We start from the raw sequence: 113,420 nt of genomic DNA on the forward strand, positions 1-113,420 counted from the left end.
TACCGGCCCTGGTGGACAACCTGGGCAACATCGTCGAAGGCGAGGCCGAGGGCAACCTGGTGATTCTCGATTCGTGGCCAGGCCAGGCGCGTACGCTGTTTGGCGACCATGACCGCTTCGTCGACACCTACTTCAAGACCTTCCGTGGCATGTATTTCACCGGTGACGGCGCCCGTCGCGATGCCGATGGTTACTACTGGATCACCGGTCGCGTGGACGACGTGCTCAACGTGTCCGGCCACCGCATGGGCACCGCCGAGATCGAAAGCGCGATGGTTGCGCACCCGAAAGTCGCCGAAGCGGCGGTGGTCGGTGTGCCGCACGACATCAAGGGGCAGGGCATTTATGTCTATGTCACCCTTAAGAACGGTGAAGAGCCGAACGAGCAGCTGCGCCTGGAGCTGAAAAACTGGGTGCGCAAGGAGATCGGCCCGATTGCTTCACCGGATGTGATCCAGTGGGCGCCGGGGCTGCCGAAGACTCGTTCGGGCAAGATCATGCGGCGGATTCTGCGCAAGATTGCGACGGCTGAGTATGAGGGGTTGGGCGATATCTCCACCCTGGCTGATCCGAGTGTGGTGCAGCATTTGATTGATACCCACAAGACCATGAATGTCGCGTAAGCGGCGGTTCTGAGTCATCCACAGCCCTGCCTGGTTTTGCCTGGCAGGGCTTTTTCTTGTCTGGGGTTTTTGTGGTGTCAGGCAGGCCGCCTTCGCGAGCAAGCCCGCTCCCACAATGGTTCTGTGTCGACCACCAAATTTGCATCCACTAAAGCCCCCTCTGTGGGAGCGGGCTTGCTCGCGAAGGCGGTCTGCCTGACACCAAATAAACAACGGCCAATAAATATCGGCTTCGGCCGCAGGACAATTCCTACTGTTACCTGTGTTATTTCAGGTTACTGAATGTGTAACCGCATCGCGCCAATACGGGGCATTGGGAAACGCCAGTGCTTAAATCCGGCCCTGAAATGCGCCTCAAAAAAATAAGCCGCTACACTGCGCTTGCCGGATTAGAAGGGTTTGCCAATAATAGGCCCGCAATTTGCAACATAGATCGGTTCACTATCTTTTGCTCTTGCATGATTTTGCAGGGCTGTCAACGTGCTAAAACGGCTTTCTCGGTGCTTCTGTAATTAGTTGTCGCATTGAAGAAATATCGGCCTCGGGCCTGTCGTTAGAATGCCGATCACTCGCTCGTCGTTGCTCGTGTTGAATTTCAACACCCGCTTCCCAGGACGCAGCACTGCTTTCTGGTTCCACTCATTCGCATATTGGGCTGTTGCTCACTCTGCCGTTTTTGCCCTTTACCGATGGAGTCCCAAGATGAAGAAACTCGTGCTGCTTGGCGCCCTGGCACTGTCCGTGCTGTCCTTGACAACCTTCGCCGATGAAAAACCTCTGAAAATCGGTATCGAGGCGGCTTACCCTCCGTTCGCGTCGAAAGCGCCGGACGGCAGCATCGTGGGTTTCGACTACGACATCGGCAACGCGCTGTGCGAAGAAATGAAGGTCAAGTGCGTGTGGGTCGAGCAAGAGTTCGACGGCCTGATCCCTGCGCTTAAAGTGCGCAAGATCGACGCGATCCTGTCGTCCATGTCGATCACTGAAGATCGCAAGAAGTCCGTGGACTTCACCAACAAGTACTACAACACCCCGGCTCGCCTGGTCATGAAGGCCGGCACTCAGGTCAGCGAAGGCCTGACCGAGCTCAAGGGCAAGAACATCGGCGTGCAGCGTGGTTCGATCCACGAGCGTTTCGCCCGCGAAGTCCTGGCCCCGCTGGGTGCCGAGATCAAGCCTTACGGTTCGCAGAACGAAATTTACCTCGACGTGGCCGCCGGCCGCCTCGACGGCACCGTGGCAGACGCTACGCTTTTGGATGACGGCTTCCTGAAAACCGATGCCGGTAAAGGTTTCGCCTTCGTCGGCCCTGCGTTCACCGACGTCAAATACTTCGGCGACGGCGTAGGCATCGCGGTGCGCAAGGGCGACAAGGAAGATCTGGACAAGCTCAACAACGCCATCGCAGCCATTCGCGCGAACGGCAAGTACAAGCAAATCCAGGACAAGTACTTCGCCTTCGATATCTACGGCAAGTAATACGTCCCAGCGACAAGTCCGAAATGGCGCAAGCAACAGGATCTCTGAGGTTTGCGCCATTTTTTCATCCCAACTTTCGAGGACCTGAATCATGTTGAAAGGCTACGGGGCTGTCATCCTCGATGGCGCTTGGCTGACGCTTCAGCTCGCCTTGTCGTCCATGGCCATGGCCATCGTTCTGGGCTTGATCGGCGTGGCACTGCGTCTGTCGCCGGTGCGCTGGCTGGCCTGGCTGGGCGACCTGTATTCCACGGTGATCCGCGGTATTCCCGACCTGGTGCTGATCCTGCTGATTTTCTACGGCGGCCAGGATCTGCTCAACCGCGTCGCACCGCTGCTCGGCTTTGACGAGTACATCGACCTGAACCCGTTGGCGGCCGGTATCGGCACCCTGGGCTTCATCTTCGGTGCGTACCTGTCGGAAACCTTCCGTGGCGCCTTCATGGCGATCCCCAAGGGTCAGGCCGAAGCCGGCATGGCCTATGGCATGAGCAGTTTTCAGGTGTTCTTCCGGGTGCTGGTGCCACAGATGATTCGCCTGGCGATTCCGGGGTTCACCAACAACTGGCTGGTATTGACCAAGGCTACCGCGCTGATTTCGGTGGTGGGTCTGCAAGACATGATGTTCAAGGCCAAGCAGGCGGCCGATGCCACCCGCGAGCCTTTCACCTTCTTCCTCGCAGTAGCCGCGATGTACCTGGTGATCACCAGTGTGTCGTTGCTGGCATTGCGTCACCTTGAGAAGCGCTACTCGGTAGGCGTAAGGGCGGCTGATCTATGATCTTCGACTACAACGTCATTTGGGAGGCCATGCCGCTGTACCTTGGCGGCCTGGTGACCACCCTCAAACTGCTCGCGCTGTCGCTGTTCTTCGGCTTGCTGTGCGCCTTGCCGCTGGGCCTGATGCGCGTCTCGAAGAACTCGGTCGTCAACATGTCGGCCTGGCTCTACACCTACGTGATTCGCGGCACGCCGATGCTGGTGCAGCTGTTCTTGATCTACTACGGTCTGGCGCAGTTCGAAGCGGTGCGGGAAAGTTTCCTCTGGCCGTGGCTGTCCAGCGCAACGTTCTGTGCGTGCCTGGCCTTCGCGATCAACACCAGCGCCTACACCGCCGAAATCATTGCCGGCAGCCTGCGCGCCACGCCGAACGGCGAGATCGAAGCGGCCAAGGCCATGGGCATGTCGCGGGTCAAGATGTACAAGCGCATCCTGCTGCCGTCGGCCCTGCGTCGCGCGCTGCCGCAGTACAGCAACGAAGTGATCATGATGCTGCAGACCACCAGTCTGGCGTCCATCGTGACCCTGATCGACATCACCGGTGCCGCGCGCACGGTCAACGCCCAGTTCTACCTGCCGTTCGAGGCGTACATCACCGCTGGCGTGTTCTACCTGTGCCTGACCTTCATCCTGGTGAAGCTGTTCAAGATGGCCGAGCGCCGCTGGCTGGGCTACCTGGCCCCGCGCAAGCACTGATATCACTGACTGACTGTTTTTGTGAGAACCGACAGCATGTACAAACTTGAAGTCCAAGACCTGCATAAACGCTATGGCAGTCACGAAGTGCTTAAGGGTGTGTCCCTGAAAGCGGCAGCCGGCGATGTGATCAGCATCATCGGTTCCAGTGGCTCCGGCAAAAGTACTTTCCTGCGCTGCATCAACCTGCTGGAGCAGCCGCACGCGGGCAGGATTCTGCTCAACAACGAAGAGCTGAAGCTGGTGGCGAACAAGGACGGTGCGCTGAAGGCCGCCGATCCGAAGCAGCTGCAACGCATGCGTTCGCGCCTGTCGATGGTGTTCCAGCATTTCAACCTGTGGTCGCACATGACCGCGCTGGAAAACATCATGGAAGCGCCGGTGCATGTGCTGGGCGTGTCCAAGGCTGAAGCACGCGAGAAGGCCGAACACTACCTGAACAAGGTGGGCGTGGCCCATCGCAAGGATGCTTACCCTGGGCACATGTCCGGCGGCGAGCAGCAGCGTGTGGCGATTGCCCGTGCGCTGGCGATGGAACCTGAGGTGATGCTGTTCGACGAACCGACCTCGGCCCTCGACCCGGAGCTGGTCGGCGACGTGTTGAAAGTCATGCAGGCTCTGGCCCAGGAAGGCCGGACCATGGTCGTGGTGACTCACGAAATGGGTTTTGCCCGTGAAGTGTCGAACCAGTTGGTGTTCCTGCACAAAGGTGTGGTTGAAGAAAGCGGTAACCCGCGCGAAGTGCTGGTGAACCCGCAATCCGAGCGTCTGCAGCAATTCCTGTCGGGTAGCCTGAAGTAATCAGAACTGACGTTGTGCACTGCGATAGTGCATGCTTCGCAGTCTAAAGGCTGGCCCGGATCCCCTGTGGGAGCGGGCTTGCTCGCGAAGGCGGTGTGTCAGTCAACATCATGGCTGTCTGAACCACCGCTTTTGCGAGCAAGCCCGCTCCCACATTTGATCTTTGCCGGTTTTGCGATTTGTGTTCATTTACGGGCTAGCATTGGCCCATGCCTTCATCACTGTTCTTCGCTTCGGATCGCTCGCCCATGACTGCCCATCGAATTGGTTTCCTGATTTGGCCCAGCACTAAAGCACTGACGCTTGCGCTGGCTGAGGAGGCCTTGCGTGTTGCCCAGCGTGTGCATCCGGACGTGGTTTACGAACTGTCGTTCCTGCAGGCCGAAGCGCCGAGTGAAAGCGCCTGGCAATTGCCGGGTGAGGCGTGGACCGGCAAGCTCGAAAACTTCCAGAAACTGTTCCTGCTCGCTGACGAACCACCGACCGCACTGGCGCCGGCGCTCAGCAGTGCGCTCAAGCAACTGGTGCGTTCCGGTTGTGTGATCGGCGGTCTGTCGGCCGGTGTTTACCCGCTGGCGCAGTTGGGCTTGCTCGACGGTTATCGCGCGGCTGTGCACTGGCGCTGGCAGGATGATTTCGCCGAGCGCTTTCCGAAGGTCATCGCCACCAGTCACCTGTTCGACTGGGATCGCGATCGCCTGACCGCGTGCGGCGGGATGTCGGTGCTCGACTTGTTGCTGGCCGTGCTGGCCCGCGATCACGGTGCGGAACTGGCCGGTGCGGTGTCTGAAGAACTGGTGGTCGAACGCATCCGCGAGGGCGGCGAGCGCCAGCGCATTCCGTTACAGAACCGCCTCGGTTCCAGCCATCCGAAGCTCACACAAGCCGTGTTGCTCATGGAAGCCAACATCGAAGAGCCGCTGACCACCGACGAAATCGCCCAGCACGTGTGCGTATCCCGTCGGCAGCTGGAGCGGATCTTCAAGCAATACCTCAACCGTGTGCCGAGCCAGTATTACCTGGAACTGCGCCTGAACAAGGCCCGGCAGATGTTGATGCAAACCAGCAAATCGATCATCCAGATCGGCCTGTCCTGTGGCTTCTCCTCGGGGCCGCATTTCTCCAGCGCCTACCGCAATTTCTTCGGTGCCACGCCGCGGGAAGATCGCAACCAGCGGCGCAGCAGCAGCCCGTTCGAATTGTCATCGGTGCCGCCGGAACGCGGCTGAGCAGCTCCTGATCCCGATCAGTCTTCCGGTTCGGACGCCTCGGACGTCGACACTTCCAATTCTGCCCGATCGATCACTTCCTGAACGCCGAAGTCGACACTGGTCAGCCTGAAATACTCGATCAGGATCTGCAGGCTGTCTTCGGAGAACGGATTGCCCCGCAAGTTGATGCTTTCGGCGATCTCCAGCGGCAGTTCGAGGAGGTCGGCGGGTATCCGGCTGATTGCGTTGTCGCTCAGGTCTACGGTTTCCAGGCTCTTGAGCTGCAACAGTCCAGCGGGTAATTCGGTGAGCCCGCAGTTGTCCAGTTGCAGGGTCGCCAGGTCCGCCATCTGGCTGATATCCGGAGCCAGCCCCAGCGGATTGTCTCTCAAGTCGATGAACTCCAGGTGGGCCATCTCGGCCAGGTTCAGGGCAGACTGCGGGGTCAGGGTGATGTTGCAGTCGAGGAGATTGAGCGATCTCAAATCGCTCATCCGGAAGATCGCCCCCGGGAGATCGCCTAGCCTGAAGTCGTTGATAACGAGGGTCTTGAGTTTGGGGAAGCACTCCAGAAATCCGGTGACGCCTGTGGTCAGGCCGCTCTCGCTACCTAGGTAAACCAGAGAAACATGGCTGAAATCTGCGCTCAGTGTCGGCAGGTTACCGGTAATCCGCGTATCCAGGCTCAGGTCATAAGTAGTTGCTTGCAGTGAATCGTCGAAATCATCCAGCTCGGTTTCCCGGCGCCAGCAGCGCAGTACGGACTCTCTGAATGCGTCCCGCGTCGAGTGTTCGATCAGCAGTTGCTGGGCAGTGAAGGGTTGATTGCTGTGGGGGTGGACGGCTGGAATATTGCCGGTCCAGGCGGACAGGTCGTTCTCCAGGGTGGTGAGTTCGACTTCCAGGCGGGTCAGTTCGACTCGCCCCTCATTCAGGGTTCCGGGCAGTTTGTAGACGAATTTGCTGGCATCTTCCTGGTCCATCCAGGGGTACAGTGCCTGCGCGCGGTGGATATCTGCTTCTTCGGCAAAGATACCGAAGTCCTGACGGGTCTGCTGGAAGTGCTGTTTGAGGCGTTCGCGGGCTGCGCTTGAAAGCGGATTGTTGCCCAGGTCGAAACCCTCCTGGGTGCGTTGTTGCAACGTGAAAAGTTCGCCGGGCAACTCTTTGATCTGGTTGTTATTGAGCAGGGCGGTGCGCAGGCGTGGGCGAGTCAATAAATCGCGCGGGAGTTCAGTAATGCCCGTCTGCGATACGTCGATGTAATTCAAATCGGGCATGCTGCCGACATCGGGTGTCAGGCCCAAGGGGTTCTTGTACAGGTCCATTGTGGTCAACCGATGCAGGCCCGCGAGCCCGACCTGGCTTTCGGGGCTGAGGGTGATCGCGCAATTGCTCAGAATGAGTTCTTCGAGTTGCAGCGATGGAAGGGTGTCCGGTAAGTGGCCAAGGTTGAAATCGCGCAGTTTCAGGATGCGTAAACCGGTAAAGCTGCGCAGAAACTCATGCATGCCCCGCGTGGCGCTGCTGCCTTCCAGTGTAAGCATTGTGACGCCGCTGAAGTCGGTGCTCAGGGTTGGCAATTCGCCGATGATCGGTTGGAAGAAGTTGAATTCGACTGTTTCAGGCGCGGTCTCGGAAAGGGTCCATTGCTGTCGCCAGCAGTCCATCAGGTCGATGGTGAACTGTCGACGGACCTGCTTTTGTGCAGCGAATTGCTCGGGAGTGACCCTGATTTGTGTGTCTGGAATAAACAGCGGAATTTCGTCGCGCCAGGAAGAAAGCGTTTCCTGGAGCTGCGTGTGTTGAACCATAAGCCGACTCAGTTCTGCCCGCGGTCCGTTTGGGTGCTGTTGCAAGCGTTCGACGAAGGCGTCGAGCTCTTCGGTGGATAGATGGGGGAACAGTGTCTGAGCCCGAGCTTGCAAGGTAGGTGTGTTGCGTGGCATTTGACGATACCCGTCACTGCCACCGAGCAAGCGCATTACCTTTGGGTCGTAGGTGGGTTTGAGGTCGGGGTGTTGAACCAGCCGCGCGCGCAATGCATCTCGGCTCAAGGCATGCTGGCGAATCAGCTGCTTGAGCCGTTCACCTTCACCGATATTCAGATTCAGGGCGGTGCGTTCGCTGTCCGGCATGGCCTGTAGCAGGCAGGTGTAGAGCGAGCCCATGCCGCTGAGTTCTTCGCCGTCATGATCGAAGGCCTGATAAGAGCCGTCCTCTCTGAGTACCAGCACTTTACGCAGAGGCGCGTCGGCATGGCCAAGGCTCTCGATCAGCAGGCCCTCATGGGCATACTGGCGGATTTCCAACCGTAGCTGTCCCGTCCAGCCTGGCAGTTTTTCCAGGGTGTGCAAGGCCAGCCGGTCGGTGTCGAGGTTGTTCTCGGTCGATGGCAAATCAAGCCCCTCGTAGGCGCGTGTCACGCGCACTTGCAATCCGGCCTCTCGGCTCAGCTCGGCTAATCGAGGGGCAACGGTTGCGTTCTTTAGCTGCTGCAGTTCCTGGTCGCTTGCTGTGTCCACAATTGCTTGAGCTACGCTGCGTGGCAGTCCGGGCTCGGCATCCATAACCACTTGTATGGCCGCGCTAGCGCCACGTTCGAGTCTGCGATAACGCTGATCGAACAGGCCTTGCCGTTTCTGTTCGGCAAGCCGCGCAAGTATCTTGCGCAACCGCTGCGCCCGGTTTTCCAGGCCAGGGGAGGGGTGAGCGAATTCTTCGCCCATCAGCGTTCTGGCTTCGCTGTCCGACAGGGGCAGGAGAAAGGTTTTCAGCAGGTCGCCGTCGGTGAGGCGGGAGGCGTCGACTTCCACCACGGGTACATCGGGCGCCGGGCTTTGCCAAAGGGTTTGCGCATTTTCGTCGATCAGTCGCAGGCCTTTGTTTGCCGGCCAGTAACCGTTTTCATTGAGCAGTTCCAGCTGTGTCACGGGATCCGCCTTGAGGAAGTGCTCCGGCTGGTCGCTGCCGATCTGATCGATAAAGGTTTGTATGTCCTGATCGATCCCGAAGCGTTTGAGTGTGTCGGCCAACAACGGCGGCACCTGCCCGGCATTCACGTGCATCTTGCGCAGGGCATTTTCGTGGCTGCCGCTGATACTGAGGATGCGCTCGCGGGTACTGGCCGAAAATCGCTGCATGTCCGGGCCGATACGGTGCAGCACGGTGGCCTGGTCCCAACGCAACGGCTGGTCGAGTTCGGTTTGCCAGGCGCCGCTGCCGTTGTGCCGCAGTTGTGGTTTGTAGGCGTCAGGGCGGGTGGGGTGGTCGATGCGATGCTCGCCGATGACTGAGTCCTCGCTGACGGCGTAGTTTTTGCCTTCCAGGGGTAACAGGGTTTTACCTTGATGCCTGTGCAGTCCGAGTGAATCCGGTTTTGAGTCTGCTGGGAGTGTGGCGGGGTGCTCGTAGGCGGTCAGGTCGGGTTTCCAATAGCGGGTTTCGCCATTGGGCCGCTTCACCGAATTGAAACGGTCGATGAACTGCACAATTTCCTTGGGCAGGATCGCGCGAAATTCTCCCGCCGCGACCACGCCACCCACCGCAAAGGTGCCCAGTTGTACGGCGGATTCAACAACGCCCATGAAATGCTCGAAGGCCTCGGTGGTGTGGCCCTCGGCCCAGTCAACAATGCTTTCGAAGGTTTCGTCGAGCAACTGGTAGGCCATGTAGGCCAGCATCAACTCGCCAAGGAAAGGTACGAACGGCAGGGCAATAAAGGCTGCGATGTTCAGCAGGGTCGAAGCGATTTCGGTAAAGGAGTCCCATAACGCCCAGCGGGCTCTCTGGTCGACTGTTGCGGTGGATACCGCGATCACCCGCGCATCGTTGAGGATCTTGTTGAGCTTGCTCTGGTAGAGGTGGGTCAAGAGATCGTCTTTCACCGGTGTGGCCGCAATGTGCAAGTCGGGACGTTGGTTGGGGCGCTCTCGCCAGGTCGGGTGCGGATCGCCCGGTGGAACAGGCTGCCAGGTTAAAGGTGATAGCTCGTTGTTCAACTGCGCGAAAAAGTGCCCGCGATCCTCATGATTGATGAATCGACTGAAAAACTGTTGGTATTCGGGGGCACGCAAGCGCTGACCAAGTTCCTCGGCGAATGCGGCGGTTGAACTGTATTCCTTGATCGGGTGTTCGGGGTCGTCAGGAATGTAGGCCACCACTCTGACCACTTCTGTTGCGCGCTCCAGATCCGGTGCAAACAAAACGATGCCGGTCAGGCGAGCGTTCATGATTGTCAGTTCATGGAAGCCCCAGGGCAGACCATGCAAACGTAAAGTAGGCAGGTTGTCGAGCAAGCCAAGAGTCAGTTGGTGGACGTCACTGCCCAGCATTTTTTGCATCTGCGCCATGTGCAGGGCAGCGGTGATTGCGGTTTTCTGGCTGTCGTGAATTTTCGATTTCAGTATTGCCGCGGCCACGGGATTGCTGATGCCAAGATTGTCGTCCAGATACTCTTTATAGCGCTGGCCAATGTCCAGTTCCCGGCAGAGGCGGGTAAAAGCCGTGATGGGCATCTTTTCCAGTATCTGCGGCAATGTATTGAATTGCCCGGTAGCAGAAGGGGGCGTGATGTAAGTCGAGGCGGGCTCGAAGGCGTCTGCATTGGTTTCGGCGCTTTCAAAATTGTGCAATGCGGCATCCAGCAGCGACACCGTCCAGATGCGCGCAGCGCCGGATTTCAGCCGAAGCCATGGAATGTGAGCCGGGATATAAAGGCGAAGGAACGTTTTACGAGCGTCCAGTTCCAGGCCGAATCGGGTCTTGAGCGCCGTTTCGAGTAGTGGTTTGGCGAAGTCGGCGGGGCTCTGCAGATTTGCCATCATTTGATCAACCTGGTTCTGGCTGGTCACATGGCGGGCAATGAGTTTGCCCAGTTCTGCATGCTGATGGGCTGGAGCGTCCTTGAGCCCGGCCGGAATGCCTGGCGCGCTGTTGCGCAGTGCCTCACGCCGTTGAGGCGTTGCTTGGCGGAGCCAGGAGGGGATCACGTTGATCAGGTGCTGATAGTGAGCGTCTGGCCTGAATGCGTCGCGAGCAATGTCGGTATGTTGGGTATTCATGCGGTTAAGGTGACCATCGAAGTTGGATGAGACCCCTAGGAAACCGCGTTAGCCCGGACGCTGTGCGGTACATATTTACCGCACTCGGGCCATTGCCATGAGTTACAACGCAGCAAGCCTGCCGCAAACGTCCGCCGCCAGTTAAACTGCGCCTTTGCGACCCTATATGTCGCATTGCCGTAAACCCGGGAAAATCCGGGGTTTGCGCTATAAGAAGTTGTCGCTTGGCGGCAAGGCCGGGCCGAAAACTGTCCTTACAATCCTCACCAAGCTCGCCAGTTTCAGGCGAGTGTTTTCTCTTCAGGAGACTCCGATGTCCGTTGAGCACGCTGCGGTACAACGCGCCGATTTCGATCAGGTAATGGTTCCCAACTATGCGCCTGCCGCATTCATTCCTGTGCGTGGCGCCGGTTCCCGCGTTTGGGACCAGTCCGGTCGCGAGCTGATCGACTTCGCCGGCGGGATCGCCGTCAACGTATTGGGTCACGCGCATCCGGCGCTGGTCGGTGCCTTGACCGAGCAGGCGAACAAGCTGTGGCACGTGTCCAACGTGTTCACCAATGAGCCGGCCCTGCGCCTGGCACACAAGCTGGTCGACGCCACTTTTGCCGAGCGCGCCTTCTTCTGCAACTCCGGCGCCGAAGCCAACGAGGCCGCCTTCAAGCTGGCCCGTCGTGTCGCGTTCGACCGTTATGGCAGCGAGAAGTACGAGATCATCGCCGCGCTCAACAGCTTCCACGGCCGTACCCTGTTCACCGTGAACGTTGGTGGCCAGTCGAAGTATTCCGATGGCTTCGGTCCGAAGATCACCGGCATCACCCACGTGCCGTACAACGATCTGGCTGCGTTGAAAGCTGCCGTTTCCGACAAGACCTGCGCCGTGGTCCTGGAGCCTATTCAAGGTGAGGGCGGCGTACTGCCGGCCGAACTGGCCTACCTGCAAGGCGCCCGCGAACTGTGCAACGAGCACAACGCGCTGCTGGTGTTCGACGAAGTGCAAACCGGCATGGGCCGTACCGGCCACCTGTTCGCCTACCAGCATTACGGCGTGATCCCGGACATCCTGACCAGCGCCAAGAGCCTGGGCGGTGGTTTCCCGATCGCCGCCATGCTGACCACCGAAGACCTGGCCAAGCACCTGGTCGTCGGCACCCACGGCACCACTTACGGCGGCAACCCGCTGGCGTGTGCTGTCGCAGGCGCGGTGATCGACGTGATCAACACCCCAGAGGTGCTGGCTGGCGTCAATGCCAAGCACGACAAGTTCAAGGCACGTCTTGAGCAGATCGGCGAGAAATACGGCCTGTTCACCCAGGTCCGTGGCCTGGGTCTGTTGATCGGCTGTGTGCTGAGCGATGCCTGGAAAGGCAAGGCCAAGGACATCTTCAATGCCGCTGAACAAGAAGGCCTGATGATTCTGCAAGCCGGCCCGGACGTGGTGCGTTTCGCCCCGAGCCTGGTGGTGGAAGACGCGGATATCGATGCCGGTCTGGACCGCTTCGAACGTGCCGCGGCAAAACTGACGCAAGCCTGATAGACCCTTCGACGCCTGACCTTTCAGGCGTCGAACCCAATTTTTGTTCCGGGCCGGATCAAATGTGGGAGCGGGCTTGCTCGCGAAAGCGGTGTATCAGTCAACATTTTTGCTGTCTGACCCACCGCTTTCGCGAGCAAGCCCGCTCCCACAGTCTCCTGCGGAGATGGCCCGGGATTTTTTTCTGTAAGTTCTGAGATTAAGGAGTGACACCATGCTGGTGATGCGCCCCGCGCAAATGGCTGATCTGGGCGAGGTACAGCGTCTGGCTGCGGACAGTCCGATTGGTGTCACTTCCTTGCCGGATGACGTTGAGCGCCTGAGCGACAAGATCGCGGCAAGCGAAGCCTCGTTCGCCGCCGAAGTGAGCTTCAACGGTGAGGAAAGCTATTTCTTCGTCCTCGAAGACTCCACCACCGGCAAGCTGGTCGGTTGCTCGGCCATCGTGGCGTCGGCCGGTTACTCCGAGCCGTTCTACAGCTTCCGCAACGAAACCTTCGTGCACGCTTCCCGCGAGTTGAAGATTCACAACAAGATCCACGTGCTCTCCCAGTGCCACGACCTGACCGGCAACAGCTTGCTGACCAGCTTCTATGTGCAGCGCGAGCTGGTGGGGTCGCCTTGGTCGGAGCTCAACTCCCGTGGCCGTTTGCTGTTCGTGGCCAGCCATCCGGAGCGTTTTGCCGATTCCGTGGTGACCGAAATCGTCGGTTACAGCGATGAAAACGGCGACTCGCCGTTCTGGGATGCCATCGGTCGCAACTTTTTCGATCTCAACTACGCCGAAGCCGAGCGTCTGTGCGGGCTGAAAAGCCGTACGTTCCTTGCCGAACTGATGCCGCATTACCCGATCTACGTGCCACTGCTGCCGGACTCCGCTCAAGAAGCCATGGGCCAGGTGCACCCGCGCGCGCAGATCACCTTCGACATTCTGATGCGTGAAGGTTTCGAGACCGATCACTACATCGACATCTTCGACGGTGGCCCGACCCTGCATGCCCGTGTCTCGGGGATCCGTTCGATCGCCCAGAGCCGTGTGGTGCCGGTGAAGATCGGTGAGCCGGTCAAAGGCGTCGGTCGCCAGTACCTGGTTGCCAATGCCCAGTTGCAGGATTACCGCGCGGTCATGCTCGAGCTCGATTACGCGCCGGGAAAACCGGTGACCCTGGACCTGGAGGCGGCCGAAGCCCTGGGTGTCGGCGAGGGTGCCAGCGTGCGCCTGGTCGCGGTTTAACAGCGACCTGGCCTGATTGCTCGTTTAGAAAGCAGCGAAGTTTCACGGGTGGCGCAAGCGGCCCGTTTGAGGAGATAGCATGATCGTTCGTCCCGTACGCAGCAGCGATTTACCCGCTCTGATCGACCTGGCCCGCAGCACCGGCACCGGCCTGACCACCTTGCCGGCCAACGAAGAGCGGCTGGCCCATCGGGTCGGCTGGGCCGAGAAGACCTTTCGCGGCGAAGCCGGGCGGGGCGACGCGGACTACCTGTTCGTGCTCGAAGATGACGACGGGCGCGTGGTGGGTATTTCCGCCATTGCCGGCGCCGTTGGCCTGCGTGAGCCTTGGTACAACTTCCGGGTCGGTCTGACGGTCAGCGCCTCGCAAGAGTTGAACATCTATCGTGAAATCCCGACGCTGTTCCTGGCCAACGACCTGACCGGCAACTCCGAGCTGTGCTCGCTGTTCCTGCACGCCGATTTCCGCAGTGGCCTCAACGGTCGCATGCTGTCCAAGGCGCGGATGCTGTTCATCGCCGAATTCCCGCAACTGTTCGGCAACAAGATCATTGCCGAAATGCGCGGTGTTTCCGACGAGGCCGGGCGTTCGCCGTTCTGGGAAAGCCTGGGCCGGCACTTCTTCAAGATGGAATTCAGCCAGGCTGACTACCTGACCGGCGTGGGCAACAAGGCGTTCATCGCCGAACTGATGCCGAAATTCCCGCTGTACACCTGCTTCCTGTCGCCGGATGCGCGCAATGTGATCGGTCAGGTTCATCCGGACACCGAGCCGGCGCTGGCCATGCTCAAGAGCGAAGGTTTCAGCTACCAGGGCTACGTCGATATCTTCGACGCAGGCCCGGCGATCGAGTGCGAAACGGGCAAGATCCGCGCCGTGCGCGACAGCCAGGCGCTGGTGCTGGCCGTCGGCACACCGGGTGACGATGCCACGCCATTCATCATTCACAACCGCAAGCGCGAGGACTGCCGGATCACTGCCGCGCCTGCACGTCTGGCCGCCGGCACCCTGGTGGTCGACCCGTTGACCGCCAAACGTCTTCAACTCAACGCGGGCGATCAAGTGCGCGCCGTGGCGTTGTCCGCAGCTCGGGAGTCGAAATAATGAAGTCGCTTTACATCGCAGGTGAATGGCTGGCAGGTGGGGGCGAAGCCTTCGAGTCGCTGAACCCGGTGACGCAGCAGGTGCTGTGGTCCGGCGTCGGAGCCACCGCCGGTCAGGTCGAGTCGGCTGTGCAAGCGGCGCGTCAGGCGTTCCCGGACTGGGCGCGGCGCACCCTGGAAGAGCGTATCTCGGTGCTGGAGGCCTTTGCCGCCGCGCTGAAGAATCACGCTGACGAATTGGCTCATACCATCGGCGAAGAAACCGGCAAACCCCTGTGGGAAGCGGCGACCGAAGTCACCAGCATGGTCAACAAGATTGCCATCTCGGTGCAGAGCTACCGCGAACGTACCGGCGAGAAGAGCGGGCCGCTGGGCGATGCCACCGCTGTGCTGCGCCACAAACCCCACGGCGTGGTGGCAGTGTTCGGTCCTTACAACTTCCCGGGTCACCTGCCGAACGGCCATATCGTGCCGGCACTGTTGGCCGGTAACAGCGTGCTGTTCAAGCCTAGCGAACTGACACCGAAAGTCGCTGAGCTGACGGTCAAGTGCTGGATCGAGGCTGGCCTGCCAGCTGGCGTCTTGAACCTGCTGCAAGGCGCTCGCGAAACCGGCATCGCCCTGGCCGCGAACCCGGGCATCGACGGGCTGTTCTTCACCGGTTCCAGCCGCACCGGCAATCACCTGCACCAGCAATTCGCCGGTCGTCCGGACAAGATCCTGGCGCTGGAAATGGGCGGTAACAACCCGCTGGTGGTCGATCAGGTCGCCGACCTCGATGCCGCGGTGTACACCATCATTCAGTCGGCGTTCATTTCCGCCGGCCAGCGTTGCACCTGTGCCCGTCGCTTGCTGGTGCCGCAAGGTGCCTGGGGCGACTCGTTGCTGGCGCGCCTGGTGGCGGTCAGCTCGACCCTCTCAGTCGGAGCCTTCGATCAGCAGCCGGCGCCGTTCATGGGCTCGGTGGTTTCCCTTGGCGCTGCGAAAGCGTTGATGGATGCGCAAGAGCATCTGCTGGCCAATGGCGCCGTGGCGCTGCTGGAAATGACTCAGCCTCAGGCTCAATCGGCCTTGCTGACCCCGGGCATCCTGGACGTGAGCGCCGTTGCCGATCGTCCTGACGAAGAGCTGTTCGGCCCGTTGCTGCAGGTGATCCGCTACGCTGATTTTGAAGCGGCGATCGCTGAAGCCAACGACACCGCCTACGGTCTGGCCGCCGGCCTGCTGTCGGACTCCGAAGCACGCTACCAGCAGTTCTGGCTGGAAAGCCGCGCCGGTATCGTCAACTGGAACAAGCAACTGACCGGTGCCGCGAGCAGCGCGCCATTCGGCGGCGTAGGGGCCTCGGGTAACCACCGCGCCAGCGCTTACTACGCGGCGGATTACTGCGCGTACCCGGTGGCCTCGCTGGAAACGCCGAGCCTGGTGTTGCCAGCGGCCCTTACGCCTGGCGTGAAGATGGCGTGATGCCCATCGCGGGCAAGCCCGCTCCCACAGGTTCGGTGGCGTTCACATATCTTGTGTACGACGCAATCACTGTGGGATGAGCTTGCTCGCGATGGCCGCGACCCGGTCTAAAAGAACAGTTACTGAAGCCTATAACAACAGATTCTCGTGGAGCCTCGCTGATGAAATCCTATGAAGTCAATTTTGACGGTCTAGTGGGGCCGACCCATAACTACGGCGGCCTGTCCTACGGCAACGTCGCGTCCCAGAGCAACAGCCAGCAGTCGTCCAACCCCAAGGAAGCGGCGCTGCAAGGCCTGGCAAAGATGAAAGCGCTGATGGAAATGGGTTTCCAGCAAGGCGTACTGGCACCGCAAGAGCGCCCGGATGTGGCTGCACTGCGTCGCCTGGGCTTTGGCGGCACCGACGCTCAAGTGATCGAGCGCGCTGCCAAAGAGGCGATGCCGCTGCTGGTGGCCAGTTGCTCGGCGTCGAGCATGTGGGTGGCCAACGCCGCGACCGTCAGCCCGAGCGCCGACACCGCTGATGGCCGCGTGCATTTCACCGCCGCCAACCTCAACTGCAAATACCACCGCAGCATCGAACACCCGACCACCAGCCGCGTGCTGGGGGCGATGTTCGCTGACCAGAAACACTTCGCCCACCACGCCGCCTTGCCGGCCGTGGCGCAATTCGGTGACGAAGGCGCGGCCAACCACACGCGTTTCTGCCGTGAATACGGCGAAGCCGGTGTCGAGTTCTTCGTGTTCGGCCGCAGTGCGTTCGACACCCGCTACCCGGCACCGCAGAAGTACCCGGCGCGCCAGACCCTCGAAGCGTCCCAGGCCGTTGTCCGTTTGCATGGCTTGAGCGATGACGGCGTGGTCTACGCCCAGCAGAACCCGTCGGTGATCGATCAGGGCGTGTTCCACAACGACGTGATCGCCGTGGGTAATGGTGAAGTGTTGTTCTATCACGAGGACGCGTTCCTCGAGACCGAGAAGATGCTCGCTGAATTGCAGAGCAAACTCGCCAAAGTCGGTGGGAAATTTCAGTCTGTGTGTGTGCCACGTTCCGCCGTCAGCGTGGAAGACGCGGTTCGTTCCTACCTGTTCAACAGCCAACTGCTGTCGCGTCCTGACGGCTCCATGCTGTTGATCGTGCCGGAAGAATGCCGTGGCAACGAGCGTGTCTGGCAGTACTTGCAGGGTTTGACCAGCTCCGGCGGCCTGATCCGCGAAGTGAAAGTCTTCGATCTCAAGCAGAGCATGCAGAACGGCGGTGGCCCTGCTTGCCTTCGACTGCGTGTCGCGCTCAACGAAACCGAACTGGCGGCCGTCAACCCAGGGGTTATCATGACGGCACCGTTGTACGGCACACTGACCGAATGGGTCGAGAAGCACTACCGCGACCGCATGACCGAAAACGATCTGGCGGACCCGCAATTGCTGCTTGAGTGCCGGACGGCACTGGATGAACTGACGCAAATCCTTAAACTGGGCGCGGTTTATCCATTCCAGATCAATTGATCGACGGCGCGCCGCTTTCTACGGCAGCGCGCTGATTCATCTCAAACGAGAGCGTAAAGACATGAGCGATACCCTGCAGCTGATCCTTGAAGACACCGACGGCACGCAACTGGAAACGTCCTGCACCCGCGTCGCGGTCCTGTGGCAAGGTAAAGAGCTGTGGATCCAGCAGGACGGCCGTGGTCAGTTGCTGATCGGCGTGGACGTCGAGGAAGGCGATGCCGAATACGCCAACCTGCTGTTGCGCCCATTGGCGACTAATCTGGTAAGTCTGCAACTGGAGATGGAACCGGCTGAACTCGGCGACGACGAGGATCACGTTCACGGCCCGGATTGCAACCACGACCACTAAGGAAACCGCTCATGCTCGCCCTCGGCAAACTGCTTGAACTGACCCTCGCCGGCCGCGAACCGGCGGAGAAGACTCAACTGACTGTCGAAGGCGTGCGCATGCGCTGGTTGAGCGAAGGTGCGCTGGAAGTCCGGCCACCTGAAGCGCGTGACAATGGCCTGGACCTGCTGCTGTCGGCGGGGATCCACGGCAACGAAACAGCGCCGATCGAATTGCTCGATCGCCTGTTGCACGACATTGCTCGCGGCGACCTGAAGCCGCGCACACGTATTCTGTTCCTGTTCGGCAACCCGGAAGCGATTCGCAAGGGCGAGCGTTTCGTCGAGCAGGACGTCAATCGGCTGTTCAATGGCCGTCACGAACAAAGTAGCGGTTGCGAAGCCCTGCGCGCCTGCGAGCTGGAGCGTTTGGCTGCCAGCTTCTTCAGCCTGCCGGATCGCCAGCGCCTGCACTACGACCTGCACACGGCGATTCGTGGCTCGAAAATCGAGCAGTTCGCCTTGTACCCGTGGAAGGAAGACCGCCAGCATTCGCGTCAGGAGCTGGCGCGCCTGCGTGCTGCCGGCATGGAAGCGGTGTTGCTGCAGAACAAGCCGTCCATCGTGTTCAGCTCCTATACCTACGACAAGCTGGGTGCCGAGGCCTTTACCCTGGAGTTGGGCAAGGCGCGGCCGTTCGGTCAGAACGACGGTGTCAACGTGTCGCTGCTGGAGAAGCGCCTCAAGCAGATCATCGAGGGCACCGAACCAGAACTGACTGAGGACGCGCTGGACGGTTTGCAGCTGTACAGCGTGGCGCGAGAAATCATCAAGCACAGCGACAGCTTCCGCCTGAACCTGCCGGTGGACATCGAGAACTTTTCGGAGCTGGAAGTGGGTTACCTGCTGGCGGAAGATATCGCCAACACCCGCTGGATCATCGAGGAAGAGGGCGCCCGGATCATCTTCCCGAACCCCAGGGTGAAGAATGGTTTGCGTGCCGGCATCCTGGTCGTGCCGACCACCGACGCAAACCTGGCCTGACACGGGCCTCACGCCCGACACAAATCCCTTGTAGGAGCGAGCTTGCTCGCGATGGTCGTCAACGATAACGCTGGGAACTTGAAGGCCCGCGGCGCTCTGGAGTTCATCGCGAGCAAGCTCGCTCCTACAGGGAGAGGCGGTGTTTAGACGGCTACGGCACGCGGTTCAGTGCGACGCAGGCTGCGGATTTTCAGCAACGTATCCGCACAGGTCTTCGCCGCTTCCTGGCCTTTATGCAGGAAATGCTCGAAGAAGAACTTCTGGTGCTCTTCACCGGCATGGAAGTGGTGCGGGGTCAGGGACACCGAGAACACTGGCACTTCGGTTTCCAGTTGAACCTGCATCAGGCCGCTGACCACCGACTGGGCGACGAACTCGTGACGGTAGATCCCGCCGTCCACCACCAGGGCTGCGGCGACGATGCCGGCATAACGACCGGTCTTGGCCAGCAACTTGGCGTGCAGGGGCATTTCAAAGGCGCCGCCGACTTCGAAGAAGTCGATATCGGATTCCTGATAACCCTGGGCAATCATTTCGGCGACGAAACCTTTACGGCTCTGATCGACAATGTCCTTGTGCCAGCAGGCCTGGATGAACGCTACGCGCTCGCCCTGATGGTGTTTGCTTTTGCTGTCGATTGCGGTGGGTTGCATGTTCTGACTCCTGTTTGTGTGAAAAACAGGGCGTTATGAATCGAAGGGGATCTGAGGGTACGCACGCTCGCACGAATGCCGGCGGACGGCCCTTTGTTGTCAATCCCGTTCTCTCTTCATCCGGACTATGACCGTCGGCCCCGGGATCACACCGGGTCTGCTGACCTTGCTGTCAGGCACCGCCGAAGCCGTGCTGTCACCAAGCGCTCGCGGGCTATGCGCATTGCGCGCAATTACCGCCGGTGGGGAGTTGCACCCCGCCCTGAGAACGTTTTTGCCGCCCAAATGTTTGGCGGCGCAGCGTTTTTATCACATATTTGCGGTATGCGCATGACCCCTTTTGGATGATTGTCATCGACTTTTCCGTTGGTTTAATCGGCCTTTTCCTACGCAAGGGTTGATTAATCGTCGCCATGCCCGCAGTAATTCTTTCCTGAAAGGGATTTCCCCTGCTTACCGAGGCCAGATTCATGAGTGTTATCGATCTTCGCAGCGACACTGTCACCCAACCTTGCGCCGGCATGCTCGAGGCAATGACCAAGGCCGCCACCGGCGATGACGTGTATGGCGAAGATCCGACGGTCAATCACCTGGAAGCCGAACTGGCCAGGCGACTGGGCTTTGCCGCGGCACTGTTCGTGCCGACCGGCACCATGAGCAACCTGCTGGGGTTGATGGCCCATTGCGAGCGCGGTGACGAGTACATCGTCGGCCAGCAGGCCCACACTTATAAGTACGAAGGGGGTGGCGCGGCGGTGCTTGGCTCGATCCAGCCGCAACCGCTGGAAGTGCAGGCCGATGGTTCGCTGGACCTGGCGCAGGTCGCTGCTGCGATCAAGCCGGACGACTTCCATTTTGCCCGCACCCGTTTGCTGGCGCTGGAAAACACCATGCAAGGCAAGGTCCTGCCACTGGAATACCTGGCACGGGCGCGCAGTTTTACCCGCGAGCATGGCTTGCAACTGCACCTGGACGGCGCACGTCTGTACAGCGCGGCAGTGAAGCTGGGCGTGGATGCCCGGGAAATCACCCAGTATTTCGATTCCGTCTCGGTGTGCCTGTCCAAAGGCCTGGGCGCACCGGTCGGTTCGGTGCTGTGCGGCTCGGCCGAGCTGATCGGGAAGGCCCGGCGCCTGCGCAAGATGGTCGGTGGCGGCATGCGTCAGGCCGGGGTTCTCGCGGCGGCAGGCCTGTATGCGCTGGATAACAACGTTCAGCGCCTGGCCGATGACCATGCCAACGCGCAGTTGCTGGCCGAAGGCCTACGCGGGGCGGGGTTCGAGGTCGAACCGGTGCAGACCAACATGGTTTATGTGCAGATGGGCGACCAGGCCGAGGCCATCAAGGCCTTTGCCGCCAAGCGCGGGATCAAACTCAGTGCCGCCGCGCGTCTGCGCATGGTCACGCACATGGACGTCAGCCGTGCGCAAATCGAGCAGGTCGTCGCGACATTCGTCGACTTTTCGCGCAAGTGATAGCGTTAGCACTCCAATTGACCGTTTCTATCGTATAAACACGCTGTACCCCGCGCGCAGGGCCGATATAATGCGGCCCTTTGCCGTCGCTTCGTCTGTTGACGTTTCGAACAGGCCTTTGGCCGCAGCCTCCGTGGAAGAACCTAATGAAAAGCGCAGAAATCCGTGAAGCCTTCCTTCGCTTCTTCGAAGAGCAAGGCCACACCCGTGTAGCCTCCAGCTCTTTGATTCCGGGCAACGACCCAACCCTGCTGTTCACCAACGCGGGGATGAACCAGTTCAAGGACTGCTTCCTGGGCCAGGAAAAGCGCGCGTACACCCGCGCCGTCAGCAGCCAGAAATGCGTGCGCGCCGGCGGCAAGCACAACGACCTGGAAAACGTCGGTTATACCGCTCGTCACCACACCTTCTTCGAAATGCTGGGTAACTTCAGCTTCGGTGATTATTTCAAGCGTGATGCCATCAGCTACGCCTGGAACTTCCTGACTTCCGACAAGTGGTTGAACCTGCCGAAGGAAAAGCTCTGGGTCACCGTCTATGCCAGCGATGACGAGGCGTACGACATCTGGACCAAGGAAATCGGGGTTCCGGCCGAGCGCATGGTGCGCATCGGCGACAACAAGGGCGCACCGTACGCCTCCGACAACTTCTGGACCATGGGCGATACCGGCCCGTGCGGTCCTTGCACCGAGATTTTCTACGATCACGGCGCCGACATCTGGGGCGGCCCACCGGGCTCGCCGGAAGAAGACGGCGACCGTTACATCGAGATCTGGAACAACGTGTTCATGCAGTTCAACCGCACCGCCGATGGCGTGTTGCACCCGCTGCCAGCGCCGTCGGTGGACACCGGCATGGGCCTGGAGCGGATCAGTGCCGTGCTGCAGCACGTTCACTCGAACTATGAAATCGACCTGTTCCAGAGCCTGCTGATTGCATCGGCCAAGGCCATCGGTTGCACCAACGATGCTCAGGCTTCGCTGAAAGTCGTGGCTGACCACATCCGCTCCTGCGGCTTCCTGATCGCCGACGGCGTGCTGCCGTCCAACGAAGGTCGTGGCTACGTGCTGCGCCGGATCATCCGTCGCGCCTGCCGTCACGGTAACAAGCTGGGCGCCAAGGGCAGCTTCTTCTATCAAATCGTCGCGGCCCTGGTCGCCGAGATGGGCGAAGCCTTCCCGGAACTGAAATCCCAGCAGGCGCACATTGAACGCGTGCTGAAGGCCGAAGAGGAACAATTCGCCAAGACCCTGGAGCAGGGCCTGAAGATCCTCGAGCAGGATCTGGCTGAGCTCAAGGGCGACGTGGTGCCGGGCGACGTGGTGTTCAAACTCTACGACACCTATGGCTTCCCGATGGACCTGACTGGCGACATCGCTCGCGAGCGCAGCCTGACCATCGACGAAGAAGGTTTCGAGCGCGAGATGGAAGCCCAGCGCGTTCGTGCCCGTTCCGCCAGTTCCTTCGGCATGGACTACAACAGCCTGGTCAAGGTTGATGTGGACACCGAATTCACCGGTTACACCGCTCACAGCGGTTCCGCCAAGATCGTTGCTCTCTATAAGGACGGGCAATCGGTCGACGTGTTGAGCGAAGGCGAAGAGGGCGTAGTCGTTCTCGATCAGACGCCGTTCTATGCGGAATCCGGTGGTCAGATTGGTGATTGCGGCTTCCTCCAGGCTGGCGCTGCGCGTTTCGACGTGCGCGACACCACCAAGACCGGCGGTGCGTTCCTGCACCACGGTGTGCTGGATTCGGGCAGCCTGATTGTTGGCTCGCCAGTTCAGGCGCAGGTGGACGCCGACGTACGTCACGCCACTTCGCTGAACCATTCCGCGACTCACTTGCTGCACGCAGCATTGCGTCAGGTGCTGGGCGATCACGTTCAGCAGAAAGGCTCGCTGGTCGACAGTCAGCGCTTGCGCTTCGACTTCAGCCACTTCGAAGCCATCAAGCCTGAACAACTGAAAGCGCTGGAAGACATCGTCAACGCCGAGATTCGCAAGAACTCCGAAGTTGAAACCGAAGAAACCGATATCGAAACCGCCAAGCAGAAAGGCGCCATGGCGCTGTTCGGCGAAAAATACGGCGACAACGTACGCGTACTGAGCATGGGCGATTTCTCCGTCGAGCTGTGCGGCGGTATCCACGCGAACCGTACCGGCGACATCGGCCTGCTGAAAATCATCAGCGAAGGCGGTGTGGCATCGGGCGTGCGTCGTATCGAGGCGGTCACCGGTGCGCAAGCGCTGGCTTACTTGAACGCTGCGGAAGAACAACTCAAGGAAGCGGCCAGCCTGGTCAAGGGCAGCCGCGACAACCTGATCGACAAGCTGTCGGCTGTGCTGGAGCGCAACCGTCTGCTGGAGAAGCAACTCGAGCAGTTGCAAGCCAAGGCTGCCAGTGCCGCGGGCGACGATCTGTCGGCCCAGGCGCTGGACGTCAAGGATGTGAAAGTGCTGGCCGTGCGTCTGGACGGTCAGGATGGCAAGGCGCTGCTGGCGCTGGTCGATCAACTGAAAAACAAACTCGGCCGCGCAGTGATCCTGCTCGGCAGTGTCCATGAGGAAAAGGTCGTTCTGGTTGCAGGCGTAACCAAAGACCTGACTGGCCAACTCAAAGCCGGTGATTTGATGAAGCAAGCCGCTGCGGCAGTGGGCGGGAAGGGTGGTGGTCGTCCAGACATGGCGCAAGGCGGCGGTACCGACGCTGGCGCACTGGATGCGGCACTGGCCCTGACCGTTCCGTTTGTAGAGCAGGGTCTATAAGGCAGTACTTGCGGCCCGCAGTCTAGTGGTGGGCCGCAACGCTGTTTGAGTGATTATTTGGGCGCCCTTCATGGGCAGAGGCGGCTTTGAAATGGCTTTGATCGTACAGAAATTTGGAGGCACCTCGGTCGGCACTGTCGAGAGAATCGAGCAGGTCGCCGACAAGGTTAAGAAATTCCGCGATGCCGGCGATGACCTGGTGGTCGTGCTGTCTGCAATGAGCGGCGAAACCAACCGTCTGATCGATCTGGCCAAGCAAATCAGTGGCGACGGCCAACCGGTTCCGCGCGAGCTGGACGTGATCGTTTCCACCGGTGAGCAGGTGACGATTGCCCTGTTGGCCATGGCGCTGATCAAGCGCGGCGTGCCGGCGGTGTCGTACACCGGCAATCAGGTGCGGATTCTGACGGATAGCGCGCACAATAAAGCGCGTATCTTGCAGATTGATGACCAGAAGATTCGCGGTGACCTGAAGGCAGGTCGTGTGGTGGTTGTCGCCGGTTTCCAGGGCGTCGACGAGCACGGCAACATCACCACCCTCGGTCGTGGCGGTTCCGACACCACCGGCGTGGCGCTGGCGGCAGCCCTGAAGGCTGACGAATGCCAGATCTACACCGACGTCGACGGCGTCTACACCACCGACCCGCGTGTGGTGTCCGTGGCTCAGCGCCTGGACAAGATCACCTTCGAAGAGATGCTGGAAATGGCCAGCCTCGGTTCCAAGGTGTTGCAGATCCGCGCGGTCGAGTTCGCCGGCAAGTACAACGTTCCGCTGCGCGTACTGCACAGCTTCAAGGAGGGTCCGGGCACCCTCATTACTATTGATGAAGAGGAAACCATGGAACAGCCGATCATTTCCGGTATCGCTTTCAACCGCGATGAAGCCAAGCTGACCATCCGTGGCGTGCCAGACATCCCGGGCGTTGCCTTCAAGATTCTCGGCCCGATCAGTGCCGCGAACATCGAAGTCGACATGATCGTGCAGAACGTCGCGCACGATAACACCACCGACTTCACCTTCACCGTGCACCGCAACGACTACCAGGCCGCGCAAGCTGTGCTGGAAAAAACCGCTGGCGAGCTGGGTGCCCGTGAAGTCGTGGGCGACACCAAGATCGCCAAGGTGTCGATCGTCGGCGTTGGCATGCGCTCTCACGCAGGCGTGGCCAGCCGCATGTTTGAATCCCTGGCCAAGGAAAGCATCAACATCCAGATGATCTCGACTTCGGAAATCAAAGTCTCCGTAGTGATCGAAGAGAAGTATCTGGAACTGGCTGTGCGCGCTCTGCACACGGCTTTCGAACTGGACGCACCGGCCCGCCAGGGCGAGTGATGCGTTTGCCAAAAGGCGCGGTCTGACCGCGCCTTTTGTTTTTTTGAATGGCGTGACCCCCCGAGACTGTTCTTTTGCTCGCGCTAGTCAATACTCAGGCATGTAGGGCTGCGACCGCTCCGGTTGTGGGTCGAGTGCCTTTTTTTTGCAGACTGTTGTCCCTGAAATGAAATGCGTGAGGAGAAAGGTATGCTGATTCTGACTCGTCGGTGTGCAGAAAGCCTGATTATCGGTGATGGCGAAATCACCGTGACCGTGCTCGGCGTCAAAGGAAATCAAGTGCGCATCGGTGTTAATGCCCCCAAAGAGGTAGCTGTTCACCGGGAAGAAATTTACCTGCGTATCAAGAAAGAGAAGGACGAAGAACCAAGCCATTAATTTTTATCGTTTTTTATGTTTGCAAACGGGGAAGAAGCTGGTTAATATACGCCCCGTGTTGCGGAGAGCTGGCCGAGTGGCCGAAGGCGCTCCCCTGCTAAGGGAGTACACCTCAAAAGGGTGTCGGGGGTTCGAATCCCCCGTTCTCCGCCATTATTTGCGTAGTACGTTGTAATCTGGCTTTTTCGGTAAGTTGTTGAAATTACTAGAAAAAGTGTTTGACATAGAGATTAAACGGCCTATAATGCGCGGCAACAAATGCACTCGTAGCTCAGCTGGATAGAGTACTCGGCTACGAACCGAGCGGTCACAGGTTCGAATCCTGTCGAGTGCACCATTTAAGAGTTAGTTACAGCAATGTAAGTAACTTGGCTTCAACCAGTTGTGATCTGGTATAAAAACACAAATTGCACTCGTAGCTCAGCTGGATAGAGTACTCGGCTACGAACCGAGCGGTCACAGGTTCGAATCCTGTCGAGTGCACCATACAACAGAAAGCCCGCATCTAATGCGGGCTTTTTGCCGTCCGGGATTTGGCTTTTCCTTTCGTGCATCCCCTCTCGTCGAACTCCACCTGTGCACTACGACCTCGCAGGGTGTCGTAACGGTAGCTCGTGGCTGAATTTCGAATACTGATCCTGTCTGGCTTGCCGAGGGCGCTTTCGACGTCTTGCTGGCTCATGCCCGCGATCACTCGCTGATTGATGATCGCCTCCCGGCGCTCCCTGGCATTGATCAGGTTTCCACACTTGTCCTGCGCCTGGCCGACCACGGTCGGCTCTCTGCTTTGGATTTTCATACCTGATGTTTCGCGGGGCTCGGCTGGCGGCATAAGCGCCATCGTGCTGCCAGGTGTAAAGGCACGGGCGTCCTGAAGTGAAACATTCTCTCCCGCGGCACAACCCAGTGTGGTGAAGGTAATGCGCCCATTGGCAGCCTCACAGCGCTGAACGGTGGTGGCGACCGCCAAGGGCGGGGGGCTGAGCAGGGTGAAAACCAAAAAGAATTGAGCAACTGATGGCATCAGGCGTCCTCCGTGACGTTCCTTTTCAAGGGTAGCGGCTACAATTTTCGAAGGGGTGTGTGTTTTCTTTTCGGAATACGTCGTCGCATTTTCATGGATCAGGCCGATGCTCAGGTTTGTTGTGCAAGCGCTTGTTTCAGCCGAGATTTTTTAACGTTTAAAACCGTCAGGCGGTGTATCATTGCGCCCGTCAGCCCCGCCGGGGCTTGTGGAATACCTCCATGGACTTACCCAGTAGTTACTCAGTACCCCGTTTCACCAATCATGAATTGACTGATTGATCCTTCCGGCGTGCCCCGCTGCTGGGAGTGGAGTTCGCCTATGTCCGATGTTGAAGTAAAGAAAACGCAGGAAAGCTTGCAGGATCGCCTGGCTCAGGTGGTTGAGTTGCTGCAGCGCCAGCGAGTTGTAGAAGACCTGACTCACCGCCAGGAAGGCCCGCATCATGACCGGGTCGAGAACCTGGTCCACCGGCAGAACCTCGTCGAGTTGCAACGCAAACTCGATGACCTGCACTCCGCCGACGTCGCCTACATCCTTGAAGCCTTGCCGCTGGACGATCGTCTGACGCTCTGGCAACTGGTCAAGGCTGATCGCGACGGCGACATCCTTCTTGAAGTATCCGATTCGGTCCGTGAATCACTGATCGCCGACATGGACGATCACGAGCTCCTGGCAGCCGCCAAGGACATGGATGCCGACGAACTCGCTGACCTGGCCTCCGAGCTGCCGCGAGACGTCGTCCATGAGCTCATGGAGACCCTCGACCAGCAACAACGCGAGCGCGTGCGTTCGGCTCTGTCCTATGACGAGGAGCAGGTCGGTGCGCTGATGGACTTCGAGATGGTGACCATCCGTGAGGATGTCAGCCTTGAAGTGGTCTTGCGTTACCTGCGCCGTCTCAAGGAGTTGCCGGGCCACACCGACAAGCTGTTCGTGGTCGATTACGACGGCGTGCTCAAGGGCGTGTTGCCGATCAAGCGTTTGCTGGTCAACGATCCGGACAAACAGGTTTCCGAGGTGATGGCCAGCGATCCGGTGAGTTTCCACCCGGACGAAGACGCCTACGATGCCGCCCAGGCATTCGAGCGTTATGACTTGATCTCCGCACCCGTGGTCGACAAGAACGGCAAGCTGATCGGCCGTCTGACCATCGATGAAATGGTCGACCTGATCCGTGAAGAGAGCGAAAGCGAAGTTCTCAACATGGCGGGTCTGCGTGAAGAAGAAGACATTTTTGCGTCGGTCTGGAAATCCCTGCGTAACCGTTGGGCCTGGCTGGCGATCAACCTGATTACCGCGTTCGTGGCTTCTCGGGTCATCGGTTTGTTTGAAGGTTCGATCGAGAAGCTCGTGGCGCTTGCGGCGTTGATGCCGATCGTGGCGGGCATTGGTGGCAACTCGGGTAACCAGACCATCACCATGATTGTTCGGGCCATGGCGCTGGACCAGGTGAGCACCGGCAATACCTCGCGCCTGATGCGCAAGGAATTGGCGGTAGCGCTGATCAACGGCGTGATCTGGGGCGGGGTGATCGGTGTGGTTGCCTATCTGCTCTATGGCAGTTGGTCTTTGGGCGTGGTGATGACTGCCGCGATGACGCTTAACTTGCTACTGGCGGCGTTGATGGGGGTTTTGATCCCGATGACCCTGGCGAAGATGGGGCGCGACCCGGCGATGGGGGCCAGCGTGATGATCACGGCCATGACCGACAGCGGCGGCTTCTTCATCTTCCTGGGGCTGGCGACAATCTTCCTGCTCTGAAGCGCCGTTCATTAAAACCCCGCCTTTGGCGTAATGCTGTAGGAGCGAGCTTGCTCGCGATGGTCGTTAACGATACCGCGTGTTTACTGGCTAAACGCGGCGCTCTTGAGTCCATCGCGAGCAAGCTCGCTCCTACAGCGTTACGTCTTTGGCGGGTTTTTTTGTGCCCGGATTTCAGGCAAAAAAAAGCCAGCGATCAGGCTGGCTTGGGCTTACTGGCTGAATCAGGAAGCGTCGGCGGTCATTTCAGCGTCATGGGCGATCAGCGAAACCAGGGCGTTCTGCTGTCGATGGGAGAGCTGGCGGAAGCGCTGCAGCAACTCCCGTTCGTGCAAGGAAAGCTCCGGGCTGTCCAGGCGCATGCTCAACTCTTCTCCCAGTGCGCCTTCCTGAATAAGACTCTGTTCAAGGCGCGCAATGATTTCGGAGTTCATGCTGCGATGATGATTGCGAGCCACCTCGGCAATGCGTTCACGCATTCCGTCTGGCAGACGTACGACGAACTTGTCAGCCGTACGGCTGGAATAAATTGCCTGTTTCAATGGGCGCATATATTTAACCGGTTAGTTCAGGGGAGCGGTTTTCGGGATTGGCCGCAGGATGTCTGGTAGGACAAGCGCTCTGACCAAATGTTCAACCTGAATTCATAGAGGCGCGCATCATGCCTCAAAGCAGCCAGATCCTTGGCGCCAATTATGTGACAAATATTGAACTGGATAAAGGCGTTCTGCCAGCACCAATTATCAGAAATGCGGACTGGTTTGAAAAGTTCGACCAAGCCGTATCGCTTATCGCTTTCTCCACCCGACGAAAGGTTTCCGGCGGGCAGGAAAAAGTGAACTCGGACCCTGTTCCTTGTCTTTTATAGGATAGTGGCAAATTGCCGATTTACTAGGGGAAGTCGTATAGCGGGGGTGAATTCAGGATGGATGGCAGGCCCTTGCAGCGGGTCTACCATGCCAGGATCAACGCAGTACCGGATCAAACTTGATCTTGCGCCCGGCGATCAATGCGAGCACGAACAGCGTGCTGAATACGCCACAGGCGATCAGGGGGAGAGTGACGACCATGTCCTGGGTCAATGACAGATGAAAAATGCCGCTCAACAAGGCGAGGACGAAGAAACTCGCGGCTGATCTGGACATGCTGTGCTCCTGGTAAAGGTCATTCAAAATACCAAACGTTCGGCAGACGGAGCCGGCACCAGGAGGTTTTCCTGGTCGATCTCCTGACTGACAAGGCTGTGCCGGTCGCTTGTCACTGCCAGCTGCGGCGCCTTCTGCAACTGAAGGTAATACTGCATACGTTGGGCAACCTGCGTAGCGCTGCTCTCGGGAACAAAATGAGCGCCCGCTAAAACCACTAGTGCGATTGCAGATGAGAGTGAAAGGGCGCTCTTCATGGGACGGGCCTCGGTTGTTCTGTGAGAACAGCAGAAGCAGCTCGCATGCCAGAGTCTATCGACAATTAAATTCTTTAAAAACAATGAATTAAGTTATTTTTGGTAAAGCGCCATATTGCATTTTGCAATGATGGCTTTTTGCAGTGATGCAATTTGCATGGTAAACAAGTCCGCGCCCGGCCGAGGCGTCTGCCTACACTTAAAAAGCCTACGGACGACATGACAAAAGCCAGCCCGGCCGTTAACATGCACGCCGTCCATCGCACCGCGTATCGTCGCGGTCAACCTGTGTCTCAGTAGCTCAATTGGATAGAGCATCCCCCTCCTAAGGGGAAGGTTGGCAGTTCGAACCTGCCCTGGGACACCATATTTTCAGCTCCCCCCGCCTGCCTCAACGCTTCCTTTTCACGACTTGTAGATAAAGTTCTGCAAATTCAGGCGCCTTGGATTTATCGAAGCCTTCAACTCTACCTTCGCGCCTTTGCGCCTCCTCTCCCACGTAGTCTGAATCTCCCATCCCGTCTGGGAGTGCGCGGGGGAGTAGGTACAGGTTGGTGCGGCAGGATTTACCGGGAACGACATCAGTTTTGCGGGCACTCAGTCCCAGGCCACCGACAAGGACGGCGAAACGGTGACGACCTACCCCCTGAAAAAGTGTGGGGTAGACCGTCTTGCATCGACTTGAAATTCAATCCAGTTCTACCCAGGCGGACTCGGTTGGTGCTTCGTTGGTGAGCCCGTGTTTGAGCGCATACATCAACAAGTCGATGCGGTTGATGAGATCTAGCTTTTGATAGATGTTGCTGAGGTGGTTGTGCACGGTGTGCTCGCTGATCCCCAGGCGCCCGGCGATGCTCACATATTTGGCGGACGGTTCGCCCACGATGGCGCGAATCAGTTCTCTCTCGCGCAGCGTCAACCGCGCCTGTTTCGCCCGCTCCAGATTGCATTTCATGGGTGTATGTCTGGACGCGGCATAGCCGGAAAGGCCGCCAGCCCAGGCTCTATCCATTGCGATGTCGCTATGGTGGACCTTGAGGATGGCCTGGATGATCGATTCCGTCGGGTCTTCCGCCAGCACGATGCCGCGAGCGCCAGCCTCTATCGCCTGGGCAGCGGGGACGACTTCGTACAGGCCCTTGAGCAGCAGCACTTTCATTTCGGCGCTACGGGTGAGTCCCGCGACGACATCCAGAGGGTTCAGCGCATCCGGAAAGAAACTGAAAAAAATGACATCGGGCCGCAGCTGATCGGCAAGATCCAGCGCCTGGGTATAGGTGGTGGCCTGTCCTGTCACTTCCATCCGGGGCATTCTGGCATTGATCAAGTCGTGAAGGCCCTTGAGTATGAGGGGGCGACAATCGATCAACATCACACCAATTGGCTCTTTTTGGTCAGTCATGATCTTCCTGACCTCCTTGAAAAACCAATGATGGCCTCCACCCGCTGGCTTTCCCGGGTCAGCAACTTGCTCACCGGGGCGCAGCGATTGAAGGATGGATTCGAACGCCGGGAGGCCGTGATGATGCCCGCCCAGGCATTGGCAACCACCGACCCCGGGGCCATTTCCATCAACAGCACTGGCACGTGGGGCGAACTTTTCCATAAGGCAGGCAAAGCCCGGGAGAGAAGTTCAATACAAATAATTATCAGTGGTTTACGCATGATGATGTGCTCCCTCCCGCCTCTCAACTGATTCTAGGTCAGCCCGGAGCGCTGCCAACCTGTCCATCCGTCAGTCCTCGATACAAGCCCGGTGCGGACAGGCCTGAGCGATGTACTCAAGGAGGGGAGTAAGCCTCGAAAATCAAGGTATTAGGCTCGCCATGGGTGGCCAATTGCCAAGGTCTGATCCTGATTGCGTTCGTCAATTAATCGACGAGTGGTGTTCACTTAGGAGTGCTAATGTCAGCTTAGTCAATTTATCGGCGATGCCTGCTGGTCAGCCACCGGCATTTGCGGGTGTTCATGTATCGCTGGTGTTCATGCATCAGCACTTTTTTGTGCGCGAGGTCTCGTTTTCAGTAAGGCCTACACCTATTCAGAACGGGCGTTGGGGGAAGGTTCTCAAGGGAATGCCATGGCTGGCCGATAACACGGGCAGTCAGGGACTTGTTCGTCTCTTCCGGTCGACATGGGGCGCACTCTCTATGAGAAGGTGTTTGATGGCATAGTGCTACCCGTTATCATCTGCGCGCCAAAACAGGGGCTGCGAAGCTGAGTCCGTCCGTGTATTTGCCTTTGGGTTCTTCTTCTTAAATTGCCTGGAAATCTTCGATGCTGTCGTATCACCAAAAGCGTTTTCTGATCGTCGATGATTTCTCGGACTTCCGCAGTTCGGTCAGGTCGATGTTGCGGGAACTGGGCGTCAAGGAAGTGGACACTGCCGATACCGGTGAGCAGGCGCTGAAAATGTGCTCGCAGAAGGCCTACGACTTCATCCTGCAGGACTTTCACCTGGGTGACGGCAAGAAGAACGGCCAGCAGGTGCTCGAAGACCTGATGGAAGAAAAGCTGATCAGCCATGAAGCGGTGTTCGTCATGGTCACAGCCGAAACCAGCCAGGCCATGGTGCTCAGTGCGTTGGAGCATGAGCCCGATGCCTACCTGACCAAACCCTTCAACCGTTCCAGCCTGGCCCAGCGCCTGGAGCGCCTGGAGCAGCGCAAGACTCTGCTCAAGCCGATCCTGCAGGCCCTCGACCGGGGCAAGCCGATGGAGGTGCTCAACGCCTGTATCGTCCTGTGCAAACAAGATATTCGTTACTCGCCGTTGTGCCTGCGCTATCGCGCCGATGCCCTGCGCGACCTGAATCAGAACGAAGCGCTGGAGCGCCTCTACGACGGCATCATCGCCGACCGCCCGTTGCCCTGGGCGTTTGCCGGGTTGGGCAAGTTGCTGTTCAAGCGCGGTCAGGTCGGGCAGGCCAAGGGCATTTATGAGAAAGCCCTGAAAGTCTTCCCGATGATGCCGTCGCTGTATGACGGCATGGCGGATGTATTGGTCGCCGAAGGGGATACCAAGGGGGCGCAGCGCATTCTGGAGGAGGCGATTCGCCTGTCGCCGCTGGCGGTGCGTCGCCAGGCGTTGCTCGGTAAGCTGGCGATGACCAACGAGGACTTCGACACGGCGGCCAAGGCCTATCGCCAGGCCGTGAGCCAGGGCGCCCAGTCGCGGTTCAAGGATGCCGAGAGCAACCTCGGCCTGGCCCATGCATTGATCAGCAAGGGCAGCGAACGGGGCCTGGACACGCGGACCCGCCTGGAAATCAACACAACATTGAGTGCCGTGGCCAAGGAAAACCCTTCCGATCCGGGCCTGCAAATCCGCGCGCGCCTGATGAAGGCCACCAGTCTGTTGCTCAACGACGCCGAGACGGCCGACAAGCTTACCGAGCAAGCCTTGCTGCGTCTGGACGACATGGAGCAATTCATGAGCGCCGAAGCGGCGTTGCTGGTGGCCAAGCAACTGAAACTGCTCGGGCAGACAGAGGCCGGTACCGCGATGCTGAAAAACTGCGTGGAAATCTACGGCGACGATCCGGTGGTCATGAAGGACATCGCCAAGCAGACCGACGACCCGAGCATCCTCAATTCCGGCAACGCCGCCGCGGAACTCAACCGTCAGGGCGTGCGCGTGTACAAGACCGGCAACCTGGTGGAGGCCCGGCAGGTATTCCGCAGGGCCCTGGCGATGCAACCGAAGAACATCAGTATCGCCCTGAACATGGCACAGTCGTTGTTGCACGGCACCGATACCAGCGTTCCCTCGGCGGAGCTGGAGGAGTGCCAGGTCTGCCTGAAAATGGTCGGCCTGATGCCCGACACCGACGCGCGCTATCCGCGCTACCAGAAGCTGAAAAGCAAGGCGTTTGGTCAATGAACGACAACGAACCGGCACTGGATTTCTCCACGGTGATCGCCTCGACCGTGCACGATATGAAGAACTCGCTGGCCATGCTGATGCAGGCCCACAGCCAGTGGCTAGGGCGATTGCCGGAGTCGGCGCGGCAGGCGCCGGAGCAGGGTGTGATCGACTTCGAATTCGCCCACCTCAACGGCATGCTGGTGCAGTTGCTGGGGTTGTACAAACTCGGCGTCAACCAGATGCCGCTGCAACCGGCCTACCATGAGCTGGACGATTTCATCGAAGCGCAACTGGCTTGTCATCAGGAGGTGTTCGCCAGCCGCGGGATCATGGCCACCTATGAAGTGGACCCGCTGAGCCCGCTGGGTTTCTTCGACCGTGAGTTGATCGCGTCGGTATTGGCCAACTGCATCAACAACGCCATTCGCTTTGCACGGCATGCCGTTTTGATCAGCGTCAGCGACGAAGCCGGGCAACTGGTGTTGACCATCAATGACGATGGCGAGGGGTATCCGGCGCAGATGATCGAGCGTCAGGCCGATTACGTGCAGGGTATCAATCAAAGCACCGGCAGCACCGGGCTGGGCCTGTACTTTGCCGGGCGAATTGCCGCGCTGCATCAACGCAACGGTGTGGGTGGACGTACCGAAATCAGCAATGGCGGGCCGTTGGGCGGTGGGGTGTTCCGCCTTTACCTGCCCTGACAGACAGCATTTTTTTCGACGCTGCTTGAAATTCCGAACACGTGGAGCCTATTTTGTACGGTCGCCGTTCGCGGCCCGCACAATAACAAGGATAGTGTCATGACCACCGTTGGCCTGAGTTCACTCGCGCAGCGATTGACGGGCATTGATGAAGTTGAATGTGTCACGCCGGATTTGAATGGCGTACCACGGGGCAAAGTGATGACCTCCGAGGGGTTTCTCGACGGTCGACGTTTGCAGATGGCGCGGGGCGTGCTGCTGCAATGCATCATGGGCGGATATCCGCCGGCGCGGTTTTACGGCAGCGACGATGGCGACCTGGCACTGATCCCGGACCCTGCACAAATCCATCGCTTGCCCTGGAGCCATCCACCGCGGGCCTTGGCCATTTGCGATGCGGATGAACTGGGCACCACCACCAGCTCCAACCTGTCGACCCGTGGTCAGCTCAAGGCGGTGATTGCCCGTTACGCGGCCCGCGGCCTGGCGCCAGTGGTGGCGACCGAGCTCGAGTTTTTTGTCTTCGCCCCCAACACTGATCCGACCCTGGCTTTTCAACCGCCACTGGGGCTGGACGGTCGTCGCGAGGATGGTCAGTCGGCGTTCAGCGTCAGTTCCAACAACGGCTTGCGGCCGTTCTTCAATGAAGTCTACGAGTGCATGGCTGCGTTGGGGTTGCCTCGCGATACGTTCATGCACGAAATGGGTGTCAGCCAGTTCGAGATCAATCTGCTGCACGGTGATCCGCTGCTGCTGGCCGACCAGACATTCCTGTTCAAGCACCTGCTCAAGGAAGTGGCCCTCAAGCACGGCCTGAGCGTGGTGTGCATGGCCAAGCCGTTGGCGCATACGCCGGGTAGTTCGATGCATATCCATCAGAGCGTGGTCGAGATCGATTCCGGACGTAACGTGTTCAGCGACGAGGCGGGGCAGGAGACGGCCACCTTCCGCCACTTCATTGCCGGTCAGCAGACGTGCATGGCCGATTTCACTGCGTTGTTTGCGCCGAACGTGAACTCCTATCAGCGCTTGTGCCACCCTTACGCCTCACCGAATAATGCCTGTTGGTCCTACGACAACCGGGCGGCCGGCCTGCGCATTCCGGCCAGTTTGCCGGTGGCCCGTCGGGTCGAGAACCGCTTGCCGGGGGCCGATGCCAACCCGTATCTGGCGATTGCCGCAAGCCTGGCGGCGGGGTTGCATGGCATCGAGAAGACATTGGAGCCGAGTGCGCCGATCCAGGGTGAGTTCGAGGTGCCGGACAATCTTTCGTTGCCGTGTACCTTGCATGCGGCACTTGAGCGTCTGAAACGTAGCCAGTTGGCCAAGGAACTGTTCGGCGCGGAATTCATCGAAGGCTACATCGCTTCGAAGACCCTGGAACTGACCAGTTTCCATGATGAAATTACTCCCTGGGAAAGGCGTGTTTTAGCAGCCCAGGCCTGACGTTCCGTCGACATCCGGCTATCGTTTAGCGATAGCCGATTCTCACTGCAAGGAGCCGCTCGGAACGCCGATGCGCCAAATCTGGAAATCCTTTCGAGCATTGTATTTCGCCTCGCTGATGATGTTGATCGGCTCGGGTCTGTTGAGTACTTACCTGGCGTTGCGCCTGGCTGCCGACCATGTCGACAGTCTGTGGGTCGGTGCGCTGATGGCTGCCAACTATTTCGGCCTGGTGCTGGGGGGCAAGATCGGTCACCGGTTGATTGCCCGGGTCGGGCATATCCGGGCCTATTCGGCGTGTGCCGGGATCGTTGGCGCGGCGGTGCTCGGCCATGGGCTGGTGGACTGGTTGCCGGCCTGGCTGTTTTTGCGGGTGATCGTCGGCCTCGGCATGATGTGCCAGTACATGGTGATCGAGAGCTGGCTCAATGAACAGGCCGATGCCAATCAGCGCGGCATGGTCTTCAGCGGCTACATGATCGCTTCGTACCTGGGATTGGTGCTGGGGCAGTTGATTCTGGTCATGCACCCAGGGCTGGGGCTTGAATTGCTGATGTTGGTCGCCCTGTGCTTCGCGCTGTGCCTGGTACCCGTGGCCCTGACCCGGCGCATTCACCCGGCACCCTTGCACCCGGCACCGATGGAGCCACGGTTCTTTATCAAGCGCGTGCCGCAGTCACTGAGCACGGTGCTCGGAGCGGGCCTGATCGTCGGTTCGTTCTACGGTCTGGCGCCGCTGTATGCCTCGCAGCAAGGGTTGTCCACCGAACAGGTCGGTCTGTTCATGGGTAGCTGCATTTTTGCCGGGCTGCTGGTGCAGTGGCCGTTGGGCTGGTTGTCCGACCGCTACGATCGGGCCGTTCTGATCCGCAGTTTCGCGTTCAGCCTGGCACTGGCTGCACTGCCGCTGGCGATCATGCCGCAGGTGCCGCTGGAGGTATTGTTCATCGCCGGGTTCCTCTGTTCGCTGGTGCAGTTCTGTCTGTATCCGTTGGCGGTGGCGTTCTCCAATGACCACGTCGAAGGTGATCGCCGGGTGTCCCTGACGGCGATGTTGCTGGTCACCTATGGCGTGGGTGCGAGTATCGGGCCGCTGGTGGCAGGTGTGCTGATGAAGCTGTTCGGCAGCCAGATGCTCTATGCGTTCTTCAGTTTCTTTGCGTTGGTGCTGGTATGGCGGATTCGCCCGAAAGCAGTGACCAACCTGCATCAGGTCGACGACGCACCGCTGCATCACGTGGCCATGCCGGACAATATGACGAGTTCGCCACTGGTGGCCTGCCTCGACCCGCGTGTTGACGAGCAGGTGGTGCAGGATCAGATGCACAGTCCGGTGAGTACCGGGCCAGAGCCTGAATCAGAACCTGTCACCGAAACTGAAACCGATCAGCCGCCGCAAGACCCTGATACAGGGCGGGATCCTAACTTCAGCGAGGCCAGGCCTTAAAACCGGGGCACAAAAAAACGGGCAGTCACCGCAAGGGACTGCCCGTTTTTTGTTGGCGCGCTATCAGATGTCGTCTTTGTCGAAGCGACGCGCTTCGCGTTGCAACTGGTAGACGAAGCGTTCGACCTGACGCTGCACCAGCCCGCTCATGTTGTGGAAGCGAACGCCGGCGAAGGTGGTGGAAATCCTTTCTTCGAAGTGCAGATAACGCAACTCGACCGGCGCGGTCATCTTGCCGAAGGGAAGGTCGGCGTTGAAACGGTCGTAAACCTGACCCAGTTGCAGGCTGCCGGTGATGTCGCCGTCGAAGCGCAGTTTGCACCCGGTGGCGGAAATATCCAGCAGCTTGCCGCTGATGGGCGCCTTGAGTTTTTCGCCGTCGAGGTTGACGCTGACCAGTTGTGCCAGCTTCAGCGCGGCGCGGAAGGCATTGCGGCGCTGGTGGTACACCACTTCATCGGGCAGGGGGCCGCGATAGCAGCGGCTGCCACCGGATTCGTCGATGTTCAACTGGCCGTTGCTTTCCCAGGCAATGCGTACGCCTTCGTGGAAGCCTTCGACCCTGAATGGTTCGCCCGCCAGCAGGTAACGCTCGCCGTCACGGGGAATCATTTCGTCCAGGGAAATCATGTTGCTGTCACGGTCCAGGTCCACCAGGTAGCTCTGGAAGCGCTGGCTGCGCTCGTGGAACGTGATGATCAGCGGGTCATGGCTTTCGAGCAGCTGGCGCAGGTTGCTGGAGATTTCCAAGGGCGTGGAGAGCACCTTGGGTGGCTGCGGAGCATCATCCACGGATAAGGCATTGGACACGGTTAATCAATCTCCAGACAAAATTTGACTACGACTGGCTAGCAGTTTGCCAGTATGTTGCGCGTCTTGATAGAGCGGGGGCATTGACCGGCTCATGCCTGGCTGAGCGGGCGCGGCTTGGCAAGCTTGGAGAATGTTCCGCTGGCATCGTAAAGCGCCGGGGTTTCACCGCCGTTGAGGATTTTCAGCTGGGTGGCTGTAGCGGCCTGCTGAGTGAGGATCGACTGGCCGTTGTTGGCATTGATGGCCTGGCACTGGGTCAGCAGATCGGTCAGCACGTCACTTTGCGCCAGCAACTGGTCACCAAGGCTCGACTGGCTGGCCAATTGCTCCAGGCCGGTACGGTTGGTCGGCAGGTTGAGGCTGGCGAGGATTTCACTGCGCTTGCGGCCATGCTGTTCGAGCAAAACGACCAATGCCTGTTTCTGCGCCAGGATGTTCTCGAGCAATGGCATGTCGCGGCCATGCAATGCGAGGGATTCGGTCTGCAGTAACTCCAGCAGGTGTTGCGCTGGGGCAAAGTCGTCGGTGATCAGTTGCAGTAAATGAGTGTCGTGCATGGCTGGCCTTGGGTTTTAAGCGTCCAAAAGCCTGGCGCCGGCGGTGGCCTAGCGCTGGGCTTCGAAGTTGAGCAGTTTGCTGGCTACACGGTTGCTGTCGACTTTATAGCTGCCATCGGCAATCGCTGCTTTCAATTCGGCCACGCGGGCTTTGTCGACGGCAGGCTGATCGCGCAGCTGTTCAGTGACCTTCTGCAACTGTTGAGCCTCATCGCTGAGATGTACCGATTCCCCGCTTTTGACGGTACCGGCCTGTTCGGCCGCGGACTCCAGCGGCGCGGATTTGCCGGCCTCGGCGCTTTCCTTGCTGGCGCTGGTACGTGTACTGCCCGTCAGGGACGAGGAGCTGTTCAAACGGCTGAAATCGATGACCATGATAAAAAACCTCTGGGAATTTGGACGCTTGCCATGGTTTCGGCCATTCCCTGGAAAACTTTAGGCTCATTTATCAATGAACCTTGCGCGCGTCAGCGCATGCCCTGCATGGAGCACAGTCTAGGGAACAGCCGCGGCAAGCGCCACATTCTGATGAACAGAGCGAATTACATGGACACTTCCACCTGCCCCGGCGCCATGACCTGCGCCTTGATGACTCGTTGGGAGTTGAGGTTTTTCACCCGGATCTGCTCGCTCAGACTGCCGTTTGACAGGGCTTCGCCCGGCATGCGCACGCTGAGGGTACCGCTGCGGGCGGTTATCACCACCTGATCACCCTTGCGGATGACTTCGGCCTGTTCGATATGCACCAGGGTAATCACCTGGTCGGCGACCATTGGTCGGGTCAGTCGCTGCCCGATCGCCTGATCGAGGGCGGTCAGGTAGCCCTGGCCGATGAGGCTGATATCGCGCTCGCGCAGGACCACATCCCCAGGCTCGACAATGGCGGCACGGCGCATTGGCCGGGCGCTGGTCACGACATCGCGAAACAGGCGGACTTGAGCGGGTACGAACACCGTCCAGGGGGAAGCGCCCTCGCAGCGAACCTTGACCGTAACCCGTCCCAGCGGCTTGGGACTCTCGAGTGTTGCTGTCAATTCCCTGTCGCACATGGGCATGTGCATGCGCGGATCGAGCTGGTTGACCTGGATCTCGTAGCGACCCTCCGTTTGACTGGTCGCCAGATAGTCTTCTACGGTGAATTCAAGAAAGCCCTGAGTGACGCCGATAAGCATGTCAGGCAAGGTAACCGCGTCAGCAAGGGCAGGGCTGCCAGCGTTGAACAGGCAAACAGCCGCCAGCACGCCGAGCAATTTGCGGTACGGTGTGGTCAGGCGTCGAAAAAATGTCGGTTTTGTGTTCATAACGATTAAAAAAGCAAGCGCCGTGCCGTTTAGTGATGAAGGCGCGTCGCAACAACACTTGGCGTTGGCGTAGGAGTCTGGCATGGCTGGTGTAATGGATTCGGTAAACCAGCGCACGCAACTGGTGGGGCAGAATCGCCTTGAACTGTTGTTGTTCCGTCTCGACGGCCAGCAACTGTACGGGATCAACGTGTTCAAGGTTCGGGAGGTGCTGCAATGCCCCAAACTGACGCTGATGCCCAAATCCAGTCCTGTCGTGTGCGGCGTGGCGAACATCCGGGGGGCGACCATTCCGATCCTTGATCTGGCGATGGCGACCGGTTCCGGCGCGTTGAAAGACAAGAACAACCCCTTCGTGATCATCACGGAGTACAACACCAAGACCCAGGGTTTCCTGGTCCGCTCGGTGGAACGCATCGTCAACATGAACTGGGAGGAGATCCATCCGCCGCCCAAGGGCACCGGGCGCGATCACTACCTGACGGCAGTGACGCGGGTCGACAATCAGTTGGTCGAAATCATCGACGTCGAGAAGGTGCTGGCGGAAGTGGCACCGACACCGGAGGCGATTTCCGTCGGCGTGGTGGATGTCGAAACGCAGCACAAGGCGCTTTCGTTGCGCGTGCTGACGGTCGACGACTCGTCGGTGGCGCGCAAGCAGGTCACGCGTTGCCTGCAAACGGTCGGCGTCGAAGTGGTGGCGTTGAACGACGGTCGGCAAGCGCTGGACTACCTGCGCAAACTGGTCGACGAGGGCAAGAAGCCGGAAGAAGAGTTCCTGATGATGATCTCCGACATCGAGATGCCGGAGATGGACGGGTACACACTGACGGCGGAGATCCGCAACGACCCGCGCATGCAAAAGCTTCATATCATCCTGCATACTTCGTTGTCGGGGGTATTCAATCAGGCGATGGTCAAGAAGGTCGGTGCCGATGACTTCCTGGCCAAATTCCGTCCTGATGACCTGGCATCCCGGGTAGTCGACCGGATCAAGGCAGCAGATATCAGCTAGGGGCCTGCGCCCCTGGCAGTCAACACGATTTAAGAGGCGGCATCATTGTCTACGGGTAATTTGGATTTCGAACAGTTCCGGGTGTTCCTGGAAAAAGCCTGTGGCATTTTGCTCGGTGAAAACAAGCAGTACCTGGTCTCCAGCCGTCTCAACAAACTGATGGAACAGCAAGGCATCAAGTCTTTGGGGGAACTGGTTCAGCGCATGCAGACCCAGCCGCGCAGCGGTTTGCGCGAGCAGGTGGTGGATGCCATGACCACCAACGAAACCCTGTGGTTTCGTGACACCTACCCGTTTGAAGTCTTGAAGAACAAGGTACTGCCCGAAGCGATCAAGGCCAGTCCCGGTCAGCGCCTGCGCATCTGGTCGGCAGCATGCTCGTCGGGCCAGGAGCCGTATTCGTTGTCGATGTCCATCGACGAGTTCGAGCGGGTCAACATGGGCCAGTTGAGGATGGGCGTACAGATTGTTGCCACCGACCTGTCCGGTACCATGCTGAACAACTGCAAGACCGGCGAGTACGACAGCCTGGCCATCGGCCGCGGCCTGTCGCCTGAGCGTCTGCAGCGTTATTTCGACCCGAAAGGGCCGGGGCGCTGGGCGATCAAGGCGCCGATCAAGAGCCGGGTGGAATTCCGTTCCTTCAACCTGCTGGACAGCTACGCGAGCCTCGGCAAGTTCGACATCGTGTTTTGCCGCAATGTGTTGATCTACTTCTCCGCTGAGGTGAAGAAGGACATCCTGTTGCGTATCCACAGTACGTTGAAGCCGGGCGGTTACCTGTTTCTCGGTGCTTCCGAAGCGTTGAACGGTTTGCCGGATCATTACCAGATGGTCCAGTGCAGCCCGGGGATCATTTACCAGGCGAAGTGAATTTGCCGGCGTCATCGAAAACGGGAGTCCTCATGGGCTCCCTTTTTTATGCCTGCCGCTATCCCGCTAACACCGCATACACCTGCAGGAGCGAGCCTGCTCGCGATGGTGTGTCAGCGCATGCGGGGGTTGATCGATACCCCATCGCGAGCAGGCTCGCTCCTACAGGGGTGGCGGTGTTCTTTGGATCAAAGAAAGCGGCAGAAAAGCGGCATCCGGCGGAAAACCGTTGCCGCTTTTCTGGCATTGCCGTGTTGCCATGGCCTGCAAGGCCCCGGTTTCCGGGGGTTTTTGAATTGGCATGGGGCTTGCTAAGTTGATCCTACGAAAAATCAGGTCACCCGAAGGTTTCCCGACATGAGCATCAGCTTCGATAAAGCGCTCGGTATCCACGAACAAGCCCTGGGCTTCCGAGCCCAGCGTGCCGAAGTCCTGGCCAACAACATCGCCAACGCCGATACCCCGAACTACAAGGCTCGGGACCTGGACTTCTCGAAAGTGCTCGCCGAGCAGAACGAGAAAACCAAAAGCGGCACTTTCGCCTTGAACATGACCAACAGCCGTCATATCGAGGCTGAAGGCCTGGGCAATGGCGACGAGTCGTTGCTGTATCGCACGCCGATGCAACCGTCGATTGACCAGAACACCGTGGACGCCCAGCTGGAGCAGTCGAACTACGCGGAAAACGCGATCGGCTTCCAGGCCAGCTTCACCCTGCTCAACAGCAAATTCAAAGGGCTGGTGTCAGCCCTGCGCGGAGAGTAAGCCATGTCTCTATCCAGTGTTTTCAACATTGCCGGTAGCGGCATGAGTGCGCAGACCACGCGTTTGAACACCGTCGCTTCGAACATCGCCAACGCCGAAACGGTCTCGTCGAGCATCGACCAGACCTACCGTGCGCGTCACCCGGTATTTGCCACCATGTTCCAGGGCGGGCAGAGCGGCGGCAGCGATTCGCTGTTCCAGAGCCAGGACGCCGCCGGTCAGGGTGTTCAGGTGCTGGGTGTAGTCGAAGACCAGAGCAATCTTGACGCGCGCTACGAGCCGAACCATCCGGCGGCCGATGCCAAGGGTTACGTCTACTACCCGAACGTCAACGTGGTGGAGGAAATGGCCGACATGATTTCCGCAAGCCGTTCTTTCCAGACCAACGCCGAAATGATGAACACCGCCAAAACCATGATGCAGAAGGTCCTGACCCTCGGTCAGTGATAAGGGGCGACTCAGATGAGTGTTACCGATTCCACCAGTGGTTTGAGCCTCAACGATATCCTGGCCAACTCTTCGATCAAGACCACCACGACTGATGGCCTGGCATCGGCCACCAACAGCGCCACGGGCAACAAAGCCCTGGGCAAGGATGCATTCCTGCAGTTGCTGGTGACCCAGCTGAAAAACCAGAACCCGCTGGAGCCGCAGGACAACGGCGCTTTCGTGGCCCAGTTGGCGCAGTTCAGCAGCCTGGAAGGCATTACCACGCTCAACGACACCGTGAGCGGCCTGGCCAGCAACTACAACTCGTCCCAGGCATTGCAGGCTTCGTCGTTGGTGGGGCGTTCGGTCATTGCACCCGGTGACAAGGCTGTGGTCGACACGTCGAAGAGCCTCAGCGGTACGGTGGTGGTGCCATCGTCGGTGGCCGCCGCCACCCTGAAGATCACTGATGCGGACGGCAAGACCGTACGCACCATCGACCTCGGCGCTCAGAAAGCAGGCAACGCCAGCTTCATCTGGGACGGCAAGAATGACGCGGGCGAAACGGTAGCAGCAGGTACTTACACCTTCGGCGCTACCAGCACGATCGATGGGCAGTCCGTGGCGCTGATCACCAACCTGCCAGCGACCGTCAACAGCGTGACCATCAGCCAGACTGGCGGTGAGTTGATGCTCAATCTGGCCGGGCTGGGCACCATCGCTCTGTCCAAAGTACAAACCATTGGTATGTAAAGCCGACTAACCCGGCACAAAGGAGTGGATTATGTCTTTTAATATCGGCCTTAGCGGTCTCTTTGCATCCAACAAACAATTGGACGTGACCGGCAACAACATCGCCAACGTCGCGACCACCGGTTTCAAATCGTCCCGCGCAGAATTCGAAGACGTGTACTCGGCGACCCGCCTGGGCACCGGCAGCAAGACCGTCGGCAACGGCGTGCGCCTGGCCAACGTTTCCCAGCAGTTCGGCCAGGGTGACGTGAGCAACACTGGCAACGTGCTCGACATGGGTATCCAGGGCAATGGCTTCTTCGTCCTGAGCAACAACGGTTCGCTGACCTACACCCGTGCCGGTACGTTCAAGACCGACAAGGACGGCTATGTCACCAACAGCGACGGTACTGCCCGCCTGCAAGGTTACGGTGTGGATTCCAACGGCAAGATCGTCAATGGCGTGCTGACCGACCTGCGGATCGACACCTCCAACCTGGCGCCGAAATCCACCAGCACTGTTTCGTCGACGATCAACCTGAACTCTACGGCAGCGGAGATTGACCAGTCGGTCGCCACCAACAAATTCGATCCGTCCAAACAGGAAACTTTCACCAAGCAGTTCAGTACCCCGATTTTCGACACTCAGGGTAACCAGCACACCATGGATCAATACATGGTCAAGACTGGGGCGAACACCTGGGATACCTATACCCTGATCGACGGTCGCAACCCGGACGGTTCCTCGCCTACCGGTACGGGTGCAGTTGATCCAATTGCTTCGACAATGACATTTGATACATCCGGCAAACTGGTTTCGGTCAGCACTCCAGTGACGCCGCCGACGACCCCGCCAACATCGACCATCAGCAATGAACTGAAAATCAGCAACTGGACTCCGGGTACCGTCACCAATGGTGTCTGGGCAGCCAACGGCGCGGCAGCCGATCCGGCGGGCGTGACCATCGCCATGGGCAGTACCACCCAGTTCAACGCCGACACCGCGCGTTCGATTCCATCGCAGAATGGCTATGCCACTGGCCAGATCACCAACCTGACCATCGACGGCAGCGGCGTACTTCTGGCCAACTTCAGCAACAACCAGACCAAGCCCATCGGCCAGATTTCGTTGGCCAGTTTTACCAACGAACAAGGTCTGCAGCCGGTAGGTGGCACCAGCTGGAAAGAAACCTACACCTCGGGTATTCCGGGCTACGATGCGCCGGAGACTGGCACCCTGGGTTCGATCGTTTCCAACTCCCTGGAGGAGTCCAACGTCAACCTGACCAATGAACTGGTCGACCTGATCAAGGCGCAGAGCAACTACCAGGCGAACGCCAAGACCATCTCCACCCAGAGCACCATCATGCAGACCACCATTCAGATGACTTGATGCGGGTTGGCTGAACATGCTGCACAAGGAGCCCTTCGCAAGAGGGGCTTTTTTGTGCTCGCCGAAAGCCTGTAGGAGCGAGCTTGCTCGCGATGGATTCAAGAACACCAGGTTTCGCCAGTAAGCACGCGTTATCGTTTACGACCATCGCGAGCAGGCTCGCTCCTACAGGCAGGCAAAAGAAAACCCCCGACCCGCCAGAGGCTGATCGGGGGTTTCGAGCAAGCACCTTTGGGTGCTTGCTGGCTCAGCTTATTGGCAAGCTTCGCAATCCGGCTCGTCGATGGCGCAAGCCTTTGGCACTGGAGCGGGACCTGCTGGCGCCGCCAGGACCGAGTCGTCACCGTGGTTGCCGCCGCTGGAAACTGCGTTCAGCTTGCCGGTGTTGATGGTCGACTTCTCGGTGCTGGTCGCAGCCAGGGCACGGAGGTAGTAAGTGGTTTTCAGGCCACGGTACCAGGCCATGCGGTAGGTCACGTCCAGTTTCTTGCCCGAAGCGCCAGCGATGTACAGGTTCAGCGACTGAGCCTGGTCGATCCACTTCTGACGACGGCTGGCGGCGTCAACGATCCACTTGGTGTCCACTTCGAAAGCAGTCGCGTAGAGCTCTTTGAGTTCTTGCGGGATGCGCTCGATCTGCTGCACCGAACCGTCGTAGTACTTCAGGTCGTTGATCATGACCGAGTCCCACAGACCGCGAGCCTTCAGGTCGCGAACCAGGTACGGGTTGATCACGGTGAATTCGCCCGACAGGTTCGATTTCACATACAGGTTCTGGTAGGTCGGCTCGATCGACTGCGATACGCCAGTAATGTTGGCGATGGTTGCGGTCGGTGCGATGGCCATGATGTTGGAGTTACGGATACCTTTCTGCACACGGGCGCGAACCGGTGCCCAGTCCAGGGATTCCTTCAGGTCGACATCGATGTACTTCTGGCCACGGGCTTCGATCAGGATTTGTTGCGAATCCAGTGGCAGGATGCCTTTGGACCACAGCGAACCCTGGAAGGTCTCGTAGGCGCCACGCTCATCAGCCAGGTCGCAGGAAGCCTGGATCGCGTAGTAGCTGACCGCTTCCATCGACTTGTCGGCGAACTCGACGGCAGCGTCGGAACCGTAAGGAATGTGCTGCAGGTACAGCGCATCCTGGAAGCCCATGATGCCCAGGCCGACCGGACGGTGTTTGAAGTTGGAGTTCTTCGCTTGCGGCACCGAGTAGTAGTTGATGTCGATAACGTTATCGAGCATGCGCACGGCAGTGTTCACGGTGCGTTCCAGCTTGGCGGTGTCCAGCTTGCCGTCGACGATGTGGTTCGGCAGGTTGATCGAGCCCAGGTTGCAAACGGCGATCTCGTCCTTGTTGGTGTTCAAGGTGATCTCGGTGCACAGGTTCGAGCTGTGGACCACGCCCACGTGCTGCTGCGGGCTGCGCAGGTTGCACGGGTCCTTGAAGGTCAGCCATGGGTGGCCGGTTTCGAACAGCATGGACAGCATCTTGCGCCACAGGTCTTTGGCCTGGATGGTCTTGAACAGCTTGACCTTGCCCGGGTACTCGGTCAGGGCTTCGTAGTACTCATAACGCTCTTCGAAGGCCTTGCCGGTCAGGTCGTGCAGATCCGGCACTTCGGATGGCGAGAACAGGGTCCACTTGCCGTCATCGAAGACACGCTTCATGAACAGGTCAGGGATCCAGTTGGCGGTGTTCATGTCGTGGGTACGACGGCGATCATCACCGGTGTTCTTACGCAGTTCGATGAACTCTTCGATGTCCATGTGCCAGGTTTCCAGGTAGGCACATACAGCGCCTTTGCGCTTGCCACCCTGGTTAACGGCGACGGCGGTGTCGTTCACTACTTTGAGGAACGGTACAACGCCCTGGGACTTGCCGTTGGTGCCCTTGATGTACGAACCCAGTGCACGGACTGGCGTCCAGTCGTTGCCCAGGCCGCCGGCGAATTTGGACAGCATGGCGTTGTCGTGGATCGCGTGGTAGATGCCCGACAGGTCATCCGGCACGGTGGTCAGGTAGCAGCTCGACAGCTGTGGACGCAGGGTGCCGGCGTTGAACAGGGTAGGGGTCGACGACATGTAGTCGAAGGACGACAACAGGTTGTAGAACTCGATGGCACGGGCTTCGCGGTCTTTCTCTTCGATCGCCAGGCCCATGGCCACGCGCATGAAGAACACCTGCGGCAGTTCGAAACGGATACCGTCCTTGTGAATGAAGTAACGGTCGTACAGGGTTTGCAGGCCCAGGTAGGTGAACTGCTGGTCGCGCTCGTGGTTGATCGCCTTGCCGAGTTTTTCCAGGTCGAAATTGGCCAGCTCAGGGTTCAGCAGCTCGTATTCGATACCCTTGGCGATGTAGGCCGGCAGCGCCTTGGCGTACAGGTCGACCATCTCGTGGTGAGTGGCGCTCTCGGCTACACCGAGGAAGCCCAGGCCTTCGGCACGCAGGGTGTCCATCAGCAGGCGCGCGGTCACGAACGAGTAGTTCGGCTCGCGTTCAACCAGGGTGCGGGCAGTCATTACCAGGGCGGTGTTGACGTCGGTCAGGGCCACGCCGTCGTACAGGTTCTTCAGGGTTTCGCGCTGGATCAGGTCGCCGTCGACTTCTTCCAGGCCTTCGCACGCTTCGGTGACGATGGTGTTCAGGCGACCCATGTCCAGTGGCGCCAGGCTGCCGTCGGCGCGGGTGATGCGGATCGACGGGTGAGCGTTGACCGCTTCCTCGGCCGGGGCGTGGGCAGCGCGTTCTTTCGAACGACCGTCACGGTAGATTACGTAGTCGCGGGCGACTTTCTGCTCGCCGGCACGCATCAGGGCCAGTTCGACCTGGTCCTGGATTTCTTCGATGTGGATGGTGCCGCCCGATGGCATGCGACGCTTGAAGGTCGCGGTGACCTGTTCGGTCAGGCGGGCAACGGTGTCGTGGATTCGCGACGAGGCAGCGGCGGTGCCGCCTTCAACTGCGAGAAACGCTTTGGTGATGGCGACGGTGATTTTGTCATCGGTGTAGGGAACGACAGTGCCGTTACGCTTGATCACACGCAGTTGGCCTGGCGCGGTGGCGGACAGATCCGAATTCGAATCAGCGGCCTGCGGCAAGGTGCCCTGCGGGTTCTCGCGAGTTGTGTCGGTTTGCATGGGGGGTGTCTCCACATTCTCTATGTTTGTTTGGGCACCATCACGGTGCCCACCGTTCCGTCCTGAAGCACTACAACCGGCGAGCGCCGGGCATAACAACTTCGGGACAGTAGGAAGGGGGCTATAGGGCGCCGCTTCCATGCCGAAGTCTTTGGTCTCACGCCTTGGGCCTGAGACCGGAGTCCTTTGCAGGTGACAGTTGGGACTGCAACACCCGTACCGTTTTCACCACTCGGGGCCGAAATACAGTAGCCATCCGCACGCGCGGTTTGGTCTTTCAAAAATACGTATGGTTCAACCGGACAGAGGCAATAAAAGCGCTTGAAATTGGTGTCTGGTTTGTGTTTGGTTTTTCGCGCAAAACCCTACATCTAGGGGTTTTTTAGCGCCGGGGTACAAGATAATGCGTTTTGGGGGGCGAATGCAACGTACTGCCTGTGGATAAACCTGTGCGTAAATTGTGTGTGAAAGAGGTAACCGGCGTGTAGGCCGCGACGCTGCTGGACCGGACCTTTTTTCAGCGATTTTCAACCATCGAAAACGCTCGGGCGGATTTTTAAGGGCGCGAACCCTATCACAAAAAACCCTGTTGTCCGAACGCATTTACCCGCTTGTGTTCTCGACGGGCGGCGTTTATACAATCGGCCCAGTGTGTATACATATTTATCCCCCCGAATCATTACAAAAAGAGGGGCGGATCCTTCCTTATTAGTGTTTTTGGCAAGCAGAGGTCACCCGTGGAGCAAGAAGCCTGGCAGGTATTGATTGTGGAGGACGACCAGCGACTGGCCGAACTGACCCGCGATTACCTGGAAGCCAATGGCCTGCGTGTATCGATCGAAGGCAATGGTGCGCTCGCTGCGAATCGCATCATCAAGGAACAACCGGACCTGGTGATCCTCGACCTGATGCTCCCCGGTGAAGATGGCCTGAGCATTTGCCGCAAGGTCCGCGCCCGATATGACGGCCCGATCCTGATGCTCACTGCCCGCACCGATGACACTGACCAGATTCTCGGCCTGGACCTGGGGGCTGACGACTACGTCTGCAAACCGGTACGCCCGCGTCTGCTGCTGGCGCGCATCCAGGCGCTGCTGCGCCGTAGCGAAACGCCCGAAGTCGCCCCGGAAAAACAGCGGCGTCTACAGTTCGGCCCGCTGATCGTCGATAACGCCTTGCGCGAAGCCTGGCTGCAGGGCAACGGCATCGAGCTGACCAGCGCCGAATTCGACCTGCTCTGGCTACTGGTGGCCAATGCCGGGCGTATCCTCTCCCGGGAAGAGATCTTCACCGCGCTGCGGGGCATTGGCTATGATGGTCAGGACCGCTCCATCGATGTGCGCATCTCGCGCATCCGCCCGAAGATCGGCGATGACCCGGAGCATCCACGGCTGATCAAGACCGTGCGCAGCAAAGGCTATCTGTTCGTTCCCGAGGCTTGCGTGGATCCGTCCCTGTGAACTCGATCTTCCTGCGTATCTATGGCGGCATGTGCGCCGCGCTGATTCTGGTGGCGGTGCTCGGTGTGCTGGCGTTGCACCTGCTAAATGAGGTGCGCAGCGAGCAATACCGCGAGCGCCTGGCCCACGGCACGTTCTCGCTGATGGCCGACAACCTGCAACCGATGAACCAGACCGAACGACATCGGGCCTTGCTGGTGTGGGAGCGGCTGCTGGGGATTCCACTGGCGCTGAAAACCTTTGCCGAGACCGACCTCGACCTGACCCAGCGCACCCGTGTGTTGCGCGGTCAGGCACTGGTGGAACAGACCGGGCCGCACGCAGCGAAGGTCTACAAGCTGGTCAGCGACAAGGAACAGTTGATGCTCACCGGGGAAGTGCAGCAGATCAGCGAGCAACTGGCCCGGGCGACCATCTACCTGTTGACCGATGAACTGGTGCGCACCCCGGTCGCCGACCAGCCCTTGCGCCTGGCGCAATTGAAGGAAAGCAAGGGCTTCGGCTTCGATCTGCGCCTGGTCACGGTTGACGAGGCGGACATGGATGAAGACCAGAGCCGTCGGGTATCCGAGGGCGATACGGTGATGGCGCTGGGCAAGGGGGGGGATTCGATCCGGGTATTTGCCGGCATGGTGGGCACGCCGTGGGTCCTGGAAATCGGCCCTTTGTATCAGATGAATCCTTATCCGCCGGAGTGGTTGGTGTTGATCGCCGCACTGGGCCTGACACTGATCGGTTTGATCGTCTATCTGTTGGTGCGTCAGCTGGAGCGACGCTTGCGTGGCCTGGAAGCCGCCGCCACGCGCATTGCCAAAGGCAGTCTGGAAACCCGTGTGCCGGCGCGCGGCGCGGACTCGGTGGGACGGCTGGCCTCGGCGTTCAACGGCATGGCCGAACACTTGCAGCAGTTGCTGGCGATCCAGCGCGAACTGGTGCGTGCGGTGTCCCACGAATTGCGCACGCCGGTGGCACGCCTGCGCTTTGGCCTGGAGATGATCGGCTCGGCCACCACACCGCAAGCCCTGGAAAAATACTGCCAGGGCATGGACCACGACATCGAGGACCTCGACCGGCTGGTGGACGAGATGCTGACTTACGCGCGGTTGGAGCAGGGCTCGCCGGCACTGAACTTTCAGCGGATCGATCTGGATGCCTTGGTCGATCAGGTGATCGAAGAACTGGCGCCGTTGCGCGCCGACGTCACGGTGCAACGGGGCTTGTGTCTATCGGCTGCCGATAACGACGACGCCTGGGTCGAGGCTGAACCGCGCTATCTGCATCGGGCGATCCAGAACCTGGTGACTAATGCCATGCGCCACGCGCAATCACGGGTAACCATCAGCTATCAAGTGGGGCAGCAGCGATGCCGAGTGGATATCGAGGATGACGGGCCGGGTGTGCCGGAGTCGGCGTGGGAGAAGATCTTTACGCCGTTCCTGCGTCTCGACGACAGCCGTACCCGCGCGTCTGGAGGCCATGGGTTAGGCCTGTCCATTGTGCGACGCATCATCCATTGGCATGACGGGCGCGCGTTGATCGGCAAGAGCAAGAGCCTGGGCGGGGCGTGCTTCAGTCTGAGCTGGCCGCGCAATCAGGAGAAGCGTTGAGCCTTGTGTTGTCTGTTGCTCGCGATGGCGGCCTGACAGGCACCAAAGACTTCAGGCCTTGATGCTGACCAGACTCAGCAACTGCCCGTCCTTGACTCCGAACTGCGCATCAAGCTCGGTGCCATTGCGCCATTCGCTGGACAGATCAGTGAGCAGTCGCAACCGCACCTCACCCGATTCACGCCACTCCAGCACTTCGGCGTGTTCGAAATAAAAGCGTTGCTGAACGATCGGATAGAGCGCCTTGAACAGGCTTTCCTTTACCGAGAACGTCAGGGTGACCAGCAACGCCCGTTGATCGTTATCACCGGCCGCCATGCGCTGTAGCTCCGGCGGATTGAGGATTTCCCCGGCCAGGCGTTCGGCCCGTTCGGCATTGAGCAGGTTTTCCAGGTCCATGCCCAGGCCGCGCCAATGGCTTTTGTTCGCCACGATCGCTGCGGCCCGGCCAGTGCTGTGGGTGATCGAGCCAGTGATATGAGCAGGCCAGACCGGTGCCCGGTCTTCACCGATGGCCGGAATGAAACTCAAGCCTTCCAGTCGCTGTAACGCGGCCCGGGCACACACTCGCCCGGCGAGAAATTCCGCCTGCCGTTTGGCCACCGAGCGCTGGATGCTCGCCGGCGCTTCGACAGCGCTGCGCTGAAAGTCATCGCTGTCCAGTCGGGCGCTATCGAAATGAGTACTCAGCAGGACCGTATCGGGCAGCACAAACGGCAGCGGCCAATGGTCATCGAGGGGCGTGCAGCAGACGGGCAGGGCGGGGGTTGAGTTCATATCTGGCATTTTGCCGGGTTGGCTTGAGGCTGGGTAGTGCAAAGCTTCTGACGAGTTGGTAGTCGGCGCCGGCCTTGTCCATTACATGGTCGGATCTGCTGCTGAAGCGTGTCGAAATATTCGGGGCGGGTCGGTTCAGCCCAGGTTCAGGGTGCGTTCAGGGGGAGTTCAGGGCGCGGTGCGTAACCTTGCCTCGTACCCAAAAAACAATCGGCACATGAGGAAACTCCCCAATGACTGGATTCAAAAAACTGCTTCTGGCATTCACGGTTCTGAGCGCAAGCACCGCTGCTTTCGCGTCCGACGACAACTTCGCCAGCCTTACTCTTGGACAGACCAGCGACAAGGTTAAAAAATCCCACGCCCTGAACGACAGTCTCAATCACCCGAACGCCGATGGCGTAATCGGCAAGGACACCACCTGGGGTGTTCGTCTGGGCCAGCAAAACACCAAGGGCCGCTACTACGCCACTTACGACAATGTGTCGGGCTCGCACAACGGCATTAAACTGCGTCAGGAAAATCTCCTGGGCAGCTACGATCTGTTCTACCCGGTGGGCGCTAGCACCAAGCTGTTCGGTGGCGCCACGGCCGGTCTGACCAAAATGACTCAGGAGTCGCCAGGCTTCAGCCGCGACAGTGATATCGGCTACGCCATCGGTGGCCAGGTGGGTGTACTGCAACAGGTTTCGCAAAACACCTCGGTTGAACTGGGTTACCGTTACCTGCGCAGCAACGCCAGCACCGAGATGAGTGAGCGCGGCGGCAGCAAGCAGGGTTCGCTGGACCTGACCAGCAGCGCCCAGACTTACCTGTCCGCCAACTACGCTTTCTGACAAGCGTTTCGTGAACGGCCTGCGCCGGATCAGCCCGAGTGACTGATCCGGCGTTGCCATGTTAGCTCTTGAGGTGCGACGTTGCGCCTATGGAGATGTTGATTTGCCCGGGAGAGCAATATGAAATTGCTGGTCGTCGAAGATGAAGCGCTGCTGCGTCATCACCTGCAAACCCGCCTGACGGAGAGCGGCCACGTGGTCGAGTCCGTGGCCAACGCCGAGGAGGCGCTGTACCAGACAGCCCAGTTCAACTTTGACCTGGCGGTGATCGACCTCGGTCTGCCGGGCATTAGCGGGCTCGACCTGATCCGGCAGTTGCGTTCAAGTGGCAAAACCTTCCCGATCCTGATCCTCACCGCGCGCGGTAACTGGCAGGACAAGGTCGAAGGCCTGGCCGCCGGCGCCGATGATTATCTGGTCAAGCCGTTTCAGTTCGAAGAACTGGAGGCCCGCCTGAATGCCTTGCTGCGACGCTCCAGCGGTTTCACCCAGTCGACCATCGTCGCTGGCCCGTTACTGCTGGATCTGAACCGCAAGCAGGCGTCCCTCGACGATCAGCCGTTGGCACTGACTGCGTATGAGTACCGCATTCTCGAGTACCTGATGCGTCACCATCAGCAAGTGGTGCCCAAGGATCGCTTGATGGAACAGCTCTACCCGGATGACGACGAGCGTGATCCGAATGTGATCGAGGTGCTGGTCGGCCGTCTGCGCCGCAAACTGGAGGGGCCGGGCGGGTTCAAACCGATCGACACCGTGCGCGGCCTGGGCTACCTGTTCAACGAGCGTTGCACTTGATCCGTTCGCTGCGCATACGCTTGATGCTCGCCGCCACGCTGTTGGCGGTGTTGTTCATGCTGGCGTTGCTGCCTGCGATGCAGGGTGCCTTCAGCCTGGCGCTGCAGGACTCCATCGAGCAGCGTCTGGCATCCGACGTGACCACGCTGATCTCGGCCGCCCGGGTGGAGAACAACAGCCTGCAGATGCCAGCGCAATTGCCCGACGAGCGCTTCAACCTCACCGACAGCCGATTGCTCGGCTATATCTATGACCGTGAAGGGCAACTGGTCTGGCGTTCGAAGGCGACCCAGGAAGAACGCATCAACTACAAACCGCGCTACGACGGACGTGGCAGCGAGTTTGCGCGGATCCGCGAAGCCAATGGCCAGGAGTTCTTCGTCTACGACGTCGAGGTCAAGTTGCTCGGCGGCAAAAGTGCAGCCTTCAGCATCGTGGCGTTGCAGCCGGTTCGCGAGTACGAACTGACCCTCGAAGGCCTGCGGGAAAATCTCTATCTGGGTTTTGGCGCGGCACTGCTGGTGCTGCTGGCGTTGCTGTGGATCGGCCTGACCTGGGGCTTGCAGGCATTGCGGCGCTTGAGCCAGGAACTGGACCAGATCGAAGGTGGCACCCGCGAAAGCCTCAGTGAGGAACATCCCCGGGAATTGCTGCGCCTGACCGGTTCCCTCAACCGTTTGCTGCATAGTGAGCGTGAGCAGCGCAGTCGCTATCGTGATTCCCTCGACGACCTGGCTCATAGCCTGAAAACGCCCTTGGCGGTGCTGCAAGGCGTCAGTGAAGAGATGGCCCAGCGTCCCGAGGATCGCGATCAGGCCTGGGTGCTGCAAACCCAGATCGGACGCATGAGCCAGCAGATCAGCTACCAGTTGCAGCGCGCCAGCCTGCGCAAAAGCGGCCTGGTACGTCATCAGGTGCATTTGCGGCCGGTACTGAAAAGCTTGTGTGACACGCTGGACAAGGTTTATCGCGACAAGCGCGTGCACGTCGCGTTCGATTTGCCCGACCCATGTTACGTACCGATCGAGCAGGGTGCTCTGCTGGAAATGATGGGCAATCTGCTGGAAAACGCCTATCGCCTGTGCCTGGGCGAAATACGCATCAGTGTGCGTGAAACCCTCAGCGGCACGCAGTTGTGTGTCGAGGACGACGGCCCTGGCGTACCACAGGATCAGCGCGCACGGATTCTCGAGCGCGGAGAACGCCTGGACCGCCAGCACCCGGGGCAGGGAATCGGCCTGGCGGTAGTCAAGGACATCATCGAAAGCTACAGCGCCAAGCTGACCCTGGGGGATTCACCGATGGGCGGAGCGGCGTTCCGGATTTATTTTCCAGCGGTGTGAACGGGTATTTGATAGCAGTCTTTTCGGGCTACAGGTATCAAGCGTTAAACGACCGGCAACAATGTTTTGTTGGCGTTCAGCCGTTTGGTGGCAAGTAATAAGCCTCGCCTTATTGACGACATGCACACGCAGAGTCTGTGTTGGTTGCATGAGTGGATAGGGGCTGAAGCGTTACAAGCCACCAAGGGAGATAAAGATGGAAAGGAAGAAAGTTTGGCTGACGTTTGACGACGGTCCTCGGCAAGCCCAGACCGAAACCGTGCTGGAAACACTGGAGCTGTTTGATATCAAGGCAACGTTTTTTATTGTTGGCAATCTGGTTGCCAGGCATGGCGAGCGTATCAAGCGCATCCTGGGCGAAGGGCACCGGATCGGCAATCACACTTACGATCATCTAAGACTGGTCGGCCAGGACAAAGACACCATCATCGATCAAGTCAAAATGACGGAGCAGGCGCTGGCTCCCTACCAGCAGCCGGACCTGATCATGAGGCCGCCTTATGGCGCTCACGACGCGATGGTCGATCGCACTGTCGCCGAGTTGGGGTACCGGCAGGTTCTCTGGAACGTGGATACCCTGGACTGGAGCAGCAACTACCAACCGGGGGGCTGGGTATCCCATGGTGTTGAGCAAGTAAGGAAAAGAAAGAATTCCATTGTGTTGATGCATGACATACATGCGACCACGGCCAATAATCTTGGCCGGTTCATCGGACAAGTAAACCTGCTGGGCGATGTGGACTTCGAGTCACCGGCCACACTGGCGATTGCGCCGGTCAGTCAGTTGAATATGTATGTGGTTGTAAGGGGCGATACATTGTCCACAATTGCCAGAGAGTTTTATGGTGATGCTGCCAAATACCTACTGATCTTTAATGCGAACAGGTCAGTGCTGGATCATCCAGATAAAATTTACCCTGGCCTGTCACTGATCATCCCGCCTCCAAGGTAAGCGTTCGCCAAATCTGGACGGGGTGTTTCCGGGTACGTTCGGGAGGATACCAGTGATCACTGCGTAACGCGGGTGCTGAAAATTCAGCTCTCCTGCGCCCGATAAGCCCCCGGCGTCAGCCCCGTCCATTTCTTGAACGCCCGGTGAAACGCCGACGGCTCGGAAAACCCCAACTGCTCGGCGATCTGTTGCAACGACAGGTCAGCGCGGCTCAGGTGATAAATCGCGATGTCCCGGCGCAACTGGTCCTTCAATTCCTGAAAGCTGGAACCCTCTTCCCGCAAATGCCGGCGCAAGGTCTGCGGGCTGATGTGCAGGTGGGCGGCCACGGCTTCCAGGTCGGGCCAGTGTGAACTGTCGCGACTGAGCAAGCGCCGCAGGCGGCTGCTCAAGCTGTCGCCATCGTCCGGGCGCGAGAGCAGGTCGGCGGGGGAGCGTTCGAGGAAATGCTTGAGGGTGCGTTCATCCTGCAACAACGGCATGGCCAGGTAGCGGCTGTGAAACAACAGGCTGCTCTGGGGCCTGGAAAACTCAAGCGGACAGGAAAACAGCAGGTCGTACTCGGCGCCGTGTTCCGGCCGGGGGTAGCTGAACGTGGCCTGTTCCAGGCGAATGCGCTGGCCGATCAGCCAGCTGCCGAAACGGTGCCAGATCACCAGCAGGCTTTCACTGAGGAAATGATCCGGGTCCCAGAGCTGCGAGTCGTCCAGGCTCAGGCGCACCCATTCATCTTCGCGGCTCAGGGTCAAACGCGGCGCCCCGGGGAACAGGCTGTAAAACAACAAGCCGCGATGGAGTGCCTTATCCAGGCTGCGGCAGTGAATCACGGCATGGCACATCATTGCGAAGCTGCCCGGCCTGCTTGGGGCTTGCCCGAACCCGAGGTACTCGTCGTCCAGTGCCAGCCATAACGCCTGGATCAGTTGGGTGAATTGCTCCGGAGCGATGCGTGCCCGGGGTTCGTCCAGCAACTCGGGGCTGATTCCCAGTTGCTGTAGCAGGCCCGAATAGTCGTAGCCGTGCCGACGCGCACCACCCAGGGCGGCGCGGGCGAAGTGACTGGCGATGGTACGTTCGCGCATGGCAGCAGATCTGACCGTTGATCGACGGATGTTAGCTGCGCGCCGCGGGCGTGAACAGGGCGGATATCCGCCAAATTGCAGGACGACTTTCAGTGCAGGGGCGGAAATCCGCCACATGCTTGTAGCCGTTTGCTGGCAGGGAATTCGCTGCAACCCCAGATATAAAAAGGCTTGCAGGGGGTTTTACGGAAGGTGGCACGGGCCTTGCGATACAACGAGCAGATGCCTGCCGTTGCGCAGCTCGAAAAAACAAATCCCTCCAGTGCAGGAGGGTTCGCAATCGCGGTGTTGCGGGCAACAGCTGGATGTTGTCACCGGGCACCTTTGAGGAACTTTGCAATGACGACTCGTCAGCCACTGTATAAATCCCTGTACTTCCAGGTGATCGTTGCCATCGCTATCGGCATTTTGCTCGGTCACTTCTACCCGCAGACCGGTGTAGCCCTCAAACCGCTGGGTGACGGGTTCATCAAACTGATCAAAATGGTCATCGCGCCGATCATCTTCTGTACCGTCGTCAGTGGTATCGCCGGCATGCAGAACATGAAATCGGTCGGCAAGACCGGCGGCTATGCGCTGCTGTACTTCGAAATCGTGTCCACCCTTGCCTTGCTGATCGGCCTGGTCGTGGTCAACGTCGTGCAACCGGGTGTCGGCATGCACATCGACGTATCGACCCTGGATACCAGCAAAATCGCTGGCTTCATCTCGGCTGGTAAAGACCAAAGCATCATTGCCTTTGTCCTCAACGTGATCCCGAACACCATCGTCGGCGCGTTCGCCAACGGCGACATCCTGCAAGTGCTGATGTTCTCGGTGATCTTCGGTTTCGCCCTGCATCGCCTGGGTGCCTACGGCAAGCCGGTGCTGGACTTCATCGATCGCTTTGCTCACGTGATGTTCAACATCATCAACATGATCATGAAGCTCGCTCCAGTCGGTGCGTTCGGTGCGATGGCTTTCACCATCGGTGCCTACGGCGTCGGTTCGCTGGTGCAACTGGGCCAGTTGATGATCTGCTTCTACATCACCTGCATCCTGTTCGTGCTCCTGGTACTGGGTGCCATCTGCCGCGCGCACGGTTTCAGCGTCATCAAATTGATTCGCTACATCCGTGAAGAACTGCTGATCGTGCTGGGCACTTCCTCTTCGGAATCCGCTCTGCCACGCATGCTGATCAAATTGGAACGCCTGGGTGCACAGAAATCCGTTGTGGGTCTGGTGATCCCGACTGGTTACTCGTTCAACCTCGACGGTACGTCGATCTACCTGACCATGGCCGCTGTGTTCATCGCTCAGGCGACTGACACCCCAATGGACCTCACTGCCCAGATCACCTTGCTGCTGGTGCTGCTGTTGTCCTCCAAGGGCGCCGCCGGTGTGACCGGTAGTGGCTTCATCGTGTTGGCTGCCACCCTGTCCGCCGTTGGCTCCCTGCCGGTGGCCGGCCTGGCGCTGATCCTCGGTATAGACCGCTTCATGTCCGAAGCCCGTGCCCTGACCAACCTGGTGGGTAACGCTGTTGCGACCCTGGTCGTGGCCAAGTGGGTGAAAGAGCTGGACGAAGACACGCTGCAAGTCGAACTGGCTTCCGGCGGCCGCGGTATCTCCGACGAGCGTGAAGTAGACGACCTGGGCGTGGCCGAAGGCCCAGCCCCGGCCAGCGTCAAGTAAACGCTCAACAGAAACTCGGCCTGCAATGAAAAACCCGCTTCGGCGGGTTTTTCATGCCTGCGATTTGAGCGCAACGGTCACCGCCAGTGACGCATCAGGTGATTGCTGTGATGTTCTCGGCTGCCTAGGCTTGGAGGATCGCACTGGAGAACACTTATGCTCGGTCCACTGGTATCACTCAAGGTTCTGGATTTCTCGACATTGCTGCCGGGGCCGTTCGCCTCGTTGCTGCTGGCGGACATGGGCGCCGAAGTGCTGCGCATCGAATCACCGACCCGCATGGATCTGCTGCGGGTGTTGCCGCCCCACGATCAAGGTGTGTCAGCCAGTCATGCCTATCTCAATCGCAACAAGCGCAGCCTGGCCCTGGATCTCAAGCAGCCTGAGGCGCTGGAGGTGATCAGGTCGTTGCTGCAGGACTACGACATTGTGCTCGAGCAGTTCCGTCCCGGTGTCATGGAGCGTCTGGGCCTGGGTTACGAAGCCCTGAAGGCGATCAATCCGAGACTGATTTATGTGTCGATCACCGGCTTTGGCCAGACGGGCCCCTACAAGGACCGCGCCGGTCATGACATCAACTACCTGGCCCTGTCCGGGCTGGCGAGTTACACCGGCCGTGCCGACACTGGGCCGTTGCCGTTGGGCATGCAGGTGGCGGATGTCGCCGGTGGTTCGCTGCACGGGGTGATTGGCTTGCTGGCGGCAGTCATCGCCCGACAGCAAACCGGGCAGGGCCAGCACCTGGATGTCAGCATGACCGACTGCGCGTTCAGCCTGAATGCGATGGCCGGTGCCGGGTATCTGGCCTGCGGCGTCGAGCCGGGACCGGAAAACCAGGTGCTCAATGGCGGCAGTTTCTACGATTACTACCGCTCCCGGGATGGGCGCTGGCTGTCGGTGGGCAGCCTGGAGCCGGTCTTCATGAAACAGTTGTGCACGGCATTGGGTCTGGAGGAATTGGCCGGCCTCGGCCTGTCACCGCAACCGGCGCATCAGAAACAGCTTAAAGACGCGCTGAAGCTCGAATTCGAAAAGCATGACTTTGCCGAGTTGCGCGCGCTGTTCGCAGAGCTGGATGCGTGTGTCGAGCCAGTGTTGAGCCTGGGAGAAGCGCTCGGTCATCCGCAGTTGCAGGCGCGGGAGTTGGTGGCCGACGTACCTCGTGGCGATGGCTCGACCCAGGCGCAGATGGCTTGTCCGCTGAAGTTTTCGCAAGGTTTGCCGGAGCCCCGGCATATTGGCGCGGCGCTGGGGCAGCATACGGATCAGGTGTTGGGAGAGTTGGGGTTCAGTGCTGAGCGGATCGAGCAGTTGCGGCGGGCCAAGGTGATTCTTTAGTGCCTGTCAGGCCGCCATCGCGAGCAAGCTCGCTCCCACACTGGGTTTGTGTCACGCCACAGATTCTCTGTGGGAGCGAGCTTGCTCGCGATAGCGGCAGCACAAACACCGAAAATCCAACTACTCGACCCGCATCTCGCCACTGAACACCAACGTATTGCGGCACCGCCGACACAAATACCGCCGTCCCTGCCGAACCAGGCTGTGGCGCTGTGCCGAAAACGGGAAGTCGCTGTCGACGCACGGGCACTTGTAGATGTAGCGGGTCACGCTGCGGCGTTTGACGTCATAGGTGTGGCAGCGGTTGGGCGGCAGTTCGTACACGCCGCGCATGATCAGTTGCCACTCTTCACCATGGGGCTGGATGCGGTCGCCGAACAGTTGGTGGGCGATCAGGTGCGCGACTTCATGGGCCACGGTCTGCTTGAGGAAATCTTCGGTGTTTTCCCGGTACAGCTGCGGGTTGAAGCGCAGCAGGTTCTCGTGCAAATGCGCGACACCGGCTTTTTGCCCGCGCAGCTTGAGGCTCACCACGGGGCGCTTGAAAGGTCGTTTGAAAAAGGATTCGGCTAGTTGGAAACAGTCTTCGACGCGGGTATTGAGTTGCTCGGGCATGCTTGATGGATCTCCAGAGCGGTCGAGTATGCCGCAACCCTCGGACCTTGCGAATCACCAGGTTGCCGAATGGTCGTGTGCGTTCTCGTTGCTGAAGAATGAAAAGACCGCCTTGCGGCGGCCTTTGTCGGCAGTTCTGATTTTCAGTGATGAGCGGCTAACTGGTGTAGACCGGGCCCACGCCGAGTCCCCAGACAATTACTGTGAACGCCATGATGGCGACCAGCACCACCAGGCCTACGGCGAGCACCGAACTTGAAAACAGGAAGCCCTCGTCAGATGGAATGTTCATGAATGTCGGCAAGCCCACATACAGCAAGTACACCGTGTAGCAGATCGCTGCGGTACCGACGATCATCCCCAGCCACAGGTGCGGGTACAAGGCGGCGAGACCGCCGATGAACAGCGGTGTAGCGGTGTAGGTGGCAAACGCAATGCAGCGGGCCAGGCTTGGGTTGGCGTCATAGGTGCGGGCCATCCAGTGGATGAAGGCGCCCATTACGGCCACACCACCGAGCATCGCCAGGTACGACATGACCGTCATCCATATCGCGCTTTCTACGGTCAGCATTACGGGAGGTCGATTGCCGATGACCCAGCCGACCTGTGTGGTGCCAATAAAGGCAGACACGGCGGGGATCGCCGCCAGGATCAGCGTATGGGTCAGGTACATGTGGCTGATGCTTTCCTCCTGGTCGCCACGGATTTCTTTCCATTCTTGGTCAGGGTGGGTGAAGAGCCCCACTACGTGATGGATCATGCCAGTCACTCCTCTTGTTTTTACCGTCGCCCCCCAGTGGAGCGCCTACGGGCCAATGCGGCCAAGCAAGTCATAGGTCTGAATTTGTATGTGACCTTATGTCGCAGTATAGGGAGGAGTTTCCCCAGAGGGAGTAAGGGCTTTAGAGCAAATCGCGCTGTAAACGCAGTTGTTAATCGCCGCAGGGTCTGTGGCGAACAGCCCTTTTGGCGAGGCACTTCGCCCCTGAGGCGTTTTTGCGTAAAATGCCGGCCTTTCGTCACACCTCACGGATTTCGCGTCATGGGCACTCTCACGGTCAACCAGAACAAACTGCAAAAGCGCCTTCGCCGACTGGCTGGAGAGGCAGTTGCCGATTTCAACATGATTGAAGACGGCGACAAGGTCATGGTCTGCCTGTCCGGTGGCAAGGACAGCTACACCATGCTCGATGTGCTGATGCACTTGCAGAAGGTCGCGCCGATCAAGTTCGAGATCGTGGCCGTGAACATGGACCAGAAGCAGCCGGGTTTCCCGGAGCACGTGCTGCCGGCCTACCTCAAGGAACTGGGGATCGAGTACCACATCGTCGAGAAAGACACTTACTCGGTGGTCAAGGAATTGATCCCGGAAGGCAAGACCACCTGCTCGCTGTGCTCGCGCCTGCGTCGCGGCACGCTCTACACCTTCGCCGATGAAATCGGCGCGACCAAGATGGCCCTCGGTCACCATCGCGACGACATCGTCGAAACGTTCTTCCTGAACATGTTCTTCAACGGTTCGCTCAAGGCCATGCCACCGAAACTGCGCGCCGACGATGGTCGTAATGTGGTGATCCGCCCGCTGGCCTACTGCAACGAAAAAGACATCCAGGCCTACTCGGACTTCAAGCAATTCCCGATCATTCCGTGCAACCTCTGCGGTTCCCAGGAGAACCTGCAGCGTCAGGTGGTCAAGGAAATGCTGCTGGACTGGGAACGCAAGACCCCGGGCCGTACCGAGAGCATTTTCCGTAGCCTGCAGAACGTGATCCCGTCCCAACTGGCGGATCGCAACCTGTTCGACTTCACCAGCCTGAAGATCGACGAAAGCGCCGCATCGCGCTTCGTCAACGTGGTCAACCTTTAGCCCAAAACTGTAGGAGTGAGCCTGCTCGCGATCGCGCAGTGTCAGTCGACATCAATGTTGAATGACTCACCGCGATCGCGAGCAGACTCACTCCTACAACTGTATTTTGTTTCAACCTCCAGGAGAGGGCATGCGCGACTACAAGTGGCTGAATGAGTACTGCTTGAACCGCTTCGGTTCGGCGGCTGAACTGGAAGCCCATCTGCCCGTTCCCAAGACTCCCGCGCAACTGCGCAAGATCAGCGACGATCGCTACCTCTCGATGATGGCGCTACGGGTGTTCCGCGCCGGGCTCAAGCACAGCCTGGTGGATGCCAAGTGGCCGGCCTTCGAAGAAGTGTTCTTCAGGTTCGACCCGGAAAAAGTCGTGCTGATGAGCGACGAGCACCTTGAGCGCCTGATGCAGGACACGCGGATCATCCGTCACCTGGGCAAGCTCAAGAGCGTGCCGCGCAATGCGCAGTTCATACTGGACGTGGCCCATGAAAAGGGCAGCTTCGGCGCGCTCATCGCCGACTGGCCGGTGACCGATATCGTCGGGCTCTGGACCTTCCTGAAAAAACGTGGACATCAGTTGGGCGGGCTGTCAGCCCCGCGCTTCTTGCGGATGATCGGCAAGGACACCTTTGTACCGAGCTATGACGTGGTGGCGGCGCTGAATGCGCAGGACATCATCGACAAGGTGCCGAGCAGTCTGCGCGACTTGGCGTTGGTGCAGGACGTGTTCAATCAGTGGCATGAGGAAAGCGGCGGGCGGCCGATGAGCCAGATTTCGATGATGCTGGCTTATACCGTCAATCATTGAGACCGAGTCGCCTCATTCGCGAGCAAGCCCGCTCCCACATTGGATCTGTGTCGTTCACAAAATCCCCTGTGGGAGCGAGCCTGCTCGCGATAGCTGTGGGTCAGGCGACGGAGGGTTCGCCCTCGCCAGCCAACTTGCGATTCAACTGATACCGCCAGCGCACATACAACAACGCCGAGCAAAACACCGCCAGACTCGCGCCCATCTCCAGCAAGCCGAAGACTTGCCGGTTCGGGTCATAGGCAGCCAATGCGCCCTTGATGAAGTACAGGTTCACCACAAAGCACATCCACGAATGCCCGCGAGGGCTGCCGACGATCATCCCCGGTGCCAAAATCAGCAGTGGCACCAGTTCGATCAACAGGATCACCCAGGGGCGTGCCCCATGCAGATCGGCAATCGCCAGGTAGTAAACACACAGCAGTCCCACCAGGCCGAAAAAGCACAGCAGGCTGATGGCGCGCATCGCCTTGACGCGTGGTTCGAGCCATTCGAGGGCGGGCAGGATCTTCGGCTTCTTGGCCACCTCAGCTCTCCAGTTTCTGTGCTGTCTTGGCCAGGCGCAGACCCAGCGCGCGGCACAACGCCACTTCATGGGCGTCCAGACCGCTTTTGCCGTCGGCGCCGGCGTGGTGGCTGGCGCCGTATGGCGTACCGCCGCCCTGGGTTTCCAGCAGTGCCGACTCGCTGTAGGGCAGGCCGGTGATCAGCATGCCGTGGTGCAGCAACGGCAGCATCATCGACAGCAGCGTGGTCTCCTGGCCGCCGTGCAGGCTCGCGGTGGAGGTGAACACACCCGCCGGTTTTCCTACCAGGGCGCCGGTCAGCCACAGGTTGCTGGTGCCGTCGAGGAAATACTTCAGTGGTGCCGCCATGTTGCCGAAGCGGGTCGGACTGCCGAGTGCCAGGCCGGCACAGTTCTTCAGGTCGTCGAGGCTGGCATACAGCGCGCCTTCGTCGGGAATCTCCGGCGAAACGGCTTCGCACTCGCTGGAAATCGCCGGCACCGTGCGCAGGCGGGCCTCAAGCCCGGCCTGTTCGACACCTCGGGCGATCTGCCGGGCCATCTCGTTGGTCGAGCCGCTGCGGCTGTAGTACAGAACCAGAATGTACGGTGCACTCATGGCAACAGTTCCAGGATCTGCTCCGGTGGGCGGCCGATGATGGCCTTGTTGCCGACTTCGAGAATCGGTCGTTCCATCAGTTTCGGGTGGGCGGCGATGGCGGCAATCAATTGCGCTTCGCTCAGGCTGCTGTCGGCCAGGTCAAGGGTCTTGTACTCGTCCTCGCCGGTGCGCAGCAGTTGCCGGGCGCTGATCCCGAGTTTACCCAGCAGGCTCTGGATCTGCGCGGCGTCCAGCGGGGTTTCCAGGTAGCGGACCACGGTCGGGGTCAGGCCACGGGCTTCAAGCAGTTCGAGCGCACCGCGGGATTTCGAGCAGCGCGGATTGTGATAAAGCGTCAGATCGGTCATGAGCGGGTCGCATCTTGCGTAAGGTGGCGGCTATTCTAACTGTGCAGCGCGCAATCCAGAACCGTAAGAGGCGATGGGTCGCAGGTGCATTCAATTTTTGACAAGGAACACGACATGACAAGGCGACTGGCAGCAGCATTGGCGATCATCGGAGCGTTGATGCTGGGGGGCTGCGGTAATGACTATGGCATCGACCAGGACGGCCACAAGATCGCCGCCGACCGACTGGACGGCAAATGGCTGGTCCTCAACTACTGGGCAGAATGGTGCGGGCCTTGCCGTACCGAGATACCGGAGTTGAATGCCTTGGCTGAGCAGCTCAAGGACAAGAAAATCGGTGTGTTCGGGGTCAACTTCGACAATGTCCAGGGGCAAGAGCTGAAGGACGCGAGCGAGAAACTTGGGATCAGGTTCACCGTGCTGGCCCAGGACCCTTCCGAACTGTTCGAGCTGCCGCGCAGCGAAGCATTGCCGGTGACCTACATCATCGATAACAAGGGCAAGGTGCGTGAGCAATTGATGGGTGAACAGACGGCGGCGGGGGTAATGGCGAAGCTTGAGGCGTTGCAGGCGAAGAATTGATCAGATGATCGTTTTCATTGTGGTCAGGGGTTTTTTGTGGGGAGGGGGCTTGCCCCCTCCCCACAGGTTTCACCGCGCTGAAAGGGCGATCAACCCTCCTCGAGCCACCAACGCAACGGCTTGCCTTCGGCTGGCCAGAAGCGTATCTGCTCGATCGGGGAGACGTCCCAGCGCTGGACGTTTTCCAGGGCCTGAAGGAAGCGTTTTTCCTGTTCCATCAGTGCCGGCGCGCACAATTTGCGGGTGCTGCCGATTTTGCCGAAGGTCAGTTTGTCGCCATCGAGGGTGTACGGCGCGAACCAGTGGTTGCAGCCGCCATTGCCGTAGGCCCGGCCGTCTTCGTCGAGGGTGACGGTCAGGTGGCTGTAGTCCATCAACGGCCGCTCGCCGATCCACTCCAGAATGTAGCTGCGGTTCTGTTGCAGTTGCACCGGCTCGGCGGCGCAGCCCAGCAGGCCGGCACCGACCATGGCGGTCAGAGCGAGGCCTTTCATCACGCAGGCTCCTGGCATTTCGGGCACAGGTGTTTCTCGCCAACGCTGGTCCAGCCCAGCTCGGCAATCCGCGCGGTGGCGGCAGGCTTTTCGGCCTTGTTGCCCAGCTTGGCATCGACGGCAAACTCGAAACTCAGCTCTTTGGCACAGCTGTCACAGTTCACTTGCCAGGTGTGGATGGCCAGTTCGCCGAACACCGGGCCACTGGCTACCGCGACCCATTGGCCGGGCGGGTTGATCAGGTGGCGAACCGTTTCGACGGTCAGGCGCATGGACAAGTCCTTGGCACCCTTGAGGGTCACAACCAGCACGTCATTGTTGCGAATCGAACCACCGTTGCCGGTGACTTGATAGCGCCCCGGCACCAGGGCGCGGCATTCAGTGAGGGTGTGTTGCGGGTTCATCAGGCTGTAGCGGAAATCGTGTTCGACCATGGGTCCTCCAAATATGCGCGATATGCTAGCACGGGCTTGTACGCCGCATCGCGCAGGTAGATGACCTTCGATCCGTTTCAGTCTCCCGTCACCAGGTTTTCCGGGGTGCCCGCCGTCCAGGCTGCAATGTTGTGTAATGTTGTGGCGGCAATCGCGTCCAGCGCTTCGCGGGTCAGGAAGGCCTGGTGTGCGGTGACGATCACGTTGGGGAAGGTCAGCAGCCTGGCCAGCACATCGTCTTGCAGCGGCAGGTCGGAGCGGTCCTCGAAGAACAACTGCGCTTCCTCCTCATACACATCCAGCCCCAGGTAACCCAGGCGACCGTCTTTCAGGGCATCGATCAGTGCCGGGGTGTCCACCAGACCGCCACGCCCGGTATTGATCAACATCGCGCCCGGTTGCATGTGCGCCAGGGACTCGCGGTTGATCAAGTGCTTGCTCTGCTCGTTGAGCGGGCAGTGCAGGCTGATGATCTGCGATTCGGCCAGCAATTGCGGCAGGCTCAGGTAGCGAGCGCCGAGGGCTTCGACCTGCGGGTCGGGGTAGGGGTCATAGGCCAGCAACTGGCAGCCAAATCCGCTCATGATTTTGGCGAAGGTGGCACCAATCTGACCGGTGCCGACCACGCCGACGGTCTTGCCCACCAGATCGAAACCGGTCAGCCCTTGTAGTCTGAAATCCCCTTCGCGAGTGCGGTTGTAGGCGCGGGGCAAGCGGCGGTTGAGTGCGAGGATCAGCGCTACTGCATGTTCGGCAACGGCGTGGGGCGAATAGGCCGGGACACGCACGATGGCCAGTCCCAGGCGTTTTGCTGTCGGCAAGTCGACATGGTTGTAACCGGCCGAGCGCAGGGCGATCAGGCGTGTGCCTCCAGCGGCCAGGCGCTCGAGTACTGCAGCGCCAAGGTCATCATTGATGAACGCGCAGACCGCTTCATGCCCTTGGGCGAGCGCTACCGTGTCGAGGCTCAGGCGCGCAGTCTGAAATTGCAGCTCGATGCCGGCCGGTTGCCCGGCCGCGAGAAAGCTGTCGCGGTCGTAGTTCTGGCTGCTGAAAAGAATCGTACGCATGCGGTGCTCCTTGAAGGTGGCCTGCGCCGTTGAGCAAGCCGGCATTCGACAGTCCTCAGGTTAACTCGCCGGCAGCCCTTCGCGATTGCGCTGCATCAAGCATTGATGCGCGCCTGGGCTGCCAGGCGATTGATTGCCCGGTCGAGCTCATCCAATGCCAAGCTGGCTTTCGGGTCCTGTTGCTTGAGCAGGGTTTCGCTGCGTTGGCAGGCCGCACGCAATTGCGGTACGCCGCAGTAACGCGTCGCGCCATGCAGGCGATGGACTCGTTCGACCAGAGCGTTGTGTTCATTGCTTTGCCGAGCCAGTCGGATGGCTTCGCGGTCAGCCTCCAGTGACGCCAGCAGCATCGCCAGCATGTCCGCGGCCAGATCGGCCTTGCCGGCAGCCAGGCGCAATCCTTCCTCGTGGTCGAGCACCAACAGGTCATGGGTGCCAGCATGCCCATCGCCGGACCGCTCCGGGCTGTGATTGCGCAGCGCCAGGCCGCTCCACTTCAGTACCACTTGCGCCAATTGCCGTTCGCTGATCGGTTTGGTCAGGTAGTCGTCCATGCCGCTTTGCAGCAGCGCGCGTTTTTCGTTGGCCATGGCGTGGGCAGTGAGGGCCACGATCGGCAGCGGCGTGCAATGGCGTTCGCTTTCCCACTGGCGGATCGCCTCGGTGCTCTGGCGACCGTCCATGCCGGGCATCTGCACGTCCATCAACACCAGATCGAATGTCTCGTTCTGCACCGCCTTGACGGCGGCATAACCGCTTTCCACCGCGAGTACCTTGGCGCCCATGTCTTCGAGCAGGGTTTGCACCAGCATCAGGTTGGCCGGATTGTCGTCGACGCAAAGCACCTTCGGGGCACGGCTGGATACCGGTTCGCCCGGCTCGCTGCGCATAGACCGCGGGTTGACCAGGTCAGACAGGGAGCGTCGCAGCTTGCGGGTGCAGGCCGGTTTAGCCTGGAGCTGGCTGTGGGGGTTGGGCACGGAAAGATGGAACAGCGTCTGTTCCGTGGTCGGGCACAGCACCAGCACTTTGCAGCCAAGATGCTCGAGGTCCCAGATGTGCTGGTTGAGGCGTTCCGGCGGCATGTCGTTGCTGGTGATGCCGAGCACGGCGAGGTCGATCGCCTGGTCGGTCTGGTGGGCGGCGGTGACGCCATTGGTCAGGCTTTCCAGGGTATTGAACGGTGTGGTGCTGAGGCCGCAGTCTTCCAGTTGATGCTGCAACGCCTGCCGTGCCAGCTCGTGGTTTTCCAGTACCGCCACCCGTCGCCCGAGCAAGGGTGCCGAGGGCAGGTCTTCGGCATCGTCGCGGGTTTTTGGCAGACTCAGGCTGATCCAGAATTCCGACCCTTCCCCCGGCGTGCTGTCGACGCCGATCTCACCGCCCATCTGTTCGATCAGGCGCTTGGAAATCACCAGGCCCAGGCCAGTACCGCCGGGTTGCCGCGACAGCGAGTTGTCGGCCTGGCTGAAGGCCTGGAACAGGGCGCGTACGTCCTGGTTCGACAAACCGATGCCGGTGTCCTGAATGCTGATGCGCAACTGCACGGTGTCTTCGTGTTCTTCTTCGAGCATGGCGCGGGCGACGATGGTGCCTTCGCGGGTGAACTTGATCGCGTTGCTCACCAGGTTCGTCAGGATCTGCTTGAGCCGCAGTGGGTCGCCCACCAGCGACAGCGGCGTGTCCCGGTACACCAGGCTCACCAGTTCCAGCTGCTTGGCGTGGGCAGCCGGGGCGAGGATGGTCAGGGTGTCCTGTAGCAGGTCGCGCAGGTTGAACGGAATATGGTCGAGCACCAGCTTGCCGGCCTCGATTTTCGAAAAGTCGAGAATTTCGTTGATGATGCCCAGCAGGCTGTCGGCGGATTTTTCGATGGTGTCCAGGTAGTCGAGCTGGCGCGGGGTGAGCTCGCTTTTTTGCAGCAGGTGGGTGAAGCCGAGAATGCCGTTGAGCGGCGTGCGGATTTCATGGCTCATGTTGGCCAGGAATTCGGACTTGATCCGGCTCGCTTCCAGGGCTTCCTTGCGTGCCAGATCCAGTTCGATGTTCTGGATCTCGATGGTTTCCAGGTTCTGGCGCACGTCTTCGGTGGCCTGGTCGATGCTGTGCTGCAATTCTTCCTGCGCATTTTGCAGGGTGCCGGCCATGCGGTTGATGCCGGAGGCCAACTCGTCCAGTTCCTGACTGCCAAGTGGCGGCAGGCGGGTTTCCAGATGACCTTCCTTGAGTTGAGCCACGGCTTGCTTGATCTGGCTCAATGGCCGATTGATCGTGCGGCCCATGCGCAGGGCCAACAGTGCCGCACCTATCAGCCCCGCCGCGATCAACATCAGGCTGGCGAACAGGCTGCGGTAACCGCGCAACAGCATGTTGTTATGGGACAGTTCAAGTTCGACCCAGCCCAGCAGGCGGTCGGCTTCTTCGGGAATCACGTCCCCGGCCAGGTTGCGGTGTTTGCCGAATACCGGCAGCAGATAGCGGGTTGCATCGTTGCCACTGCGGCGCAGCATCTGCGTGCCACTGCCGGAGGGTGTCTGGTTGAGCATGGTCGGGCCGGCGTGGGCCAGCAGCGTGCGGTCAGGAGCCAGGAAGGTCACGGCCCGCACGTCGGTTTGTTCCAGGGCCTGGGTGGCGATGCGTTCGAGCAGTTCGTTGTCCTGATGGCCCATGGCTGGCGCCGTCAGTGGAGCCAACTGCTCGGCGATCATTTCGCCGCGCTGCATGAGTTGGGTTTGCAGGTCAGCCTGTTGCATCCAGGTAAAATATCCCCCCAGCACCAACGCCATCAGGCTGGTTGGCAACAGGGTCAGCAACAGCACGCGGCCTTTGATTCCCAGTTTCTTGAGCACGCATCTCTCCTGCATCCCGCTATTTATAGGCCTGCACATGCATCCGCCATGCACCACTTGCGCAGTGTAGCGATTTGCTCGCGGGCAATCTTCGTAAAAATGGTGCCGTCATTCGTCGGTCCGGACGACTCATTGGCAATACGGACAAACGGTGGGTTGCCCCTGGCGAGGCAATCTTGAATAATTGCTCAACTGAGAATTATTTGCAGATAGTCATGACTCCCATCACTGCCGGCCTTCCCCGAATCCTGTCCATCGAAGACGACCTTGTGCTCGGAGCCTACGTTCATGAGCATCTGGACCGCAGCGGCTTCCAGGTGACCTGGTGCCAGAACGGTCAGGAAGGCCTGGACATTGCCCGCCGGCAACCATTCGACGTGGTGTTGATGGATATTCTGCTGCCGGGCCTGGACGGCCTGGCGATACTGACCCAATTGCGCCAGAGCCATTCCACCCCGGTGTTGCTGATGTCGGCCCTCGGTGCCGAGGCCGATCGCATCAGCGGCTTTCGCCTGGGGGCTGATGATTACCTGCCAAAGCCCTTCAGCATGGTGGAGTTGCGGGTGCGCATCGAAGCCATTCTGCGGCGGGTGGCACTCGACCGCCGACCGGCACCCGCAGTGCCGGCCCCGTCGATGGACAGCCTGCGTTTCGACGATGAAAGCTTCGAGGTCTTTTATGGCGAACAGGCCGGTGGCCTGACCCGCAGCGAGTATCGGTTGCTGGAGACGCTGCACCGCAGCGCCGACGAAGTACTGAGCAAAGCCTTTCTTTATCAACAGGTGTTGCAGCGCGGTTACGTGGCCCATGACCGCAGCCTGGACATGCACATCAGCCAGATCCGCCGCAAGCTCAAGGCCATTGGATATACCGAGCGCGAAGTGCGTACGGTTTGGGGCAAGGGCTACATCCTGAGCGCCGCCGATGACATGTAACTTGCCGGGCAGGCATTCGCTGTTCTGGAAACTGGCCTGTCTATTGGTCGCATTCTGTCTGCTGATGATCTGGCTGAGTTGGTCCTGGGGCCGTTACATGGAGCAACGTAACCAGTTCCTCTCCGATGAGGCCCGCGGCACCCTGTCCGGTTATGCCGCCGAAGCCGAGCAGGCATGGCAGCAGCGTCAGAGCGCCGGTATCGATGACTGGCTGCAAGGCATGCATCAGCGGGAAAAAGGCTGGGTCGGTGTCATCGGCGGTGATTTGCAGTCCTTGAGCAATCAATCGCTGACGGACAAGGAAGTCGAACGCCTGACTTTTTTGCGCGGCCTCGATTGGCCCATCCACAAGAAAGGCCGACCGTGGATGCGCATACCCTTTCCCGGTGACCCCTCCGTCGGCAGTCTGGTGATCGAGTTGCCCAAGCGCTTCGTACCCGGGCGTTACCGGGTGTTCTGGCGGGTGATCACCAACGGCGTGATTCCGGGATTGTTCACCTTGTTGTTGTGCGTCGGGCTGTATCGTTTGTTGGTGGTGCCGCTCAACAGCCTGCGTGAACAGGCCAATGCCTGGCGTGCCGACCAACTGAATGTGCGCCTGTCGAGCCGCACCACCAATCGTTCCGATGAATTGGGCGAGTTGGGCAGGGCGTTCGATCACATGTCCGAGCGCCTGCAAAGCACTGTGGCCTTGCAGCAGCAACTGCTGCGCGACTTGTCCCACGAATTGCGCACGCCTTTGAGCCGCCTGCGGGTGGCCAGTGAAAGCGAGCAGGGGCTGGAGCCATTGCGCGAACGCATCGGCCGTGAAGTCGATGGCATGCAGCGCCTGGTGGAAGACACGCTGCAACTGGCGTGGCTCGATACCGAGCGCACCCGATTGCCTGACGAAGCGATCCAGATCCAGGCCCTGTGGGAAATGCTCACGGAGAACGCCTGCTATGAAAGTGGTTGGCCCGATACGCAGTTGCAATGCACCGTAGATTCATCCTGTTGGGTTCGCGGTCATCTCAACACCCTGGCCCAGGCATTGGAAAACATTCTGCGCAATGCGATTCGGCATTCACCTGATGGTGGGGTTGTCCTGCTCGGCGGCCGGCGTGATGGAGATTTCTGGCATCTATGGCTGGAGGATCAGGGCGGCGGCGTGGCGGAAGCTGATCTGGAGCGGATCTTCCTGCCGTTCACCCGACTCGACGGTTCGCGGCCGGGGGATGGTGGATTTGGGTTGGGCTTGAGCATCGCCCGAAACGCGGTGCAGCGTCAGGGCGGGCAGCTTTGGGCGCAGAACACCGGGACCGGGTTGCGCCTGAACATGCGGTTGTTTGCGGATGATGGCGATGGCAGTGCTGACGCCATCGCGAGCAGGCTCGCTCCTACATTGAGCGTGTTCCAACCACGAAGCGTGTGATCACCCCGGCACCCTGTGGGAGCGAACTTGCTCGCGATGAGGCCCTCATGTTCACCGCAAAACATCTGCTTATTCCCATAAGCCATAAGCACCGCACTTTGCGTGATATGGCCTGGGAACGTTTGCCGGTATGATAGGCCCCCCCGCAGTCTGGATTGCGAATACGCCATGACCTTGCAGTACCCAACCATCGCCGATTGCGTCGGCAACACTCCGCTGGTCCGTTTGCAGCGCCTGCCCGGCGCCACCAGCAATACCCTTTTGCTCAAGCTCGAAGGGAACAACCCGGCGGGTTCGGTCAAGGACCGTCCGGCGCTGTCGATGATCACCCGCGCCGAGCTGCGCGGGCAGATCCACGCCGGCGATACGCTGATCGAGGCGACCTCGGGCAACACCGGGATCGCTCTGGCCATGGCCGCTGCGATCAAGGGTTACAGGATGATCCTGATCATGCCCGACAACTCCAGCGCCGAGCGCAAGGCAGCCATGACAGCTTATGGCGCCGAGCTGATTCTGGTCAGCCAGGAGCAGGGTATGGAAGGCGCCCGTGACCTCGCGCAGAAGATGGAAGCCGAAGGCCAGGGCAAGGTACTGGATCAGTTCGCCAACGGTGACAACCCCGAGGCGCACTACACCACCACCGGCCCGGAAATCTGGCGCCAGACCCAGGGCACCATCACCCATTTCGTCAGCTCCATGGGCACCACCGGCACCATCATGGGTGTGTCGCGCTACTTGAAAGAGCAGAACGACAACGTGCAGATCATCGGCCTGCAACCGATGGAAGGCTCGGCGATCCCGGGGATCCGCCGCTGGCCTCAGGAATACCTGCCGAAGATCTACCAGGCTGACCGCGTGGACCGGATCGTCGACATGGCGCAAAGCGAAGCCGAAGACGTGACCCGTCGTCTGGCCCGCGAAGAAGGCATTTTCTGTGGTGTGTCCTCGGGCGGTGCCGTGGCGGCAATGCTGCGCCTGTCCAAAGAAGTTGAAAACGCGGTGATCGTCGCGATCATCTGCGACCGTGGCGACCGTTACTTGTCGACCGGCATTTTCGACGCGCCCAACTGATGGCCAAACATGAAAGAGGCCTGCGCTTCCAGCCCACCGGCGGCAGCAAGGCCCCGCAAGTCCCGACCGGCAAAAAGCAGCGCCTGACCATCGAGCGCCTGGCCAATGACGGTCGCGGTATCGCGTTTTTCGAAGGTCGCACCTGGTTCGTCATCGGCGCATTGGCCGGTGAAGAGATCGAGGCGCGCGTCCTCGGTGCCCACGGCAAAGTGGTCGAGGCGCGCACCGAACGGGTGTTCAAGGCCAGCGAATTACGCCGCCCTGCACCGTGCGCCCATGCCGGCCGCTGTGGCGGTTGCAGCGTGCAGCATCTGCCCCACAACGAACAGCTTGCCCTGAAACAGCGCATGCTCGCCGAGCAGTTGTCGAGAGTCGCGGGCGTCGAACCCGATGAGTGGGCAGCGCCATTGAGCGGTGCGGAGTTCGCTTACCGCCGTCGCGCCCGCGTCGCGGTGCGCTGGGACATGAAGGCAAAAAAACTCGAAGTCGGTTTCCGTGCCGCTGGCAGCCAGGACATCGTGGGCATCGATGACTGCCCAGTGCTGGTACAGCCCTTGCAACCGATCATGGCCCGCTTGCCGGAGATGCTGCGGCGCTTGAGCAAACCCCAGGCACTCGGGCATGTGGAGTTGTTCAGCGGCTCGACGCTGGCGGTGTTGCTGCGGCACATGGCGCCGTTGTCCGATGCCGACCTGACGATCCTCAAGGAATTCTGCGCGTTCCATGAAGCCCAGTTGTGGCTGCATGGCGATGGCGAACCACAACCGGTCGAGGCCGATCAGTCGTTGGGCTATCGTCTTGAACAGTGGGACCTGGAGCTGGCATATCGTCCCGGGGATTTCATCCAGGTCAACGCCGCCGTCAACGAAGCGATGGTCGCCCAGGCACTGGACTGGCTGAAGCCGACAGCGGATGAGCGCGTACTCGACCTGTTCTGTGGCCTGGGCAACTTTGCCTTGCCGCTGGCCAAGGCCGCTCGTGAAGTGGTGGCGGTCGAAGGCGTGCAGGTGATGGTCGATCGGGCCGCGGCGAATGCGGCCAGCAATAATCTGCATAACGCGAAGTTTTTTCAGGCCGATTTATCGCAGCCTTTGACGGGCGCCGAATGGGCCGCCGAAGGCTTTTGTGCGGTACTCTTGGACCCACCGCGTGACGGTGCTTTCGAGGTTGTGCGCAAGCTCAGGAGCCTGGGCGCCGAACGTTTGGTGTATGTGTCGTGCAACCCTGCAACTCTGGCGCGCGACACGGTCGAATTGATCAAGCAGGGCTACCGGTTAAAACGTGCCGGGATTCTCGATATGTTTCCTCAAACGGCACATGTCGAGGCCATGGCGTTATTTGAAGCGAGCTAGGATGCTCGTCTGGTCCGACTGGCCCGCCCGTGCAGCCGCGCACCCAGCCCGACGTGGGCGCACCGGCAACGAAGGTCAGCGATTTGACGCATTGAATCTGCGTCGTAGGGAAGGTAAGCAAGATGGTACAGGTGAGAGCACACCAGCCGATCAACACCGACGGCAGTATCAATCTCGAGGCTTGGCTCGATCATGCGGTCAGTGTCGATCTGGCACTGGATCGCGAAGCCTTGAAAGAGGCCTGCGAGTACGCTCGCGAGGCCGAACAACAAGCCAATGCGGCACAGAATCTGTGGTCGGAAGGTAACTCGACTTTCCGTACAGGGCTTGAGATCGCCGAGATCCTCGCCGATCTCAAACTCGACCAGGACTCTTTGGTCGCCGCGATCCTGTATCGAGGCGTGCGCGAAGGCCAGATCAAGTTGCCGGCCGTCAGCCAGCGCTTCGGTCCGGTGGTGTCCAAGCTCATCGACGGCGTGCAGCGCATGGCCGCGATCAGCGACAGCCTGAGTCCGCGAAAATCCCTGGTGCTGGGCACCCAGGGCCAGGTGGAAAACCTGCGCAAGATGCTGGTGGCCATGGTTGACGACGTTCGCGTCGCCCTGATCAAACTGGCCGAACGCACGTGCGCGATCCGTGCGGTGAAAACCGCCGACGACGAAAAACGCAACCGTGTGGCCCGTGAAGTCTTCGACATCTACGCGCCGCTGGCCCATCGCCTGGGTATCGGTCATATCAAGTGGGAACTGGAAGACTTGTCCTTCCGTTACCTTGAGCCGGACCAGTACAAGCAGATCGCCAAGTTACTCCATGAGCGGCGCCTGGATCGCGAGCGTTTCATCAGCGACGTGATGAGCCAGCTGAAAAACGAACTGCAGGCCACCGGCGTCGATGCCGACATCAGCGGCCGGGCCAAACACATCTATTCGATCTGGCGCAAAATGCAGCGCAAGGGTCTGGAGTTCAGCCAGATCTATGACGTGCGTGCCGTGCGCGTGCTGGTGCCGGAAATGCGCGACTGCTACACCGCGCTCGGCATCGTCCACACCCTGTGGCGGCACATCCCGAAAGAGTTTGACGACTACATCGCCAACCCGAAGGAAAACGGCTACCGCTCGCTGCACACGGCGGTGATCGGGCCCGAGGGCAAGGTGCTGGAAGTGCAGATCCGCACCCACGCCATGCACGAAGAGGCCGAGCTGGGGGTTTGCGCACACTGGAAGTACAAAGGCACCGACGTCAAATCCGGTTCCAATCACTACGAAGAGAAAATCTCCTGGCTGCGCCAGGTGCTCGAATGGCACGAAGAACTGGGCGACATCGGTGGCCTGGCGGAACAGCTGCGGGTCGACATCGAACCTGACCGGGTCTACATCTTCACCCCGGACGGTCACGCCATCGACCTGCCGAAGGGCGCGACCCCGCTGGACTTCGCTTACCGCGTGCACACCGAAATCGGTCACAACTGCCGCGGCGCCAAGATCAACGGGCGCATCGTTCCGCTCAACTACAGCCTGCAAACCGGTGAACAGGTCGAGATCATCACCAGCAAGCACGGCACCCCGAGCCGTGACTGGCTGAACCCGAACCTGGGTTATGTCACTACGTCGCGGGCACGGGCGAAGATCGTTCACTGGTTCAAGTTGCAGGCTCGCGACCAGAACGTCGCGGCCGGTAAAACCTTGCTCGAGCGCGAACTCAATCGCCTCGGCCTGCCGGCGGTGGATTTCGACAAGCTGGCCGACAAGGCCAACATGAAAACCGCCGAAGACCTGTTCGCCGCCCTCGGCGCCGGGGATTTGCGCCTGGCGCAACTGGTCAACCTGGCGCAGCAACTGGTCGAGCCGGAGCGTGGCAACGAACAGCTTGAACTCATACCACGCAAGGCCACCGGCTACAAACCGGGCAAGCGCGGCGACATCCAGATCCAGGGCGTCGGCAATCTGATGACCCAGATGGCCGGCTGCTGCCAGCCATTGCCGGGTGATGCCATCGTCGGTTACATCACCCAGGGCCGCGGCGTGAGCATTCACCGCCAGGACTGCGCCTCGGTGTTGCAACTGAGTGGGCGCGAGCCGGAGCGGATCATCCAGGTCAGCTGGGGCCCGGTACCGGTGCTCACCTATCCGGTGGACATCATCATCCGCGCCTACGACCGTTCCGGATTGCTGCGGGACGTCTCGCAGGTTTTGCTCAATGAGCGGATCAACGTGCTGGCGGTCAACACCCGTTCGAACAAGGAGGACAACACCGCGCTGATGTCCCTGACCATCGAGATTCCGGGGCTGGATGCATTGGGGCGGTTGCTGGGGCGGATTTCGCAGTTGCCGAACATCATCGAAACCCGGCGTAACCGGACGCCGTGAGACGAGCGGGCTTTTACTGTAGGAGCGAGCTTGCTCGCGAAAAACCTGAGGGCGACGCGTTCATTCAGACAGTACGCGTCATCGTTAACGTCCATCGCGAGCAAGCTCGCTCCTACAGAGAGCAGGTAGAGACAGATTGATGCATTCACTTGAAGATTTATTGCACCTGATGAACCGCCTGCGCGACCCGCAGTACGGTTGCCCGTGGGACATCAAGCAAACTTACGCCACGATCGTCCCCCACACTCTGGAAGAAGCCTACGAAGTCGCCGACGCCATTGAGCGCGGTGACTTCGATCACTTGCAGGGGGAGCTCGGCGACTTGTTGTTCCAGGTGGTGTATTACAGCCAGTTGGCCCGGGAAGAAGGGCGCTTCGAGTTTGAAGGTGTGGTCGACAGCATCACCCGCAAGCTGATCCGTCGTCACCCCCATGTGTTCCCTACGGGCGACCTCTATGCACCGCTGGATGTCCCGCGCCTCAGCGAAGAGCAGGTCAAGCAGCGCTGGGAAGAGATCAAGGCCGAGGAGCGCGCAGAGAAGTCCTGCGCGCCCGAGCAGCTGTCATTGCTCGATGACGTCCCCGCCGCATTGCCGGCGTTGTCACGTTCGGCAAAATTGCAAAAGCGCGCGGGGCAGGTCGGGTTCGACTGGCCGGACGCCTTGCCGGTGCTCGACAAAGTGCGTGAAGAGCTTGATGAAGTCCTCGAAGCCATGTCGGAAAATGATCCCGAGGCCGTGGCCGAAGAGATCGGTGACCTGCTGTTTTCCGTGGTGAATCTGGCGCGGCATCTCAAGGTTGATCCGGAAACCGCACTGCGGGGTGCCAACGGCAAGTTTGAAAGACGCTTTCGTTTTATCGAACAGGCATTGCGCGACACCCGCCGTCCCATGGAAGATTGCACCCTCGAAGAGTTGGACGCCTTGTGGGGCGAAGCCAAACGTCAGGAAAAGAATTTGCCCAGCTGCGGTTGAGCAGTGGCCTAAGTGAGTAATAAGCACCATGAGCATTTCCCTTCGCGACCAGTTGCTCAAAGCAGGGCTGGTCAACCAGAAGCAGGCCAAGCAGGTCAGCAAAGACAAGCAGAAACAGCAACGCCTGGCCCACAAAGGCCAGATCGAGCTGGATGACTCCCAGCAGCGCGCGGCACAGGAAGCCATGGCCGAGAAGGTCAAGCGCGACCAGGAGCTCAACCGCCAGCAGCAGGAAAAGGCTGAGGCCAAGGCCCGTGCCGCGCAGGTCAAGCAATTGATCGAAGTCTCGCGCCTGCCGAAATTGACGACCGAGGATTACTACAACTTCGTCGACGACAAAAAGGTCAAGCGCATCTGCGTCAACACCCTGATGCGCAACAAGCTCAGCAGCGGTTCGCTGGCCATCGTGCATCACGCTGGCGGCTACGAAGTGATTCCGCGCGAGGCGGCATTGAAGATTCAGGAGCGCGACCCGCAACGCATCGTGCAACTGAATGTGCAGACCGAAGAAGTCAGCGTCGAGGACGATCCGTATGCGGCCTACAAGATCCCTGATGATCTGATGTGGTAATCGCTCCTCTTCCATTACATGTTTGTTAGTACATTGCTGGATTAATGAATTGAACCCGAAAGATCGCGTCGATACGATCTCTCGGGTTTTCTTTTGCCCGAAATATTCTCAGGGGAGAGAACTAATGGAATGAAATTAAATGAATAAGGATATTGTCAATGCTGGTAAGTATCGCCTCGTTACGCCAACCCACTTTTAAATCGCAGCTTTCACAGCCGCGACAACCCGATCAATCCATTCACGATTATCTGGACGACGAGCTTGTCGCACGAGCGGAGCTTGTGCGCCGAAAGATCAAGATCGCTGCGAAAGCTGCTCGCGACGATCACGGCAGGCCCGCGTGCGTTTTCGTAACCCTGCCTGAGTTTTTCTGGAACATTCCCTGGCACGAAGTCCGTAATGAACAGGAGCTTCACGAACTGAACTCTGCTTATCTGACGAAGGTGACCGAGTGTGTGACGCTGTTGATAAGTGATCTGCCAGTGCAGCGCTACGGCAAGATCGTTTTATTGGCGGGAAGTTGTGCGACGCTGATCAAGGTGGGAGAGGGGGAGTCGAGCTATTACGATGTCATTAATTATGTGCTCACAATTTCCAATAAGGAATATGAGGTCGACATGCCGCTGATGTCGATGTGGCCGAAGCGTTATGTGTCAGGAATTGATTTTGGAAGACATGTAGGCTCGGAAGACGGGTACTGGTTTTTCAAGTTGTTCGATGAGGTTGTGGTACGGGTAAAGAAGGTCAGTAGTGTACAGGCCGAGCACAGTTACTTTGGTGGCTACGAAGGAATATTTATTAATAGTCTTGTAGTGGGTTGCCCATTCGGTATCAACTTGTGCCTCGATTATGCGGTGTTGAAAGACGGTGAACGGGACAAGGAGGTTGAACTGGCGGGGGCAAAAATCGATTTTCTGATTGCCTGTGGAATGGACTTCGATTACGGCAAGCGCCATCTATCTTCGCTTCAGTTTGCCGTCCGCAATGACGGCATGGGCGATGGTGAGTGCGAGGTGGTGAAACTTGAGGCGGGCTGGATCGTCGGTGTTGTTCCTTCGTTGGTGATCGACGACTCCCTTCATTTAGCGGCCATTCAGATTGCCTGAGCCGCGTGCTCCGGTTGCAGCCTGCCCGTGCGGGAAGGGGCAGGCTGCACGGTGGTGGAGTCTGTCTTCAACCGGTTGCGAGCTCGCGGTTGCGCTCGAGCATTTCCAGTTCGGCCCTGTAGTTTTGCGCGTCGATCTCGGAGTGGAACATCCCGACCAGCAGGTCTTGTTGATGCACGTCCCAGATCCGGATACCGGCGGCTACACCCTCGTGGGATTTATGTGAATCGTCGCGTTCAGTTACTTTTACAGTCATCTGCTAGCTCCAATCTCTGTTATCTGCAGCAAGGCGTGTGCAGGTCTCTGTTATATGTTTTGTTAGCTTGCTAAGTAAATAACTGAGTTTGGTAAGGGTTTTTTGCAAAAATGGAAACAGTCCTGCAGCCCGCGGAATCCGCGACATTCAGTCGCAGGGCGTTAAGTTTCATGACAAAAGCTTCATCTTCAGAACGCACCGCAGACCCTTGTAGGAGTGAGCCTGCTCGCGATAGCGGTGGGTCAGTTACCAGTGATGTCAACTGGAATACCTCTATCGCGAGCAGGCTCACTCCTACAGAGGATTTGTGTATGTCTTGAGGTTTTTCTCAAGGCAAAAAAAACGCCCCGAACCAGTCGGGGCGTTTTCATGTGCGACTCAGCAGCGGGAAATTACTTACCTTCCCAGCGCTTCAGTACCAAAGTGGCGTTGGTGCCACCGAAGCCGAAGCTGTTGCTCATCACGGTGTTGATGGTGGCGTTTTCGCGGGTCTTGGTCAGCACCGGCAGGTCGGCCACTTCAGGGTCCAGCTCGTCGATGTTGGCGGAGCCGGCAATGAAGTTGCCTTCCATCATCAGCATGCAGTAGATCGCTTCGTGAACGCCGGCAGCGCCCAGGGAGTGACCCGACAGGCTCTTGGTGGAGCTGATGGCCGGAGCCTTGTCGCCGAACACTTCACGCACGCCTTTCATTTCCGCGACGTCGCCGACCGGGGTCGAAGTGCCGTGGGTGTTCAGGTAGTCGATCGGGGTGTCGACGGTGGACAGCGCCTGCTGCATGCAGCGGATCGCGCCTTCGCCGCTCGGGGCAACCATGTCGTAGCCGTCGGAGGTCGCGCCGTAGCCAACGATTTCCGCGTAGATCTTCGCGCCGCGGGCCAGAGCGTGTTCCAGCTCTTCAACCACGACCATGCCGCCACCGCCGGCGATGACGAAGCCGTCACGGTCTGCGTCGTAGGCACGGGAAGCTTTTTCCGGGGTGTCGTTGCGCTTGCTGGACAGGGCGCCCATGGCGTCGAACAGGAACGACTGGCTCCAGTGCTCTTCTTCACCGCCGCCGGCGAAGACGATGTCCTGCTTGCCCATCTGGATCTGTTCCATGGCGGTACCGATGCAGTGAGCACTGGTGGCGCAGGCAGAAGCGATGGAGTAGTTCAGGCCCTTGATCTTGAACGGCGTGGCCAGGCAAGCGGAAACGGTGCTGCTCATGGTCCGCGTTACGCGGTATGGGCCGACGCGCTTGACGCCTTTCTCGCGCAGGATGTCCAGCGCTTCCATCTGGTTCAAGGTCGATGCGCCACCGGAGCCGGCGATCAGGCCGGTGCGCGGGTTGGAAACCTGCTCTTCGGTCAGACCGGAGTCAGTGATGGCGTCTTTCATGGCCAGGTAGGCATAAGCTGCCGCGTGGCCGACGAAGCGATAGATCTTGCGATCGATCAGTTCTTCAAGGTTGAGGTCAATGGAGCCGGAAACCTGGCTACGCAGACCCATTTCGGCATATTCCGGGTTGAACCGGATGCCAGGGCGGCTTGCACGCAGGTTAGCGGAGACGGTCTCTTTGTCATTGCCCAGGCAAGAAACGATGCCCAGACCAGTGATAACGACGCGGCGCATGCGGATAACCCTTAGAAGTTGTCAGTGGAGGTGAACACGCCGACCCGGAGGCCTTCGGCGGTGTAGATTTCGCGACCGTCGACAGTGACCGAACCGTCGGCGATGGCCAGGTTCAGCTTGCCCTTGAGGACGCGCTTGATATGAATGTTATAGGTGACTTTCTTGGCGGTCGGCAGGACCTGGCCGAAGAATTTCACTTCGCCCGAACCCAGCGCACGGCCACGGCCCGGCAGGCCTTGCCAGCCCAGGAAGAAGCCGACCAGTTGCCACATGGCGTCGAGGCCCAGGCAGCCCGGCATCACCGGATCGCCTTCGAAGTGGCAGGCGAAGAACCACAGGTCCGGATTGATATCCAGCTCGGCGACCAATTCACCTTTGCCGTACTTGCCACCTTCTTCGCTGATCAGAGTGATGCGATCAACCATCAGCATGTTCGGGGCGGGCAGTTGCGCGTTACCAGGGCCGAACAGCTCACCGCGACTGCAGCGCAGCAGATCTTCCCGGGTAAAGGCGTTTTGTTTGGTCATGCGAGCTCCTCAATAGTCCCATGCGGCAGGTGGGGCAAATCTTCCCGGCCGATCGAAGCGTTCATGCCTCGAACCGGCAGCCTACTCATAGACTATTGCGTTGTGGTGAAAGTCACAGCACCAAGGACATGAATGTACACTTGTGCACTGAAATTATTATTCAAGCCCCTTTTCGGGCCTGTTCGGGTGACTAAGACTGCCGCACTTTCGCCTTTCACGCCAGTCGCAGATGGTCGAAAGGCCTGTACTACTGCACCCAACGCTGAAGAATTTGCTGCAGATCAGTCCGTTTGAACGGCTTGGCCAGGTAATCGTTCATCCCCGCCGACAGACAGGCTTCGCGGTCACCCTGCAAGGCATTGGCGGTCAGGGCGATGATCGGCAGGTCGGTGCAACCGGGTAGTTGACGGATCTGCCGGGTGGCTTCATAGCCATCGATGATCGGCAAGCGGCAATCCATCAGGATCGCTTCGAAGATCAGGCTCTCGGCACTGCGCACCGCCTGCGCGCCGTCGGCAGCGACACTGACCTTGAAGCCCAGGCTGCGCAACATGGCTTCGATGACGGTCTGGTTGACCGGGTTGTCTTCGACCAACAACACATTGCGTCCTTCGCCGTTGCTGTTGCGCGATTGCGCGCGAGGGGGTAGCAGCGGTTGTGTCTGCTGGTGCAGTGCCAGGGGAATTTCCAGGGTGAACACCGAACCGCGGCCTTCCTCACTCTGCGCGCGCAAGGTGCCGCCCATGCGTTCGGCCAGGGTACGGGCAATCGGCAGGCCCAGCCCCGTACCGCCGTAGCGTCTTGAAATAGAACTGTCGGCCTGCTGGAAAGCGTTGAACATCAATTCCAGGCTTTGCGCCGGGATGCCGATCCCGCTGTCGCGCACGGTGCAGGTGAACCACAGCAACTCGTGGTCCAGCGACTGCCACTGCGCCTCGATCGTGACGCGGCCCTGCTCGGTGAACTTCAGCGCATTGCCGACCAGGTTGACCAGTATCTGACGGATACGCGTCGGGTCGCCCTTGACCTGCAAACCGCGCATGTCGTCGGGGATCATCAGTTGCAGGTCCAGACCGCGTTGCGCGGCGCTGTGCTGGAACGACTGGGCGCAACTGCCGATCAGGTCGGTGAGGTTGAACGCGATGTGCTCCAGTTCCAGCTCTGAACGTTCGATCCGCGAGAAATCCAGGATGTCGTTGATGACCTTGAGCAAGTGCTCGGTGGATTCGGAGGCCAGCGCCGCGTACTCCACCTGCTCCTCGGTCATGTCGGTGGTTTCCAGTAACTGCAGCATGCCCAGTACGCCATTCATCGGCGTGCGCAGTTCATGGCTCATCATGGCGAGGAAATCGGATTTGGCGTTGTTGGCCTTTTCTGCTTCTTCGCGGGTCTGGATCAACTGTGCCATGGCCTGATGCTGTTCGCGGCTGGCCTGCTCGAGACCGCTGGCGAGGTTGTTGATGTGTTGCGACAGCGCCCCCAGCTCGGTGTCGTCGACAATGGGCAGCGGTGTGTTGTAATCGCCGTCCTGGATCGCCTTGACCGCATTGCCGATATCACGGATCGGTTTCGACAGGCTGCCCGCCAGACGGCGGGCCACGAGGAAGGTAAACAGCAGGGCAAACAGCGCCAGGATGGCGGCCTTGAGCACGATTTCCTGTTGGCGCCGGCTGAAGGCATCGTTGGACAGCCCGACGATCACCCGACCGAGGTAGTCCTCGGTGGGGGCGGCAGTGGCGGTTTTGCTGCTCTGGAAAAAATCATTGTGCAACGCGATACGCTGGAGCCGTATCGGTGCCTGGAACACCTCGAGTTGTAGCGCGCGATTGTGGTGTTCGCTTGGTTGTTCGACGTACACCAGTACCCGGTTGGCGCTGTCCTGAATTTCCAGAAAACTCACGTTGGGCGTGGCCAGCGTCGCCTTGAGCAAGGTTTCGAGCACTTCGATGTTGCCCGAAATCACGCCGTACTCGGTGGCCGGGGCCAGTTGATTGGCGATCAACTGGCCGGTGTGGGTGATTTCCTGACGCAGATCCTGGATGCGCACGAACGTGAAGAAACTGATCAGCAACAAGGTCAGCAGCAGTGCAGGGCCGAGGCTGATCAGTTGGGTGCGAGTGTTGATGTCCCAGCGACGGCGCAAGCTCATGGACGGCGTTCTCCTTCAGCCAGCAGTGTGGCGACAGACGCATCGTTTATCTGTTCGATACCCAATGAACGCGCGACTTGCGGGTTGCTCGCGACCTTGAATCGATGGGGATAGTGCGTGCGCGGCCAAGTGGCTGGTGGCCGGTCGAGCAATTCGTCGAGGACCGCCAGCCAGTCGCTCTGATCGCTATAGGTGCTGGCCAGGCTTCCGGCCTTGACGAATCCGGCGTTGGGTCCGATCAGGGCCACTTGCCGCGAATAGCTGCTCAGCAGCAGGTTCTTTGCGGTTTGCGGGTTGTACAGGTCGGCATCGTCAAGTCCCAGCAACACGTCGCTGTTATTTAGCAGTGCCTGTAATGGACGACTGTCGTGAATGTTGTCCCAGCGCTGGGTGACCATCTCAAGACCCAGGGGGAGGGCGGCCTGACGCAGCTCATTCAACAGGAATTCACTGTGGGTGTCGTAGAGCACGCCGATGCGCCTGGCTTGTGGCAACAGGGTGCGGGTCAAGCGCAACTGGCGGTCCAGTGGTGGATCGCTCCATAGCAGGCAAAGGCGCGCAGGCAACGTATTGTTCAAGCGTTGCCGGGCTTGCAGGCGGCTGATGCGCAATACGAGAGTCGCCGGGCCCTGGGCGTTTTGCAGGCGCCAGTCGAGGCTGGGCAGGTCGAGCAGTATCAAGCGGATGTTTTCCGGCAGCTTGTCCGGTATCGGCATTTTGGCCAGCGTCTGGAAGCGTACGTTATCGCGTGGTCGCAACTCGCTCAGGGCCTGGGTAAACGCCCGCACACCGGGGCTGTCTTCGGCCCCCGTGAGCAAAATGTCGGCCGCGTTACTCGCCAGGCTGCCCAGCAGGCCGCTTGTCAGCAGGCAGAGTATGGCCAGCAGCCGACCCAGGGGCGGCATTCTGCAGGCCGGGCGATTCGGCATCTTAAAGCTCCAGCTCGGCGCTGAAATACATCACCTGGCGCTGATCATAATTATTGTCGATGAAGGTGGTCGGCTGATTGTCCAGCCGTTGCTGGAGCACCCCGGCCAGTTCCAGGCTGGCCTTGCCCAAGGCGATACGTTTGGCGATGCGCGCATCGATCCGTTCGAAGCGGTAGCCGTTGAGAGCGTCATCGCCATAATAGAAAAGCGCACTGTTCCAACCTTGGCCCCAATCGCGCAGCCATCCGGCCGAACCACTGTTACTTGCAGTCTGCCTGGCATCCAGCGGATTGCTGGCATCGGTATCGACGTAGGCATAAGTCAGTCGCAGGCGATCGAGGCTGCCGACACGCCAGTCGAGCTGGGTTTCGACCCCCGAAAAGCGCGCCTTGTTGGCATTGCTGGCAATGTACTGATTGTTGCGCAGCGGCTCACTGATCATGCCGGTGATTTCGTCGTGGAACAGCTTCGCGTCGAGCGCCAGCCCCGGTTCGGGAAAATAGCCGTTGTAGCCCAGTTCCCGGGAGCGCATGTGCTCTTGATCAAGGTCGCCGGGGCCACGGGTCTTGACGAAATAACGGGCGCTGGACTGGCCAAACGCACCGGGCTTGAGGTTGGTGACCTGATAACTCCAGTTGACGTTGTTCTCGAACATGTCCGGTGAGCGGATGGCCTCGGAGTACACCGCACGCAAGCCGTGGCGCGGGTTGATCAGGTAGTTGACCGCCATGCGAGGTGTCAGCGAGCTGCCGGTCAACTGGGTGTCCTCGAACATGGCGCCGCCTTGCAGCAGCCAGTGTTCGGTGGCACGCCACTCGAACTGGCCGAACGCTCGCCAGATCCTGTCATCGAGAGTGCCATTGAAGTAGGTCTCGGAATCCGCGCGGTCGTAACGGTAGTTTATCCCGCTGACCAGCCGCAGGTTATCGGCAAGGCTCAGGGTGTCCTGCAGTTCGATGTCGTAGCGCGACTCCCGGGTGCTCTGGTCGATGTCGCCGCAAACGGTCTGGCTCGCGCCGTTGCGCCATTGATCGAGTACCTGGTTGGCCAGCGCCTGCTCGGCGGGCGTGCCGGCCGGCGCACCAGAGCCGATGAAACGCGTGATATTGCGGGCCAGGCGCTCGGTGTAGTTCGGGTTCAATTGCCAGAGTTCGGTCAGTTGCGGGCTGAACGAAACTTCTGCGTCGCAGGCACGCCAGGTTTGCTGGCGATCCCAGTGTTGGGCCGAACCCTGGATATAAAGGCTGTGGTCGGGATTGACGTCCAGATTCCAGCGTAATGACCCGGCGTAGTCCTTGGCGGTGACGTCGGAGTCGTCGCCGGCGCGGGTAATTCCCGGGAACACTGGCCGGTAGGTATAGGGCCGCTGGTTGGTGCCGTCCTTGGCATTCAATTGCCAATCGAGGCTTTGCCGTTCGTCGAGGCTCTGGCTGACGGTGAGGTTGAAGCGCTCGAGGCGACGACTGTCATGGTAGTCAGCGCCGGTTCGGTCGGTGTCGAAGCCGTCGTCTTGCTGGCCGGACAGGGACAGGCGAATGTCACCATCCTCCCAGCCCAGGCCCTGGCTGGCGTAAAAGTCGTTGATGCCGCGCTGGCCCCGGGTGACCTTCATGCGCGTGCCGTGACTGTCGGCCGGACGCCGGGTAATGATGTTGACCACCGCCATCAGAGCGTTGGCGCCGTAGCTGACGGTATTCGGTCCGCGAAAGACTTCGATGTGCTCGATGTCTTCCATGGCCACCGGAATGTCACTCCAGTCCACGGTGGCCAGGCCGGCGCGATACACCGAGCGCCCGTCGATCAGCACTTGCATGCGCCGCGCTTCATTCGCATTGGTGCCGTGGTAGTTCACCGTCGCCTGATTGCCGCTGATGTTGCCGACCATCATCCCCGGCACCAGGCGCAGCAGTTCGCTGATGTCACGGGCACCGCTGGCGTGGATCAGGGCACTGTCGATCACCGTCATGCTTCCCGGCACGGCCGCCGGCGACTGCTTCAGGCGCGTGGCGGTGAGTACTTGCGGCAGCGGTTCGCTGTCCAGGAACAAGTCGTCGGCCAGCGCCGGCGAGCTGAAAATCAGCGCCAGTACCAGAGGTGAATGCGGTGAAGGAGAGCCCGGAGACACAACACATCCCTGTCAGTGATTGTTGGCGCGCATGTTAACCGAGCCGAATGACTTTTCCATTCACGATGTCTGCATTTTCCTCGGTTTTATTGGTCTTCTTCCTACGGGTGCAGGTATTTGATGTCGGGGCTGGCCGTCGATGGACTGCCCCGTATAATGCCGACATCGCCACTGGTATGGATTAACGGATTGCATATGACTGAACAGCGCCCGATTGCGGTCCTGGGAGGCGGAAGTTTTGGAACCGCCGTGGCTAATCTGCTGGCCGAGAACGGGCATCAGGTCCTTCAGTGGATGCGTGACCCCGAACAGGCCGAGGCCATTCGGGTCAATCGCGAGAACCCGCGTTACCTCAAAGGCATCAAGATTCTGCCCGGCGTCACGCCGGTCACCGACCTGCAAGCCACCCTGGACGCCTGCGACCTGTGTTTCGTCGCATTGCCCTCCAGTGCGCTGCGCTCGGTGCTGGTGCCGCACGCCGAACGCTTGACCGGCAAAATGCTGGTGAGCCTGACCAAAGGCATCGAAGCCCACACGTTCAAGTTGATGAGCGAGATCCTCGAAGAAATCGCCCCGCAGGCGCGCATCGGCGTCCTGTCCGGACCCAACCTGGCCCGTGAAATCGCCGAGCACGCGCTGACCGCCACGGTGGTCGCCAGTGAAGACGAAGAACTCTGCCAGCAGGTTCAGGCCGCGCTGCACGGACGCACCTTTCGTGTGTACGCCAGCGCCGATCGTTTCGGCGTGGAGCTGGGCGGGGCGCTGAAAAATGTCTACGCGATCATCGCCGGCATGGCGGTGGCGCTGGGCATGGGAGAAAATACCAAGAGCATGCTGATTACCCGGGCATTGGCGGAAATGACCCGCTTCGCGGTGAACCAGGGTGCCAACCCGATGACCTTCCTGGGGCTGGCCGGCGTGGGCGATCTGATCGTGACCTGTTCGTCGCCCAAGAGCCGCAACTATCAGGTCGGCTTCGCCCTCGGCCAGGGCCTGAGCCTGGACGAGGCGGTCACGCGCCTGGGCGAAGTCGCCGAAGGGGTCAATACCCTTAAAGTGCTCAAGGCCAAGGCCCAGGAGGTTGGCGTGTACATGCCACTGGTCGCCGGGCTGCACGCGATCCTGTTCGAGGGGCGCACGCTGGAGCAGGTCATCGGTCTGTTAATGCGTGGCGAGCCGAAAACCGACGTCGACTTTATTTCCACCAGTGGTTTCAACTAATCACGCTTGCCAGAAAAGCAGGGAGTTGCGCATGAACGATCCAAAAATAGAAGCCAAGTACGAGTCCATCCTGCTGCGGGTGCTGTGGATGATCCTCTTCGTGCTGGTGTGGCAAGTGGCGCAGTTCATCCTCGGCGCCGTCGTGCTGGTGCAGTTGATCTATCGTTTGTTCTATGGCGCCCCAAGCGCCAGCTTGATGAATTTCGGCGACAGCCTGAGCCAGTTTCTGGCGCAGATCGGTCGTTTCGGCAGCTTTCACAGCGACCAGAAGCCCTGGCCGTTCGCCGACTGGCCGACGCCGCGTACACCGGAAGGTGAGGCGCCGCATGTCGTGGCACCGGCACCGCATCCGGCCCGAGATGAGGAACCCAAGCTATGAAACTCTGGGTATTGCGTCATGGTGAAGCTGTACCACACGGCTCCCGCCCCCACGATTCGGAGCGGGAATTGACGGATAACGGTCGTAAGGAAGTATTGAAAATCGCCGCAGAGCTGATGGGTCAGCCACTGACCGGCATTTACGCCAGCCCGTACCTGCGAGCGCAGGAAACAGCGCGACTGGTACGAGACGCATTGGGTTTCGAACCGGAAATCCGCACCGTCGAGTGGCTGACACCGGACACGGAGCCGGACAAGGTGGCCGAACAGATGGTCGCGGTAAGCAACGTTTTGCTGGTCAGTCACAACCCGCTGGTGGGGAATCTGCTGAGCTACCTGCAGCATGGTGCCGGACATCCGCCGGAAAGGGTCAGCACTGCCGGTCTGGCGGAGCTCAAGGGTGAAGAGCTGCTGGTCGGGTCAATGAAACTCGACAGCATCAAGCATCCCTGACCACACGTTTCAAAGGGCACAGCTTGACTTGAAGTGGGCGCTCCCACAGATGTAGAAAATTTTGAGTAAAATAGTCAACCAAGCACTTGCTTGGTTGACTACGCTTGCTCCAGACCAAAATCACAGGAGCGAGTCGCATGTCTGCTGCTTTTCGTTTGCCGCTGGACGTTTTCTACGAGCGTGAGGCCCGTCATCCCCGCCAGCGCTTTCTGGTCCAGCCTGTCGGGGGCGGCCAGGTCGAGACCTTGACCTGGGCGGACGTCGGTCATCAAGCACGCTGCGCCGCCCACTGGCTGCGAGCGCGGGAACTGCCGCAGGGCAGTCATATCGCCCTGATCTCGAAGAACTGTGCGCACTGGATCATTGCCGATCTCGCGATCTGGATGGCCGGGCATGTGTCGGTGCCGTTGTACCCAAACCTGACCACCGAGACCGTTGCCCAGGTACTCGAACATTCGCAAGCAGCGCTGGCATTCATCGGCAAGCTCGACGACTGGCCAGGTATGTCCCGTGGTGTCAGCCCCGACCTGCCGACCATCAGCCTGCCCCTGCATCCTCCCGGCGACTTTGATTTCAGTTGGGACGACCTGCAACGCAGTTCGCCCATCCAGGACAATCCCAAGCCTGACGCCGATCAACTGGCGACCATCATTTACACGTCCGGCACCACGGGCATGCCCAAGGGCGTGATGCACAGCTTCGGCACTCTGGGGTTTGCCACCACCCGCGGCACTGCGTTGTTCGGTCTCAACGAGTCGGACCGGCTGTTGTCCTACCTGCCGCTGTGCCACGTTGCCGAGCGCATGTTCGTCGAGCTGGCATCGATCTATACCGGCCAAACGGTGTTTTTCGCCGAGAGCCTCGATACCTTCCTCACCGACCTGCGCCGTGCGCGCCCGACCGCACTGTTTGGCGTGCCGCGCATCTGGACCAAATTCCAGATGGGCGTGTACAGCAAGATCCCGGCAAAACGTCTCGACTTCCTGCTCGGCCTGCCGATCATCGGCAAACGGGTCGGGCATAAAGTCCTCGCCGGGTTGGGGCTGGATGCGTTGCGCATCGCGTTGTCCGGCGCGGCCCCGGTGCCGCAGACCTTGTTGCAGTGGTACCGCAAACTGGGGCTGGACGTGCTGGAGGTCTACGGCATGACCGAGAGTTGCGGCTACTCCCACATCGGCCTGCCGGGCCAGAACAAACCGGGCTGGATCGGCAAGCCGTGTCCGGAGGTCGAAGTGCGGATCGCCGAGACGGGGGAGGTCATGGTGCGCAGTGGTGCGACCATGCTCGGGTATTACAAGGAACCGGAAAAAACCGCCGACACCATTACCGAGGACGGCTTCCTGCGTACCGGCGACAAGGGCGAGGAGGACGCCGAAGGCAATCTGCGCCTGACCGGGCGCCTGAAGGAAATCTTCAAGACCAGCAAAGGCAAGTACGTGGCCCCGGCACCGATTGAAAATCGCCTGGCCGTGCATTCGCGCATCGAACAGGTCTGCGTGGTGGGCGATGGCTTGAGTGCGCCGCTGGGTTTGTGCGTGTTGTCGGCGGTTGGCCAGCAGGATGCCGGTGGGACCGCGCGCGCCGGTTTGCATTCGAGCCTGGAAAAACTGCTGGAGGAGGTCAATGGTGCCCTCGACAAGCATGAACAACTTCGGCGCCTGGTGGTGGTCAAGGACAGTTGGGCTGTGGAAAACGGCTTTCTTACCCCGACCCTGAAGATCAAGCGCAACGTCATCGAAGCGGCTTACGGTGAACGCTTTGAGGAATGGAGCGAGCGCAGCGAAGCGGTGCTGTGGCAGGATTGATCCACGAACAAAACCAACGAGGAAACTCTGCGATGAGCCTGTGGCGCACCATCCCGAACATCGAGCAGTTGAACGCAATCCAGAAAAACACCATCGGCGAAGTGCTGGACATCCGTTTCGAAGCTTTTGACGATGAGTCCCTGACCGCCAGCATGGTCGTCGATCACCGCACCCATCAGCCTTACGGCTTGCTGCATGGCGGTGCCTCGGTGGTGCTGGCCGAATCGGTCGGCTCGATGGCCAGTTACCTGTGCATCGATGCCAGCAAATTCTATTGCGTGGGCCTGGAAATCAACGCCAACCATTTGCGCGGCCTGCGCAGTGGACGGGTGACGGCGGTGGCCAAGCCGATCCACATCGGCCGCACGACCCATGTCTGGGATATTCGGTTGACCAGCGATGAGGGCAAGGCCAGTTGTGTGTCGCGACTGACCATGGCAGTGGTGCCATTGGGTGAGAATCCGCCGGCGCGTTGAACCAAAACCATAGCTTTGACCGGACTGTCATCATTCCTGTCAGTTACGGTCATTGCTGTAGGACGCGGTCTTGCGGACAATCTACGCCTGTTCTCGCTCATGGATTTGCAGGTATGTCGCAACAGATCTTTTTCGCCCACGCCAATGGTTTTCCTTCGGGGACCTACGGCAAGTTGTTTGCGGCGCTGGCACCCGAGTTTCAGGTGACGCATCTGGAGCAGCACGCCCACGACCCGCGTTTCCCGGCGGACGACAATTGGTACAACCTGGTGGATGAGCTGATCCATCACCTGCAACAACAGGCCGAACCCGTGTGGGGCGTCGGTCACTCCTTCGGTGGCGTGTTGCACCTGCATGCGGCCTTGCGTTGCCCCGAGTTGTATCGCGGGGTGGTGATGCTCGACTCGCCAGTGCTGACCCGGACCGATCAATGGGTCATACGGGCGGCCAAACGCTTTGGTTTCATCGACCGCTTGACCCCGGCCGGGCGTACCCTGGGCCGCCGTGAAGAATTCGCCGACCTGGAAAGCGCCCGGAAGTATTTCGCCGGAAAAGCCCTGTTTCGTGGCTTCGACCCGGAATGTTTCGATGCCTACCTGCAACACGGCTTGCATCAGGTCGGCGACAAGCTGCGCCTGCGGTTCGACCCGGCCACGGAAATCAGCATCTATCGCGGTGTGCCGCACACCAGCCCGGGCAGCACCCGGCAGTTGCAAGTGCCGCTGGCGGTGGTACGCGGGCACAACAGCCGCGTGGTGATGCGCCATCATGCCAGTTCGGTCGACCGCCTGCCGTTGGGCGAGTCGTTGACCATGCCTGGCGGCCACATGTTTCCGCTCGAACGTCCCCTTGATACCGCTGACATGCTCAAAGGCCTGTTCTACCGTTGGGGCGGCCGTCGACAACAGGATTGCGCATGAACCACGTCGTCGAAGAGGTCCGCCTGAGCCTGCCGCACATCGAACTGGCGGCGCACCTGTTCGGTCCTGAAGACGGTTTGCCGGTGATTGCCCTGCATGGCTGGCTGGACAACGCCAACAGCTTTGCCCGCCTGGCACCCAAACTCAAAGGCCTGCGCATCATCGCGCTGGACATGGCCGGTCACGGTCATTCCGGGCATCGCCCGCCGGGAGCCGGTTACGCCATGTGGGACTATGCCCACGATGTGCTGCAAGTGGCCGAGCAGCTTGGACTGCGCAGGTTTGCGCTGATGGGGCATTCGATGGGCGCCATTGCTTCGTTGATCATCGCCGGGTCGATGCCCGAGCGGGTTACCCACCTGGCGTTGATCGACGGCATCATTCCTCCTACAGACAAAGGTGAAAACGCTGCCGAGCGCATGGGCATGGCCCTGCAGGCGCAACTGGATCTGCGGGAAAAGCGCAAACCGGTCTACGACACCCTCGACCGAGCCGTCGAAGCGCGCATGAAAGGCCTGGTGGCGGTCAGCCGCGAGGCCGCAGAACTGCTGGCGCAGCGTGGCCTGATGCCGGTACCGGGCGGTTACACCTGGCGCACCGACAATCGCCTCACACTGCCATCGCCGCTGCGTCTTACCACCGAACAGGCCATGGCCTTCGTCCAGCGGGTCAAGTGTCCTGCAACACTGGTGGTTGCCGCCGACGGCATGCTCGCCAAACACCCAGAGTTGCTGGAGCGTCTACCCTTTAGCCGGGAACAGCTGCCAGGCGGCCACCATTTGCACCTCAATGATGAGTCTGGTGCCGATCTTGTCGCAGACTGTTTCAATCGGTTTTTCGCCATTCCTTGACTTGCGCCGGGCAACTGTCGAGGCTTGGCGGGTTGAAAAGGGAGACAACCATGATAGATCTCTACACCGCTGCGACCCCGAATGGCCACAAGGTCTCTATCGTGCTCGAGGAACTCGGCCTGCCCTACACGGTGCATGCCTTGAGTTTCGACAAAAAGGAGCAGAAGTCCGCGGACTTCCTCAAGATCAACCCCAATGGCCGGATTCCGGCGATTGTCGACCGCGCCAATGGCGATTTCGCCGTGTTCGAGTCAGGCGCCATCCTGATTTACCTCGCTGAACAGACCGGCAAACTGATGCCATCGGACCCGAAGGGGCGTTCGCTGGTATTGCAGTGGCTGATGTTCCAGATGGGGGGCATCGGCCCGATGCAGGGCCAGGCCAACGTGTTCTTCCGCTACTTTCCGGAAAAACTCCAGGGTGCCATCGACCGGTATCAGCATGAAACCCGTCGCCTCTACGAAGTGCTCGACACGCGGTTGCAAAGCGTGGAGTTCCTCGCCGATCAGTACAGCATTGCCGACATTGCCACCTTTCCCTGGGTGCGCGGCTACGAGTGGTCGGGCGTCTCGGTGGAAGGCTTGACGGCGTTGCAACGCTGGATGGCAACCATGGAGGACAGGCCGGCGGTGCAGCGTGGCCTGCAAGTACCGAAACGCGCCGATGAAGCCAGTATTATCAAGGGCGCCCAGGCCATGCTGATCCGATGAGTCTATCCATGCGTTCATTCAGTTTGCTGGTGCTGTGCAGTTTCAGTCCCTTGTTATTCGCCGCCGATGTTCCGGGTAGTCAGGACCTGCCGATAGTGCCGCGCATGGTCGACGCCCAGATTGTCGACTATCGCCCCGCCGCCGAACTGGAGCGGATCTACCCGTTGGGCTCGATCCGTAAAATCAGTGGCCAGTTACGATTCGACGGCCAGGTCAGTGCCCGCGGCAACGTCACTTCGGTGACCTACGAATTACCCTCGGAGCATTCATCCATCGAGGCGTTCACCGCTGCCCGCGAGGCTTTGCAACAGCAGGACGCCGGGTTGCTCTTCTGGTGCCAGGCGCGCGATTGCGGTGAAAGCAGCCTCTGGGCCAACCAGGTCTTTGGCAACGCCAAGCTGTACGGCGCCGACGATCAGCAAGCCTATTTGTTGCTGCGACTTGCCGCTCCAAGGGACAACACGCTCGTTGCGCTGTACAGCATCACCCGCGGTAATCGCAAAGCCTACCTGCATGTCGAACAGTTCGAGGCTTCGACACCGCTGGGTGAGTTGTTGCCGACCTCCGCGACTTTGCTGCGTGAACTCAAGAGCACCGGCGAGCTCGATTTTGCCACGCTGAACAGCGCACCTGACGAGACCTGGCTCCGCTTGATTTCTCGCGGACTGAATCTGGACACCACCTTGCGGGTCAGCATTTCCGGAGCGAACGCCGAAGCCTGGCGTCAGGCACTGATCGCCCAGGGCGTGCGTACCGCGCGGATGGAAGTCGGCAGTGCCGAAGGCTCTGGCCTGCACATCGAGCTATTGCGCTAGGCTGTACCGGGCGAGCGCGTACGTCGCGTTCGCCTACTCTTTTGCTGACTGACTTTTTCGAGACTTTTGATGATCAATAACGATCGCCTGTTGGTGCAGATCCTGCTCGTGGCGTTGTTCGGCGCGAGCTTCTGGGTGATGGCGCCGTTCTGGTCGGCGATGTTCTGGGGCGCGGTCCTGGCGTTTGCCAGTTGGCCGCTGATGCGCTTGCTGACCCGTTGGCTCAATGGCCGCGAGTCGCTGGCGGCGGCATTGCTGACGCTGGGCTGGATGGTGTTGGTAGCGGCACCCTTGGTGTGGCTGGGTTTCAACCTTGCCGATCATGTGCGCGATGCCACGGCATTCATCAAGGATGCACAGGTTGAGGGGCTTCCCGAAGCGCCGCTGTGGCTGGGTTCGATTCCCCTGGTGGGCGGGCGGCTGGTAGGGATCTGGAACAGCATCGACGAGCAGGGCGCGGCGATGATGGTGTCGCTCAAGCCTTATCTGGGGCAGGTGGGTAACTGGTTGCTGGCGCGCAGCGCGCAGATCGGCGGCGGTATTCTCGAACTGACCCTGAGCGTCGTCTTCGTGTTCTTTTTCTATCGTGACGGGCCGCGCCTGGCGGCATTTGTACACACACTGCTGGAGCGGCTGATCGGTCAACGGGCCGGCTACTACATTGAGCTGGTGGCGGGCACAGTACAGCGGGTGGTGAACGGTGTGATCGGCACTGCGGCGGCCCAGGCGATCCTGGCGCTGATCGGGTTCCTGATTGCCGGCGTACCGGGTGCGCTGGTGCTTGGCATCGTGACGTTCATGCTCAGCCTGATCCCGATGGGCCCGCCGCTGGTGTGGATTCCGGCGACCGCGTGGCTGGTCTGGAAAGGCGAGTACGGGATGGCCATATTCCTCGGGATCTGGGGCACATTCATCATCAGCGGTGTCGACAACGTGCTCAAGCCGTACTTGATCAGCCGTGGCGGCAACCTGCCGCTGGTCATTGTGCTGCTTGGGGTGTTTGGCGGGTTGATTGCATTTGGCTTTATCGGCCTGTTCATCGGCCCGACATTGCTGGCGGTGGCCTACAGCCTGTTGATCGACTGGAGCAGGACCCAGGCACGGGGTGAATATCGCCGGCCCTGAGGCGGGAAGTACTGTTGTAGGGACCCGTTGCGGTTGCCGAGGGTAGCGGGTCAGGGTGTTGCGGGCGTGTCGTGTGTGTATCGAACTCGACACAATGGCCTCAAGGGCTAGTCTTGCCTGAGCCGTTGCGACGATTTACCGATCATCGGGTCCCGCAGCGGCGCTGGTTCCGCTACAATGCGCGCCGATTTCGACTTGCCTGAGAGCCCACTCATGTCCGCCTGCCAGACTCCCATCATCGTCGCCCTGGATTTCCCTACCCGTGACGCCGCACTGAAGCTGGCCGATCAGTTGGACCCGAAGCTGTGCCGGGTCAAAGTCGGCAAGGAGCTGTTCACCAGCTGCGCTTCGGAAATCGTCGGCACCCTGCGCGACAAGGGTTTCGAAGTGTTCCTGGACCTCAAGTTCCACGACATCCCGAACACCACCGCGATGGCCGTCAAGGCGGCGGCGGAAATGGGCGTGTGGATGGTTAACGTGCATTGCTCCGGCGGCCTGCGCATGATGGCTGCGTGCCGTGAAGTGCTGGATCAGCGCACCGGTCCTAAACCACTGCTGATCGGCGTGACCGTGTTGACCAGCATGGAGCGTGAAGACCTGGCGGGCATCGGCCTGGACATCGAGCCCCAGGAGCAGGTGCTGCGACTGGCCGCCCTGGCGGAAAAAGCCGGGATGGACGGCCTGGTGTGCTCGGCCCTCGAAGCCCAGGCACTGAAAGCGGCGCACCCGTCGCTGCAACTGGTGACCCCGGGGATTCGTCCGGCGGGCAGCGCCCAGGACGATCAGCGCCGCATTCTGACGCCACGTCAGGCGCTGGATGCTGGTTCCGACTATCTGGTGATCGGCCGTCCGATCAGCCAGGCGGCGGATCCAGCCAAGGCATTGGCGTCGGTCGTGGCCGAACTGGCCTAAACACCGCTAAACCTGTGGGAGCGAGCTTGCTCGCGATGGGGGAGGATCAGTGACATCAATGTTGCCTGACACTCCGCTATCGCGAGCAAGCTCGCTCCCACAGTGGTTTTTGGGTGAGTTGAAATATCGGGTTAGACCTTCAACACCAGCTTCCCGAAGTTCTCGCCGCTGAACAATTTCATCAGCGTCTCCGGGAAAGTCTCCAGTCCTTCGACAATATCTTCCTTGCTCTTGAGCTGCCCCTTGGCCATCCAGCCGGCCATTTCCTGGGCGGCGCCGGCGTATTGGGCGGCGTAGTCCATCACCACAAAACCTTCCATGCGTGCGCGGTTGACCAGCAGTGACAGGTAATTGGCCGGTCCCTTGACCGCTTCCTTGTTGTTGTACTGGCTGATGGCACCGCAAATCACCACCCGCGCCTTCATGTTCAGGCGGCTCAACACTGCGTCGAGGATGTCGCCACCCACGTTATCGAAATACACGTCGACGCCCTTCGGGCACTCGCGCTTGAGGCCGGCGAGGACGTCTTCGCTCTTGTAGTCGATAGCGCCATCGAAACCCAGTTCATCGATCAGGAACTTGCACTTGTCGGCGCCACCGGCGATGCCAACCACCCGGCACCCTTTGATCTTGGCGATCTGCCCGGCAATGCTGCCCACGGCGCCCGCCGCGCCCGACAGCACCACGGTGTCACCGGCCTTCGGAGCGCCGACGTCGAGCAGGGCGAAGTACGCCGTCATTCCGGTCATGCCCAGCGCGGACAAGTAACGTGGCAGCGGTGCCAGTTTCGGATCGACCTTGTAGAAGCCTCGCGGTTCGCCGAGGAAGAAGTCCTGCACGCCCAGGGCGCCGTTGACGTAATCCCCGACCGCGAACCCCGGGTTGTTCGACGCAATGACTTTGCCCACACCCAAGGCGCGCATGACTTCGCCGAGCCCGACCGGCGGGATGTAGGACTTGCCCTCGTTCATCCATCCACGCATGGCCGGATCCAGGGACAGGTATTGGTTTTCGACCAGTATCTGACCCGCCGCCGGCTCGCCGACCGGTACTTCCTGGTAGGTGAATGTCTCGCGGGTCGCCGCGCCAACCGGACGTTTGGCGAGCAGGAATTGGCGATTGGTCTGGGAGGTCATGGCAAGCACTCAAGTTGAATGAAGCTTTGTTGATAGCCGGTCAGCGACGATGCCGCAAGTTCGGCTGATGCGGCGAATGCAGGTTGATCCAGTGCAGTGATAGTTGGTACGGCAGTTCCATCACTGCAACTCATGGGCGCCCAACCGGAGCCTTGATAGTGCTGCCGTGTTCAAGACCTCCATGGCTAGACTGGTCCTACGCGATTCCCCGCATTCTTCTTTTCGAGGACATAACAAAATGAGCATGACGTTTTCCGGCCAGGTGGTCGTGGTGACAGGCGGGGCGGCCGGTATTGGCCGCGCGACCGCCCAGGCATTTGCCGCCGAGGGCCTGAAGGTAGTAGTGGCCGATATGGACGTGGCAGGCGGTGAGGGCACGGTGGCGCTGATTCGTACCGCCGGTGGCGAAGCGACCTTCGTGCGCTGCAACGTTACCCTGGAAAGCGATGTAAAAAATCTGATGGAGGAGGTGATCAATACTTACGGTCGCCTCGACTATGCCTTCAACAATGCCGGCATCGAAATCGAGAAGGGCAAGTTGGCCGAAGGTACGCTCGACGAGTTCGACGCGATCATGGGCGTCAACGTCAAAGGTGTCTGGCTATGCATGAAATACCAGTTGCCGCTGCTGCTGGCGCAAGGGGGCGGCGCGATCGTCAATACGGCATCGGTGGCCGGCCTTGGGGCGGCGCCGAAAATGAGCATCTACGCAGCCTCTAAACATGCGGTGATCGGCCTGACCAAGTCGGCGGCCATCGAATATGCCAAGAAGAAAATCCGGGTCAACGCCGTGTGTCCGGCGGTGATCGACACGGATATGTTCCGCCGCGCTTATGAAGCCGACCCGAAAAAAGGCGAGTTCGCCAACGCCATGCATCCGGTCGGTCGCATCGGCAAGGTCGAAGAGATCGCCAGCGCGGTGTTGTACCTGTGCAGCGATGGCGCGGCATTCACCACGGGGCACTCATTGGCCGTGGACGGTGGCGTTACCGCGTTTTAAAACGACACACCAATACCAGACACACTGCGAACCTGTGGGAGCGAGCAAGCTCGCTCCCACAGGTTTTTTGGTTCCGCTAAAGGGCCAGGCAATGTGTATCAAATGATTAGATCGAATGGTTTTGGCGGCGTTGTCGCACAAGTCTTCGAACACGCCTGTGATTAACTGCTTATCGCAAAATCAACAGGAGTTTGCTTGCTCATGGAATTGAGAATCGACCGACAGGCGCTGGTGCCCGTCGTACAGCAAATTGTTGACGCGCTGACCTGCTGGCTTCATTCCAGCGGGGTATCGCCCGGTACGCGCCTGCCTTCGGTGCGACAGATCGCGCGGATCAATTTGCTCAGTCAGTTAAGCGTCGCTCAGGCTTGTGAACGCCTGGTGACACAGGGAATGCTGGTGTCAGGTCATGGAGCCGGCTATGCGGTTGCCGATCCGGCATTGGCCACAGGCACAAAGCACGAGCCGGTGTGGTTCGAGGGGGCGGAGCCCGATCACGGGCCTTTTTCGAGTGAGTTGAGGCTGGGCTGTGGCGGGCTGCCTGAAAGCTGGCGCGAAACAGACGATCTGACTTACGCGATTCGGCAAGTCAGTCGTACCGACACGGCCAGCCTGTTCAACTACAGCACACCGCTGGGTTTGCCAGCCTTGCGACAACAGATCCTCAAGCACCTCAGGCAACTGGATATCCGGGCAAAGGACAACCGGATCATGACCACGGCGGGTGCCAGTCAGGGGCTCGACCTGATTGTGCGGACGCTGTTCAAGGCCGGTGACTGTGTGGCCGTGGAGAGTCCCGGTTATCCGGTGCTGTTCGATCTGCTCAGGCTGCACGGCATCCACATGGTCGAGATACCGCGAACACCGCGCGGGCCGGACGTGGACGTGCTCGAGTCGGTGCTGGTCAAACACCGGCCCCAAGGGCTGTTCATCAATAGCTTCTATCACAACCCGACCGGCAGCAGCCTTGCACCGGTGGTGGCGCGCCGCGTGCTGCAACTGGCCAGGACCTTCGGCGTGCAGGTGATCGAAGACGACGTTTATGCGGATTTGCACAGCGGTTCCGGTATGCGACTGGCTGCGCTGGACGACGATGTGATCTACGTGGGCAGCTTTTCCAAGACCCTCAGCAGTTCCTTGCGGGTCGGTTTCGTGGTGGCCGATGCCGAAGTCATTACACGTCTGGCCGAGGTCAAGATGATCAGTGGCATGGGCGCCTCGCGATTTTGCGAATCGGTGCTGGCGTGTCTGTTGGCTAACGGTGCCTACCGCAAACTGGTACAGCGTCAGCGGCAACGCCTGAGCAGCGACCGGCTGGTGGTGCTGCAATTGCTCGAAGATGCCGAGTGGGAAGTTTTCGGCAAGCCGGCGGGAGGCCTGTTCATCTGGGCGCGATCACGAATGTCTGACTACGATCAGCTGCGAACCCAGGCACGGCGCCTGGGTGTACTGCTGTCATCGAAGACCGCCTTCAACCCCTCGGGTGAGGCCAGTGACTGGCAGCGTATCAATGTGACATATGCCTGCGATCCGCGTGCCCGGGCGTTCTTTCAGGCCGCTGCCCGGGATCGACCTCAAGCGTTCTGAAAACGACGTTGGCGTAGCTTTTTGCCATTATTCCGGAGCCAGAGCCTTGTGTTGCCACTGGCCCGTTGCGAATCTGCGTCTACAGACTTTGGCAGGGGACTAAGTGCAATGAATTCGGCCGTGCAAGGACGTTTTGCCAACCTCGGTATGGCGAAAAAACTGGGTGTCGGGTTTGTCCTGGTGCTGTTGTTGACTGCGCTGGTGGCGGGCATTGGCGTTTGGTCCCTGCAAACCATCAGCCAGCGCTTCGATGGGCTCAAGCAAATGTCATCGCTCAACAGCGGTTTGCTCAAGGTGCGGCTACTGGAGCAGGAGTACGCCTTGCACGGCAATCCGAAAACCGTCGATGCCCTGCACGAGGGCGTCGATGGCTTGATCGCCTTGGCCGGCCAGCTCAAGGCCGCGTCTGCGGCCAACGTGCCGGTGATGAATGATGTCGAACAGTCCCTGGGAGCCTATCGCAAGGCCTTCGACGAGTTTGTCTCGCTCAGCCAGGCCAAGGACCTGGCGCTGGAAATGGCCAGTTGGTCGGTGTCCAGCGTGGCCAATAACCTTGATGTATTGCAATCCGGGCTCGCCGATGACGGCACCTATACGCTGAAAGATTCCGAAGGCAAGGACGGTGCGCAATTCATCGAGCAGGCCAGTCAGGTCAGCCAGGTTTCACGCTTGATGCTGCAAGCCATGAATGAAGCGCGCGTGCGTCTGGATCAAAGCCGCAAAGGCGACGACAGCGCCGGGCAGGGCAAGATCGAACAGGCCAGCCAGGCATTGGCCCAGGCCGAGCAGCTCAAGACCACGGTCAAGGACGAGGGTTACCAGACCGTCCTCAATGAGGTGATGGGTCATATCGTCAGTTTCAGTGACAAGCTCGCCGAGTACACCGGCCTGCTGGAACAGGAAAAAACCGTCTATCAACAATTGCACCAGCGCGCGGCCCAAGTGGTCGAGCGGGTGGATCAGGCTTATGTCGCGCAAGACCTGGCGATGCAGGCTGAACTGAAAAAGAACTCGCTGCTGATCATTGGCTCTTCGGCCCTGGCCTTGCTGGTTGGGCTGGTTGCCGCGTGGATCATCACCCGGTTGATCGTGGCACCGCTGCGCCGTGTGATTCAGGTGGCACAGCAGATTGCCTCAGGGGATTTGAGTGCGACCATTGACGTGACCCGTCGTGACGAAATCGGCCAGTTGATGCAGGCAATGCAACAAATGGGCGCGGGACTCAGCCATATAGTCAGCGGCTTGCAATCGGGTATCGAGCAGTTGGCGACTTCCGCCCAATCGTTGTCGGCGGTGACTGAGCAGACCAATCTCGAAGTCAGCACGCAGAAGGAGGAAACCGAACAGGTCGCCACCGCAATGAATCAGATGACGGCCACGGTGCATGACGTCGCGCGTAATGCAGAGGAAGCTGCGCTGGCCGCGCAAACCGCTGACGGCAAGGTTGAAAGTGGTCAGCAGGTGGTGCGCCAGAGCATGGCGCGGATCGAGCAGTTGGCGGACTCGGCCACCTCGGCCAGTTCGAGCATCGAAAGCCTCAGTGCGGAAATCCAGAACATCGGCACGGTTTTGAGTGTGATCAAAAGCGTGGCGGAGCAAACCAATCTGCTGGCGTTGAACGCGGCGATCGAGGCAGCCCGGGCCGGCGAGCAGGGCAGGGGCTTTGCAGTGGTGGCCGATGAAGTGCGTGCGCTGGCCAAGCGAACCCAGCAATCGACCGAGGAAATCGAACGCCTGGTCAGCGCCTTGCGCTCGGCGGCGCAGTCGTCGGTGCAGCAGATCCAGAGCAGTGGCGAGTTGGTGAAGCTGGCGGTCAGCGATGCCTTGCAGACCGAGAGTGCGCTGGGAAGCATTGCGGCGGCGGTATCGTTGATCCAGCAGATGAACCAGCAGATCGCCGCGGCGGCCGAGGAACAGAGCTCGGTGGCCGAGGAGATCAACCGCAGTGTCACCAGTATTCGCGCCAGTGCCGATCAGTCATCGCTGGCGATGCAGGGCAATGCCGCGTCGAGTATTCAGCTGGCGCAACTGGGGGTTGAACTGAAGGGGATGGTGGGGCATTTCAGGCTTTGAAATGATCTTCGGCCAGGCTAAAAAAGCCACCTCTCGGTTAATGCTCATCAGTTAACACACTAAACCTGTGGGAGCGAGCTTGCTCGCGATGGCGGACTGTCAGGCACCCCTTGTGTGACTGTCCAACCGTCATCGCGAGCAAGCTCGCTCCCACAGGGTGGCGGTGTTCAAACCGTTGACTGATCGGAATTAACCTCTAGGTGGCTTTTCCATTTTCGCTGATCAGTCGTAGATCGCTTTCTTCTTCCAGTCTGCGTCAGCCTCGACGTCCTTGAGGCCTTCGGTCAACTGGTTGACCTCGCCTTCGACCGGCGCGATGCGATCCATGACCTGGTCGTTGGCCCGGGCCAGGAGTTTTTCCAGGTACTCCAGTTGCTCGGCATAGACTTGTGGTTCCTGCTGTTTGCGCAGGTATTGCACGCCACGCTCGAATGCCAGGCGGGCCTGCCCGGGCTGGTTCTGTTGCAGGGAGTGCTGGCCGAGGTTGTTGAAGAACTCGATGTGCAGCAGCACCAGGATGTGGCGCACTTCACGAATCCAGCGCTTGGCTTCGTTGGGGGGCAGGAAGCCGTCCTGTGCCGCGCGGGTAACCTGGCCGTGCAGGGCTTCGAGCAGGAAGCGTACATCCTTGGCCTTGGCTTCAGTCTGGATCGGTGCAGGCGGATTGTTGACCGGGATGGATTCACCCTGGCCGACAAGGGCTTCCAGTTCGGCGATCCGTGCCTTGAGGTTGGCGCTGGATTTTTCCAGGTTAAGCAGGCGCTGGCAGACGTTCAGTTCCAGGCGGGCCAACAGCAGCTTGAGGGCCGGGGTCATCAGCTGGCCGGGGAACGTCTCGGTGATTTCGCCGCAGCGTCGCAGGCGATCGTTGAGCTCAATCTTGGTACGGGCCTTTTCCAGCTTGTTGTTTTCCACCACATGGTTCATGTAGCCAATGGCGATCAACAGTGCGATCCCGGCTACGACTAGCAGGGTGATCATGAGTGGCGTCACCGGTAAGACCTCTTTATAGGTTACGCATGCGGGTTGAGTGGCTTGGCATTTGAGCCCCCAGGCCCGCACGACGGGTTGGATCGGACATGCTTGTTCTTGTATCGGCCGGAGCCCCGCTTCTATGAATGATGGCACTCGATACTCAGATTGCCATCATCGGGTGGACTATAACGTCTTGGCGGGTGCCAGAATATAGGCGTCAAACGCCGGGCAGCGGAAAAACCGCAATGGCTCCCAAAAGCAGGGCGAAGTCATTGATTTAAATAAATTTATATCAGGGGGTTGACGACCTCTCAATCCATCCATAGAATGCGCGCCACTTGCAGCGTAAAGCACACAGCGAAACGAAGCAGGGAGTGAATGTTGTACGTGTGTCCCCTTCGTCTAGTGGCCTAGGACACCGCCCTTTCACGGCGGTAACAGGGGTTCGAGTCCCCTAGGGGACGCCAATGCGGGAATAGCTCAGTTGGTAGAGCACGACCTTGCCAAGGTCGGGGTCGCGAGTTCGAGTCTCGTTTCCCGCTCCAATTTTAAACAGCGTTGCTTTCGGGCAGGGCTGAGTGAAACCAGAGCCAAGTCTTCGGATGCGGCTCTGGACACCGAAACACACACCATGTGTTCCGGGTAGCGTGTCCCCTTCGTCTAGTGGCCTAGGACACCGCCCTTTCACGGCGGTAACAGGGGTTCGAGTCCCCTAGGGGACGCCATTTGCGGGAATAGCTCAGTTGGTAGAGCACGACCTTGCCAAGGTCGGGGTCGCGAGTTCGAGTCTCGTTTCCCGCTCCATATTTAACGAAAACGCCGCTCATTGAGCGGCGTTTTCGTTTGCGCGTAAAAAAATAGGTTAACTGCTGAGGCTTTGTACCAGGCTTTCGAGCGCTTCAGAGGTTTCTTCATCCTGCTCCAGTTGCACAACTGCAGCCGCTCTGAGTTGGCGTGCCAAGCGGTATTCGCTGGGTGTGCAGTTGGCGAACTGCTTGAAGGCACGGGCGAAGTAGGAAGGATCCTTGAAGCCGGCCTCATAGCCGATGCTGGTAATCGGCATCTGGCTGTTGTCGAGCAGATCTTTGGCGAAGTTCATGCGCTTGTCCAGGATGTAATCCGTGAAGCCTAGTCCATTGGCTTCCTTGAACAGGCGGCTGAAGCGAAATGTCGTCATGCCGCAGCGCTGAGCCAATTCCCTCTGATCGATGCTGTCTCGAAAGTGCTGTTCGATGTACAGCATGACATTGCTCAACGCCTGGTGTTTTTGATGTCCTGAGGTCCGCCGGATGCTGTCCGGCAGGGTCGGGGCGTGGTCGATTTGCGATGATTTGACCTGGCCGTGGGCATTTCGGCGCAGCTCGCAGAGCTGCACCACCGCCGTCAGGTAACGCTTCTTCTCGGTGGTCGAGAGCGGGAGCACCATGTATTCCCAGACGCTGGAGCGCATGGCCCATACAGCCAGTTCCTCCGAGTGTTGCACGGTGAACATGGTGATCGGGATGCTGGGGGTGGTGCGTTTGATCTCCAGTAATAGCCTCAAGCCTGGCGTGTCAGGGCGATCAAAATGGACGCAGATCATGTCTGCCTGTTCCCTGATGGGCAGCACGGAGTTTTTCGCCAGATTGCAGTCGCAGGAGCCCTCGAACTGCGCGACGAGTTCTTTCGTGGACCGATCATGAGTCAGATCGAACCACAGGAGCGATGGCCTTTTGGTCAAATTGGACGTCATGTCTCTACTCTGGGGTTCTTGGTGACTCTCTCGCTAAGGAGTATTGCCAAGGTGCCATCACTTTGCAGATTTAATCCTGATAGGAACGACGATTTTTAGTTGTTTTCGCTCTATGGGTTACCTGGAGGGCAGCCCCGGGCGAGTGTTTGTTGGTGTGTCTTCGACAAACCCGGGTTGAACCGCCTGTCGCTTGTGAATCAATGACGATTGCCTTGGCCCTGCCACGCCTTGGTTACCCCGCCCGTTACTTCTGCAAAGGCCAATTCCCCGTTTTTGGCCGCCCCGCAAAAAAGTCCTAACGATGTGCAAAATCTTCCTAACGCCCCTGCCTTGTCCCTGACTAGGGTTGCATCAGGCAGCACAGAAAGTACTGCCTCAGAAAAAACAACATTCGAGTGAGGTGGGCAAAATGATCATGCAAACAATCAAGGCTTCGGTAGTGAAGTTCGTCAAAGACGAAGATGGCCTGACCATTGTGGAATACGCGGTGGCCGGTGGGTTGATTACGGCGGCTGTTGTCGCGTCGTTCACGGCTCTTGGCGGGGCCGTGGACGCCAGGATCCAGAGTCTTTGTGCCGCTATTTCCAGTGCTGCTGCTTGCGCCCCTGCCCCTGCCCCATAACGAAAACTCTGGCAGGAGGATGCGACATGTCCATGGAACAGCTGGTAGCTACCGTTGTGCTGATAGGACTGCTGGGCGTGGCGGTGGTGAGCGACTTACGTCGCCACCGCATTTCCAACCTGCTGATCCTGGTAGGTCTGGCCTTGGGGTTGGCCGGCCAGACTTACTCAGGTGGGCTCAGCGGCATGGGGGACGGCCTGTTAGGCCTCCTTATCGGTTTTGCGCTGTTCCTGCCCATGTATGCCCTGGGCGGCATGGCTGCCGGCGACGTCAAGCTGATGGCCATGGTTGGCAGTTTTCTACCCCCCCATTACGCCTTATGGGCTGTGTTCTTCAGTCTGATATGGGGAGGGTTGTGCGGTTTCCTGATCGTTCTGGTGCGCGGTCAATTGTTGCAAACCCTGGGGCGCTATCGGTTGATGTTTTGGGCGCGGGCCTATATGGCGCCAAGTTCAGACGAGGTAGCCGGCAAACCCTTTCCTTATTCGGTAGCGATCCTGCTGGGGACGTTGAACAGCATCTACTGGCAACTCACTGCCGGTGGATTCGGAGGTTAGACATGCACGTCATCGTCGAAAGTGATGCCTACCCCAGCGATCGGGGAGCGGTGCAACGCCTGGCTCCCCAGCCCTGCACTATCCGAGAAACTGGCCTGACCGACAGTTTTCTTGGCGAGTTGGTGTGCAAGCATTTGCACGACGCCGGTGTGCTGGACATGTCACGGCTGGTGGAGCGTCTGGCGCTGACCGGCGCAGTACTTGAAGAAGTCCTGGCGTTTCTGCGCAAGGATGGCCGTGTCGAAGTGCTTGGCCAGGTGAGTCAAACGGGCGGGCAGATGCTGCGTTATGGCCTGACCGAACGTGGTCGCAGTGCCGCCCGTGATGCCCTGTCGCGCAGCGGTTATATAGGAGCGGCACCCTTCCCGGTGAGTACCTACCGGTCCCTGATCAAGCTACAGACCATTCACCATGGTCGCATCAACGCCAACGATATGCGCAATGCCCTTGCTGGCGTAGTGCTCACGGAGGAGATGCTCGATCAGCTGGGTGTGGCGATGAACTCCGGGCGCGCAATCATGATTTATGGCCCGGCGGGTACCGGCAAGACTTATGTCAGCAGCCGGCTGATCCGTCTGTTCGCCGAGGCCATCTGGGTCCCTTATGCCATTGTCATCAACGAGTCGGTGATCGAGATCTATGACCCGCAGGTGCATCAGCGGCTCGATGACAACGCTCAGCAGAACACCCTGATGCTCAACGAAGGCATCGACCGTCGATTGCTGTGCTGCAAACGCCCGATCGTCATCACGGGCGGTGAGTTGAGCATGGAACAGCTGGACGTTCGCTATGACCCCTTCACCCGTCAATACCAGGCCGCCTTGCAGCTCAAGGCCAGCAATGGTCTGTTCATTATCGACGATATGGGGCGTCAGCGCATGGCCCCCGCCGAGCTGCTGAATCGCTGGATCGTCCCGATGGAAGAGAAACGCGACTTTCTCAACCTGGGTGGCGGTCGGCATTGCGAGCTGCCGTTCGATCTGATTCTGGTGTTTTCCACCAACCTCAATCCCCTGGAACTGGCCGATGAGGCCTTCCTTCGCCGGATTGGCTACAAGCTGCAATTCGGTTACCTGAAGCCTGAGCAGTACGAAAAGATCTGGCGTCAGGAAAGCGAGCGTCTGGGCATTTCCTATGACCCGCTGCTGGTGCGTTATGTGCTGCAAAGGCTTTATGCAAGTGAAGGCATGCCCCTGGTGCCTTGCCATCCCCGCGATCTCCTGAACATGGCACTCGATCGCCAGCGTTATATCGGCGGTTCCGGATCACTGTCACCGAAAGAGTTGGAATGGGCCTGGCACAACTACTTCGTCCAGCTCGACTTTCTTTGATACGGAGATACTGACATGAGCTCTCGTACGCTGACCCTGATAGGTGTTTCCCTGGCCATGGGCCTTGGGGCTGCATGGATGGCCGACTCCTGGTTGAGCGCGCGGCTCAATGCCAGCCCGGATGACCACCTTCGTAGCGTGGTGGTCGCCACGGTAGAGATTCCTTTCGGGCAAAAGGTCGAGCCCCAGCAGGTCACGACCGTGCGCATGCCCATGGATACGATCCCGAACGATGCCTTCGACTCCAGCGAAAAAGCCGTGGGCAAGATTGCAACGTTCGACATTCTGCGGGGCGACATCGTGCGTGGGGCGCGTCTGAGCGAACACCTGGGTGGCAGCACCTTGGCCTCTTTGATTGCGCCTGACAAACGCGCGATATCGGTACGGGTGGACGATGTGGTCGGCGTGGGCGGATTCCTGTTGCCGGGTAACCGGGTCGATGTACTGGCGACCAAACGCACGGAAAGTGGCGGCAACAACGCCGAGTCCAAGACCATCCTCGAAAATTTGCGGGTGTTGGCGGTGGACCAGACTGCCGGTACCGACAAAACCCAACCGGTGGTGGTGCGTGCAGTGACGCTGGAGATGACGACCGCAGAGGCTGAAACCCTGGTCACGGCGCAATCGGAAGGGAAATTGCAATTGACTTTGCGTAACCCGCTGAACACCGAAAGAAAAATCGCGACCGTTGCACCTGCCGCACCGGTCATGGCGGTGGCTACCGCCACAGAGCCAAAACGCGTGGTGCGGCGTGGCAATGGAGAGGGTGGCAGATCCGTCACCATTATCCGTGGAGTCGAGGCCAGTGTAGTGAACCTGCATTGACAGGGCGGTAGGGGCGCCTGGGCACCCAGGTATTGGCGGCGCCGATCCGGATCAGTATCGGCAATCGAGGGCTTGATGATGAATCTTCGTATTCAGCAGCCGTTCACTTCGACGCCAAGGCGCCAGGAAGGATCGGTGAGTGCATTGATGGCGTTCGCATTGGCAGCGATGTTCATGGTAGCGGGCTTGGCTCTAGACGTGAGCCACATGTTGTTGAACAAGACGCGCCTGCAGAACGCTGTCGATGCTGCCGCTCTGAGTGGCGCCAAAACCCTGAGCCAGATGGAAGGCGGGGCCAGCATTGTCACCATTTCCACAGCGACACGCACTGCTGCGCTCAATACGCTGATGCAAAATGCCAATGCCGCGGGAAATAGCGAACTGGCAACGGCGATGGATGGCAACGAAGTCACATTTGCGACGGTGAAACTGTCAAACCAACTCGATGGCACCACGTTCGACTATCCCGCGCCGACGCCGGATGCCAAATACGTTCAGGTAGAGGTGCAGACCTATAGCCTGACGGGTTTTTTCTGGAACTTCGTCCAGACACCCGGCTTTGGCAGTTTGGGGGCCAAAGCGGTGTCGGCGACCGCCACCGCGGGACCCAGCCCTACCAGCCCCTGCGATCTCGCACCCTTGATGGTCTGTGGCGACCCGAGCCAATACGACCCGAGCGCTGATATGTTCTGGGGCTTTCAGTTTGGTGATTTGCAGGTATTGAAGACGGGGGCCGGCAAACCGTCCGACAACATGAGTCCAGGCAACTATCAATTGCTCGACTTTGGCTCGGGCGGCAATGCGGTCAGGGAGGATATGGCCGGAGGTGGCAAGGTCTGCCGCAATGTGGGGGACGAAGTCCAGACCGCCCCAGGCAACAAGGCCGGGCCTACGTCTCAAGGCCTGAATACGCGTTTTGGCATCTACGACGGCGGCCAGATCAGTGCCTCTGCCTATCCGCCGGACCTGGTGACCACGTCCAGTACCCCAGCAATCACTGACGACGGTACAGGTCCGAAGTACCAGAATAAAGCCATCACTTCGAACAATGGCGATCTCACGGCGGACGGCAACGCAATGCTGGACTACAACGACTGGCGTGCGAGCGTTGCCGCGTGTGTGGCAGCGCCCGGTGGTGACTGTAAGGCCAACGGGGTGTTCGAGCGCCGGATGCTGAAAATCGTGGTGGGTGACTGCACCGATAGACAGAATGGTTCAACCTCGATTCCTGTCCTCGGTTTTGGCTGTTATTTCGTGGTGCAGCCCATGAGTAGCGGCGGCCAGAACTCGGAGATCTTCGGCCAGTTCGTGAAGGAGTGCGAAGGCGACAACGTGGCCGGCCCCTCGTCGCCAACCGATTTCGGCCCGCAGATCATTCAGCTCTACAAAACCTATCGCAACGTCAACAACACTTCCATACCGAGTACTGACTCGTAGGAGGCGTCATGAGACTTCACGCGTTTAAAGATCCGCAGCGCCAGCAAGGCCTGGCCATCGTCGAATTCACCCTTTTCCTGCCGGTATTGCTGTTGCTGTTGCTGGCCTTTGGTGAGTTCGGCCGCATGCTCTATCAGTACAACGTTTTGCTGCAGGCCAGCCGTGATGCCGACCGTTTTGTCGCCAGCCAGGCTTGGAATTCGACGAAGGGCACTATTGATCTGACCACTCCGGCCACATTGGTGGACCAGACGAAAAAAGTTGCGGTGTATGGCGTGCCTGTCGACACTGGGAACGCTGTATTGCCAAGGTTGGAGCTTGGCGACGTGGACGTTGCCGCGGTGGGCATCAACCATGTGCGGGTCACCATCACTTACACGTTCTGCCCAGTGATTAGCGGTGACAATTGTGACGGCGCGATTCCAGGATTTTTTGGAAGTCAGATTGCACTGGGCATTCCACTGGTCGCCACTACCGTGATGAGGGCACTGTGATGAACAGAAAATACATGCGCGGCACCTATGTCGTGGAGTTCGCCATCATTGGTCTGCTTATGTTCACACTGTTGTTCGGTGTAGTGGAAATGGGTCGCCTGTACTTTACGGTCAATGCGCTGGATGAAGTCGTGCGCCGTGGTGCGCGCCTGGCGGTGGTGTGTGATATCGACCATTCGATGATCCGGCAGCGGGCGATCTTCAATGACGACAACGATGCAGATACGAGCCAGCTGATCGGCGGTCTGAACATCGACCACCTGAAGCTGACCTATCTTGACGCAAACGGTGCGGAGGTGGCCAACCCCACTACCAGCGACTATGCCATCCGTTATGTCCAGTTGAGTCTGCAAGACTTTGATTTCAATCTGTTTATTCCCGGGTTCGGCGTATCCATTACCTTGCCTATGTTCAGGGCAACCTTGCCACGCGAAAGCCTCGGACGGGAGTCCACTCAATGCTGAATACCAAGGATACCCCACTCTCCAGTTCGACCGGTAAAGCCGGGCTACGGTTGTTGATCAGCAGCCGGGATGCCACGTCGTTGCGCGACCTGCAGAGCGTTTGCCAACGCATGCCCAGCCTGGAGGTGAGCACTCGCCTTGTGAGCAATGGGCATGTCGACCCGCTCTACGGCCTGGACCGGATGCCCGATCTTTTGCTGTTGCGCGTCAGCCACCTGTGGCGCGAGGAGCTGGCGGCACTGTTGCAGCGCCCGGCCCATGAGCGTCCGCCGATGTTGGTGTGTGGGCTGCTGAGCGAACAGGAAGGCATGCGCCTGGCGATGCAGGCCGGCGCCCGTGACGTGCTGCCCGAGCCTGTCGCCGAGACAGAACTGGTCGCCGCCTTGAATCGGCTGGTCATGGAGGTTCGGACCGGCAGCGGGACAGAAGGGAAATTGCTCGCCGTGATCAGCGCCAAGGGCGGATCCGGCGGCACCATGCTGGCCTGCAACCTGGCTCAGCAGCTCAGCCTGAAGGGTGGCAGTACCCTGTTGCTGGACATGGACCTGCAATTTGGCAGCGTGACGCATTACCTGGATGTGGCGCAAACCCACAGCCATCTGGAGGTATTGCATCAGATCGACGGCATGGACACTGTTGCGCTACGGGGTTTTTGCAGCCACTTCAGCCCGACCTTGCATGTGCTGGGTGGACGGGCCGGAGAGCTGTGTCTGCCGCAGGATGCTCAACCCGAGCAACTTGACACCCTGATGCAGTTGGCCCGTGCCAGCTATGACTGGGTGGTGATCGATCTGCCACGGCAAATCGATCACCTCACCGGTTCCGTGCTGGAACAGGTGGATAGGGTGTACGTGGTGGTGCAGCAGAGCGTCAGCCATCTGCGCGATGCCAGCTCCCTGGTGCGGATTCTTCGCGAAGACCTGGGCGTGCGTGGGGATCAATTGCAGATAGTGATCAACCGCTATGACAAGACGGCAGCGGTCAGCCTCAAGGATATCGGCGAGGCGCTGCGCTGCACGAACCTGTCGAAATTACCCAATGATTTCAACCTGGTCAGCCAGAGTCAGAATACGGGTGTGCCATTGGGTCTGCATGCGCCGAAGGCGGCGATCACCGTTGCCCTGTGCAACGTGGCCGATGACCTGCTCGGCAACCAGATGGCTGGAAAGAAAGGCGTGTTCAAACGCGCCTTCAACCGTTTTTTCGGGGGGTGACCCATGATCAGCGACTTTCGTAACCGTTTGCGCAAACAGTCCGGTAAACCCGCCTCATCGCTGGCTAACCAGCCGGGTGACGACCTGCCGGATTCGGCCGAGGAAATAATGGAGTGGGAACGTGCAACGCCGGACGTTCTTTACGAAACCAGAAGTCAGGTCACCCCGGTGGAAGCCGAGTGGCGAGAAAAGATCTATCAGCAGTTGCTCAAGGTCATGGACCTGTCCTTGCTGGACTCCCTGGAACAGGCAGAGGCCACGCGGCAGATTCGCGATATTTGCCAGCGCCTGCTCGATGAGCATTCGGCACCGGTGAGTACGTCCAGCCGCCAGTTGATCATCAAGCAGATCACCGATGAGGTGCTCGGCCTTGGTCCCCTGGAACCGTTGCTGGCCGATCACAGCGTGTCCGACATTCTGGTCAATGGCTATGCCTCGGTCTATGTCGAGCGCTTTGGCAAACTGCAACGCACCGATGTGCGCTTTCGCGATGATCAGCATTTGCTGAACATTATTGACCGCATCGTTTCCAGCCTGGGGCGGCGTATCGACGAGTCTTCGCCGTTGGTGGATGCCCGGCTCAAGGACGGTTCGCGGGTCAACGCGATTATCCCGCCGCTGGCCATCGACGGCCCGAGCATGTCGATCCGGCGCTTTGCGGTGGACCTGCTCAATACCGACAGCCTGATCCAGGTGGGTACATTGA

At 59.6% G+C, this 113,420-nt stretch carries 104 protein-coding genes, 8 tRNA genes, 1 pseudogene and 1 riboswitch (1 of these 114 running past the window's edge); of the genes and pseudogenes, 80 read left to right on the plus strand and 33 right to left on the minus strand.

Annotated elements, in window-relative coordinates:
• The 6 genes from KGB20_RS12655 to argR all read left to right on the plus strand — a co-directional run.
• A partial coding sequence (locus KGB20_RS12655) for an AMP-binding enzyme (RefSeq protein ID WP_223532365.1) occupies positions 1-623 on the plus strand: 623 nt, incomplete at its 5' end.
• 702 nt (positions 624-1,325) lie between these two features.
• Positions 1,326-2,102, plus strand: coding sequence for an ABC transporter substrate-binding protein (locus tag KGB20_RS12660; RefSeq protein WP_223532367.1), 777 nt, complete (start codon positions 1,326-1,328; stop codon positions 2,100-2,102).
• A gap of 91 nt (positions 2,103-2,193) precedes the next feature.
• Positions 2,194-2,883, plus strand: a complete 690-nt coding sequence (locus tag KGB20_RS12665) for an ABC transporter permease (RefSeq protein WP_015096506.1) — start codon at positions 2,194-2,196, stop codon at positions 2,881-2,883.
• Positions 2,880-3,578 (plus strand): ABC transporter permease, encoded by a 699-nt coding sequence (locus KGB20_RS12670; RefSeq protein WP_056724135.1) that lies wholly within the window; start codon positions 2,880-2,882, stop codon positions 3,576-3,578. The genes KGB20_RS12665 and KGB20_RS12670 overlap by 4 nt, the downstream gene beginning before the upstream one ends.
• A gap of 36 nt (positions 3,579-3,614) precedes the next feature.
• Positions 3,615-4,379, plus strand: a complete 765-nt coding sequence (locus KGB20_RS12675; protein WP_057713607.1) for an ABC transporter ATP-binding protein — start codon at positions 3,615-3,617, stop codon at positions 4,377-4,379.
• 248 nt (positions 4,380-4,627) lie between these two features.
• A complete protein-coding gene (argR, locus tag KGB20_RS12680; RefSeq protein WP_150812124.1) occupies positions 4,628-5,608 on the plus strand; it encodes a transcriptional regulator ArgR in 981 nt (326 codons plus the stop codon).
• Between the two features lie 17 nt (positions 5,609-5,625).
• On the opposite strand, the gene KGB20_RS12685 is transcribed toward argR, so the two are convergent.
• Complete coding sequence (locus tag KGB20_RS12685; RefSeq protein WP_154860379.1) at positions 5,626-10,653, minus strand: dermonecrotic toxin domain-containing protein; 5,028 nt, start codon at positions 10,651-10,653, stop codon at positions 5,626-5,628.
• Between the two features lie 313 nt (positions 10,654-10,966).
• On the opposite strand from KGB20_RS12685, the gene KGB20_RS12690 reads away from it, so the two are divergent.
• From KGB20_RS12690 to astE, 7 genes are all read left to right on the plus strand, one after another.
• Complete coding sequence (locus KGB20_RS12690) at positions 10,967-12,187, plus strand: aspartate aminotransferase family protein (protein ID WP_057713610.1); 1,221 nt, start codon at positions 10,967-10,969, stop codon at positions 12,185-12,187.
• Positions 12,188-12,401: 214 nt separating this feature from the next.
• The gene (gene aruF, locus KGB20_RS12695) at positions 12,402-13,421 is read left to right on the plus strand and encodes an arginine/ornithine succinyltransferase subunit alpha (protein WP_150812126.1); all 1,020 of its coding nucleotides are present in this window, start codon (positions 12,402-12,404) and stop codon (positions 13,419-13,421) included.
• Positions 13,422-13,500: 79 nt separating this feature from the next.
• The gene (gene astA, locus KGB20_RS12700; RefSeq protein ID WP_150812127.1) at positions 13,501-14,526 is read left to right on the plus strand and encodes an arginine N-succinyltransferase; all 1,026 of its coding nucleotides are present in this window, start codon (positions 13,501-13,503) and stop codon (positions 14,524-14,526) included.
• Complete coding sequence (gene astD, locus KGB20_RS12705; protein ID WP_174245554.1) at positions 14,523-15,992, plus strand: succinylglutamate-semialdehyde dehydrogenase; 1,470 nt, start codon at positions 14,523-14,525, stop codon at positions 15,990-15,992. The genes astA and astD overlap by 4 nt, the downstream gene beginning before the upstream one ends.
• A gap of 161 nt (positions 15,993-16,153) precedes the next feature.
• The gene (astB, locus tag KGB20_RS12710) at positions 16,154-17,500 is read left to right on the plus strand and encodes an N-succinylarginine dihydrolase (RefSeq protein WP_154860378.1); all 1,347 of its coding nucleotides are present in this window, start codon (positions 16,154-16,156) and stop codon (positions 17,498-17,500) included.
• Positions 17,501-17,561: 61 nt separating this feature from the next.
• Positions 17,562-17,852, plus strand: coding sequence for a hypothetical protein (locus KGB20_RS12715; protein ID WP_046042326.1), 291 nt, complete (start codon positions 17,562-17,564; stop codon positions 17,850-17,852).
• Between the two features lie 11 nt (positions 17,853-17,863).
• Entirely contained in the window at positions 17,864-18,874 is a 1,011-nt protein-coding gene (astE, locus tag KGB20_RS12720) for a succinylglutamate desuccinylase (RefSeq protein WP_223532369.1), read from the plus strand.
• 143 nt (positions 18,875-19,017) lie between these two features.
• Here astE and KGB20_RS12725 read toward each other — a convergent pair whose 3' ends face one another.
• Positions 19,018-19,527 carry a 6,7-dimethyl-8-ribityllumazine synthase gene (locus KGB20_RS12725; RefSeq protein WP_223532371.1) on the minus strand — a complete coding sequence of 170 codons (510 nt, stop codon included), beginning with the start codon at positions 19,525-19,527 and terminating at the stop codon, positions 19,018-19,020.
• A gap of 103 nt (positions 19,528-19,630) precedes the next feature.
• A riboswitch (FMN riboswitch) is annotated at positions 19,631-19,801 on the minus strand.
• A 196-nt stretch (positions 19,802-19,997) separates the two neighbouring features.
• On the opposite strand from KGB20_RS12725, the gene ltaE reads away from it, so the two are divergent.
• The 7 genes from ltaE (at position 19,998) to KGB20_RS12760 (ending at position 25,967) form a co-directional block, all read left to right on the plus strand.
• Positions 19,998-21,002: a low-specificity L-threonine aldolase gene (gene ltaE, locus KGB20_RS12730; protein WP_223532372.1), complete on the plus strand. Its 1,005-nt coding sequence runs from the start codon at positions 19,998-20,000 to the stop codon at positions 21,000-21,002.
• Between the two features lie 146 nt (positions 21,003-21,148).
• A complete protein-coding gene (gene alaS, locus KGB20_RS12735) occupies positions 21,149-23,770 on the plus strand; it encodes an alanine--tRNA ligase (protein WP_223532373.1) in 2,622 nt (873 codons plus the stop codon).
• Between the two features lie 91 nt (positions 23,771-23,861).
• Positions 23,862-25,103, plus strand: coding sequence for an aspartate kinase (locus KGB20_RS12740; protein ID WP_007971040.1), 1,242 nt, complete (start codon positions 23,862-23,864; stop codon positions 25,101-25,103).
• A 189-nt stretch (positions 25,104-25,292) separates the two neighbouring features.
• A complete protein-coding gene (gene csrA, locus KGB20_RS12745; protein WP_002554426.1) occupies positions 25,293-25,481 on the plus strand; it encodes a carbon storage regulator CsrA in 189 nt (62 codons plus the stop codon).
• 62 nt (positions 25,482-25,543) lie between these two features.
• Positions 25,544-25,634 (plus strand) — tRNA-Ser (locus KGB20_RS12750).
• 107 nt (positions 25,635-25,741) lie between these two features.
• A tRNA-Arg gene (locus KGB20_RS12755) sits at positions 25,742-25,818 on the plus strand.
• 72 nt (positions 25,819-25,890) lie between these two features.
• Positions 25,891-25,967, plus strand: a tRNA-Arg gene (locus KGB20_RS12760).
• 19 nt (positions 25,968-25,986) lie between these two features.
• On the opposite strand, the gene KGB20_RS12765 is transcribed toward KGB20_RS12760, so the two are convergent.
• Entirely contained in the window at positions 25,987-26,505 is a 519-nt protein-coding gene (locus KGB20_RS12765) for a cell envelope protein SmpA (RefSeq protein WP_223532375.1), read from the minus strand.
• Positions 26,506-26,826: 321 nt separating this feature from the next.
• On the opposite strand from KGB20_RS12765, the gene mgtE reads away from it, so the two are divergent.
• Entirely contained in the window at positions 26,827-28,269 is a 1,443-nt protein-coding gene (gene mgtE, locus KGB20_RS12770) for a magnesium transporter (RefSeq protein WP_103397747.1), read from the plus strand.
• Between the two features lie 224 nt (positions 28,270-28,493).
• Here mgtE and KGB20_RS12775 read toward each other — a convergent pair whose 3' ends face one another.
• Entirely contained in the window at positions 28,494-28,820 is a 327-nt protein-coding gene (locus KGB20_RS12775; protein WP_008066583.1) for an Arc family DNA-binding protein, read from the minus strand.
• Positions 28,821-28,930: 110 nt separating this feature from the next.
• Here KGB20_RS12775 and KGB20_RS12780 point away from each other — a divergent pair, with 110 nt between their 5' ends.
• Positions 28,931-29,137, plus strand: a complete 207-nt coding sequence (locus tag KGB20_RS12780) for a hypothetical protein (RefSeq protein ID WP_150812133.1) — start codon at positions 28,931-28,933, stop codon at positions 29,135-29,137.
• 97 nt (positions 29,138-29,234) lie between these two features.
• On the opposite strand, the gene KGB20_RS12785 is transcribed toward KGB20_RS12780, so the two are convergent.
• Positions 29,235-29,414: a PA3371 family protein gene (locus KGB20_RS12785; RefSeq protein WP_223532377.1), complete on the minus strand. Its 180-nt coding sequence runs from the start codon at positions 29,412-29,414 to the stop codon at positions 29,235-29,237.
• Between the two features lie 23 nt (positions 29,415-29,437).
• A complete protein-coding gene (locus KGB20_RS12790) occupies positions 29,438-29,671 on the minus strand; it encodes a hypothetical protein (RefSeq protein WP_223532379.1) in 234 nt (77 codons plus the stop codon).
• Between the two features lie 290 nt (positions 29,672-29,961).
• Between KGB20_RS12790 and KGB20_RS12795 the strand changes: the two genes are divergently transcribed.
• A tRNA-Arg gene (locus KGB20_RS12795) sits at positions 29,962-30,038 on the plus strand.
• A 321-nt stretch (positions 30,039-30,359) separates the two neighbouring features.
• Here KGB20_RS12795 and KGB20_RS12800 read toward each other — a convergent pair.
• Complete coding sequence (locus KGB20_RS12800; protein ID WP_223532381.1) at positions 30,360-31,073, minus strand: response regulator transcription factor; 714 nt, start codon at positions 31,071-31,073, stop codon at positions 30,360-30,362.
• Complete coding sequence (locus KGB20_RS12805; protein ID WP_223532383.1) at positions 31,070-31,336, minus strand: hypothetical protein; 267 nt, start codon at positions 31,334-31,336, stop codon at positions 31,070-31,072. Before KGB20_RS12805 ends, KGB20_RS12800 begins: the two co-directional genes overlap by 4 nt.
• Positions 31,337-31,948: 612 nt before the next feature.
• Between KGB20_RS12805 and KGB20_RS12810 the strand changes: the two genes are divergently transcribed.
• The 4 genes from KGB20_RS12810 (at position 31,949) to KGB20_RS12825 (ending at position 37,135) form a co-directional block, all read left to right on the plus strand.
• Positions 31,949-33,553, plus strand: coding sequence for a tetratricopeptide repeat-containing response regulator (locus KGB20_RS12810; RefSeq protein ID WP_223532385.1), 1,605 nt, complete (start codon positions 31,949-31,951; stop codon positions 33,551-33,553).
• Positions 33,550-34,242 (plus strand): sensor histidine kinase, encoded by a 693-nt coding sequence (locus KGB20_RS12815; RefSeq protein WP_150812138.1) that lies wholly within the window; start codon positions 33,550-33,552, stop codon positions 34,240-34,242. Before KGB20_RS12810 ends, KGB20_RS12815 begins: the two co-directional genes overlap by 4 nt.
• 201 nt (positions 34,243-34,443) lie before the next feature.
• Positions 34,444-35,688, plus strand: coding sequence for a glutamine synthetase family protein (locus KGB20_RS12820; RefSeq protein ID WP_167362901.1), 1,245 nt, complete (start codon positions 34,444-34,446; stop codon positions 35,686-35,688).
• Between the two features lie 70 nt (positions 35,689-35,758).
• Positions 35,759-37,135: an MFS transporter gene (locus KGB20_RS12825; RefSeq protein ID WP_102669972.1), complete on the plus strand. Its 1,377-nt coding sequence runs from the start codon at positions 35,759-35,761 to the stop codon at positions 37,133-37,135.
• 63 nt (positions 37,136-37,198) lie between these two features.
• Here the strand turns inward: KGB20_RS12825 and KGB20_RS12830 are convergent, their stop codons facing one another.
• The 4 genes from KGB20_RS12830 to flgA form a co-directional block, all read right to left on the minus strand.
• Positions 37,199-37,945 carry a flagellar brake protein gene (locus KGB20_RS12830; protein ID WP_223532387.1) on the minus strand — a complete coding sequence of 249 codons (747 nt, stop codon included), beginning with the start codon at positions 37,943-37,945 and terminating at the stop codon, positions 37,199-37,201.
• A 92-nt stretch (positions 37,946-38,037) separates the two neighbouring features.
• Positions 38,038-38,505 (minus strand): flagella synthesis protein FlgN, encoded by a 468-nt coding sequence (locus KGB20_RS12835; RefSeq protein ID WP_223502717.1) that lies wholly within the window; start codon positions 38,503-38,505, stop codon positions 38,038-38,040.
• A 48-nt stretch (positions 38,506-38,553) separates the two neighbouring features.
• On the minus strand, positions 38,554-38,880 hold the full coding sequence (flgM, locus tag KGB20_RS12840; RefSeq protein WP_057713629.1) for a flagellar biosynthesis anti-sigma factor FlgM: 327 nt from the start codon (positions 38,878-38,880) through the stop codon (positions 38,554-38,556).
• A 167-nt stretch (positions 38,881-39,047) separates the two neighbouring features.
• The gene (flgA, locus tag KGB20_RS12845) at positions 39,048-39,806 is read right to left on the minus strand and encodes a flagellar basal body P-ring formation chaperone FlgA (protein ID WP_223532389.1); all 759 of its coding nucleotides are present in this window, start codon (positions 39,804-39,806) and stop codon (positions 39,048-39,050) included.
• An 82-nt stretch (positions 39,807-39,888) separates the two neighbouring features.
• Here flgA and KGB20_RS12850 point away from each other — a divergent pair, with 82 nt between their 5' ends.
• The 6 genes from KGB20_RS12850 to flgE all read left to right on the plus strand — a co-directional run bounded on the left by KGB20_RS12850 (position 39,889) and on the right by flgE (position 45,013).
• Positions 39,889-40,821 carry a chemotaxis protein CheV gene (locus KGB20_RS12850; RefSeq protein WP_007980130.1) on the plus strand — a complete coding sequence of 311 codons (933 nt, stop codon included), beginning with the start codon at positions 39,889-39,891 and terminating at the stop codon, positions 40,819-40,821.
• Between the two features lie 45 nt (positions 40,822-40,866).
• Complete coding sequence (cheR, locus tag KGB20_RS12855; protein ID WP_007980127.1) at positions 40,867-41,694, plus strand: protein-glutamate O-methyltransferase CheR; 828 nt, start codon at positions 40,867-40,869, stop codon at positions 41,692-41,694.
• 357 nt (positions 41,695-42,051) lie between these two features.
• Positions 42,052-42,459, plus strand: coding sequence for a flagellar basal body rod protein FlgB (gene flgB, locus KGB20_RS12860; protein ID WP_008051530.1), 408 nt, complete (start codon positions 42,052-42,054; stop codon positions 42,457-42,459).
• 3 nt (positions 42,460-42,462) lie between these two features.
• Positions 42,463-42,906, plus strand: coding sequence for a flagellar basal body rod protein FlgC (flgC, locus tag KGB20_RS12865; RefSeq protein WP_057713632.1), 444 nt, complete (start codon positions 42,463-42,465; stop codon positions 42,904-42,906).
• Between the two features lie 15 nt (positions 42,907-42,921).
• Complete coding sequence (gene flgD, locus KGB20_RS12870; protein WP_223532391.1) at positions 42,922-43,641, plus strand: flagellar hook assembly protein FlgD; 720 nt, start codon at positions 42,922-42,924, stop codon at positions 43,639-43,641.
• Positions 43,642-43,672: 31 nt separating this feature from the next.
• Entirely contained in the window at positions 43,673-45,013 is a 1,341-nt protein-coding gene (gene flgE, locus KGB20_RS12875; RefSeq protein ID WP_154909349.1) for a flagellar hook protein FlgE, read from the plus strand.
• Between the two features lie 252 nt (positions 45,014-45,265).
• Here flgE and KGB20_RS12880 read toward each other — a convergent pair whose 3' ends face one another.
• Positions 45,266-48,160 (minus strand): ribonucleoside-diphosphate reductase subunit alpha, encoded by a 2,895-nt coding sequence (locus KGB20_RS12880; RefSeq protein ID WP_057713635.1) that lies wholly within the window; start codon positions 48,158-48,160, stop codon positions 45,266-45,268.
• A 737-nt stretch (positions 48,161-48,897) separates the two neighbouring features.
• Between KGB20_RS12880 and KGB20_RS12885 the strand changes: the two genes are divergently transcribed.
• Positions 48,898-49,620, plus strand: a complete 723-nt coding sequence (locus KGB20_RS12885; protein ID WP_008051517.1) for a response regulator — start codon at positions 48,898-48,900, stop codon at positions 49,618-49,620.
• Positions 49,617-51,227 carry an ATP-binding protein gene (locus KGB20_RS12890; RefSeq protein ID WP_102669961.1) on the plus strand — a complete coding sequence of 537 codons (1,611 nt, stop codon included), beginning with the start codon at positions 49,617-49,619 and terminating at the stop codon, positions 51,225-51,227. The genes KGB20_RS12885 and KGB20_RS12890 overlap by 4 nt, the downstream gene beginning before the upstream one ends.
• A gap of 51 nt (positions 51,228-51,278) precedes the next feature.
• Here the strand turns inward: KGB20_RS12890 and KGB20_RS12895 are convergent, their stop codons facing one another.
• Positions 51,279-52,004: a 4'-phosphopantetheinyl transferase gene (locus KGB20_RS12895; RefSeq protein ID WP_223532393.1), complete on the minus strand. Its 726-nt coding sequence runs from the start codon at positions 52,002-52,004 to the stop codon at positions 51,279-51,281.
• Positions 52,005-52,237: 233 nt separating this feature from the next.
• Here KGB20_RS12895 and KGB20_RS12900 point away from each other — a divergent pair, with 233 nt between their 5' ends.
• From KGB20_RS12900 to KGB20_RS12915, 4 genes are all read left to right on the plus strand, one after another.
• The gene (locus KGB20_RS12900) at positions 52,238-52,840 is read left to right on the plus strand and encodes a hypothetical protein (protein WP_223532395.1); all 603 of its coding nucleotides are present in this window, start codon (positions 52,238-52,240) and stop codon (positions 52,838-52,840) included.
• 120 nt (positions 52,841-52,960) lie between these two features.
• Positions 52,961-53,638: a response regulator transcription factor gene (locus KGB20_RS12905; RefSeq protein WP_057713638.1), complete on the plus strand. Its 678-nt coding sequence runs from the start codon at positions 52,961-52,963 to the stop codon at positions 53,636-53,638.
• A complete protein-coding gene (locus tag KGB20_RS12910) occupies positions 53,635-54,981 on the plus strand; it encodes an ATP-binding protein (protein ID WP_223532397.1) in 1,347 nt (448 codons plus the stop codon). Before KGB20_RS12905 ends, KGB20_RS12910 begins: the two co-directional genes overlap by 4 nt.
• 196 nt (positions 54,982-55,177) lie before the next feature.
• Complete coding sequence (locus KGB20_RS12915; protein WP_223532399.1) at positions 55,178-55,933, plus strand: polysaccharide deacetylase family protein; 756 nt, start codon at positions 55,178-55,180, stop codon at positions 55,931-55,933.
• An 83-nt stretch (positions 55,934-56,016) separates the two neighbouring features.
• Here KGB20_RS12915 and KGB20_RS12920 read toward each other — a convergent pair whose 3' ends face one another.
• On the minus strand, positions 56,017-57,015 hold the full coding sequence (locus KGB20_RS12920; protein WP_102669955.1) for an AraC family transcriptional regulator: 999 nt from the start codon (positions 57,013-57,015) through the stop codon (positions 56,017-56,019).
• A gap of 339 nt (positions 57,016-57,354) precedes the next feature.
• Here KGB20_RS12920 and KGB20_RS12925 point away from each other — a divergent pair, with 339 nt between their 5' ends.
• Together KGB20_RS12925 and KGB20_RS12930 are read left to right on the plus strand one after the other, a co-directional pair.
• Entirely contained in the window at positions 57,355-58,689 is a 1,335-nt protein-coding gene (locus KGB20_RS12925) for a dicarboxylate/amino acid:cation symporter (protein ID WP_223532401.1), read from the plus strand.
• A gap of 156 nt (positions 58,690-58,845) precedes the next feature.
• Complete coding sequence (locus KGB20_RS12930; protein WP_223532403.1) at positions 58,846-60,027, plus strand: CaiB/BaiF CoA transferase family protein; 1,182 nt, start codon at positions 58,846-58,848, stop codon at positions 60,025-60,027.
• Between the two features lie 120 nt (positions 60,028-60,147).
• Here the strand turns inward: KGB20_RS12930 and KGB20_RS12935 are convergent, their stop codons facing one another.
• Together KGB20_RS12935 and KGB20_RS12940 are read right to left on the minus strand one after the other, a co-directional pair.
• On the minus strand, positions 60,148-60,642 hold the full coding sequence (locus KGB20_RS12935) for a SprT family zinc-dependent metalloprotease (RefSeq protein WP_057713644.1): 495 nt from the start codon (positions 60,640-60,642) through the stop codon (positions 60,148-60,150).
• Positions 60,643-60,799: 157 nt separating this feature from the next.
• Complete coding sequence (locus KGB20_RS12940) at positions 60,800-61,402, minus strand: Yip1 family protein (protein ID WP_007988750.1); 603 nt, start codon at positions 61,400-61,402, stop codon at positions 60,800-60,802.
• Between the two features lie 282 nt (positions 61,403-61,684).
• On the opposite strand from KGB20_RS12940, the gene ttcA reads away from it, so the two are divergent.
• The gene (gene ttcA / locus KGB20_RS12945; protein WP_008051493.1) at positions 61,685-62,509 is read left to right on the plus strand and encodes a tRNA 2-thiocytidine(32) synthetase TtcA; all 825 of its coding nucleotides are present in this window, start codon (positions 61,685-61,687) and stop codon (positions 62,507-62,509) included.
• Positions 62,510-62,639: 130 nt separating this feature from the next.
• Positions 62,640-63,314: a DNA-3-methyladenine glycosylase I gene (locus KGB20_RS12950; RefSeq protein ID WP_223532405.1), complete on the plus strand. Its 675-nt coding sequence runs from the start codon at positions 62,640-62,642 to the stop codon at positions 63,312-63,314.
• Between the two features lie 100 nt (positions 63,315-63,414).
• Here the strand turns inward: KGB20_RS12950 and KGB20_RS12955 are convergent, their stop codons facing one another.
• The 3 genes from KGB20_RS12955 to arsC are packed head-to-tail and all read right to left on the minus strand — an operon-like array spanning position 63,415 to position 64,788.
• Positions 63,415-63,840: a DUF2069 domain-containing protein gene (locus KGB20_RS12955; RefSeq protein WP_090457293.1), complete on the minus strand. Its 426-nt coding sequence runs from the start codon at positions 63,838-63,840 to the stop codon at positions 63,415-63,417.
• Position 63,841: 1 nt separating this feature from the next.
• Positions 63,842-64,438: an NAD(P)H:quinone oxidoreductase gene (gene wrbA, locus KGB20_RS12960; RefSeq protein WP_057713647.1), complete on the minus strand. Its 597-nt coding sequence runs from the start codon at positions 64,436-64,438 to the stop codon at positions 63,842-63,844.
• Positions 64,435-64,788 (minus strand): arsenate reductase (glutaredoxin), encoded by a 354-nt coding sequence (gene arsC, locus KGB20_RS12965; protein ID WP_223532407.1) that lies wholly within the window; start codon positions 64,786-64,788, stop codon positions 64,435-64,437. Before arsC ends, wrbA begins: the two co-directional genes overlap by 4 nt.
• 114 nt (positions 64,789-64,902) lie before the next feature.
• On the opposite strand from arsC, the gene KGB20_RS12970 reads away from it, so the two are divergent.
• On the plus strand, positions 64,903-65,370 hold the full coding sequence (locus KGB20_RS12970; protein WP_057713649.1) for a TlpA disulfide reductase family protein: 468 nt from the start codon (positions 64,903-64,905) through the stop codon (positions 65,368-65,370).
• 89 nt (positions 65,371-65,459) lie between these two features.
• On the opposite strand, the gene KGB20_RS12975 is transcribed toward KGB20_RS12970, so the two are convergent.
• The 4 genes from KGB20_RS12975 to KGB20_RS12990 all read right to left on the minus strand — a co-directional run bounded on the left by KGB20_RS12975 (position 65,460) and on the right by KGB20_RS12990 (position 70,217).
• Positions 65,460-65,864, minus strand: coding sequence for an META domain-containing protein (locus tag KGB20_RS12975; protein ID WP_057713650.1), 405 nt, complete (start codon positions 65,862-65,864; stop codon positions 65,460-65,462).
• Positions 65,864-66,298, minus strand: coding sequence for a hypothetical protein (locus tag KGB20_RS12980; protein ID WP_056728017.1), 435 nt, complete (start codon positions 66,296-66,298; stop codon positions 65,864-65,866). Before KGB20_RS12980 ends, KGB20_RS12975 begins: the two co-directional genes overlap by 1 nt.
• A 77-nt stretch (positions 66,299-66,375) precedes the next feature.
• The gene (locus KGB20_RS12985) at positions 66,376-67,368 is read right to left on the minus strand and encodes a 2-hydroxyacid dehydrogenase (protein WP_223532409.1); all 993 of its coding nucleotides are present in this window, start codon (positions 67,366-67,368) and stop codon (positions 66,376-66,378) included.
• A gap of 95 nt (positions 67,369-67,463) precedes the next feature.
• Complete coding sequence (locus tag KGB20_RS12990; RefSeq protein ID WP_223532410.1) at positions 67,464-70,217, minus strand: response regulator; 2,754 nt, start codon at positions 70,215-70,217, stop codon at positions 67,464-67,466.
• Positions 70,218-70,432: 215 nt separating this feature from the next.
• Between KGB20_RS12990 and KGB20_RS12995 the strand changes: the two genes are divergently transcribed.
• The 8 genes from KGB20_RS12995 to KGB20_RS13030 all read left to right on the plus strand — a co-directional run bounded on the left by KGB20_RS12995 (position 70,433) and on the right by KGB20_RS13030 (position 80,002).
• Positions 70,433-71,152, plus strand: coding sequence for a response regulator transcription factor (locus KGB20_RS12995; protein ID WP_223532412.1), 720 nt, complete (start codon positions 70,433-70,435; stop codon positions 71,150-71,152).
• Entirely contained in the window at positions 71,142-72,563 is a 1,422-nt protein-coding gene (locus tag KGB20_RS13000) for a sensor histidine kinase (RefSeq protein ID WP_150812157.1), read from the plus strand. Before KGB20_RS12995 ends, KGB20_RS13000 begins: the two co-directional genes overlap by 11 nt.
• A 168-nt stretch (positions 72,564-72,731) precedes the next feature.
• Positions 72,732-73,634, plus strand: coding sequence for a cysteine synthase CysM (gene cysM / locus KGB20_RS13005; RefSeq protein WP_150812158.1), 903 nt, complete (start codon positions 72,732-72,734; stop codon positions 73,632-73,634).
• Positions 73,634-74,986 carry a 23S rRNA (uracil(1939)-C(5))-methyltransferase RlmD gene (gene rlmD, locus KGB20_RS13010; RefSeq protein WP_150812159.1) on the plus strand — a complete coding sequence of 451 codons (1,353 nt, stop codon included), beginning with the start codon at positions 73,634-73,636 and terminating at the stop codon, positions 74,984-74,986. The genes cysM and rlmD overlap by 1 nt, the downstream gene beginning before the upstream one ends.
• 122 nt (positions 74,987-75,108) lie before the next feature.
• Complete coding sequence (gene relA, locus KGB20_RS13015) at positions 75,109-77,352, plus strand: GTP diphosphokinase (protein ID WP_090457279.1); 2,244 nt, start codon at positions 75,109-75,111, stop codon at positions 77,350-77,352.
• A 139-nt stretch (positions 77,353-77,491) separates the two neighbouring features.
• Complete coding sequence (gene mazG, locus KGB20_RS13020) at positions 77,492-78,325, plus strand: nucleoside triphosphate pyrophosphohydrolase (protein ID WP_150812160.1); 834 nt, start codon at positions 77,492-77,494, stop codon at positions 78,323-78,325.
• Between the two features lie 28 nt (positions 78,326-78,353).
• Positions 78,354-78,896 carry a DUF2058 domain-containing protein gene (locus KGB20_RS13025; RefSeq protein WP_008051468.1) on the plus strand — a complete coding sequence of 181 codons (543 nt, stop codon included), beginning with the start codon at positions 78,354-78,356 and terminating at the stop codon, positions 78,894-78,896.
• Positions 78,897-79,054: 158 nt separating this feature from the next.
• Complete coding sequence (locus KGB20_RS13030) at positions 79,055-80,002, plus strand: hypothetical protein (RefSeq protein WP_150812161.1); 948 nt, start codon at positions 79,055-79,057, stop codon at positions 80,000-80,002.
• A 67-nt stretch (positions 80,003-80,069) separates the two neighbouring features.
• Here the strand turns inward: KGB20_RS13030 and KGB20_RS13035 are convergent, their stop codons facing one another.
• The 6 genes from KGB20_RS13035 to KGB20_RS13060 form a co-directional block, all read right to left on the minus strand.
• Positions 80,070-80,258, minus strand: coding sequence for a hypothetical protein (locus tag KGB20_RS13035; protein WP_057713661.1), 189 nt, complete (start codon positions 80,256-80,258; stop codon positions 80,070-80,072).
• Positions 80,259-80,650: 392 nt separating this feature from the next.
• A complete protein-coding gene (gene fabB / locus KGB20_RS13040) occupies positions 80,651-81,871 on the minus strand; it encodes a beta-ketoacyl-ACP synthase I (RefSeq protein ID WP_007974551.1) in 1,221 nt (406 codons plus the stop codon).
• An 11-nt stretch (positions 81,872-81,882) separates the two neighbouring features.
• Positions 81,883-82,398, minus strand: coding sequence for a 3-hydroxyacyl-[acyl-carrier-protein] dehydratase FabA (gene fabA / locus KGB20_RS13045; protein WP_003227150.1), 516 nt, complete (start codon positions 82,396-82,398; stop codon positions 81,883-81,885).
• A gap of 247 nt (positions 82,399-82,645) precedes the next feature.
• Positions 82,646-84,547: an ATP-binding protein gene (locus KGB20_RS13050; protein ID WP_223532414.1), complete on the minus strand. Its 1,902-nt coding sequence runs from the start codon at positions 84,545-84,547 to the stop codon at positions 82,646-82,648.
• Entirely contained in the window at positions 84,544-85,476 is a 933-nt protein-coding gene (locus KGB20_RS13055) for an ABC transporter substrate-binding protein (protein ID WP_223532416.1), read from the minus strand. Before KGB20_RS13055 ends, KGB20_RS13050 begins: the two co-directional genes overlap by 4 nt.
• Before the next feature lies 1 nt (position 85,477).
• Complete coding sequence (locus KGB20_RS13060) at positions 85,478-87,601, minus strand: TonB-dependent receptor plug domain-containing protein (protein WP_223532418.1); 2,124 nt, start codon at positions 87,599-87,601, stop codon at positions 85,478-85,480.
• A gap of 195 nt (positions 87,602-87,796) precedes the next feature.
• Between KGB20_RS13060 and KGB20_RS13065 the strand changes: the two genes are divergently transcribed.
• The 11 genes from KGB20_RS13065 (at position 87,797) to pyrF (ending at position 97,267) form a co-directional block, all read left to right on the plus strand.
• Complete coding sequence (locus KGB20_RS13065; RefSeq protein WP_150812165.1) at positions 87,797-88,822, plus strand: NAD(P)H-dependent glycerol-3-phosphate dehydrogenase; 1,026 nt, start codon at positions 87,797-87,799, stop codon at positions 88,820-88,822.
• 31 nt (positions 88,823-88,853) lie between these two features.
• Positions 88,854-89,201, plus strand: coding sequence for a DUF4389 domain-containing protein (locus tag KGB20_RS13070; RefSeq protein WP_057713666.1), 348 nt, complete (start codon positions 88,854-88,856; stop codon positions 89,199-89,201).
• Positions 89,198-89,653, plus strand: coding sequence for a phosphohistidine phosphatase SixA (gene sixA, locus KGB20_RS13075; protein ID WP_150812166.1), 456 nt, complete (start codon positions 89,198-89,200; stop codon positions 89,651-89,653). The genes KGB20_RS13070 and sixA overlap by 4 nt, the downstream gene beginning before the upstream one ends.
• A gap of 137 nt (positions 89,654-89,790) precedes the next feature.
• Positions 89,791-91,458: an AMP-binding protein gene (locus KGB20_RS13080; protein ID WP_223532420.1), complete on the plus strand. Its 1,668-nt coding sequence runs from the start codon at positions 89,791-89,793 to the stop codon at positions 91,456-91,458.
• 32 nt (positions 91,459-91,490) lie between these two features.
• Complete coding sequence (locus KGB20_RS13085; protein WP_008051452.1) at positions 91,491-91,934, plus strand: hotdog fold thioesterase; 444 nt, start codon at positions 91,491-91,493, stop codon at positions 91,932-91,934.
• A 113-nt stretch (positions 91,935-92,047) separates the two neighbouring features.
• Positions 92,048-92,854: an alpha/beta fold hydrolase gene (locus KGB20_RS13090; RefSeq protein WP_223532422.1), complete on the plus strand. Its 807-nt coding sequence runs from the start codon at positions 92,048-92,050 to the stop codon at positions 92,852-92,854.
• A complete protein-coding gene (locus tag KGB20_RS13095; protein WP_150812168.1) occupies positions 92,851-93,705 on the plus strand; it encodes an alpha/beta hydrolase in 855 nt (284 codons plus the stop codon). The genes KGB20_RS13090 and KGB20_RS13095 overlap by 4 nt, the downstream gene beginning before the upstream one ends.
• Before the next feature lie 50 nt (positions 93,706-93,755).
• The gene (locus KGB20_RS13100) at positions 93,756-94,415 is read left to right on the plus strand and encodes a glutathione S-transferase family protein (protein ID WP_090457264.1); all 660 of its coding nucleotides are present in this window, start codon (positions 93,756-93,758) and stop codon (positions 94,413-94,415) included.
• Between the two features lie 8 nt (positions 94,416-94,423).
• Positions 94,424-95,230, plus strand: coding sequence for a DUF4892 domain-containing protein (locus tag KGB20_RS13105; RefSeq protein ID WP_223502740.1), 807 nt, complete (start codon positions 94,424-94,426; stop codon positions 95,228-95,230).
• A gap of 69 nt (positions 95,231-95,299) precedes the next feature.
• On the plus strand, positions 95,300-96,355 hold the full coding sequence (locus KGB20_RS13110; RefSeq protein ID WP_223532424.1) for an AI-2E family transporter: 1,056 nt from the start codon (positions 95,300-95,302) through the stop codon (positions 96,353-96,355).
• A gap of 213 nt (positions 96,356-96,568) precedes the next feature.
• Entirely contained in the window at positions 96,569-97,267 is a 699-nt protein-coding gene (gene pyrF, locus KGB20_RS13115) for an orotidine-5'-phosphate decarboxylase (RefSeq protein ID WP_008016546.1), read from the plus strand.
• Between the two features lie 131 nt (positions 97,268-97,398).
• Here pyrF and KGB20_RS13120 read toward each other — a convergent pair whose 3' ends face one another.
• A complete protein-coding gene (locus KGB20_RS13120) occupies positions 97,399-98,403 on the minus strand; it encodes an NADP-dependent oxidoreductase (protein WP_223532426.1) in 1,005 nt (334 codons plus the stop codon).
• Between the two features lie 238 nt (positions 98,404-98,641).
• Here KGB20_RS13120 and KGB20_RS13125 point away from each other — a divergent pair, with 238 nt between their 5' ends.
• The 4 genes and pseudogenes from KGB20_RS13125 (at position 98,642) to KGB20_RS29285 (ending at position 103,063) form a co-directional block, all read left to right on the plus strand.
• On the plus strand, positions 98,642-99,403 hold the full coding sequence (locus tag KGB20_RS13125) for an SDR family oxidoreductase (protein WP_046037522.1): 762 nt from the start codon (positions 98,642-98,644) through the stop codon (positions 99,401-99,403).
• A gap of 201 nt (positions 99,404-99,604) precedes the next feature.
• The gene (locus KGB20_RS13130) at positions 99,605-100,990 is read left to right on the plus strand and encodes a PLP-dependent aminotransferase family protein (RefSeq protein ID WP_223532428.1); all 1,386 of its coding nucleotides are present in this window, start codon (positions 99,605-99,607) and stop codon (positions 100,988-100,990) included.
• Between the two features lie 987 nt (positions 100,991-101,977).
• A pseudogene (locus KGB20_RS29280) lies at positions 101,978-102,202 on the plus strand (HAMP domain-containing protein); the annotation flags it as partial.
• Positions 102,200-103,063: a methyl-accepting chemotaxis protein gene (locus KGB20_RS29285; protein WP_404940405.1), complete on the plus strand. Its 864-nt coding sequence runs from the start codon at positions 102,200-102,202 to the stop codon at positions 103,061-103,063. The pseudogene KGB20_RS29280 and the gene KGB20_RS29285, both read left to right, overlap by 3 nt.
• A 222-nt stretch (positions 103,064-103,285) precedes the next feature.
• Here the strand turns inward: KGB20_RS29285 and KGB20_RS13140 are convergent, their stop codons facing one another.
• Complete coding sequence (locus KGB20_RS13140) at positions 103,286-104,044, minus strand: hypothetical protein (protein ID WP_057713677.1); 759 nt, start codon at positions 104,042-104,044, stop codon at positions 103,286-103,288.
• Positions 104,045-104,429: 385 nt separating this feature from the next.
• Here KGB20_RS13140 and KGB20_RS13145 point away from each other — a divergent pair.
• The 4 genes from KGB20_RS13145 to KGB20_RS13160 all read left to right on the plus strand — a co-directional run bounded on the left by KGB20_RS13145 (position 104,430) and on the right by KGB20_RS13160 (position 104,842).
• A tRNA-Glu gene (locus KGB20_RS13145) sits at positions 104,430-104,505 on the plus strand.
• 2 nt (positions 104,506-104,507) lie between these two features.
• Positions 104,508-104,583, plus strand: a tRNA-Gly gene (locus KGB20_RS13150).
• Between the two features lie 104 nt (positions 104,584-104,687).
• Positions 104,688-104,763, plus strand: a tRNA-Glu gene (locus KGB20_RS13155).
• A 3-nt stretch (positions 104,764-104,766) separates the two neighbouring features.
• Positions 104,767-104,842, plus strand: a tRNA-Gly gene (locus KGB20_RS13160).
• Between the two features lie 58 nt (positions 104,843-104,900).
• Here KGB20_RS13160 and KGB20_RS13165 read toward each other — a convergent pair.
• Positions 104,901-105,770, minus strand: a complete 870-nt coding sequence (locus tag KGB20_RS13165) for an AraC family transcriptional regulator (protein ID WP_223532431.1) — start codon at positions 105,768-105,770, stop codon at positions 104,901-104,903.
• Between the two features lie 409 nt (positions 105,771-106,179).
• Between KGB20_RS13165 and KGB20_RS13170 the strand changes: the two genes are divergently transcribed.
• The 9 genes from KGB20_RS13170 to KGB20_RS13210 form a co-directional block, all read left to right on the plus strand.
• The gene (locus tag KGB20_RS13170) at positions 106,180-106,392 is read left to right on the plus strand and encodes a Flp family type IVb pilin (RefSeq protein WP_223532433.1); all 213 of its coding nucleotides are present in this window, start codon (positions 106,180-106,182) and stop codon (positions 106,390-106,392) included.
• A 26-nt stretch (positions 106,393-106,418) separates the two neighbouring features.
• A complete protein-coding gene (locus tag KGB20_RS13175; RefSeq protein WP_223532434.1) occupies positions 106,419-106,949 on the plus strand; it encodes a prepilin peptidase in 531 nt (176 codons plus the stop codon).
• A 2-nt stretch (positions 106,950-106,951) separates the two neighbouring features.
• Positions 106,952-108,280, plus strand: coding sequence for an AAA family ATPase (locus KGB20_RS13180; protein WP_223532436.1), 1,329 nt, complete (start codon positions 106,952-106,954; stop codon positions 108,278-108,280).
• A gap of 15 nt (positions 108,281-108,295) precedes the next feature.
• A complete protein-coding gene (gene cpaB, locus KGB20_RS13185; protein WP_223532438.1) occupies positions 108,296-109,105 on the plus strand; it encodes a Flp pilus assembly protein CpaB in 810 nt (269 codons plus the stop codon).
• A gap of 75 nt (positions 109,106-109,180) precedes the next feature.
• Positions 109,181-110,542, plus strand: coding sequence for a pilus assembly protein TadG-related protein (locus KGB20_RS13190; RefSeq protein WP_223532439.1), 1,362 nt, complete (start codon positions 109,181-109,183; stop codon positions 110,540-110,542).
• Positions 110,543-110,550: 8 nt separating this feature from the next.
• The gene (locus tag KGB20_RS13195; protein WP_223532441.1) at positions 110,551-111,036 is read left to right on the plus strand and encodes a TadE/TadG family type IV pilus assembly protein; all 486 of its coding nucleotides are present in this window, start codon (positions 110,551-110,553) and stop codon (positions 111,034-111,036) included.
• Entirely contained in the window at positions 111,036-111,500 is a 465-nt protein-coding gene (locus KGB20_RS13200; protein WP_223532443.1) for a TadE/TadG family type IV pilus assembly protein, read from the plus strand. Before KGB20_RS13195 ends, KGB20_RS13200 begins: the two co-directional genes overlap by 1 nt.
• Complete coding sequence (locus KGB20_RS13205; RefSeq protein ID WP_223532445.1) at positions 111,494-112,714, plus strand: AAA family ATPase; 1,221 nt, start codon at positions 111,494-111,496, stop codon at positions 112,712-112,714. The genes KGB20_RS13200 and KGB20_RS13205 overlap by 7 nt, the downstream gene beginning before the upstream one ends.
• Positions 112,715-112,717: 3 nt before the next feature.
• On the plus strand, positions 112,718-113,420 hold the beginning of the coding sequence (locus tag KGB20_RS13210; RefSeq protein ID WP_223532447.1) for a CpaF family protein. The gene runs 740 nt beyond the window's last position; only the first 703 of its 1,443 coding nucleotides appear in the window; the start codon lies at positions 112,718-112,720; the stop codon falls past the right edge of the window.

The sequence above is a fragment of the Pseudomonas sp. BF-R-30 genome (genome assembly GCF_019956175.1).
In the GTDB taxonomy this organism is placed as follows: Bacteria; Pseudomonadota; Gammaproteobacteria; order Pseudomonadales; family Pseudomonadaceae; genus Aquipseudomonas; species Aquipseudomonas jessenii.

Bases quoted from the DNA above. Each gene is read 5' to 3' on its own strand.
- KGB20_RS12880 (WP_057713635.1), bottom strand. From the start codon at position 48,160: ATGCAAACCGACACAACTCGCGAGAACCCGCAGGGCACCTTGCCGCAG.
- aruF (WP_150812126.1), top strand. From the start codon at position 12,402: ATGCTGGTGATGCGCCCCGCGCAAATGGCTGATCTGGGCGAGGTACAG.
- KGB20_RS13050 (WP_223532414.1), bottom strand. From the start codon at position 84,547: ATGAGCTTGCGCCGTCGCTGGGACATCAACACTCGCACCCAACTGATC.
- KGB20_RS12915 (WP_223532399.1), top strand. From the start codon at position 55,178: ATGGAAAGGAAGAAAGTTTGGCTGACGTTTGACGACGGTCCTCGGCAA.
- KGB20_RS12980 (WP_056728017.1), bottom strand. From the start codon at position 66,298: ATGGTCGAACACGATTTCCGCTACAGCCTGATGAACCCGCAACACACC.
- KGB20_RS12900 (WP_223532395.1), top strand. From the start codon at position 52,238: ATGACTGGATTCAAAAAACTGCTTCTGGCATTCACGGTTCTGAGCGCA.
- KGB20_RS13000 (WP_150812157.1), top strand. From the start codon at position 71,142: ATGACATGTAACTTGCCGGGCAGGCATTCGCTGTTCTGGAAACTGGCC.
- astA (WP_150812127.1), top strand. From the start codon at position 13,501: ATGATCGTTCGTCCCGTACGCAGCAGCGATTTACCCGCTCTGATCGAC.
- arsC (WP_223532407.1), bottom strand. From the start codon at position 64,788: ATGACCGATCTGACGCTTTATCACAATCCGCGCTGCTCGAAATCCCGC.
- KGB20_RS13175 (WP_223532434.1), top strand. From the start codon at position 106,419: ATGTCCATGGAACAGCTGGTAGCTACCGTTGTGCTGATAGGACTGCTG.
- fabB (WP_007974551.1), bottom strand. From the start codon at position 81,871: ATGCGCCGCGTCGTTATCACTGGTCTGGGCATCGTTTCTTGCCTGGGC.
- KGB20_RS12780 (WP_150812133.1), top strand. From the start codon at position 28,931: ATGCCTCAAAGCAGCCAGATCCTTGGCGCCAATTATGTGACAAATATT.
- KGB20_RS13095 (WP_150812168.1), top strand. From the start codon at position 92,851: ATGAACCACGTCGTCGAAGAGGTCCGCCTGAGCCTGCCGCACATCGAA.
- KGB20_RS12660 (WP_223532367.1), top strand. From the start codon at position 1,326: ATGAAGAAACTCGTGCTGCTTGGCGCCCTGGCACTGTCCGTGCTGTCC.
- KGB20_RS13070 (WP_057713666.1), top strand. From the start codon at position 88,854: ATGAACGATCCAAAAATAGAAGCCAAGTACGAGTCCATCCTGCTGCGG.
- KGB20_RS13110 (WP_223532424.1), top strand. From the start codon at position 95,300: ATGATCAATAACGATCGCCTGTTGGTGCAGATCCTGCTCGTGGCGTTG.
- flgC (WP_057713632.1), top strand. From the start codon at position 42,463: ATGTCTCTATCCAGTGTTTTCAACATTGCCGGTAGCGGCATGAGTGCG.
- KGB20_RS12785 (WP_223532377.1), bottom strand. From the start codon at position 29,414: ATGTCCAGATCAGCCGCGAGTTTCTTCGTCCTCGCCTTGTTGAGCGGC.
- KGB20_RS13140 (WP_057713677.1), bottom strand. From the start codon at position 104,044: ATGATCACCCTGCTAGTCGTAGCCGGGATCGCACTGTTGATCGCCATT.
- KGB20_RS12670 (WP_056724135.1), top strand. From the start codon at position 2,880: ATGATCTTCGACTACAACGTCATTTGGGAGGCCATGCCGCTGTACCTT.
- cysM (WP_150812158.1), top strand. From the start codon at position 72,732: ATGACCTTGCAGTACCCAACCATCGCCGATTGCGTCGGCAACACTCCG.
- KGB20_RS12985 (WP_223532409.1), bottom strand. From the start codon at position 67,368: ATGCGTACGATTCTTTTCAGCAGCCAGAACTACGACCGCGACAGCTTT.
- KGB20_RS12970 (WP_057713649.1), top strand. From the start codon at position 64,903: ATGACAAGGCGACTGGCAGCAGCATTGGCGATCATCGGAGCGTTGATG.
- ttcA (WP_008051493.1), top strand. From the start codon at position 61,685: ATGGGCACTCTCACGGTCAACCAGAACAAACTGCAAAAGCGCCTTCGC.
- KGB20_RS29285 (WP_404940405.1), top strand. From the start codon at position 102,200: ATGGGCGCGGGACTCAGCCATATAGTCAGCGGCTTGCAATCGGGTATC.
- KGB20_RS12825 (WP_102669972.1), top strand. From the start codon at position 35,759: ATGCGCCAAATCTGGAAATCCTTTCGAGCATTGTATTTCGCCTCGCTG.
- KGB20_RS13105 (WP_223502740.1), top strand. From the start codon at position 94,424: ATGCGTTCATTCAGTTTGCTGGTGCTGTGCAGTTTCAGTCCCTTGTTA.
- KGB20_RS13130 (WP_223532428.1), top strand. From the start codon at position 99,605: ATGGAATTGAGAATCGACCGACAGGCGCTGGTGCCCGTCGTACAGCAA.
- KGB20_RS13205 (WP_223532445.1), top strand. From the start codon at position 111,494: ATGCTGAATACCAAGGATACCCCACTCTCCAGTTCGACCGGTAAAGCC.
- KGB20_RS12685 (WP_154860379.1), bottom strand. From the start codon at position 10,653: ATGAATACCCAACATACCGACATTGCTCGCGACGCATTCAGGCCAGAC.
- KGB20_RS12835 (WP_223502717.1), bottom strand. From the start codon at position 38,505: ATGCACGACACTCATTTACTGCAACTGATCACCGACGACTTTGCCCCA.
- KGB20_RS12665 (WP_015096506.1), top strand. From the start codon at position 2,194: ATGTTGAAAGGCTACGGGGCTGTCATCCTCGATGGCGCTTGGCTGACG.
- argR (WP_150812124.1), top strand. From the start codon at position 4,628: ATGACTGCCCATCGAATTGGTTTCCTGATTTGGCCCAGCACTAAAGCA.
- KGB20_RS13120 (WP_223532426.1), bottom strand. From the start codon at position 98,403: ATGACCTCCCAGACCAATCGCCAATTCCTGCTCGCCAAACGTCCGGTT.
- relA (WP_090457279.1), top strand. From the start codon at position 75,109: ATGGTACAGGTGAGAGCACACCAGCCGATCAACACCGACGGCAGTATC.
- KGB20_RS13180 (WP_223532436.1), top strand. From the start codon at position 106,952: ATGCACGTCATCGTCGAAAGTGATGCCTACCCCAGCGATCGGGGAGCG.
- KGB20_RS12790 (WP_223532379.1), bottom strand. From the start codon at position 29,671: ATGAAGAGCGCCCTTTCACTCTCATCTGCAATCGCACTAGTGGTTTTA.
- KGB20_RS12725 (WP_223532371.1), bottom strand. From the start codon at position 19,527: ATGCAACCCACCGCAATCGACAGCAAAAGCAAACACCATCAGGGCGAG.
- KGB20_RS12810 (WP_223532385.1), top strand. From the start codon at position 31,949: ATGCTGTCGTATCACCAAAAGCGTTTTCTGATCGTCGATGATTTCTCG.
- KGB20_RS13165 (WP_223532431.1), bottom strand. From the start codon at position 105,770: ATGACGTCCAATTTGACCAAAAGGCCATCGCTCCTGTGGTTCGATCTG.
- KGB20_RS12715 (WP_046042326.1), top strand. From the start codon at position 17,562: ATGAGCGATACCCTGCAGCTGATCCTTGAAGACACCGACGGCACGCAA.
- KGB20_RS13035 (WP_057713661.1), bottom strand. From the start codon at position 80,258: ATGACTGTAAAAGTAACTGAACGCGACGATTCACATAAATCCCACGAG.
- KGB20_RS12820 (WP_167362901.1), top strand. From the start codon at position 34,444: ATGACCTCCGAGGGGTTTCTCGACGGTCGACGTTTGCAGATGGCGCGG.
- pyrF (WP_008016546.1), top strand. From the start codon at position 96,569: ATGTCCGCCTGCCAGACTCCCATCATCGTCGCCCTGGATTTCCCTACC.
- KGB20_RS12935 (WP_057713644.1), bottom strand. From the start codon at position 60,642: ATGCCCGAGCAACTCAATACCCGCGTCGAAGACTGTTTCCAACTAGCC.
- rlmD (WP_150812159.1), top strand. From the start codon at position 73,634: ATGGCCAAACATGAAAGAGGCCTGCGCTTCCAGCCCACCGGCGGCAGC.
- KGB20_RS12995 (WP_223532412.1), top strand. From the start codon at position 70,433: ATGACTCCCATCACTGCCGGCCTTCCCCGAATCCTGTCCATCGAAGAC.
- flgA (WP_223532389.1), bottom strand. From the start codon at position 39,806: ATGAACACAAAACCGACATTTTTTCGACGCCTGACCACACCGTACCGC.
- fabA (WP_003227150.1), bottom strand. From the start codon at position 82,398: ATGACCAAACAAAACGCCTTTACCCGGGAAGATCTGCTGCGCTGCAGT.
- KGB20_RS12815 (WP_150812138.1), top strand. From the start codon at position 33,550: ATGAACGACAACGAACCGGCACTGGATTTCTCCACGGTGATCGCCTCG.
- KGB20_RS13090 (WP_223532422.1), top strand. From the start codon at position 92,048: ATGTCGCAACAGATCTTTTTCGCCCACGCCAATGGTTTTCCTTCGGGG.
- sixA (WP_150812166.1), top strand. From the start codon at position 89,198: ATGAAACTCTGGGTATTGCGTCATGGTGAAGCTGTACCACACGGCTCC.
- KGB20_RS12675 (WP_057713607.1), top strand. From the start codon at position 3,615: ATGTACAAACTTGAAGTCCAAGACCTGCATAAACGCTATGGCAGTCAC.
- KGB20_RS12895 (WP_223532393.1), bottom strand. From the start codon at position 52,004: ATGAACTCAACCCCCGCCCTGCCCGTCTGCTGCACGCCCCTCGATGAC.
- KGB20_RS13030 (WP_150812161.1), top strand. From the start codon at position 79,055: ATGCTGGTAAGTATCGCCTCGTTACGCCAACCCACTTTTAAATCGCAG.
- KGB20_RS13055 (WP_223532416.1), bottom strand. From the start codon at position 85,476: ATGCCGAATCGCCCGGCCTGCAGAATGCCGCCCCTGGGTCGGCTGCTG.
- KGB20_RS12905 (WP_057713638.1), top strand. From the start codon at position 52,961: ATGAAATTGCTGGTCGTCGAAGATGAAGCGCTGCTGCGTCATCACCTG.
- KGB20_RS12775 (WP_008066583.1), bottom strand. From the start codon at position 28,820: ATGCGCCCATTGAAACAGGCAATTTATTCCAGCCGTACGGCTGACAAG.
- KGB20_RS12765 (WP_223532375.1), bottom strand. From the start codon at position 26,505: ATGCCATCAGTTGCTCAATTCTTTTTGGTTTTCACCCTGCTCAGCCCC.
- astB (WP_154860378.1), top strand. From the start codon at position 16,154: ATGAAATCCTATGAAGTCAATTTTGACGGTCTAGTGGGGCCGACCCAT.
- KGB20_RS13190 (WP_223532439.1), top strand. From the start codon at position 109,181: ATGATGAATCTTCGTATTCAGCAGCCGTTCACTTCGACGCCAAGGCGC.
- flgB (WP_008051530.1), top strand. From the start codon at position 42,052: ATGAGCATCAGCTTCGATAAAGCGCTCGGTATCCACGAACAAGCCCTG.
- KGB20_RS13195 (WP_223532441.1), top strand. From the start codon at position 110,551: ATGAGACTTCACGCGTTTAAAGATCCGCAGCGCCAGCAAGGCCTGGCC.
- mgtE (WP_103397747.1), top strand. From the start codon at position 26,827: ATGTCCGATGTTGAAGTAAAGAAAACGCAGGAAAGCTTGCAGGATCGC.
- ltaE (WP_223532372.1), top strand. From the start codon at position 19,998: ATGAGTGTTATCGATCTTCGCAGCGACACTGTCACCCAACCTTGCGCC.
- KGB20_RS13200 (WP_223532443.1), top strand. From the start codon at position 111,036: ATGAACAGAAAATACATGCGCGGCACCTATGTCGTGGAGTTCGCCATC.
- flgM (WP_057713629.1), bottom strand. From the start codon at position 38,880: ATGGTCATCGATTTCAGCCGTTTGAACAGCTCCTCGTCCCTGACGGGC.
- KGB20_RS13085 (WP_008051452.1), top strand. From the start codon at position 91,491: ATGAGCCTGTGGCGCACCATCCCGAACATCGAGCAGTTGAACGCAATC.
- csrA (WP_002554426.1), top strand. From the start codon at position 25,293: ATGCTGATTCTGACTCGTCGGTGTGCAGAAAGCCTGATTATCGGTGAT.
- astE (WP_223532369.1), top strand. From the start codon at position 17,864: ATGCTCGCCCTCGGCAAACTGCTTGAACTGACCCTCGCCGGCCGCGAA.
- KGB20_RS12975 (WP_057713650.1), bottom strand. From the start codon at position 65,864: ATGAAAGGCCTCGCTCTGACCGCCATGGTCGGTGCCGGCCTGCTGGGC.
- KGB20_RS12930 (WP_223532403.1), top strand. From the start codon at position 58,846: ATGCTCGGTCCACTGGTATCACTCAAGGTTCTGGATTTCTCGACATTG.
- KGB20_RS12800 (WP_223532381.1), bottom strand. From the start codon at position 31,073: ATGACTGACCAAAAAGAGCCAATTGGTGTGATGTTGATCGATTGTCGC.
- flgD (WP_223532391.1), top strand. From the start codon at position 42,922: ATGAGTGTTACCGATTCCACCAGTGGTTTGAGCCTCAACGATATCCTG.
- flgE (WP_154909349.1), top strand. From the start codon at position 43,673: ATGTCTTTTAATATCGGCCTTAGCGGTCTCTTTGCATCCAACAAACAA.
- KGB20_RS12920 (WP_102669955.1), bottom strand. From the start codon at position 57,015: ATGCGCGAACGTACCATCGCCAGTCACTTCGCCCGCGCCGCCCTGGGT.
- KGB20_RS13170 (WP_223532433.1), top strand. From the start codon at position 106,180: ATGATCATGCAAACAATCAAGGCTTCGGTAGTGAAGTTCGTCAAAGAC.
- KGB20_RS12925 (WP_223532401.1), top strand. From the start codon at position 57,355: ATGACGACTCGTCAGCCACTGTATAAATCCCTGTACTTCCAGGTGATC.
- KGB20_RS12740 (WP_007971040.1), top strand. From the start codon at position 23,862: ATGGCTTTGATCGTACAGAAATTTGGAGGCACCTCGGTCGGCACTGTC.
- KGB20_RS12950 (WP_223532405.1), top strand. From the start codon at position 62,640: ATGCGCGACTACAAGTGGCTGAATGAGTACTGCTTGAACCGCTTCGGT.
- KGB20_RS13125 (WP_046037522.1), top strand. From the start codon at position 98,642: ATGAGCATGACGTTTTCCGGCCAGGTGGTCGTGGTGACAGGCGGGGCG.
- mazG (WP_150812160.1), top strand. From the start codon at position 77,492: ATGCATTCACTTGAAGATTTATTGCACCTGATGAACCGCCTGCGCGAC.
- alaS (WP_223532373.1), top strand. From the start codon at position 21,149: ATGAAAAGCGCAGAAATCCGTGAAGCCTTCCTTCGCTTCTTCGAAGAG.
- KGB20_RS12940 (WP_007988750.1), bottom strand. From the start codon at position 61,402: ATGATCCATCACGTAGTGGGGCTCTTCACCCACCCTGACCAAGAATGG.
- cpaB (WP_223532438.1), top strand. From the start codon at position 108,296: ATGAGCTCTCGTACGCTGACCCTGATAGGTGTTTCCCTGGCCATGGGC.
- KGB20_RS12690 (WP_057713610.1), top strand. From the start codon at position 10,967: ATGTCCGTTGAGCACGCTGCGGTACAACGCGCCGATTTCGATCAGGTA.
- wrbA (WP_057713647.1), bottom strand. From the start codon at position 64,438: ATGAGTGCACCGTACATTCTGGTTCTGTACTACAGCCGCAGCGGCTCG.
- KGB20_RS12850 (WP_007980130.1), top strand. From the start codon at position 39,889: ATGGCTGGTGTAATGGATTCGGTAAACCAGCGCACGCAACTGGTGGGG.
- KGB20_RS13025 (WP_008051468.1), top strand. From the start codon at position 78,354: ATGAGCATTTCCCTTCGCGACCAGTTGCTCAAAGCAGGGCTGGTCAAC.
- KGB20_RS13100 (WP_090457264.1), top strand. From the start codon at position 93,756: ATGATAGATCTCTACACCGCTGCGACCCCGAATGGCCACAAGGTCTCT.
- KGB20_RS13080 (WP_223532420.1), top strand. From the start codon at position 89,791: ATGTCTGCTGCTTTTCGTTTGCCGCTGGACGTTTTCTACGAGCGTGAG.
- KGB20_RS12805 (WP_223532383.1), bottom strand. From the start codon at position 31,336: ATGCGTAAACCACTGATAATTATTTGTATTGAACTTCTCTCCCGGGCT.
- KGB20_RS13065 (WP_150812165.1), top strand. From the start codon at position 87,797: ATGACTGAACAGCGCCCGATTGCGGTCCTGGGAGGCGGAAGTTTTGGA.